The 111,439-nt window shown below is 72.0% G+C and carries 105 protein-coding genes, 8 tRNA genes and 1 riboswitch (1 of these 114 cut by a window edge); of the genes, 62 read left to right on the top strand and 51 right to left on the bottom strand.

From position 1 onward, the window contains the following. On the top strand, positions 1–909 hold the final stretch of the coding sequence (locus tag ABGB01_RS36350) for a histone-like nucleoid-structuring protein Lsr2 (RefSeq protein WP_347778108.1). It extends 3,831 nt beyond the left edge of the window; the window shows 909 of its 4,740 coding nt (coding positions 3,832–4,740); its start codon lies beyond the left edge, outside the window; its stop codon occupies positions 907–909. Positions 910–973: 64 nt separating this feature from the next. Here the strand turns inward: ABGB01_RS36350 and ABGB01_RS36345 are convergent, their stop codons facing one another. Together ABGB01_RS36345 and ABGB01_RS36340 are read right to left on the bottom strand one after the other, a co-directional pair. Then, positions 974–1,549, bottom strand: coding sequence for a TOPRIM nucleotidyl transferase/hydrolase domain-containing protein (locus ABGB01_RS36345; protein ID WP_347778107.1), 576 nt, complete (start codon positions 1,547–1,549; stop codon positions 974–976). 68 nt (positions 1,550–1,617) lie between these two features. Then, complete coding sequence (locus ABGB01_RS36340) at positions 1,618–2,037, bottom strand: RidA family protein (protein ID WP_347778106.1); 420 nt, start codon at positions 2,035–2,037, stop codon at positions 1,618–1,620. A 133-nt stretch (positions 2,038–2,170) separates the two neighbouring features. On the opposite strand from ABGB01_RS36340, the gene ABGB01_RS36335 reads away from it, so the two are divergent. The 3 genes from ABGB01_RS36335 to ligD all read left to right on the top strand — a co-directional run bounded on the left by ABGB01_RS36335 (position 2,171) and on the right by ligD (position 5,390). Beyond that, positions 2,171–2,773: a TetR/AcrR family transcriptional regulator gene (locus tag ABGB01_RS36335; protein ID WP_347778105.1), complete on the top strand. Its 603-nt coding sequence runs from the start codon at positions 2,171–2,173 to the stop codon at positions 2,771–2,773. After that, positions 2,766–4,064, top strand: a complete 1,299-nt coding sequence (locus ABGB01_RS36330; protein ID WP_347778104.1) for a glycosyltransferase — start codon at positions 2,766–2,768, stop codon at positions 4,062–4,064. Before ABGB01_RS36335 ends, ABGB01_RS36330 begins: the two co-directional genes overlap by 8 nt. A 132-nt stretch (positions 4,065–4,196) precedes the next feature. Further along, a complete protein-coding gene (gene ligD / locus ABGB01_RS36325; protein ID WP_347778103.1) occupies positions 4,197–5,390 on the top strand; it encodes a non-homologous end-joining DNA ligase in 1,194 nt (397 codons plus the stop codon). Between the two features lie 160 nt (positions 5,391–5,550). On the opposite strand, the gene ABGB01_RS36320 is transcribed toward ligD, so the two are convergent. Both ABGB01_RS36320 and ABGB01_RS36315 read right to left on the bottom strand, forming a co-directional pair. Next, positions 5,551–6,336 carry an MFS transporter gene (locus ABGB01_RS36320; protein WP_347778102.1) on the bottom strand — a complete coding sequence of 262 codons (786 nt, stop codon included), beginning with the start codon at positions 6,334–6,336 and terminating at the stop codon, positions 5,551–5,553. Continuing rightward, positions 6,296–6,769 (bottom strand): DUF6653 family protein, encoded by a 474-nt coding sequence (locus ABGB01_RS36315; protein WP_347778101.1) that lies wholly within the window; start codon positions 6,767–6,769, stop codon positions 6,296–6,298. The genes ABGB01_RS36320 and ABGB01_RS36315 overlap by 41 nt, the downstream gene beginning before the upstream one ends. Positions 6,770–6,891: 122 nt before the next feature. On the opposite strand from ABGB01_RS36315, the gene ABGB01_RS36310 reads away from it, so the two are divergent. After that, complete coding sequence (locus tag ABGB01_RS36310; RefSeq protein ID WP_347621020.1) at positions 6,892–7,374, top strand: MarR family transcriptional regulator; 483 nt, start codon at positions 6,892–6,894, stop codon at positions 7,372–7,374. 86 nt (positions 7,375–7,460) lie between these two features. On the opposite strand, the gene ABGB01_RS36305 is transcribed toward ABGB01_RS36310, so the two are convergent. From ABGB01_RS36305 to ABGB01_RS36295, 3 genes are all read right to left on the bottom strand, one after another. After that, positions 7,461–7,640: a DUF998 domain-containing protein gene (locus ABGB01_RS36305; RefSeq protein ID WP_347778100.1), complete on the bottom strand. Its 180-nt coding sequence runs from the start codon at positions 7,638–7,640 to the stop codon at positions 7,461–7,463. A gap of 62 nt (positions 7,641–7,702) precedes the next feature. Beyond that, a complete protein-coding gene (locus tag ABGB01_RS36300) occupies positions 7,703–9,121 on the bottom strand; it encodes an FAD-binding oxidoreductase (protein ID WP_347778099.1) in 1,419 nt (472 codons plus the stop codon). Between the two features lie 71 nt (positions 9,122–9,192). Continuing rightward, positions 9,193–10,086 (bottom strand): NAD(P)H-binding protein, encoded by an 894-nt coding sequence (locus ABGB01_RS36295; RefSeq protein ID WP_347778098.1) that lies wholly within the window; start codon positions 10,084–10,086, stop codon positions 9,193–9,195. A gap of 87 nt (positions 10,087–10,173) precedes the next feature. Between ABGB01_RS36295 and ABGB01_RS36290 the strand changes: the two genes are divergently transcribed. Further along, a complete protein-coding gene (locus tag ABGB01_RS36290) occupies positions 10,174–11,940 on the top strand; it encodes a thiamine pyrophosphate-dependent enzyme (RefSeq protein WP_347778097.1) in 1,767 nt (588 codons plus the stop codon). Here the strand turns inward: ABGB01_RS36290 and ABGB01_RS36285 are convergent. Continuing rightward, positions 11,937–12,692, bottom strand: coding sequence for an IclR family transcriptional regulator (locus ABGB01_RS36285; RefSeq protein ID WP_347778096.1), 756 nt, complete (start codon positions 12,690–12,692; stop codon positions 11,937–11,939). The two genes, ABGB01_RS36290 and ABGB01_RS36285, sit on opposite strands and share 4 nt — an antisense overlap. A 79-nt stretch (positions 12,693–12,771) precedes the next feature. Between ABGB01_RS36285 and ABGB01_RS36280 the strand changes: the two genes are divergently transcribed. From ABGB01_RS36280 to ABGB01_RS36245, 8 genes are read left to right on the top strand one after another with little or no spacing between them, the layout of a single operon-like run. Then, positions 12,772–13,929 (top strand): 4-hydroxybenzoate 3-monooxygenase, encoded by a 1,158-nt coding sequence (locus ABGB01_RS36280; protein WP_347778095.1) that lies wholly within the window; start codon positions 12,772–12,774, stop codon positions 13,927–13,929. Next, complete coding sequence (locus ABGB01_RS36275; RefSeq protein WP_347778094.1) at positions 13,926–14,669, top strand: CoA transferase subunit A; 744 nt, start codon at positions 13,926–13,928, stop codon at positions 14,667–14,669. Before ABGB01_RS36280 ends, ABGB01_RS36275 begins: the two co-directional genes overlap by 4 nt. Further along, a complete protein-coding gene (locus ABGB01_RS36270; RefSeq protein ID WP_347778093.1) occupies positions 14,669–15,304 on the top strand; it encodes a CoA transferase subunit B in 636 nt (211 codons plus the stop codon). The genes ABGB01_RS36275 and ABGB01_RS36270 overlap by 1 nt, the downstream gene beginning before the upstream one ends. Further along, positions 15,301–15,969, top strand: coding sequence for a protocatechuate 3,4-dioxygenase subunit beta (gene pcaH, locus ABGB01_RS36265; RefSeq protein ID WP_347778092.1), 669 nt, complete (start codon positions 15,301–15,303; stop codon positions 15,967–15,969). The genes ABGB01_RS36270 and pcaH overlap by 4 nt, the downstream gene beginning before the upstream one ends. Further along, a complete protein-coding gene (locus ABGB01_RS36260; protein WP_347778091.1) occupies positions 15,966–16,454 on the top strand; it encodes a protocatechuate 3,4-dioxygenase subunit alpha in 489 nt (162 codons plus the stop codon). Before pcaH ends, ABGB01_RS36260 begins: the two co-directional genes overlap by 4 nt. Next, positions 16,444–17,742: a lyase family protein gene (locus ABGB01_RS36255; protein ID WP_347778090.1), complete on the top strand. Its 1,299-nt coding sequence runs from the start codon at positions 16,444–16,446 to the stop codon at positions 17,740–17,742. The genes ABGB01_RS36260 and ABGB01_RS36255 overlap by 11 nt, the downstream gene beginning before the upstream one ends. Then, positions 17,739–18,842 (top strand): 4-carboxymuconolactone decarboxylase, encoded by a 1,104-nt coding sequence (gene pcaC, locus ABGB01_RS36250; protein WP_347778089.1) that lies wholly within the window; start codon positions 17,739–17,741, stop codon positions 18,840–18,842. The genes ABGB01_RS36255 and pcaC overlap by 4 nt, the downstream gene beginning before the upstream one ends. A gap of 27 nt (positions 18,843–18,869) precedes the next feature. After that, entirely contained in the window at positions 18,870–19,181 is a 312-nt protein-coding gene (locus ABGB01_RS36245) for a DUF6401 family natural product biosynthesis protein (protein ID WP_347621032.1), read from the top strand. A 159-nt stretch (positions 19,182–19,340) separates the two neighbouring features. On the opposite strand, the gene ABGB01_RS36240 is transcribed toward ABGB01_RS36245, so the two are convergent. Further along, the gene (locus tag ABGB01_RS36240; RefSeq protein WP_347778125.1) at positions 19,341–20,123 is read right to left on the bottom strand and encodes a hypothetical protein; all 783 of its coding nucleotides are present in this window, start codon (positions 20,121–20,123) and stop codon (positions 19,341–19,343) included. A 132-nt stretch (positions 20,124–20,255) separates the two neighbouring features. On the opposite strand from ABGB01_RS36240, the gene ABGB01_RS36235 reads away from it, so the two are divergent. Next, complete coding sequence (locus tag ABGB01_RS36235; protein ID WP_347778088.1) at positions 20,256–20,636, top strand: VOC family protein; 381 nt, start codon at positions 20,256–20,258, stop codon at positions 20,634–20,636. A gap of 7 nt (positions 20,637–20,643) precedes the next feature. On the opposite strand, the gene ABGB01_RS36230 is transcribed toward ABGB01_RS36235, so the two are convergent. Both ABGB01_RS36230 and ABGB01_RS36225 read right to left on the bottom strand, forming a co-directional pair. Continuing rightward, positions 20,644–21,414, bottom strand: coding sequence for an aldolase/citrate lyase family protein (locus ABGB01_RS36230; protein WP_347778087.1), 771 nt, complete (start codon positions 21,412–21,414; stop codon positions 20,644–20,646). Between the two features lie 46 nt (positions 21,415–21,460). Then, entirely contained in the window at positions 21,461–22,381 is a 921-nt protein-coding gene (locus ABGB01_RS36225) for an aldo/keto reductase (protein ID WP_347778086.1), read from the bottom strand. 224 nt (positions 22,382–22,605) lie between these two features. Between ABGB01_RS36225 and ABGB01_RS36220 the strand changes: the two genes are divergently transcribed. From ABGB01_RS36220 to ABGB01_RS36210, 3 genes are read left to right on the top strand one after another with little or no spacing between them, the layout of a single operon-like run. Next, on the top strand, positions 22,606–24,018 hold the full coding sequence (locus ABGB01_RS36220; protein WP_347778085.1) for a four-carbon acid sugar kinase family protein: 1,413 nt from the start codon (positions 22,606–22,608) through the stop codon (positions 24,016–24,018). Beyond that, positions 24,015–25,016, top strand: coding sequence for a 4-hydroxythreonine-4-phosphate dehydrogenase PdxA (gene pdxA / locus ABGB01_RS36215; protein WP_347778084.1), 1,002 nt, complete (start codon positions 24,015–24,017; stop codon positions 25,014–25,016). Before ABGB01_RS36220 ends, pdxA begins: the two co-directional genes overlap by 4 nt. Before the next feature lie 16 nt (positions 25,017–25,032). Further along, entirely contained in the window at positions 25,033–25,815 is a 783-nt protein-coding gene (locus ABGB01_RS36210; RefSeq protein WP_347778083.1) for a DeoR/GlpR family DNA-binding transcription regulator, read from the top strand. A gap of 138 nt (positions 25,816–25,953) precedes the next feature. On the opposite strand, the gene ABGB01_RS36205 is transcribed toward ABGB01_RS36210, so the two are convergent. From ABGB01_RS36205 to ABGB01_RS36185, 5 genes are all read right to left on the bottom strand, one after another. Continuing rightward, positions 25,954–26,025: transfer RNA gene (locus ABGB01_RS36205), tRNA-Val, on the bottom strand. A gap of 19 nt (positions 26,026–26,044) precedes the next feature. After that, positions 26,045–26,116: transfer RNA gene (locus tag ABGB01_RS36200), tRNA-Gly, on the bottom strand. Between the two features lie 49 nt (positions 26,117–26,165). Further along, positions 26,166–26,236: transfer RNA gene (locus ABGB01_RS36195), tRNA-Cys, on the bottom strand. Positions 26,237–26,251: 15 nt separating this feature from the next. Then, positions 26,252–26,323 (bottom strand) — tRNA-Gly (locus ABGB01_RS36190). 93 nt (positions 26,324–26,416) lie between these two features. Then, positions 26,417–28,489, bottom strand: coding sequence for an N-acetylmuramoyl-L-alanine amidase (locus tag ABGB01_RS36185; RefSeq protein WP_347778082.1), 2,073 nt, complete (start codon positions 28,487–28,489; stop codon positions 26,417–26,419). 258 nt (positions 28,490–28,747) lie between these two features. Here ABGB01_RS36185 and ABGB01_RS36180 point away from each other — a divergent pair, with 258 nt between their 5' ends. The 8 genes from ABGB01_RS36180 to ABGB01_RS36145 all read left to right on the top strand — a co-directional run bounded on the left by ABGB01_RS36180 (position 28,748) and on the right by ABGB01_RS36145 (position 37,745). Further along, on the top strand, positions 28,748–29,023 hold the full coding sequence (locus ABGB01_RS36180) for a hypothetical protein (RefSeq protein WP_132597376.1): 276 nt from the start codon (positions 28,748–28,750) through the stop codon (positions 29,021–29,023). 13 nt (positions 29,024–29,036) lie between these two features. Continuing rightward, positions 29,037–30,857, top strand: a complete 1,821-nt coding sequence (gene glmS / locus ABGB01_RS36175) for a glutamine--fructose-6-phosphate transaminase (isomerizing) (RefSeq protein ID WP_347778081.1) — start codon at positions 29,037–29,039, stop codon at positions 30,855–30,857. Between the two features lie 71 nt (positions 30,858–30,928). Next, on the top strand, positions 30,929–31,699 hold the full coding sequence (locus ABGB01_RS36170) for an SAM-dependent methyltransferase (protein WP_347778080.1): 771 nt from the start codon (positions 30,929–30,931) through the stop codon (positions 31,697–31,699). A gap of 168 nt (positions 31,700–31,867) precedes the next feature. Then, positions 31,868–32,815 carry a tripartite tricarboxylate transporter substrate-binding protein gene (locus ABGB01_RS36165; RefSeq protein WP_347778079.1) on the top strand — a complete coding sequence of 316 codons (948 nt, stop codon included), beginning with the start codon at positions 31,868–31,870 and terminating at the stop codon, positions 32,813–32,815. A 4-nt stretch (positions 32,816–32,819) separates the two neighbouring features. Beyond that, a riboswitch (cobalamin riboswitch) is annotated at positions 32,820–33,015 on the top strand. 118 nt (positions 33,016–33,133) lie between these two features. After that, on the top strand, positions 33,134–35,353 hold the full coding sequence (locus ABGB01_RS36160; RefSeq protein WP_347778078.1) for a ribonucleoside-diphosphate reductase subunit alpha: 2,220 nt from the start codon (positions 33,134–33,136) through the stop codon (positions 35,351–35,353). Positions 35,354–35,363: 10 nt separating this feature from the next. Further along, positions 35,364–36,359 (top strand): ribonucleotide-diphosphate reductase subunit beta, encoded by a 996-nt coding sequence (locus tag ABGB01_RS36155; protein ID WP_347778077.1) that lies wholly within the window; start codon positions 35,364–35,366, stop codon positions 36,357–36,359. Positions 36,360–36,376: 17 nt separating this feature from the next. Continuing rightward, complete coding sequence (locus ABGB01_RS36150) at positions 36,377–37,459, top strand: mechanosensitive ion channel domain-containing protein (protein ID WP_347778076.1); 1,083 nt, start codon at positions 36,377–36,379, stop codon at positions 37,457–37,459. Positions 37,460–37,670: 211 nt separating this feature from the next. Beyond that, positions 37,671–37,745: transfer RNA gene (locus ABGB01_RS36145), tRNA-Pro, on the top strand. A 142-nt stretch (positions 37,746–37,887) separates the two neighbouring features. Here ABGB01_RS36145 and ABGB01_RS36140 read toward each other — a convergent pair. Continuing rightward, complete coding sequence (locus tag ABGB01_RS36140) at positions 37,888–38,187, bottom strand: hypothetical protein (RefSeq protein WP_347778075.1); 300 nt, start codon at positions 38,185–38,187, stop codon at positions 37,888–37,890. Positions 38,188–38,280: 93 nt separating this feature from the next. Continuing rightward, complete coding sequence (locus ABGB01_RS36135) at positions 38,281–39,252, bottom strand: hypothetical protein (protein ID WP_347778074.1); 972 nt, start codon at positions 39,250–39,252, stop codon at positions 38,281–38,283. A 210-nt stretch (positions 39,253–39,462) separates the two neighbouring features. On the opposite strand from ABGB01_RS36135, the gene ABGB01_RS36130 reads away from it, so the two are divergent. Together ABGB01_RS36130 and ABGB01_RS36125 are read left to right on the top strand one after the other, a co-directional pair. Further along, on the top strand, positions 39,463–40,725 hold the full coding sequence (locus tag ABGB01_RS36130) for an NAD(P)/FAD-dependent oxidoreductase (RefSeq protein WP_347778073.1): 1,263 nt from the start codon (positions 39,463–39,465) through the stop codon (positions 40,723–40,725). Beyond that, complete coding sequence (locus ABGB01_RS36125; protein ID WP_347778072.1) at positions 40,718–41,173, top strand: MarR family winged helix-turn-helix transcriptional regulator; 456 nt, start codon at positions 40,718–40,720, stop codon at positions 41,171–41,173. Before ABGB01_RS36130 ends, ABGB01_RS36125 begins: the two co-directional genes overlap by 8 nt. 8 nt (positions 41,174–41,181) lie before the next feature. Here ABGB01_RS36125 and ABGB01_RS36120 read toward each other — a convergent pair whose 3' ends face one another. Further along, positions 41,182–41,787 carry a GntR family transcriptional regulator gene (locus ABGB01_RS36120; RefSeq protein ID WP_347778071.1) on the bottom strand — a complete coding sequence of 202 codons (606 nt, stop codon included), beginning with the start codon at positions 41,785–41,787 and terminating at the stop codon, positions 41,182–41,184. Positions 41,788–41,836: 49 nt separating this feature from the next. Here ABGB01_RS36120 and aceE point away from each other — a divergent pair, with 49 nt between their 5' ends. From aceE to ABGB01_RS36095, 5 genes are all read left to right on the top strand, one after another. Then, complete coding sequence (gene aceE / locus ABGB01_RS36115) at positions 41,837–44,284, top strand: pyruvate dehydrogenase (acetyl-transferring), homodimeric type (protein ID WP_347778070.1); 2,448 nt, start codon at positions 41,837–41,839, stop codon at positions 44,282–44,284. Positions 44,285–44,362: 78 nt separating this feature from the next. Further along, positions 44,363–44,980: a bifunctional 4-hydroxy-2-oxoglutarate aldolase/2-dehydro-3-deoxy-phosphogluconate aldolase gene (locus tag ABGB01_RS36110; protein ID WP_347778069.1), complete on the top strand. Its 618-nt coding sequence runs from the start codon at positions 44,363–44,365 to the stop codon at positions 44,978–44,980. 140 nt (positions 44,981–45,120) lie between these two features. Continuing rightward, positions 45,121–46,233, top strand: a complete 1,113-nt coding sequence (locus ABGB01_RS36105; RefSeq protein WP_347778068.1) for an epoxide hydrolase family protein — start codon at positions 45,121–45,123, stop codon at positions 46,231–46,233. Between the two features lie 149 nt (positions 46,234–46,382). Further along, entirely contained in the window at positions 46,383–46,544 is a 162-nt protein-coding gene (locus ABGB01_RS36100; protein ID WP_347778067.1) for a hypothetical protein, read from the top strand. Positions 46,545–46,560: 16 nt separating this feature from the next. Then, entirely contained in the window at positions 46,561–47,409 is an 849-nt protein-coding gene (locus ABGB01_RS36095) for an AraC family transcriptional regulator (protein WP_347778066.1), read from the top strand. A 21-nt stretch (positions 47,410–47,430) separates the two neighbouring features. On the opposite strand, the gene ABGB01_RS36090 is transcribed toward ABGB01_RS36095, so the two are convergent. Genes ABGB01_RS36090 through ABGB01_RS36080 form a run of 3 tightly spaced genes read right to left on the bottom strand, consistent with a single transcriptional unit; the run spans position 47,431 to position 50,420 of the window. Next, positions 47,431–48,831: an aminotransferase class V-fold PLP-dependent enzyme gene (locus tag ABGB01_RS36090; protein ID WP_347778065.1), complete on the bottom strand. Its 1,401-nt coding sequence runs from the start codon at positions 48,829–48,831 to the stop codon at positions 47,431–47,433. A 60-nt stretch (positions 48,832–48,891) separates the two neighbouring features. Beyond that, on the bottom strand, positions 48,892–50,022 hold the full coding sequence (locus ABGB01_RS36085) for a hypothetical protein (RefSeq protein ID WP_347778064.1): 1,131 nt from the start codon (positions 50,020–50,022) through the stop codon (positions 48,892–48,894). Continuing rightward, entirely contained in the window at positions 50,019–50,420 is a 402-nt protein-coding gene (locus tag ABGB01_RS36080) for a GntR family transcriptional regulator (RefSeq protein WP_347778063.1), read from the bottom strand. The genes ABGB01_RS36085 and ABGB01_RS36080 overlap by 4 nt, the downstream gene beginning before the upstream one ends. 68 nt (positions 50,421–50,488) lie before the next feature. On the opposite strand from ABGB01_RS36080, the gene ABGB01_RS36075 reads away from it, so the two are divergent. The 6 genes from ABGB01_RS36075 (at position 50,489) to ABGB01_RS36050 (ending at position 55,283) form a co-directional block, all read left to right on the top strand. After that, positions 50,489–50,845 (top strand): hypothetical protein, encoded by a 357-nt coding sequence (locus ABGB01_RS36075; RefSeq protein ID WP_347778062.1) that lies wholly within the window; start codon positions 50,489–50,491, stop codon positions 50,843–50,845. After that, complete coding sequence (locus tag ABGB01_RS36070; RefSeq protein WP_347778061.1) at positions 50,842–51,732, top strand: ABC transporter ATP-binding protein; 891 nt, start codon at positions 50,842–50,844, stop codon at positions 51,730–51,732. The genes ABGB01_RS36075 and ABGB01_RS36070 overlap by 4 nt, the downstream gene beginning before the upstream one ends. Then, the gene (locus ABGB01_RS36065; protein WP_347778060.1) at positions 51,729–52,523 is read left to right on the top strand and encodes an ABC transporter permease; all 795 of its coding nucleotides are present in this window, start codon (positions 51,729–51,731) and stop codon (positions 52,521–52,523) included. The genes ABGB01_RS36070 and ABGB01_RS36065 overlap by 4 nt, the downstream gene beginning before the upstream one ends. 45 nt (positions 52,524–52,568) lie before the next feature. Continuing rightward, positions 52,569–53,318, top strand: coding sequence for a class I SAM-dependent methyltransferase (locus ABGB01_RS36060; protein ID WP_347778059.1), 750 nt, complete (start codon positions 52,569–52,571; stop codon positions 53,316–53,318). Positions 53,319–53,430: 112 nt separating this feature from the next. Continuing rightward, positions 53,431–54,141 carry an SDR family NAD(P)-dependent oxidoreductase gene (locus ABGB01_RS36055; RefSeq protein ID WP_347778058.1) on the top strand — a complete coding sequence of 237 codons (711 nt, stop codon included), beginning with the start codon at positions 53,431–53,433 and terminating at the stop codon, positions 54,139–54,141. Between the two features lie 197 nt (positions 54,142–54,338). Then, positions 54,339–55,283, top strand: a complete 945-nt coding sequence (locus ABGB01_RS36050; protein ID WP_347778057.1) for a sulfite exporter TauE/SafE family protein — start codon at positions 54,339–54,341, stop codon at positions 55,281–55,283. Between the two features lie 66 nt (positions 55,284–55,349). On the opposite strand, the gene ABGB01_RS36045 is transcribed toward ABGB01_RS36050, so the two are convergent. The 7 genes from ABGB01_RS36045 to ABGB01_RS36015 all read right to left on the bottom strand — a co-directional run bounded on the left by ABGB01_RS36045 (position 55,350) and on the right by ABGB01_RS36015 (position 60,683). After that, the gene (locus ABGB01_RS36045) at positions 55,350–56,126 is read right to left on the bottom strand and encodes a PIG-L family deacetylase (protein ID WP_347778056.1); all 777 of its coding nucleotides are present in this window, start codon (positions 56,124–56,126) and stop codon (positions 55,350–55,352) included. Positions 56,127–56,177: 51 nt separating this feature from the next. Further along, a tRNA-Lys gene (locus ABGB01_RS36040) sits at positions 56,178–56,250 on the bottom strand. 25 nt (positions 56,251–56,275) lie between these two features. Further along, positions 56,276–56,341, bottom strand: a tRNA-Gln gene (locus tag ABGB01_RS36035). Between the two features lie 16 nt (positions 56,342–56,357). Then, positions 56,358–56,428: transfer RNA gene (locus ABGB01_RS36030), tRNA-Ala, on the bottom strand. Positions 56,429–56,754: 326 nt separating this feature from the next. Further along, entirely contained in the window at positions 56,755–58,971 is a 2,217-nt protein-coding gene (locus ABGB01_RS36025) for a SpoIIE family protein phosphatase (RefSeq protein ID WP_347778055.1), read from the bottom strand. Positions 58,972–59,095: 124 nt separating this feature from the next. After that, entirely contained in the window at positions 59,096–60,034 is a 939-nt protein-coding gene (locus tag ABGB01_RS36020) for an aminoglycoside phosphotransferase family protein (RefSeq protein WP_347778054.1), read from the bottom strand. A 31-nt stretch (positions 60,035–60,065) separates the two neighbouring features. Next, on the bottom strand, positions 60,066–60,683 hold the full coding sequence (locus ABGB01_RS36015) for a TetR/AcrR family transcriptional regulator (RefSeq protein ID WP_347778053.1): 618 nt from the start codon (positions 60,681–60,683) through the stop codon (positions 60,066–60,068). A 119-nt stretch (positions 60,684–60,802) separates the two neighbouring features. Between ABGB01_RS36015 and ABGB01_RS36010 the strand changes: the two genes are divergently transcribed. After that, the gene (locus tag ABGB01_RS36010) at positions 60,803–61,999 is read left to right on the top strand and encodes an SGNH/GDSL hydrolase family protein (RefSeq protein WP_347778052.1); all 1,197 of its coding nucleotides are present in this window, start codon (positions 60,803–60,805) and stop codon (positions 61,997–61,999) included. Here ABGB01_RS36010 and ABGB01_RS36005 read toward each other — a convergent pair. The 4 genes from ABGB01_RS36005 to ABGB01_RS35990 form a co-directional block, all read right to left on the bottom strand. After that, positions 61,996–63,399: an L-fucose/L-arabinose isomerase family protein gene (locus ABGB01_RS36005; protein ID WP_347778051.1), complete on the bottom strand. Its 1,404-nt coding sequence runs from the start codon at positions 63,397–63,399 to the stop codon at positions 61,996–61,998. The two genes, ABGB01_RS36010 and ABGB01_RS36005, sit on opposite strands and share 4 nt — an antisense overlap. 118 nt (positions 63,400–63,517) lie before the next feature. Continuing rightward, the gene (locus tag ABGB01_RS36000; protein ID WP_347778050.1) at positions 63,518–64,354 is read right to left on the bottom strand and encodes an alpha/beta fold hydrolase; all 837 of its coding nucleotides are present in this window, start codon (positions 64,352–64,354) and stop codon (positions 63,518–63,520) included. A gap of 69 nt (positions 64,355–64,423) precedes the next feature. Continuing rightward, positions 64,424–65,791, bottom strand: a complete 1,368-nt coding sequence (locus ABGB01_RS35995) for a xylan 1,4-beta-xylosidase (RefSeq protein WP_347778049.1) — start codon at positions 65,789–65,791, stop codon at positions 64,424–64,426. Between the two features lie 151 nt (positions 65,792–65,942). Further along, positions 65,943–66,983 carry a PP2C family protein-serine/threonine phosphatase gene (locus ABGB01_RS35990; RefSeq protein WP_347778048.1) on the bottom strand — a complete coding sequence of 347 codons (1,041 nt, stop codon included), beginning with the start codon at positions 66,981–66,983 and terminating at the stop codon, positions 65,943–65,945. A 288-nt stretch (positions 66,984–67,271) separates the two neighbouring features. Here ABGB01_RS35990 and ABGB01_RS35985 point away from each other — a divergent pair, with 288 nt between their 5' ends. After that, positions 67,272–68,249: a sporulation protein gene (locus ABGB01_RS35985; RefSeq protein ID WP_347778047.1), complete on the top strand. Its 978-nt coding sequence runs from the start codon at positions 67,272–67,274 to the stop codon at positions 68,247–68,249. Positions 68,250–68,566: 317 nt separating this feature from the next. Then, a complete protein-coding gene (locus ABGB01_RS35980) occupies positions 68,567–69,595 on the top strand; it encodes a hypothetical protein (RefSeq protein WP_347778046.1) in 1,029 nt (342 codons plus the stop codon). Positions 69,596–69,670: 75 nt separating this feature from the next. On the opposite strand, the gene ABGB01_RS35975 is transcribed toward ABGB01_RS35980, so the two are convergent. Beyond that, positions 69,671–71,149, bottom strand: a complete 1,479-nt coding sequence (locus ABGB01_RS35975) for an Nramp family divalent metal transporter (protein ID WP_347778045.1) — start codon at positions 71,147–71,149, stop codon at positions 69,671–69,673. Between the two features lie 288 nt (positions 71,150–71,437). Here ABGB01_RS35975 and ABGB01_RS35970 point away from each other — a divergent pair, with 288 nt between their 5' ends. Then, positions 71,438–72,313 (top strand): hypothetical protein, encoded by an 876-nt coding sequence (locus tag ABGB01_RS35970; protein ID WP_347778044.1) that lies wholly within the window; start codon positions 71,438–71,440, stop codon positions 72,311–72,313. 260 nt (positions 72,314–72,573) lie between these two features. Here the strand turns inward: ABGB01_RS35970 and glgC are convergent, their stop codons facing one another. Next, on the bottom strand, positions 72,574–73,809 hold the full coding sequence (glgC, locus tag ABGB01_RS35965; RefSeq protein ID WP_347621076.1) for a glucose-1-phosphate adenylyltransferase: 1,236 nt from the start codon (positions 73,807–73,809) through the stop codon (positions 72,574–72,576). A gap of 207 nt (positions 73,810–74,016) precedes the next feature. Here glgC and glgA point away from each other — a divergent pair, with 207 nt between their 5' ends. Further along, a complete protein-coding gene (gene glgA, locus ABGB01_RS35960; RefSeq protein ID WP_347778043.1) occupies positions 74,017–75,186 on the top strand; it encodes a glycogen synthase in 1,170 nt (389 codons plus the stop codon). 206 nt (positions 75,187–75,392) lie between these two features. On the opposite strand, the gene ABGB01_RS35955 is transcribed toward glgA, so the two are convergent. After that, positions 75,393–75,797 carry a nitroreductase family deazaflavin-dependent oxidoreductase gene (locus tag ABGB01_RS35955; RefSeq protein ID WP_347778042.1) on the bottom strand — a complete coding sequence of 135 codons (405 nt, stop codon included), beginning with the start codon at positions 75,795–75,797 and terminating at the stop codon, positions 75,393–75,395. A 229-nt stretch (positions 75,798–76,026) separates the two neighbouring features. On the opposite strand from ABGB01_RS35955, the gene ABGB01_RS35950 reads away from it, so the two are divergent. Next, positions 76,027–82,290, top strand: coding sequence for a CHAT domain-containing protein (locus ABGB01_RS35950; RefSeq protein WP_347778041.1), 6,264 nt, complete (start codon positions 76,027–76,029; stop codon positions 82,288–82,290). A gap of 96 nt (positions 82,291–82,386) precedes the next feature. On the opposite strand, the gene ABGB01_RS35945 is transcribed toward ABGB01_RS35950, so the two are convergent. Beyond that, a complete protein-coding gene (locus tag ABGB01_RS35945; protein ID WP_347778040.1) occupies positions 82,387–82,842 on the bottom strand; it encodes a hypothetical protein in 456 nt (151 codons plus the stop codon). 113 nt (positions 82,843–82,955) lie between these two features. On the opposite strand from ABGB01_RS35945, the gene ABGB01_RS35940 reads away from it, so the two are divergent. Continuing rightward, entirely contained in the window at positions 82,956–83,219 is a 264-nt protein-coding gene (locus ABGB01_RS35940; RefSeq protein WP_347778039.1) for a hypothetical protein, read from the top strand. On the opposite strand, the gene ABGB01_RS35935 is transcribed toward ABGB01_RS35940, so the two are convergent. Together ABGB01_RS35935 and ABGB01_RS35930 are read right to left on the bottom strand one after the other, a co-directional pair. Further along, positions 83,216–83,764 carry a GNAT family protein gene (locus ABGB01_RS35935; protein WP_347778038.1) on the bottom strand — a complete coding sequence of 183 codons (549 nt, stop codon included), beginning with the start codon at positions 83,762–83,764 and terminating at the stop codon, positions 83,216–83,218. The genes ABGB01_RS35940 and ABGB01_RS35935 overlap by 4 nt on opposite strands. Before the next feature lie 43 nt (positions 83,765–83,807). Further along, positions 83,808–84,515 (bottom strand): hypothetical protein, encoded by a 708-nt coding sequence (locus ABGB01_RS35930; RefSeq protein ID WP_347778037.1) that lies wholly within the window; start codon positions 84,513–84,515, stop codon positions 83,808–83,810. A 291-nt stretch (positions 84,516–84,806) separates the two neighbouring features. On the opposite strand from ABGB01_RS35930, the gene ABGB01_RS35925 reads away from it, so the two are divergent. Beyond that, on the top strand, positions 84,807–86,093 hold the full coding sequence (locus ABGB01_RS35925; RefSeq protein ID WP_347778036.1) for an MFS transporter: 1,287 nt from the start codon (positions 84,807–84,809) through the stop codon (positions 86,091–86,093). Between the two features lie 93 nt (positions 86,094–86,186). Here ABGB01_RS35925 and ABGB01_RS35920 read toward each other — a convergent pair whose 3' ends face one another. Next, positions 86,187–87,521: an MFS transporter gene (locus ABGB01_RS35920; protein WP_347778035.1), complete on the bottom strand. Its 1,335-nt coding sequence runs from the start codon at positions 87,519–87,521 to the stop codon at positions 86,187–86,189. Between the two features lie 100 nt (positions 87,522–87,621). Between ABGB01_RS35920 and ABGB01_RS35915 the strand changes: the two genes are divergently transcribed. The 3 genes from ABGB01_RS35915 (at position 87,622) to ABGB01_RS35905 (ending at position 89,276) form a co-directional block, all read left to right on the top strand. Continuing rightward, the gene (locus ABGB01_RS35915; protein ID WP_347778034.1) at positions 87,622–88,293 is read left to right on the top strand and encodes a GntR family transcriptional regulator; all 672 of its coding nucleotides are present in this window, start codon (positions 87,622–87,624) and stop codon (positions 88,291–88,293) included. Between the two features lie 9 nt (positions 88,294–88,302). Further along, entirely contained in the window at positions 88,303–88,662 is a 360-nt protein-coding gene (locus ABGB01_RS35910) for a DUF2203 domain-containing protein (protein WP_347778033.1), read from the top strand. A 68-nt stretch (positions 88,663–88,730) separates the two neighbouring features. Continuing rightward, a complete protein-coding gene (locus ABGB01_RS35905) occupies positions 88,731–89,276 on the top strand; it encodes a CGNR zinc finger domain-containing protein (protein WP_347778032.1) in 546 nt (181 codons plus the stop codon). A gap of 37 nt (positions 89,277–89,313) precedes the next feature. Here ABGB01_RS35905 and ABGB01_RS35900 read toward each other — a convergent pair whose 3' ends face one another. Then, positions 89,314–90,567: an MFS transporter gene (locus ABGB01_RS35900; RefSeq protein ID WP_347778031.1), complete on the bottom strand. Its 1,254-nt coding sequence runs from the start codon at positions 90,565–90,567 to the stop codon at positions 89,314–89,316. Positions 90,568–90,780: 213 nt separating this feature from the next. On the opposite strand from ABGB01_RS35900, the gene ABGB01_RS35895 reads away from it, so the two are divergent. Beyond that, entirely contained in the window at positions 90,781–91,410 is a 630-nt protein-coding gene (locus tag ABGB01_RS35895) for an alpha-ketoglutarate-dependent dioxygenase AlkB (protein WP_347778030.1), read from the top strand. A 33-nt stretch (positions 91,411–91,443) separates the two neighbouring features. Here ABGB01_RS35895 and ABGB01_RS35890 read toward each other — a convergent pair whose 3' ends face one another. The 4 genes from ABGB01_RS35890 to ABGB01_RS35875 all read right to left on the bottom strand — a co-directional run bounded on the left by ABGB01_RS35890 (position 91,444) and on the right by ABGB01_RS35875 (position 95,133). Next, positions 91,444–92,325 (bottom strand): alpha/beta hydrolase, encoded by an 882-nt coding sequence (locus ABGB01_RS35890; protein WP_347778029.1) that lies wholly within the window; start codon positions 92,323–92,325, stop codon positions 91,444–91,446. Next, positions 92,322–92,879, bottom strand: coding sequence for a MarR family transcriptional regulator (locus tag ABGB01_RS35885; protein ID WP_347778028.1), 558 nt, complete (start codon positions 92,877–92,879; stop codon positions 92,322–92,324). The genes ABGB01_RS35890 and ABGB01_RS35885 overlap by 4 nt, the downstream gene beginning before the upstream one ends. 69 nt (positions 92,880–92,948) lie before the next feature. After that, complete coding sequence (locus ABGB01_RS35880) at positions 92,949–93,833, bottom strand: D-alanyl-D-alanine carboxypeptidase family protein (RefSeq protein ID WP_347778027.1); 885 nt, start codon at positions 93,831–93,833, stop codon at positions 92,949–92,951. Between the two features lie 121 nt (positions 93,834–93,954). Next, positions 93,955–95,133 (bottom strand): glycosyltransferase family 4 protein, encoded by a 1,179-nt coding sequence (locus ABGB01_RS35875; RefSeq protein ID WP_347778026.1) that lies wholly within the window; start codon positions 95,131–95,133, stop codon positions 93,955–93,957. Positions 95,134–95,382: 249 nt separating this feature from the next. Between ABGB01_RS35875 and ABGB01_RS35870 the strand changes: the two genes are divergently transcribed. Continuing rightward, the gene (locus tag ABGB01_RS35870) at positions 95,383–96,075 is read left to right on the top strand and encodes a DUF6348 family protein (RefSeq protein ID WP_347778025.1); all 693 of its coding nucleotides are present in this window, start codon (positions 95,383–95,385) and stop codon (positions 96,073–96,075) included. A gap of 130 nt (positions 96,076–96,205) precedes the next feature. After that, the gene (locus tag ABGB01_RS35865; protein WP_347778124.1) at positions 96,206–97,186 is read left to right on the top strand and encodes a LacI family DNA-binding transcriptional regulator; all 981 of its coding nucleotides are present in this window, start codon (positions 96,206–96,208) and stop codon (positions 97,184–97,186) included. A 3-nt stretch (positions 97,187–97,189) separates the two neighbouring features. Here ABGB01_RS35865 and ABGB01_RS35860 read toward each other — a convergent pair whose 3' ends face one another. The 6 genes from ABGB01_RS35860 to ABGB01_RS35835 all read right to left on the bottom strand — a co-directional run bounded on the left by ABGB01_RS35860 (position 97,190) and on the right by ABGB01_RS35835 (position 102,423). After that, positions 97,190–98,680, bottom strand: coding sequence for an alpha-N-arabinofuranosidase (locus ABGB01_RS35860; RefSeq protein ID WP_347778024.1), 1,491 nt, complete (start codon positions 98,678–98,680; stop codon positions 97,190–97,192). A gap of 201 nt (positions 98,681–98,881) precedes the next feature. After that, the gene (locus ABGB01_RS35855) at positions 98,882–99,562 is read right to left on the bottom strand and encodes a hypothetical protein (protein ID WP_347778023.1); all 681 of its coding nucleotides are present in this window, start codon (positions 99,560–99,562) and stop codon (positions 98,882–98,884) included. Continuing rightward, positions 99,559–99,858 carry a hypothetical protein gene (locus ABGB01_RS35850; protein WP_347778022.1) on the bottom strand — a complete coding sequence of 100 codons (300 nt, stop codon included), beginning with the start codon at positions 99,856–99,858 and terminating at the stop codon, positions 99,559–99,561. The genes ABGB01_RS35855 and ABGB01_RS35850 overlap by 4 nt, the downstream gene beginning before the upstream one ends. A 232-nt stretch (positions 99,859–100,090) precedes the next feature. Then, positions 100,091–100,399 carry a hypothetical protein gene (locus ABGB01_RS35845; protein ID WP_347778021.1) on the bottom strand — a complete coding sequence of 103 codons (309 nt, stop codon included), beginning with the start codon at positions 100,397–100,399 and terminating at the stop codon, positions 100,091–100,093. A 3-nt stretch (positions 100,400–100,402) separates the two neighbouring features. Then, the gene (locus ABGB01_RS35840) at positions 100,403–101,308 is read right to left on the bottom strand and encodes an SIS domain-containing protein (protein WP_347778020.1); all 906 of its coding nucleotides are present in this window, start codon (positions 101,306–101,308) and stop codon (positions 100,403–100,405) included. Continuing rightward, positions 101,305–102,423 carry a carbohydrate kinase family protein gene (locus ABGB01_RS35835; protein ID WP_347778019.1) on the bottom strand — a complete coding sequence of 373 codons (1,119 nt, stop codon included), beginning with the start codon at positions 102,421–102,423 and terminating at the stop codon, positions 101,305–101,307. Before ABGB01_RS35835 ends, ABGB01_RS35840 begins: the two co-directional genes overlap by 4 nt. Here ABGB01_RS35835 and ABGB01_RS35830 point away from each other — a divergent pair. From ABGB01_RS35830 to ABGB01_RS35790, 9 genes are all read left to right on the top strand, one after another. Next, positions 102,413–102,943, top strand: coding sequence for a hypothetical protein (locus ABGB01_RS35830; protein ID WP_347778018.1), 531 nt, complete (start codon positions 102,413–102,415; stop codon positions 102,941–102,943). The two genes, ABGB01_RS35835 and ABGB01_RS35830, sit on opposite strands and share 11 nt — an antisense overlap. Before the next feature lie 237 nt (positions 102,944–103,180). Continuing rightward, positions 103,181–104,482, top strand: coding sequence for a sugar ABC transporter substrate-binding protein (locus ABGB01_RS35825; RefSeq protein WP_347778017.1), 1,302 nt, complete (start codon positions 103,181–103,183; stop codon positions 104,480–104,482). 38 nt (positions 104,483–104,520) lie between these two features. Continuing rightward, positions 104,521–105,477 carry a sugar ABC transporter permease gene (locus ABGB01_RS35820; RefSeq protein ID WP_347778016.1) on the top strand — a complete coding sequence of 319 codons (957 nt, stop codon included), beginning with the start codon at positions 104,521–104,523 and terminating at the stop codon, positions 105,475–105,477. Between the two features lie 11 nt (positions 105,478–105,488). Next, a complete protein-coding gene (locus ABGB01_RS35815) occupies positions 105,489–106,313 on the top strand; it encodes a carbohydrate ABC transporter permease (RefSeq protein ID WP_347778015.1) in 825 nt (274 codons plus the stop codon). Between the two features lie 11 nt (positions 106,314–106,324). Then, positions 106,325–107,320: a D-2-hydroxyacid dehydrogenase gene (locus ABGB01_RS35810; protein WP_347778014.1), complete on the top strand. Its 996-nt coding sequence runs from the start codon at positions 106,325–106,327 to the stop codon at positions 107,318–107,320. Continuing rightward, positions 107,320–108,090, top strand: a complete 771-nt coding sequence (locus tag ABGB01_RS35805) for a DeoR/GlpR family DNA-binding transcription regulator (protein WP_347778013.1) — start codon at positions 107,320–107,322, stop codon at positions 108,088–108,090. Before ABGB01_RS35810 ends, ABGB01_RS35805 begins: the two co-directional genes overlap by 1 nt. 19 nt (positions 108,091–108,109) lie before the next feature. Next, on the top strand, positions 108,110–109,471 hold the full coding sequence (locus ABGB01_RS35800; RefSeq protein WP_347778012.1) for a hypothetical protein: 1,362 nt from the start codon (positions 108,110–108,112) through the stop codon (positions 109,469–109,471). Positions 109,472–109,492: 21 nt separating this feature from the next. Continuing rightward, positions 109,493–110,341, top strand: coding sequence for a fumarylacetoacetate hydrolase family protein (locus ABGB01_RS35795; RefSeq protein WP_347778011.1), 849 nt, complete (start codon positions 109,493–109,495; stop codon positions 110,339–110,341). Continuing rightward, positions 110,338–111,315: an amidohydrolase family protein gene (locus tag ABGB01_RS35790; protein ID WP_347778010.1), complete on the top strand. Its 978-nt coding sequence runs from the start codon at positions 110,338–110,340 to the stop codon at positions 111,313–111,315. The genes ABGB01_RS35795 and ABGB01_RS35790 overlap by 4 nt, the downstream gene beginning before the upstream one ends. Positions 111,316–111,439 lie beyond the last annotated feature (124 nt).

The raw sequence follows: 111,439 nt of genomic DNA, 5'->3' as shown, positions 1-111,439 counted from the left end.
CCCGACTTCCAGGGAGACGAGCGCGACGTCATCTTCCTGTCGATGGTCGTCGCCGAAAGACGCTCCGCGGTGACCTCCACCGAGTGGCAGCGCCGGTTCAACGTCGCCGCTTCACGAGCGAAGGACCAGATGTGGCTCTTCCACTCGGTCAGCGCCGACCTGCTGTCACCGGCATGCCTGCGGCGGTCACTGCTTGCCTACATGACGAACCCGCCCGCTACGGATCTGCCCAGCTCGCTGTCCGACGTCACCGCCGACGCCCGTCACCCGGCGTTCGACTCGCTCTTCGAACAACGGGTGTTCCTGCGAATCCGCGAGCGCGGATACCACGTGACCCCGCAGTTCGAGGTCAACGGCCGCAGAATCGACCTCGTCGTGAGCGGCGCCAAGGGACGCCTCGCGGTGGAGTGCGACGGCGACTTCTGGCACGGCACGCCCGACCAGCGTGCGGCCGACCTCGATCGGGAGCGCGAACTCAAAAGGGCGGGCTGGCGGTTCTGGCGGATCCGCGAGAGCGAGTTCTACTTCGATCCAGACGCCGCGCTGGAGGACCTGTGGGCCGAGTTCGACCGGCGCGGTATCCGGCCCGGCGAGGTCATGTCCGGTGGGAACGGCGTCTCGGTCGCGGAGTGGAGCGCTGTGGCCCTGTCCCTACACGACGGCTGGGACGGCCTTGAAGACGGCGATCCTCGTGAGATGGGCGAGATCCCCATCATGGCGATGTCCGTTACTGGGGGGAACCGTACGAGTCCACACCCCGTAGCCGGGCTGAGCCTGGTGGCGAGCGCTCCTGCTTCCATGGGAGCGATCCGCGCATGGGCGCGCGAACGGGGATACGCCGTCGGCGATCGCGGCCGGCTTCCCGAAGAAGTGGTCAGTGCTTACCGCCGAGCGAACGGTACCTCCTGAAGGCGGTGACCGGTCGTCGGCTCTGGAACCGAAAGGGCCGGCGGAGGAGGAAGCGGTCGGGAGATCACCATCGGCGGCTGCCTGCGAGGTGGGTCAGCAGGTCCAACGGACGGGGCACACGATCGAGATCGAGGGCCTCGATGAGCAGGCCGGAATAGCGGATCTTGCGGCCGCTGCCTGATCCCATGAACCGGCGCAGCTGGTCATGGGTGCTGCCACCGCGCCACGCGGGCTGCTTCTGCAAGGTGCGGAACGAGCCGAGCTCCCCCTCGGCGTCGACGACCTCCTCGACGGCGGCGGTGCCGAGGGTGCGGATCAGCTCGTCCTCCAGGTCGGCGACGCACACGAAGAACCCGATCGCTTCCAGGTCGCTCCTGCCGGAACCGGAGATGAGGCCGGCCCGCTCAAGGCCCCTCCGGTAGTCGCCTTCCTCGCCGGCGTCGCACAGACCTGCCAGCCGGAGGTTGCTCCCGGAAGGGCCGAACCTGCCGGCGTACGTCCTGATGTTCGTGGCGCCGCCCATCGCCACGAGGGAGATGCCTTCTGCTGCCAGATCCACGCCGCGGCGCTTGGCCAGCGTTTCGACGGCCGACTTGTCGCTGAGTCCCTCGACCAGGACCACGGTCTGCGTGTCGCTCACGAGCCCAGCCTGGCACCGGACGGAGAGAGGTTCGACCCCTTTATTGCGAATCTACAGTGTAAAGGGCGTCAGTCGGCCGGGCGCTTGGGCACCACCGCCACGGCCTCCACCTCGACCACGATGTCCGGGGCGGCCAGCGCGGCGGCCACGATCAGCGAGTTGGCGGGCCAGTCGCCGTCCGGAAACCAGTTGGTGAACACCTCCTCGACGGTCGAGCGGAAGCCCGCCAGATGCTCTGTGCCCGCCACCATGGTGAACAGCCGGAGAAGGTGCTGCGGCCCCGACCCTGCGGAGGTGAGCAGCGCCTCGATGTTGGCGAAGACCTGGCGGGCCTGGGTGGCCGCGTCGCTCCCCACGAGGGTTCCGGTCGCGTCGGTGCCGACCTGGCCGGCGATGAAGAGCAGCTCCGAGTCCGCGGGTGCCGCGGCCAGATGGTGGTATTTCGCCAGCGGCGCCCCGACCTCGGGCGGGCTCCAGCGCCGAACCATGACATCGTCCTTTCATCCCTTTTGCATACGTTCGCCCACGTTAGCGCGTTGCGTGCTGGCCCGGCCTCGGCAGGCCCTCGCCGCGGGCGATTTTAACTTGACTAACGACTCAATTGAATATAGGGATGAGTCCATGGGAAATGGGAGCAGGCGCCCGTACCGCATGGGTTCCCGCGCCGCGGCCATGGAGGTTACGCGTACGCGCGTGCTGGAGGCGGCGGCCGCGCTGTGGATGCAGCGGTGGTACGACGACGTCACGCTGCAGGACATCGCCGACGAGGCGGGGGTGTCGGTGCAGACGATCGTCAACCACTTCGGCGGCAAGGAGGGGCTCGCCGACGTCCTCGCCGATCAGATGGCCTCTCAAACGGAGCTGACCCGTCAGGCGCCGGTCGGTGACGTCGAGGCGATCGTGGCCGTGCTCTTCGCCGACTACGAACGCCACGGCGACGCCAACGTGCTGTGGACCGCTCAAGTCGACCGTGTCCCGGCCGTCGCCCGGGCGGCCGCCCATGCCCGCCGCCAGCACCGGGCCTGGCTGGAACGGGTCTTCGCCGACCGTTTGCCCGCCTGCGGACCCGACCGTGAGCATGCGGTGAACCTGCACTATGCCGCCACGGACGTCTACCTGTGGAAGCTGTGGCGGCGCGACCTCGGCCTGTCGCGCGACGACGCCGAACGCTCCATGCGTGACCTGCTGACCTCGATCGACCCCCGAAAGAGACACGATGCGTAAGAATTTCCTGTTCGCCACCTGGTCCGGCGGCGGAGCCGTGCCGCCCGTCCTGTCGGTCGCCCGCGCGGTGCAAGGTCGCGGTCACCATGTCCGGGTGCTGGCGGACAACTCGCTGCACGAGGAGATCGCCGCCGGCGGCCTGGAGCCGATCGCCTGGACCACGGCGCCCCAAGGTGACGCCACCGATCCGGCCAAGGACGTCATCAAGGACTTCGAGGCCCGCACCCCGGTGGGCGCGTTCGCGCGGTTGAGAGATCGCATCGTCTGCGGCCCCGCAGCCGACTACGGCCGGGACACGCTGGCCGAGTTGCGTGCCCGCCCGACCGATGTGCTGGTCGCCGAGCACATGCTGCTCGGCGCGTTCATCGCCGGCGAAGCGGCCGGCCTGCCCGTGGCCTCGCTGGTGACGACCCTGTACACGTTTCCCACCCCGGGGGCGCCGCCGCCCGGCCTGGGGCTCGCGCCCGCCACGGGCGCACTGGGACGCCTGCGCGATCGGGTGCTGACCCGGTTGGTCCTCCAACCGTGGGCGAAGGGACTTCCTGCGCTAAACGCCGCTCGCGCCGCGCACGGCCTGCCGCCGGTTAACTCGGTGATCGACGCGTTCGATCGGGTCGACCGGCTGCTCGTGCTGTCCCCGCGTACGCTGGACTTCCCCAGCAGGCGCTTCCCCGCCCACATCCGGCACGTCGGCCCACGGCTCGACGACCCGGCCTGGGCCGGGGAACTGGAGCTGCCGGACGGTGACGCGCCGCTGGTCCTGGCCAGCCTGAGCTCATCGTTCATGAACCAGCGCACGCAACTCGACCGTATCGCCGAAGCCCTCGGCACACTGCCGGTGCGCGGGCTGCTGACCACCGGTCCGGCCATGGACCCGGCGACGGTCCGCGCGCCCGGCAACGTCCTGGTCACCGCGTCGGCGCCGCACAACGTCGCGCTGCGCCACGCCTCGGTGACGATCACGCACGCCGGGCACGGTACGGCCGTCAAGTCCCTGGCGGCCGCCGTGCCCATGGTCTGCATCCCGCAAGGACGAGACCAGCCCGAGGTGGCCCGGCACGTCGCACGCGCCGGCGCCGGGGTCACCGTGAGCAAGAACGCCTCCCCTCGTACGATCGCCCGCGCGATCGACCGCGTCCTGCACGACCCGTCCTACCGCCGCGAAGCGGGGCGACTGGCGGCCGAGATCGCCGCCGAGACGGCCACCGACCGGGCGGTCGCCGAACTCGAAGCCCTCGCCGAACGAGCGACCGGCCGACACGAGGGCACCTCCCAGGCACGACACGGCTGAACCGTCCGGGCCGTCACGGACGTCGCCAAGACGGCTCCGGCGCACCGGCGACCGCATCCCGCCAGGCCCATCGGCATGCGCCGCGCCTCCACGCGGCGCTGGAACGTCGGGGGCGGCACGTATCGTGACCGTATGCCTGACATCGAGGTCGCCGGGCGCGAGGTGCGCGTCACCAGCCCCGGCAAGGTGGTCTTCCCGCAGTCCGGGCTCACCAAGCTCGACCTGATCCGCTACTACGAGGCGGTGGGCGAGGGGGCGCTGCGGGGCGTGCACGGGCGGCCGATGGTGCTCAAGCGGTTCGTGCGCGGCATCGAGGAGGAGGCGTTCTTCCAGAAGCGCGCCCCGGCGAAGCGGCCGGACTGGATCGAGGTGGCGGAGCTGAAATACCGCTCGGGCCTGAGTGCGGAAGAGGTCGTGTGCACCGACCTGGCCCAGCTGTTGTGGGTGGTCAACCTCGGGTGTGTCGACCTCAACCCGCATCCGGTGCGCTCCGACGACCTGTCCAGGCCCGACGAGCTCCGCATCGACCTCGATCCCGTGCCGGGGGTGGCGTGGGCGGACGTGCTGGCGACCGCGCAGGTGGCGCGCGAGGTGCTGGCCGATCACGGGCTGGCAGCGTGGCCCAAGACGTCCGGGTCGCGGGGCTTTCATGTGTACGCGCGGATCGAGCGGCGATGGTCGTTCGCCGAGGTGCGCAAGGCGGCGGAGACGGTCGCCCGCGAGGTCGAGCGGCGGGCCCCCGACCTGGCCACCAGCCGGTGGTGGAAGGAGGAGCGGCACGGGGTGTTCGTCGACTTCAACCAGAACGCCTACGACCGCACGGTGGCCTCCGCCTACTCCGTGCGCGCCGTGCCCGACGCCCGCGTGTCCACGCCGCTGACGTGGGAGGAGGTTCCCGATTGCCGTCCCGAGGCGTTCACCATCGAGACCGTGCCGCGGCGGCTGGCCGAGCGCGGCGACCCGTGGGAGGACATGGACCTGCACGCGGGCTCGCTCGACGGGCTGCTGGAGCTGGCCGAGGAGCTCGGGCCCGCGCCCAAGCCGCCCAAGGGCAGCGGGCGCCGGCAGCAGACGAAGCCGGTCATCGAGATCGCGAGGGCCGAGCACAAGGACGAGGCGCTGGCGGGCCTGGAGCGGTGGAAGTCCCGCCATCCTGAGGTCGCGGCCCGGCTGGAGCCCGCCGACGTGCTGGTCGACGGCATGCGGGGGCGCAGCAGTGTGTGGTATCGCATCCGGGTCAACCTGCAGCACGTGCCGGAGGGCGAGCGGCCCGGGCAGGAGCCGCTCGAGGTCGACTACGACCCGTGGCGCGCGGGCCCGGGGTGAGGGTGTGACTTGGACCGTCCGGTGGGGCATGTCGCGGTTCCTGAAGAGAAATGGTGGGATGCCATGCCCGTGGGACCAAGGTGGCCAGGGGGCAAGGTGGTCGGGTGTCAGCCCTGCTGGATTGCGTACGTGGCCGGCCGACCGCGAGGGAAAGACCCCTCTACGTGCCGACCTCCGTGAGGGTGGATGCGGGCGTGCCCGGCGCTGCCGCGTCCGGTCTGGCGCGAAGCAGTACGAAAGCCAGCAGGGCTGCTGCGGCGGCGAGGACGGCGCCGGTGATCATGCCGAAGGTCATGGCGTCGACGAACGCCGCCCGGGCGATGGCGGTGACGCCCGGGTCGCTGAGCGCGATGGCGTCGGTGAGTGATTGCTTGGCCGGTGCCGGCACGTCGGCGGGGAGGGCGGAGATGTATCCGGTGGCCAGGACGCTGCCGAGGATGGCGATGCCGAGCACGCTGCCCGCCTGGGAGATGGTGCTGTTCATGGCCGATCCGGCGCCGGCGTGCTCGGGCGGGATGGCGCCCATCATCGCGGTGACCGCGGCCGGGGCTGCCAGCCCGGAGCCCATGCCCATGAGTATCAGCGCTGTGGCCAGCAGCGGGTAGCCGTCGCTGGGGCCGATCGACCACAGGAACAGGAACCCAGCGGCGGTGGTCAGCATGCCCGCGGTCACCATGGTGCGGTTGCTGAGCCGTTTGGCCAGTGTCGCCCCCAGGATGTTGAACGGCGCGGAGGAGGCGGCGAACGGCAGCAGCGCCATACCGGCCTGCAAGACGCCGTAACCGAGGACGAGCTGGACGTATTGGGTGAGCGCCAGCATCAGGCCAGCCGCGGCGAAGGCCAACAGCATAACCGAGAAGGTGCCGCCGGAGAAGTTGCGGTTACCTGGCGCCGGCCGTACCGGGTCAAAGACTTTCGCTCTGGTGCTGTTCGTAGAGCAGGCCATAGCGGTCGATCCGCCACAGCTGCGCGAGCACGAGCAGCACGGTGCCCAGCACGAGCGGCCAGATCTCCAGGGCGATCAGTCCCCAGGCGATGAAGGCGAAGCCGATCAGGCCGGCCACGATGAGCAGCCGCAGCACCGCGCGATGCGCCGCCGGAGCCTTGCCGTCGACGTGGAGTTGCTCGCCGTAGATGCCGCGCGCCGCCCAGCTGGTCGGCTCGACCGCCCTGAACAGATGCACGTTCAGCCAGAGCCACACGATGACGAGGGCCACGCCGCACAGTGACCACCAGCCGATCCATTCGCGGCTCCAGACGGCCAGTTCGAACGCGGGGATCGCGGCGAACCGGGTCCAGACGCTCCACGGGTTGGCGTGCTTCTTCCACGCCTGGTCGGTCATGCCGTGCGCGCCTGCCACCACGTTCTTGGGCTTCACTGATGGCTCTCCTTTGGCGTCGGGGAGGTCGCCATGGCGCGATCTCCACGCCTCAGAGCGTATAGAACTTTCAGAGATTTGTAAATTCTCTGAGAACTCGAAGTGGTTGATAGGATCGAGATATGGACACCGACCAGCGGCTGCGTGAGGCCGCCGAGAAGCTGGCGCTGACCCTCGCGCAGGGCGGCATGCAAAAAACCACCGCCCGGGTGATGACCGCCCTGCTCTACACCCGGCAAGAGTCGATGACCGCCGCCGACCTGTGCGAGCAGTTGTCCATCAGCTCGGGAGCGGTGTCCACCGCGGTCAAGCAGCTGATCCCGCTCGGCCTCATCGAACGGGTGCCTGCCCCCGGCAGCCGCCGTGACCACTACCGCTTTCGCCAGGGGGCTTGGGCCAGCTTGATGTCACAGCAGAACGCGATGCTGGCCACCATGGGCGCCGCCGCCCAGGAAGGCCTGGACGCGGCGGGCGAGGACAGCATCACCGGCCGGCGCCTGCACGAGATGAAGGACTTCTACGCTTACATGACCGAGCAGCTGATCCCGCTCATCGACAGCTGGCGCGAGCGCTATGCCGTCCAGCACGCCAACACTGCCCGGTAGCGGTAACGGGCTGTAGGCCGCTGGCGGACTGTTGGCGGCCTGCTTTCCTTGTCATCCAGCCTGCGGACTGACAGAAGGATAGGCCCTCAGGCGGCGCCGCGTCCGCCACGCAGGACGCGGCGCACTCCCATGGCGAAAGCGGTCAGCAGCAGCCCGCCGAGCACGAAGTCGGCCGTCAGCAGCCAGGCGCGCTCGCCGGTGCCGAGCTGGCTGGCGCCGTGGGGCCACAGGCTGTAGCCGGGCCGGATGGCACCGTCGGCCCACAAAACACCATCGGTACGAGCACACCGGCGGCACGTCACACGGTGAGGGCCCGCGGGGAGGACGTTCAGCGGCCGGAGATGAGGTCGGCGAGGCGGGCATAGACCGACGTGGTGGTGCCGCGCTCGTTCTCGTGGCGGTCGGCGGCGCGGAAGAGGGCGTAGATGAGCTGCACGCCGGCCCACCGCAGCGGCTCCGGCTCCCACTGCCGCACCTGGCGTCCCACCCACGGCAGTCCCGTCAGCTCCGTCTCCCGCCGCAGCACCAGGTCGCGCAGGGTGCGGCCGGCCAGGTTGGTCGTGGTGACGCCGCTGCCGACGTAGCCGCCCGCCCAGCCGAGCCCGCTGGCGTGGTCCAGGTGCACCGTCGAGCACCAGTCGCGCGGCACGCCGAGCACCCCGCACCAGGCGTGCTGGACCCGCGCGTCGGCGGCCGCGGGGAAGAGTTTGATCAGCATGCGCCACAGCAGCGCGACGGTCTGCGGCTGGGTGGCGCCCCGGGCGTCGGTACGCGACCCGAACCTGTAGGGCACGCCACGGCCGCCGATGGCGATGCGGTCGTCGGCGGTCCGCTGGGCGTAGATGTAGGCGTGGGCCTCGTCCCCGACGAGTTCGTTGCCCGCCCAGCCGAGGTGCTTCCACACCTCGGCTGGCAGCGGCTCGGTGACGATCATGGAGCTGTTCATGGGCAGCCACTGCCGGCGCTGGCCGGACAGCCCGGCGGTGAAGCCCTCGGTGGCCCGGATGACGTAGTCGGCGGTGACGGTGCCGCGCGTGGTGACCGCCGTGGCTTTCCCGCCGCCGTGCCGGGGCCGCAGCTCGGTCACGGTGGTGTCCTCGTAGAGGTCCACGCCGAGCCGGGCGACCGCGGCGGCCAGGCCGACGGCCAGCTTGGCGGGCTGGATGCGGGCGCAGTGCGGCGAGTACGCGGCCTCCAGCGTGCCCGCGGCCTGCAGCCGCTCGGCCTGCTCGTCACGGCCGAGCAGGCGCATGTCGGCCTCGCCGTACCCCCATCCGCGCAGCTCGGCCAGCTCGGCGCGGAGCCGGCGCCGCTGGGCGGGGTTGGTCGCGACGTGGAGCAGCCCGCCCTTGTGGATGTCGGCGTCGATGCCCTCCTCGCGGGCCACCGCGATGACCTCGTCGACGGAGCGGAACATGGCGTGCTGCAGGTCGATCATCGCCTGCCGGCCGCGCGCCTTCGCGTGCCGTTTCCTGGATCCGGCGAACTCGGCCGACAACCATCCGCCGTTGCGTCCCGACGCGCCGAACCCGGCGAACTCCTTCTCCAGGATCGCGATGCGCAGGCCGGGGTCGGCCTGCTTCAGGTAGTACGCGGTCCACAGGCCGGTGTATCCACCGCCCACGATCGCGACGTCGTAGTCGCGGGGCCCGGGCAGCGCCGGCCGCCGTGCGGGCAGGCCGATCTGCCGGTACCAGAAGGAGACGCCGCCATTGGCGAAGTCTTCGGTCAACGGGATGCCGGTCATCACCGAACACATTGTCTATTACCGGCATATGAGGAGCAAGTGGACGATGTGTAACAGAACGGGGCAATGGGCTAGCTTCGTGTCGGCCGCTCGTAGCCCTCGTCGCCGCCGTATACGTGCAGGTCAGGGTCGTTCTCCGGCTGGTTGGCCGGGCTGGTGGGGGAGGCGGTGTGCTCGGTGGCGAAGTCGTCCGACAGCGCGGGCGGCGCGGGGTGGAGATAGTCGTGCCAGGTGATGACGCCCCGGGAGTCGGCGTCCGTGACGAGCTCGCCGCCCCGCTGGGCCGCGTACAGCCTGCCCGGGTAGTGCACGGGCAGGCACGGACGGCGTACGTTCCTCGCCTGCAGCCAGGTCCGCACCAGTTCCTCGGTGTCCATCACCTGCGGTCCGCCGAATTCGAACTCCTTGCCCTCGGGCCCGCCCGCGAGCAGCGCCACCGCGAGCGCGGCGACCTCGCCCGTGTGCACCGGCTGCCAGGGCAGCGAGCGGTCCACGAACATCACGGGAAACGACGAGTACGCCCGGAGCCGCTGGTCGAGGGACTGCTGGAACCGCGTGGCGCGCAGGACGGTCCAGCCGATCCCGCTCTCCCCGATCAGGCGCTCGGCCTCCAGCTTGTGACCGAGGAAGCCGACGGCGGCACGGTCCACCCCGACGACCGAGGTGTAGAGCAGGTGCTGCACCCCCGCCTCGCGGGCGGCGAGGAGCAGCCGCCGGGTGCCGGGGACGTCCACGGCACCGCGGCCCTTGGGGCCGCTGGTGGCGAGGTGCGCGATCGCGTCCACGCCGTGAACGGCGTCCGCGACGCCCTTGCCGGAGACCAGGTCGCCCCAGAACCACTCGACGCGCCCGGAGCTCTCCCGCTCCTTCCGGCTCAGCGCCCGCACCCGGTGCCCCGCCCTGACCAGCGCGGGCAGCAGCGCGCCGCCCAGCGTTCCCGTGGCTCCCGTGACCAGTATGCGCATGCCGCTCCACTACCCGTGAATGCCTGGAAATGACAACGAACCACGTAAAGGCGTCTGTGTCCGGCAGCGCGGGGTAGTGCCGGACGCATGGCTCGAATCGCAGCGGAATCCCTGATCGAACGGCTCGCGGAGTGGGGCGTCGACACCGTCTTCGGCCTGCCCGGCGACGGCATCAACGGCATCATGGAAGGGCTGCGGCGCCACCGCGAAAGGGTGCGCTTCGTCCTCGTCCACCACGAGGAGGCCGCCGCCTTCATGGCCGCCGGCTACGCCAAGGCCACCGGGCGGATCGGCGTGTGCCTGGCCACGTCGGGGCCCGGCGGCATCCACCTGCTCAACGGCCTCTACGACGCCAAGCTCGACCACGTCCCCGTGCTGGCCATCACGGGCATGCAGGAGACCTCCGTCCTGGGCACCGGCTACCAGCAGGAGGTCCAGCTGGACAAGCTGTTCGCCGACGTGGCCGAGTACAACATGGCGATCTCCAACCCGGCGCAGCTGCCCTCGCTGGTGGACCTCGCGATCCGGACGTCGTACGCCCGGCGCGGGGTCTCCCATCTCACGCTGCCCAACGACATCCAGGTGGCGGAGGCGGGGGCGGACCCGTACGCGCAGCTCGGGCCGGCCAGGACGCCGCAGACCTCGCCCGTCTACCTGCAGCCGCCCGGCATCCCGCGGCAGGAGGACGTCGAGTGGGCCGCCGAGGTGCTCAACAGGTCGCAGCGCCCCGCCATCCTCGTCGGCCAGGGCGCGCTGCACGCCCGGGACGAGGTGCTGGCCGTGGCCGAGGCCCTGGGCGCTCCCGTGGTCAAGACGCTGCCCGGCAAGGCGGTGATCCCCGACGACTCGCCGTACACGACGGGCGGGATCGGGCTGCTCGGCACCCGGCCGAGCGAGGAGCTGATGGACGAGGCCGACGTGCTGTTCATGGTGGGCACGAACTTCCCCTACTCGAAGTACCTGCCGGAGCCCGGGAAGAGCAGGGTGGTGCAGTTCGAGGCGGAGCCGACCAGGGCGGGGGCGCGGATCGCGACCGACGTGCCGGTGGTGTGCGACGCGAAGGAGGGGCTGGCGGCGCTGCTGCCGCTGCTGTCCCGCCGGGACGGCAACGCCCATCTGGCGAAGTATCAGAAGAAGATGGCGAAGTGGCGGGCCGACATGGACGCCCTGGAGAGCCCCGACCGCGACCCCATCGCCCCGCAGTACGCCGTGTCCGTCGTCGACCGGCTCGCGGCCGACGACGCCATCCTGACCTGCGACAGCGGCACCATCGCCACCTGGGCGGCCCGGCACTGGACGATCCGCGGCGAGCGCGAGTTCTACCTGTCGGGCACGCTGGCCACGATGGCGAACGGCCTCCCGTACGCCATCGCCATGCAGCACGCCTTCCCGGGCCGGCAGGTCATCGCGTACGTCGGCGACGGCGGTTTCTCGATGCTCATGGCCGAGTTCCTGACGGCGGTCCAGCAGCGGCTGCCGGTCAAGGTCGTCATCAACAACAACAACTCGCTCGGCCAGATCCTGTGGGAGCAGATGGTGCTCGGCTACCCGGAGCACGGCGTGCGCTACGGCCGGCCGGAGGCCGACTTCGCGGCCTGGGCCAGGGCGTGCGGCGGTTTCGGGGCCAAGGTCACCAAGCCGGGGGACGTGGAGCCGGCGGTCAGCCAGGCGCTGGCCCACGACGGGCCGGCACTGGTGGACGTGGACGTCAACCCGAACGAGCCGCCGATGCCCGGCAAGGTCTCCTACGACCAGGCCAAGAGCTTCGCGCAGGCGTTCCTGAAGGGCCAGCCGCACAAGGTCGCCATCGCCACGACCCTGTTCAAGGACCGCATCCAGAGGCTGACGGACTAGACGCTGGCCGCGCAGGCCCTGGTGATCCCGGCGGCCGCGCTCAGCAGCGGCTCGACCAGCCGGGGCAGCTCGCGCACGCGCCGGTGGGAGATCACGATGCCGAGCGCCGCGACCGGCCGCCCGTCCACCAGGATCGGCGCCGCCGCCGAGCACGAGCCCAGCGTCATCTCCTCGTACGTCAGCGCGTATCCCTGGGAGCGCACCGTCGCCAGTTCCCTGGACAGCCGCCCGGCCTCGGTGATCGTGTGCGGGGTCGGCCGTTCGAGCTTGCGCGCCAGGTACGCCTTGACGAACCAGTCCGGCTCGTACGCCAGCAGCGCCTTGCCCACGCCCGTCGGGTGCATGGGCAGCCGGGCGCCGGTCCTCGACACGATGGGCACCGCCCGCCTGCCGTGCACCTTGTCGACGTAGAGCACCTCAAGCCCGTCGCGGACGGCCAGATGCACGTTCTCGCCGGTGCCGGCGAACAGCTCCTGCAGCCACGGATGCGCCAGGTCCTGCAGCCGGGCGGGCGCGAGCTGGCCCAGCTCCCACAACCGCAGCCCCACCCGCAGCCGGCCGTCCGGCGCGCGGCTCAGCGCCTGCCACTCCTCCAGCTCCGCGACCAGGCGGTGGGCGGTGCTCAGCGGCACCCCGCTCCGCCTGGCCAGCTCGGTCAGCGTGAGCTGGGGATGGGCGGGGTCGAACGCGCCCAGGAGCGCCAGCACCTTGGACGTCACCGAACGCCCTGGAGCGCGAGATCCGCCTGCCATGGGTCAATCCTGCATATTTCTTCCATCCAGTGGAAGGGTTGGTTCGGCTGATCGCCCCTGAAGGCAGGATGCTCCCTATATGCGAACTCAGGTCGGGATCATCGGGGCCGGGCCCGCCGGTCTGCTCCTGTCCCACTTGCTCCACCTGCGCGGCATCTCCTCCGTGGTGCTGGAGAAGCGCAGCCGCGCCTACGTCGAGCGGCGGGTCAGAGCCGGAGTGCTGGAGCAGAGCACCGTCGACACGCTGGTCGAGGCCGGCGTCGGCGAGCGCCTGCTGCGCGAAGGGCTGCCGCACCACGGGATCGAGCTCAGGTACGGCGGCGCGGGCCACCGCATCCCGTTCGAGAAGCTGGTACCCGGCCGGCGCATCACCGTGTACGGCCAGCAGGAGGTGGTCAAGGACCTCATCGCGGCCCAGCTCGCGGCGGGCGGCGACGTGCGGTTCGAGGTCCAGGACGTCGCCCTGCACGACCTGGGGGCGGATCGGCCGTACCTGACGTTCGGCGGCGAGCGGCTCGACTGCGACGTGATCGCCGGCTGCGACGGCTTCCACGGCGTGTCGAGGCCCTCCATCCCGGAGGGCGTTCTGAGCGTCTACGAGCGCGAATATCCCTTCGCCTGGCTGGGCATCCTGGCCAGGGTGGCGCCGTCGTCCGAGGAGCTGATCTACACCAGGACCGAGCGCGGCTTCGCCCTGCACAGCATGCGCACGCCCGAGGTCAGCCGCTTCTACCTGCAGGTCCCCGCCGGCGCGCGGGCGGAGGAGTGGCCGGACGAGCGGATCTGGGCCGAGCTGAAGGCCCGGCTGGAAAGCGTGCCCGGCTTCACGCTGGCCACCGGCGAGATCATGGAGAAGGGCGTCACGCCCATGCGGGCGTTCGTCGCCGAGCCCATGCAGTACGGCCGCCTCTACCTGGCCGGCGACGCCGCCCACATCGTGCCGCCCACCGGCGCGAAGGGACTCAACCTGGCCGTCGCCGACGTCCGTGTCCTCACCCGCGCCCTGGCCGCCTACTTCGAGCACGGCTCGGCCGGGCTGCTCGACGGCTACTCGCGGGAGTGCCTGCGACGGGTGTGGCGGGCGCAGCACTTCTCGTGGTGGATGACCACCCTGCTGCACACGTTCGAGGACGACGACGCGTACGCGCGCCGGCTGCAGCTGTCCTACCTGGACTACGTGACCTCGTCCGAGGCCGCGGCGACGACCCTGGCGGAGAACTACGTGGGAATGCCATGAAGATCGTTGGTACGGCGGCCGAGGCGGTCGCGGGAATCGGGGACGGGGCGTCCCTCGCGGTGGGCGGCTTCGGCCTGGCCGGGGTGCCCGCCGTGCTCATCAAGGCGCTGCTCGGGCAGGGCACGTCCGGCCTGCACGTCGTGTCGAACAACTGCGGCACCGACGGGCACGGCCTGGGCGAGCTGCTCGCGGCCGGGCGGATCTCCCGCGTCACCGGCTCGTACGTGGGCCAGAACAAGGAGTTCGCCCGGCAGTACCTGGCCGGCGAACTCGAGGTGGAGCTGATCCCGCAGGGCACGCTGGCCGAGCGGCTGCGGGCCGGCGGCTGCGGCATCCCGGCCTTCTACACGAGGGCGGGCGTGGGGACGCTGGTCGAGGAGGGCGGGCTGCCGTGGCGCTACCGTTCCGACGGGTCGGTGGCGGTGGCGTCGCCGCCGAAGGAGGTCAGGGAGTTCGACGGCGTCCCGTACATCCTCGAGCACGGCATCCGTACGGACTTCGCGCTCGTACGGGCCGCACGTGGCGACATCCACGGAAACCTGGTGTTCGCCAAGGCCGCACGCAACTTCAACCCGCCGGCCGCCATGGCGGGACGGGTCACCATCGCCGAGGTCGAGGAGCTGTGCGAGCTCGACCCCGAGGAGGTGCACCTGCCCGGCGTCTTCGTGCAGAAGGTGCTGGCGCTGGATCCCGGGCAGGCGGCGGACAAACCCATCGAGCGGCGGACGGTGCGTTCCTGATGGCCTGGACCAGACAGCAGATGGCGGCCCGCGCGGCGGACGAGCTGCCCGACGGCTCGTACGTCAACCTCGGCATCGGCCTGCCCACGCTCATCCCCGCCCACCTCGGCGGACGCACCGTCGTGATCCACTCGGAGAACGGCATCCTCGGCGTGGGGCCGTACCCGCTGCCTGACGAGGTGGACGCCGACCTGATCAACGCGGGCAAGGAGACGGTCACCGTCGACCCCGGGGCGTCGTACTTCGACTCGGCGCTGTCGTTCGGCATGATCCGCGGCGGCCACGTGGACGTGGCGGTGCTCGGCGCCATGCAGGTGTCGCAGGCCGGCGACCTGGCCAACTGGGCGGTCCCCGGCAAGATGATCAAAGGGATGGGCGGCGCCATGGACCTCGTGCACGGCGCCCGCCGGGTCATCGTGGTCATGGAGCACACGACCCGCGACGGCGATCCCAAGATCCTGCCCGCCTGCACGCTGCCCCTCACCGGCCGGTCCTGCGTCGACCGCGTGATCACCGACCTGGCCGTCATCGACGTCGTCCCCGGCGGGCTGAAGCTCGTGGAGACCGCCCCCGGCGTCACCGCCGGCGAGGTGCGCGCCAGGACGGCGGCCGACCTCACAGAAGGAGCCCCATGAGCCATCCTCCCTACCTGAGTCCCGGCTACCGGAGCACGGTCGCGCGCGCCCCCGCCCGCCCGCCCGTCGCCTTCAAGCTCGACCCCGACGCGATCGAGCTGACCAGCCCCGTCTTCGGCCACGAGGAGGTCGGCGCGCTCGACGCCGACCTCACCAGGCAGCACGCGGGCGAGCCCATCGGCGAGCGCATCATCGTCGAGGGCCGCGTGCTCGACGACGACGGCCGCCCCCTGCGCGGCACGCTGGTCGAGCTCTGGCAGGCCAACGCCGCCGGCCGCTACGCCCACGACGGCGATCAGCACCCCGCCCCCCTCGACCCGAACTTCACCGGCGCCGGCCGCTGCCTCACCGACGAGGACGGCCGCTACCGGTTCGTCACGATCAAGCCCGGTGCCTACCCGTGGCGCAACCACGACAACGCCTGGCGCCCCGCCCACCTGCACTTCTCCGTCTTCGGGCAGGCCTTCACCCAGCGGCTGGTCACCCAGATGTACTTCCCCGGCGACCCGCTCATGCCCTTCGACCCGATCATGCAGTCGATCCCGGACGAGGCGGCCAGGCGGCGGCTCGTCTCGTCGTTCGAACTGGACCTCACCGAGCCCGAGTGGGCCCTTGGCTACGCGTTCGACATCGTGCTCGGGCGCACCCCGACGGAGACGCCATGACCACGCCCTCGCAGACGGTCGGACCGTTCTTCAGCCACGCGCTGCCGTACGAGCGGGACTGGGAGCTCGTGCCCGAAGGGCATCCCGGCGCGATCACGCTCACCGGGCGGGTGCTGGACGGCGCGGGGGAGCCGGTGCCCGACGCGCTGCTCGAACTCTGGCTCGGCTTCACCGGCGACCGCGGCGCGCTGAGCAGGCAGGGCGGGCAGGTGTCCGGGTTCGGCCGCTGCGCCACCGCGCCGGACGGCACCTACCGCTTCCGCACGGCCAGGCCGCCGCGGCCGTACCTGTCGCTGCAGGTCTTCGCCCGCGGCCTGCTGCGCTCCGTGCTCACCCGCGTCTACCTGGAGGACGTGCCCGACCCGCTGCTCGACGGCCTCGAACCCGAGCGCAGGGCCACGCTCGTCGCCGCCGGTTCTGGCGACTCCTACCGCTTCGATGTGAGACTGCAGGGAGCGGAGGAGACGGTGTTCATTGACTTCTGACTCGATGGGGGCCGACGGCGGGTTGCTCGCGCCCGTCCGTGCGGGCACCAAGGCGGAGGCGATCACCTCGGACACGGCGTGGCTGCGGGCCATGCTGGAGGCCGAGGCGGCGCTCGCCCGTGCCCAGGGCCGCCTGGGGCTCATCCCGGCGGAGGCGGCGGCGGCCATCGACAGGGCCGCCGCCACGCTCGTGCCCGACCCGGCCGGCGTGGCCGCGCGGTCCAGGCAGTCGGCCACCCCCGTCGTCCCGCTGGTGGCCGACCTGCGGCAGGCCGTGCCCGGCGCGGCCGGCCACGTGCACAGGGGCGCCACCAGCCAGGACATCGTGGACACCGCCGCCATGCTGGTGGCCGCCCGCACGGTCCGAGCCGTCGTCGGCGACCTGGGCGTCGTCATGGACGCCCTGTGCGAGCTGGCCGGTCGCCACAGGGACACGGTGATGGCCGCGCGCACGCTGGGGCAGCACGCGGTGCCGACGACGTTCGGGCTGAAGGCGGCGCAGTGGCTGGCGGGCCTCATGCGCGCCCGCGCCCGGCTGCGCGAGCTGCGCCTGCCCGCCCAGCTCGGCGGCGCGGCCGGCACCCTCGCAGCCTTCGCAGAGCAGGACCCGTCAACCGCGCTTCCCCTGGTCGAGGTGTTCGCCGAGGAGGTCGGGCTGGCCGCGCCCGCGGCGCCGTGGCACGCGGAGCGCTCCGCCGTCACCGACCTGGGCGCGGCACTCGCCGGCACCGCCCGCGCGCTGGGCAAACCGGCCACCGACATCATCCTCATGGCCCAGACCGAGGTCGGGGAGGTGGCCGAGTCGTCGTCCGGCGGCTCCTCGGCCATGCCGCAGAAGCGTAACCCCGCGCTGTCCGTACTGGTCAGGTCGGCCGCGCTCCAGGTGCCGGCGTACGCGCAGGTGCTCGGCCAGGTCGGCGAGCACGAGCGGGCCGCCGGGGCCTGGCAGGCGGAGTGGCTGCCGCTGCGCGAGGCGCTCCGCCTGACCGGAGGCGCGGCCGAGACCGCCGCCGAGCTGGTGGGCGGGCTCCAGGTCTTTCCCGAACGCATGCGCGCCAACGCCGGGCTGACCGGTGGACGCCTCGTCGCCGAACGCCTGGCCGCCCACCTCGGCCGCGACAGGCTCGCCGCGATCATGCCTGAGCGGGGGCCGCTCGAACTCGGCGACGCGCTGGCCGAGGCGGGCCTGACCCGGGACCCGGACGAACTGCTCGACCCGTCCGCGTACGTGGGCGCGGCTCCGGAGCTCGTCGACCGCATTCTCGCCACCTACCGGGAGCAGCCGTGAAACTCCACCACCGCGTGGACGGCCCGTCCGGCGCGCCGCTGCTGGTGCTCGGGCCCTCGCTCGGCACCACGACAGAGGTCTGGCGCCCCCAGCTCGCCGAGCTCACCGCGTCCTGGCGGGTGCTCAGGTACGACCTGCCGGGCCACGGCGGGTCGGCGCCGGCCACCGGATTCACGATCGACGACCTGGCGGCGGCCGTGCTCGGCCTCGTCGAGGACGAGCGCTTCGCGATCGGCGGCATCTCGCTCGGCGGCGCCATCGCCACCACCGTCGCGCTCCGCGTCCCCGGCCGGGTGCGCGGCCTGGTGTTGTGCTGCACGTCCGCCCGGTTCGGCGAGCCGGGACCGTGGCGGGAACGGGCGGAGCTGGTGCGGGCCGAAGGAGTGGCCGCGCTCGCCCCGGCACTGGAGAACCGCTGGTTCACGCCCGGCTTCGACGGCCGGTGGGTGCTGGAGGGGCTGGCGGAGGTGGACGCCCCGTCGTACGCCGCCTGCTGCGAGGCCCTGGCCGCCTTCGACGTGACGGGCAGGCTCGGCGAGGTCACCGCGCCCACGTTGGTGATCGCCGGGGCCGAGGACCCGGCCACGCCCCTCGACCACGCGCTCGCGCTGGCCGACGGAATCCCGGGAGCCTCGCTCACGGTCGTGCCGCGGGTGGCCCACCTGGCCGGCGTCGAACGTCCCGGCGCCGTCACCACCGCCATCGCCCGCCACCTGCGAGACGGCGGGCGGGAGGCCGGGATGCGCACCAGGCGCGAGGTGCTCGGCGACGCGCACGTCGACCGGGCGATCGCCGCGACCACCGGCTTCACCCGCGACTTCCAGGACTTCATCACCCGCTACGCCTGGGACGAGATCTGGAACCGGCCGGGGCTCGACCGGCGCGCCCGCAGCTGTGTCACCCTCACCGCCCTCGTCGCCAGAGGGCACCTGGAGGAGCTGGCCATGCACGTCCGCGCGGCGCTGCGCAACGGGCTCACCCCTGACGAGATCAAGGAGGTGCTGCTCCAGAGCGCCGTCTACTGCGGGGTTCCGGCGGCCAACGCCGCCTTCGCGGTGGCCCGCCGCACGCTGGACGAACTTGGGCCAGATGCCCCCTGACCTTGGAAAATGCTTTAAGGTTGGCGCGTGGTTTTCGAGGAGGGATGGGCGGCTTCGCCCTTGCGGTGGTTGATGAACACGCTGGGCGACGCCCAGCTCGCCAGGATGAGCGCCGACCCCGGGATGGCGGCGGCGGTCGACCAGCACGCCGCGGTGCTGCGTGACGCGATCCCGCTCGACCGGGAGACACTGGGCGACTACCTGCTCGGGTTCCTGGACGAGCTGCGGCACCGGGGATGGGTCTTCAGCGGCGAGCCGGACGCGCCGGCGCTCCGGCTGACGGCCGTCTGCTGGCTGGCGCGCGAGCTCGGGCTCCTCGAGGACGGCCATCCGGCCTGACCGCCCCGCCGATCGCACTGCCGGGCTGACCGCCGCATCCGGCCGATCGCGCCGCCTGGTTCGGGCGTCCCCGCCCGGCCCTCAGCGGCGCGGCCCCGGGCCCTCGCAGGCCGGGCCGGTCGAGTTCGGGCAAGCCGGGCGGGAAGAGGACCGTCCCGGTCACTCCGGGGGCATGTCCGAGCGGGTGGTGCGCCCGCCCGGCATCGTCCGCACCTGCGCTGTCTCCTCGCTCATCGACCGGGCGTCCTCACGACCCCGCTGGTACGCCTCCGCGTGCGCCCTGGCCTGCGGCGCCTCGGCCTCGATACGGCCCAGCCAGCGCTCCCAGCGCTGCTGCATCGGCCGGATGAGCCCGCCCCCGATGCCGATGGCCGCGATCGCGCCGATGGTGGCGAGCACCGTGATCAGCACAGGAGTGGTGACGGTGGTGGCCACGCCGATCTGGTTGAGCGCGGCGATGATGCCCAGCGCCCAGATGAACACCGCGGCCAGGGTCGCCAGGAACCGGCCGTAGGACAGACCGCCGAGCGCGCCGGAGAGGATGTCCCTGACGGCCTTCGCGATGGCGCCGGCCACCACGATGATCACGATCGCCACGATGGCCTTGGGCAGCCAGCCCACCACGGAGGCCAGCAGCGCCGAGATCGGGTTGGGCCCGAAGACGTTGAAGGCTATCTGCAGGGTGACCAGCAGGATCGCGTAGTAGACGATTCTGGCGAGCAGGCTGCTGGCGGTGAAGTCGCTCCGCTCCAACCAGCGGTGCACGCCGCTGCGGTCGACGACCCGCTCGAAGCCGACCCGTTCGAGCACCTTGTTGACGATCTTCTCCAGCAACTTCGCCACGATCCACCCGATGATGAGAATCACGATGAACGCGACCAGCTTCGGGACGAACGTTGCAATCTGCCGGAATACGTCCGAAAGCCCTTGTCCTATGTTGATGTCCACGGTTTCCTCCTCCGAGGAGCTGATGCAACGGCGCTACCCGGACCGCAACGGTCTATGCACACAGCGCCACCGAAAGCTCGCATAAGGCGACATATCGCCCTTCGGATGCCCTATAGGGTGATCACTATGCATCGAAGCCGCTTGTACGCCCTGCTGATCGACACACCAGCCGCCGAGGCCGACCAGGCGGCCGCCTTCTGGGCGGCGGCGCTCGGCGCCAGCGCCCGGCCGCTCGAAGGGTACGAGCAGTTCATCTCGCTGCACGGAGCCGTCCCGGGGCTCGCCGTCGCGGTCCAGTCGGCCGACGACCCGCCCCGCTTCCACATCGACATCGAGTCCGACGACGTCGAGGCCGAGGTTCGGCGCCTGGTCGCGCTCGGGGCCACCGAGGTGTCGCAGTGGCAGGAATGCCGCACGCTGCGCGCGCCCGGCGGGCACCTGATGTGCGTGCTGCCGGTGGAGAGCGACCGGGAGCTGTTCGACGCCGAGGCCAAGACCTGGCCGTAACGGCGGATCAGGCCGGGCCGGACCCGGCCGCCTTCAGGTGAGCTGCCGCGGCCTGCTCCAGATGGACGAGGTCGGAGGCGACAGTGGCGAAGGTGAAGCCCTCCGCCAGGCGCCGGGCTGCCTGTTCGCCGCCCGGGTTGTGGATGCCGGCCGCGATCCCGGCCCGCTCGGCGGTCGTCCTGACCTTCTCCAGCGCCTCCTCGAACACTCCCGCGACCTCCGGGTCGCCAGGGAAGCGGCCGCCGACGGCCAGGCACAGGTCGGACGGGCCGACGTACACGCCGTCCAGGCCCGGGGTGGCGCAGATGGCCTCGATGTCGGCCAGGCCCTCCGGCGTCTCGATCATGGCCAGGACCAGCACGCTGTCGTCCGCCTCCGCCGGGGTGGGGCCGATCCGCAGCATGGAGCGCATGGGGCCGTACGATCGGCGGCCCCCGGCCGGGTAGCGGGCGGCCGACACGGCGCTCGCCGCGTCCTCGGCCGTGTCGACCAGCGGCACGATCACGCCGCCCGCGCCGAAGTCGAGCGCCCTGCCGATGGCCGCGGGCTCGCCCGACTCCACCCGTACCAGTCCGGTCGAGCGGCCGCCGGCGTCGATGGCCATGAGGTTGCTCAGCAGCCCGGCGTTGCCGATCAGCCCGTGCTGGCCGTCCAGCGCGATGTAGTCGTACCCCAGCCTGGCCAGGCGTTCGGTGGCGATGGGCGCGTCCAGCACCACCCAGTAGCCGACGGCCCGTTCCCGGCTGCGGATCTTCCTGGCGAACTCGGCGGCGGTCATGCGATCTCCTCTGCGCTGATGCGGATGTGCGTGCCGGCCAGTGCGGTCACCGGTTGTACGCCGGCATCGGGCCGCGGAGCGAGTCGCCCACGGCGTCGCAGGCGGCGGCCACGTCGGCGGGCAGCGGCCCGGCCGCCAGCGCGGCCAGGTTGGCGCCGAGCTGGCCAGGGCCGGAGGCGCCGAGCAGCACAGCGCTCACCACCGGCCTGCCGGTCAGCCAGCGCAGCGACAACTCGGCGAGCGGCATCCCGGCCGCGCGGGCGATCGCGCCCAGGTCCTCGACGGCCCGGAACAACCCGGCGTCCCAGTACCGCTGCCGGTACATCGCCGCGAGCCGCGAGTCGCCGAAGCGGCCTGCCTCCGGCGCCTGGCCGAAGCGGTGCCGGCCGGTCAGCAGGCCGCCGCCGAGCGGGTTGTAGACCATCGTGCGCAGGCCGGCCGTGAGCGCGAACTCCGCGTACTCGTCCTCGATCCTCCTGGCCAGCAGGTTGTAGAGCTGCTGGGCGACCACGGGCCGCGGGACGATCCCGGCGATCTGCCAGGCGGCGTAGTTGGACACGCCCAGCTCGCCGATCTTGCCCTCGGCGACCAGCTCGGCGACCGTGCCGAGAGTGTCCTCCAGCGGCGTCGCCCGGTCCGGCTGGTGGAGGTAGAACAGGTCGACGTGATCGGTCCGCAACCGTCGCAGGCTGCCCTCCAGCGAGGCGCGCAACCCGGCGGGGGAGAGCGGCGCGTGCTCGCCGGCGTCCGGGTGCGGGATGCCGGCCTTGGTCGCCAGCACCACCCGGTCGCGGCGGCCGCGCAACAACTCGCCGAGGATCTCCTCGGCGGCGCCGCCCGCGTAGCCGTTGGCCGTGTCCACGCCGCTCACCCCGGCGTCGAGCGCGAGGTCCAGCATCCGCCCAGCCGTCCCGGCGTCCACGGTGTCGCCGAACGTCATGGTGCCGAGCACCGGTTCGGGGATCATGCCTCTTCCCTTGTCGTAGTCGGCCGGCCGTCGCGCCGAGCGGTTCGCCATGGCGGCCCGCGGTCGCGGAGGGGGTGGGCGTGCTCTCCTGGCTGAGCCGTTCAGCCCTGTGACGCCGTGCTGAGGGTTTACGTTCCCTGCGGGCAACTGTGGCATAGCGTGCGCGTTCCGTGCAATACTTGCCGCGTGATTTGCGCAGTTTCATGACGTTCGGAGGTGGGTGTGTGGGCCACGTCCCGGTGTTCGCCCTGGCCGACGATCTGTCAGGGGCGGCGGAAACGGCGGCCGTGCTCATGTCGCCCGAACGCCCCGCACGCATCACGCTGTCGGGGCCGCCGTACGTCGCCATGCCGCCCGTCCTCGTCGCCGACCTCGACACCCGCCACCGTCCTGGGGCCGCGGCTCTGGTACGGGAAGCACTCGCCTCGGCGGGCGACCGTCACGTCCTCATCAAGATCGACTCGCTGTTGCGCGGCGACATCGCCGCCACCGTCCACGCCTGCCTGACCACCCCCGCGCGCTCGGCGTCCGTGCCCGTCGTGCTCGCCTGCGCGCTGCCGCAGGCCGGGCGCACGGTCGTGAACGGCGTACCGCTCATCCACGGGATACCCCTGCGCGAAACACGCACCCGACCCGCCCAACCCCAAACTCCACCCACCACCGCACCCACCACCGGGTCCGCTGCTGGGACCGCTGCTGGGTCCGCTGCTGGGACCGCTGCTGGGACCACTGCTGGGACCACTGCCGGGTCTGGCGTTCCCGCCACCGTGGCCGAGACCCTGGGAGGGGTGCCGTCGGCGGGTGTCGGGCTGGACACCGTCCGAGCCGGGCGGGCCGCCCTCATGCAGGCGCTGGCGAAGGTGGCCGCGAGCGGGCGGGTGGCCGTGTGCGACGCGGAGACGGACGGCGACCTGGACACGATCGTCGCGGCCGCGCTCGTCAACGACCCGGCGACCCGCCTCATCGGCGCCGGTGGCCTGGCCGCCGCCCTCGGCCGCGCCCTGAACCCCGCCCCCGCCCCCGCGCCGCCCGGGCCCCCGCCTCCTCCGGCCGATGGGTCGTCCGCGGGCGTGCCGGTCACTGGGCCGACGTCTCCTCAGGTCGGCGGGCCGGCCGCGCTGCTCGTCGTGGTGGGCACGGCGGAACCGGCGGCGGCGGAGCAGGCCAGGCTGCTCGTCGCGCACGGCGCCGAGCCCGTGACCCTCGACGCGGCAGACCTCGCCGCGGTGGATCCCGGCACGGCGGCGGGTCCCCGTACGGCGGCGGAGCCGGTCGTGGGGCGGGTGCGGCGGGCGCTGGCCGGCGGGGTCGCCGTACTGACCGTACGAGGACCGGCGCCGCCCTCCCTCACCGCCATCCTCGGCCGGACAGTACGTGAGGCGCTCGGAGCAACCCGCGCCGACCTGGTCCTGACCGGCGGTGAGACCGCGAGGAGGGTCCTCGACGCGCTGGACGTGCGCGAGCTGATCCCCGTGGGCCAGGTGCACCACGGCGCCGTGCACAGCCGAACGCCCGACGGCCGTTCCGTGGTCACCAGGCCGGGCAGCTTCGGCGGCCGGGACAGCCTCCTGCGCATCGCCGCCCATCTCAGGCCCGGGCGCTTCCCCACCACAACCATCGACGAAAGGCCGACATGAGCAGCACTCCTCTCATCGCCCTCACCATGGGGGACGGATCCGGCGTAGGGCCGGAGGTCGTCGTCGGCGCGCTCCTCGCCCCCGAGACCTCCGCGTTCTGCCGCCCGGTCGTCATCGGTGACGCGGCACGTCTGCGCAGGGCCGCCGGATTCCGCGGCCTGAGGCCGGAGGTGGTCGCGGTGGAGTCTGTGGGCGAGGCCGTCTTCGAACCAGGCCGGATCAACGTCATCGACCTGGGACTGCTGCCGGAGGACCTGCCGTGGGGCGAGGTGTCGCCGGTCGCGGGCCACGCGGCCTACGCGTACGTACGGCTGGCCGGCGAGCTGGCGACGTCGGGTGACGTGCAGGCGATCTGCACGGCCCCCCTGAACAAGGAGGCGCTGCACGCGGCCGGGCACCTCTTCCCCGGGCACACCGAGCTCCTGGCACACCTGACGGGGACGGCGGAGGTGTCGATGATGTTGTCGACGTCCAAGGTGAGGGTCATCCACGTCACCACGCACATCGGCCTCATCGACGCGGTCGCGCGCATCGAGCCCGGCCTGGTCGAGCGGACCATCCGCCGGGGTGAGGCGGCGATGCGCGGCTCGGGCGTGGCGCGTCCCAAGATCGGCGTGTGCGGCATCAACCCGCACGCGGGGGAGAACGGCCTGTTCGGGTACGGCGAGGAGGAGGAGAAGATCGTCCCGGCGATCGAGCTCCTGCGCGCGGAGGGCATGGACGTGCACGGCCCGCTCCCCGCCGACACCGCGTTCTTCCTGGCGGGCCGAGGCGACTACGACCTGATCGTGGCCATGTACCACGACCAGGGGCACGGCCCGGTGAAGATCCTCGGCCTGGAGGCCGGGGTGAACATCACGGTGGGGTTGCCGGTGATCAGGACGTCGGTGGACCATGGCACCGCCTTCGACATCGCGGGGAAGGGCGTCGCCGACGCCGGTAGCATGATCGAGGCCCTCCGCCAGGCGGCAGAGCTGTCGTCCGCGCGGGGCGTGTGACGAGAGGGGACCATCGATGGGCCGCGCAGCGCAGGCTCGCCGCGACGAGATCGTCCGCCTGGCCACCACCACCGGGCTGGCCAGCGTCGAGGAGCTGTCGAGCCAGTTGGGGGTGACGGCCTCCACCATCCGCCGCGACCTGGCCCACCTGAAGGCGGCGGGGCTGCTGGCACGCACGTACGGCGGGGCGATGGCGGTCGTCACCCACCCGGAGGCGTCGCTGCGGCAGCGCATCGGGGAGGCGTTCGAGGCCAAGCGGGCCATCGCCGCCTGGGCCGCCGCGCAGATCCGCCCGGGGGAGACGATCCTGCTCGACTCGGGCTCGACGACGGGCGCGCTGGCCCACGAGCTGCGGCACGCCGCCGACCTGACGGTGGCCACCACGGGAGTGAACGCCCTGCAGGAGCTGGTGGGCGCGACCGGCGTGCACGTCGAGTGCCTGGGCGGCACCCTGCGTCACGTGAGCCAGGGCTTCGTCGGGCCGCTGGCGGAGGCGGCGCTGAGCAGGATGACGTTCGACCGGGTCTTCCTGGGCGCCGACAGCGTCACGGCCGAGGACGGCATCTGCGAGGCCAGCCTGCAGCAGACCCGCTTCAAGGAGCTGATGATGCAGCGCTCCCGCCACATCTACCTGCTGGTCCACGCCGCCAAGCTGGGCCGCCGCCCGTTCCACGCCTGGGCCCGCATGCCCGACACCTGGACCCTGGTCACCGACGCGTCGGCCACCCCGGAATCCCTCAAGCCGTTCATGGCGAAGGGCGTGGAGACGGTGGTCGTGGACCCGCGAACCCACGGGTAGCCAGGACGGCGGTGCGTTCGGCCGTGGAGATCGGGGACGTCAGCCCGGTGCCGGCATCGCGGAACAAGCAAGAAGCCCCAGACTCCCGGCGTGTGCCGTGAGCTGGGGCTTCGAACGCTGTTCTGCCTGTTCTGCCGGTGGACGATACTGGGATTGAACCAGTGACCTCTTCCGTGTCAGGGAAGCGCTCTCCCGCTGAGCTAATCGTCCTTGTGAGTGGTGAACTCAGAGCGGAAGACGGGATTCGAACCCGCGACCCTCACCTTGGCAAGGTGATGCTCTACCACTGAGCCACTTCCGCGTGCGCCGCACTTTACTTTAGCGGATCCCGAGGGGTCCGCCGGTCATCGAGGTGGAGACGGGATTTGAACCCGTGTAGACGGCTTTGCAGGCCGCTGCCTCGCCTCTCGGCCACTCCACCAGGAGTCTTGCTCCGAGCGGAAGACGGGATTCGAACCCGCGACCCTCACCTTGGCAAGGTGATGCTCTACCACTGAGCCACTTCCGCGTGGACCCTAAGGCGACGTGCGCCCTGGTCACAGGAAAACCATATCGTCTTCCAGGAGTGCCCGTGCGCAGCGCGAGGCGGGTCAGGCCATTTTTAGTGGAGCACGCGCATGTCCTCGGCCTTCACGAACATCACCCGGTGCCCGAGCTGGATCTGGTGGTAGCGGAGCCGGCCGGTGGTGGTGACGTGCCTCGACGGCTTGAAGGCGTTGGCGGCGTAGTAGGAGCCGGTGACCGTGTCGCCCAGCGTGTACGTCTGGCCGGTGCCGATCGTGTACGGGAGCGGCCGCAAGGGCTGGTGGGCGGCGAGCTTGTAGGCGGATTTCTCGGGATACGCCCGGCCGTACACCTTCACGTTGTCCTTCCGGGGCGTGACCAGCAGGCCCTTGGCGGGAATGGCGGTCGGAGCCGAGGCCGGGTTGTGGAACCACGCCTTCTGCCCCAGATACCAGATGGCCGTCCAGTCGCCCCGGCGCCCCGCGACGGCGTAGCGCTGGCCGGTGGAGGCGCGGGCGCCGTGGTCGTACACGCTGCGGGTGGAGGCCTTGTTCCCGTGCTTGCCGACGTCCTTGACCAGGGGCGCCGACGCCTTGGGCGCCGTGTGCAGCCAGACGGCCGAGGCGCCGTGCGGCGGGCACGCCTTGGCGGGCTTCGCGGCGTCGCAGCCGGTGAAGCGGGGACGGTGGGTGGTGTACGTCGGGCGGATGACGATGGACTCGCCGTTCTCGGCCGCCTTGAACGGCCGGTTCATGAGGTCGAAATAGTGTGCCCAGTCCCAGTACGGGCCCGGGTCCTCGTGCATGCCGGCGACCGTCGCCGGTGTGGTGCCGGGGACGTTGTCGTGGCCCAGGATGTGGGCGCGGTCGAGCGGGATGCGGTGCTTGGCGGCGAGGAACCTCACCAGCCTGGCCGAGGCCCGGTACATCGCCTCGGTGTACCAGGTGCCCCCCTTGGCCAGGTATCCCTCGTGCTCGATGCCGATCGAGCGGGTGTTGACGTCCCAGTTGCCCGCGTGCCAGGCGATGTCGTTGGTCGCGACGTGCTGGGCGACATGTCCGTCACGGGAGCGGATCGTGTAGTGCCAGCTCACGTACTTCGGATTGCGGACCAGGGAGGGGATGCCCCCGTAGCCGCCCTCGGTGTCGTGGATGACGATGTAGTCGACGGATCGGGTGCGGCTCAGGCGGTCGTGGTTGCCGTAGTCGCGGTGCTTCTTGTTGCCGAAACGCCGGTGCGCGGCGGGCATCCACTCGCAGGCGAGGGAGGCGGGACACTCCGCGTGGCGCGCCCCCGACTCCGCCTTGGCGCCGTCGTGATCCTCGTCGGCGATGACGGGCGCGCCGGCGTCGGCGTCAGCGCCGAAGTCAGTGCCATAGTCAGTGCCGAAATCGTCGTCGTCGGTGTCCGCGTCGACCTGCTGCTCGTCCGTGACGGGCGGAGGATAGGCGTCGAGGTCGCTCTCGTGGTCGCCGATGAAGGGCGGCAGGTCGGGTACGGGGTCCAGTCGCACCAGGTGCCCGTCGTCGGTACGGCGTTCCGTGCCCTCCCGCATCACCGAGAACACCTCGTCGGCGAAGCGGCGGGCGGCGGCGGGATCCTCCGAGCCCGAGTAGCGGGCGACCGCGTCGTACCAGTCGGCGGGGTTGGAGCTGGGGTGGTCCTGGTAGGAGGCGAGGAGGGCGGCGCCGGCCCTGATGTTGGCGGCCGGGTCGGTCCGCAGCCGGGAGGGCGCGACGCCGATGAGGCCGCCGGCCTGGGGGAGCGTCGCCCGCGGCGCCTCCTGCGCGAGACGCAGCGCGGAGGCGCCGGGCGGCTCGACGCGCGCGGCGGGCATGGGGCGGGCCTCGTCGCCACGGGCGTCGCCGAGCGCGTCCCCGACCGCCCCGCCGAGCGCCTCGGCGGGGAACGTGTCGACCAGGTGCATCGGCCCATAGCCGCCCGCCGTGCTCGGCCGCCCGCCGTTGGCGTCCCAGCGGGACTCCAGGTACGCCACGCCGAGCAGCACGCTCTCCGGCACCCCGTGCTCGCGGGCGGCCGCGGCGAAGTCGGCCTGCCTCCCCGGAGACACGACGGAGCCGGCGGACCCCAGGCCGGCGGGCGCGGCCGGAGGCCGGGCGGGCGCGGTCAGCGCGGTGGTGGCCAGGACGGCCGCGAGCCAGAGCTGCATGAACATCTCCCCCATGGATGTCACGACGCGACTACTCACCGTAACTGATCTCAGAAAGGGATGTGTCAGACGGGGCGGATGATACGGATGGGATTTGACGGGAGGGCGCCGGACGCGGCGACCCCTTTCTCCCGGTCGCGCCGGAACCGCCGCGCTGTCAGGGCTTGTGGACGCCACGACCAGCGTTCGAGTTAGATCCTGCCCGATATCGGGCAGAATCATGGCGTGTCTCGCTCCAGAGCCGTAAGGTCCTCGTCTGTGCCACCGGCACGGCCTCCGTATGAAGATCTCATCGCTCACCTCACGAGGACGAGCCCGCTCGGCCCCGGAGAGGCGGCGCGCGTGGTCGCCGACGTGCTGGCGTACTTCTCGGAAACGACCGAGGAGTACGTCCGGCGCCGTCATGGCGAGCTGAAGGCGCGCGGCCACACGAACGACGAGATCTTCCCGAGGATCGCCGCCGAATTACGCGGCCGCCGGGTGGCCGCGCCGGAACTGTCGCTGAGACAGCTCCGCAGGATCGTCTACGGATGAACAGGAGACCTCGATGTGCGGAATCGTGGCCTACGTCGGCCCCAAAGACGCAGCCCCCATCCTGCTGGAGGGCCTGCAGCGACTCGAATACCGGGGCTACGACTCGGCCGGGGTCGTCGTGTCCAGCAAAGGGCTGAAGGTCCGTAAGGTCAAGGGGCGGGTGGCCGACCTGGCCAAGGTCGTGCCGGTCCGGTTCAAGGGCGGCCTGGGCATCGGGCACACCCGCTGGGCCACGCACGGCGTCCCCAGCGACGTCAACGCCCATCCGCACCTGTCCGCCGACCAGCGCATCGCGGTCGTGCACAACGGCATCATCGAGAACGCCGGAGAGCTGCGGGCCAAGCTGGAGGCCGACGGCGTGGTGTTCGCCTCCGAGACCGACACCGAGGTGCTCGCGCACCTGATCGCCCACGCCGCCGACGAGAACGACTCGCTGGAGGAGGCCGTCAGGAAGACGCTCAAGAGCGTCGTCGGCACGTACGGCATCGCCGTCATCGACGCCGAGCGCCCCGGCGAGGTGGTCGTGGCCCGCAACGGCAGCCCGATCGTGCTCGGCATCGGCGAGAAGGAGATGTTCGCCGCGTCCGACGTGGCCGCCCTGGTCCGCTACACGCGCCAGGTCGTGCACCTGGAGGACGGCGAGCTGGCCGTGCTGAAGGCCGACGGGTTCCACACCTTCGCCAGCGACGCCCGCGAGACGGCCAAGGAGCCGCTGACCGTCGACTGGGACGCCGGCCACTACGACACCGGCGGCTACGAGCACTACCTGCTCAAAGAGATCTCCGAGCAGCCCGAGACGATCACCCGGACGATGAGCGGCCGCCTCGACGAGCGCTTCAACGTCGCCCACCTCGGCGGGCTCAACATGGACGCCCGCGAGACGCGGAGCTTCCGCCGGGTGAAGATCATCGGTTGCGGCTCCGCGTACTATTCAGGACAGATGGGGGCGCAGCTCATCGAGGAGCTGGCGCGCATCCCCTCTGACGCCGAGCCGGCCAGCGAGTTCCGCTACCGCAACCCCGTCGTCGACCCCGACACCCTCTACGTCGCGATCAGCCAGTCAGGGGAGACCTACGACACGCTCGCCGCGGTGCAGGAGCTCAAGCGCAAGGGCGGCCGGGTCATCGGCATCGTCAACGCCGTCGGCAGCGCCATCGCGCGCGAGGTCGACGGCGGCATCTACCTGCACGCGGGCCCCGAGGTCTCGGTGGCATCGACCAAGGCGTTCACCTCGACCACGGTGGCGTTCGCGCTGCTCGCGCTGCACCTGGGCCGGGTGCGCGACCTGTCGCCGGCCGACGGCCGGCGCATCGTGGAGGGGCTGCGCCGGCTGCCCGGCCACGTCGAGGAGATCCTGGCGCAGGACGACAAGATCGCCGAGCTGGCGCAGAAGTACGCCGACCACGCCGGCATGATGTTCGTCGGCCGGGTGCGCGGCTACCCGGTGGCCCGCGAGGGGGCGCAGAAGCTCAAGGAGATCTCCTACGTCCACGCGGAGGCCTATCCGGCCAGCGAGCTCAAGCACGGCCCGCTCGCCCTGATCGGCCCCGAGATGCCGACGGTCGCGATCGTCCCCGACGACGAACTGCTCGACAAGAACCTCACCACGCTCGGCGAGATCCGCGCCCGCGGCGGGCGGGTGCTCATGGTCGGCCACCGCGAGCCCGGCCCGAAGCTGGCCGACGACGTCATCGTGATACCGAAGAACGAGATCGAGCTCGATCCGATCCTGCTCACGATCCCGTTGCAGCTGCTCGCGTACCATGCCGCCGTGGCGCTCGGCCGCGACGTGGACAAGCCGCGCAATCTCGCCAAGAGCGTTACCGTCGAATAATTGAGCCGCAAATCAGCGACATTCCCCTCAGGGTAGTGTTATCCGGCTCCAAACGACATAAATTCGATACTGTGCGGCAGTTCGACCAGCAGCGGCCCCATCCCGCACGCATGTACGACTACATGCTCGGCGGGAAGGACAACTTCGCGGTCGACCGCCTGGCCCTCGACCAGCTCGCCGAGCTGGTCCCGGAGGCGGTCCCGCTGGCCCGCGCGAACCGGGCCTTCCTTCAGCGTGCCGTGCGCTACGTGGCCACCGCGGGGGTCCGCCAGTTCCTCGACCTGGGCAGCGGGCTGCCGACCCAGGGCAGCGCGCACGAGGTCGCGCCCGAGGCCCGGGTCGTCTACGTCGATCATGATCCGGTCGTCGCCGCGCACTCCAGGGCCCTGCTCGAGGACTCGGGCAGGGCCGTCTTCGTGGAGGCCGACCTGCTCGACACCGACGAGGTGCTGGCGCGGGCGGGCACCCAGCTCGACCTGGCCGAGCCGGTCGGGGTGCTGCTGGTGTCGATCCTGCACTTCATCCCCGACACGGCCGGCCCGCAGAGCGCGGTGGCGGCGCTGCGCGAGCGGGTGGCGCCCGGCAGCCACCTGGTGATCTCCCACGCGACGACGAGGGCCCGGATGGAGGACGGCGATCGCGCCAGGTTCCCCTCCCAGGGCTCGTCCGCGACGGGCGCCGACCGTCCGCCGTCCGAGATCCGCGCGTTCTTCGGCGACTTCCCGCTGGAGCCGCCGGGGCTGGTGCAGGCCACCGACTGGCGTCCCGACCGCCCCAAGCTGGTGGGCGACTGGTCGCTGCCGTCGTCGCTGATGGCGGGGGTCGGCAGGAAACCCGGCTGACGGCGGTCCGGGAAGGTGTCCCGGGTCACGGCGGGCTTGGCACTGATCCGGCTGACGGCCGCCCCGGCCGTACCTCGTACGAGAGCAGCGCGCCGATGCGGCCCCGATGTGTGACGCTCCGCGACAGGTCAATAACCTGAGGTGACAGGGGAGCTCGGGGAGGGGCCCATGCGGCGACGGCGGTTCTTGACCTTGGGGCTGGGCGTGGCCGCGTGCGCGGCCGGCTGCGGCACGCAGCGGTTGACCGAAGGCGCGTCCGTGCTGCGCACCCGGTTCTCGATCAATCCGGGCGGGCGCCGGTGGGCCCGCGCGGGGCATGTGTTCGCCGGCGTGGCCCGCGCCGCCGGGTACGAGACGGGAGAGGGTCCGCAGGTCACGGTGACCGGCCTGCCGGCGCTGGCCGCCGCCGAGCTCAACCAGGGGCAGAGCCTGCTCGACGCCGCCACCCCGCTGGCCAGGCTGGCCGGCGAGGTCGAGGTCGTCGTCGTGCCCGAGAACTCCCGGTTCAAGGACTTCGGCGACTTCGGCGCCGCCCTGCGCACCAGGCCCGGGCAGACGCTGCTGGCCGGCGGTCCGCAGGGCGATCCCGACCACCTGCTGTTCGGCCTGATCGCCAAGGGGCTCGGCGCCGACACCCGGCAGGTCGACTACACCGGCTACCCCAGCCGCCACGAGGTCGTCGCCGCCTTGTCGTCCGGCAAGGCGGTCGCCGCCGCGGGCCGGATCGCGGAGTGGCGCACGATCATCGGGCGCGGCCGGATCAGGGCGCTCGCGGTGTCCTCGGCCGAGCGGGTGCCGGAGCTTGACGTGCCGACACTGCTGGAATCCGGCGTACGGGTGGACTTCGTGGACTGGATCGCGGCCTTCGGCGCTCACGACATGCCGGAGGAGAGCCGCGAGTCGGCCGTCGGCATGTGCGACGAGGTGACCCGCTCGGCCGGCTGGGAGGCGGCCTGCCGGGCCGCCGGGTGGGTCTCGATGCCGCTCACCGGCGACGACTTCGAGTTGTGGCTCGCCTCCGAGGCCCGGCGCACGCGCGAGGTGTTGCGGGACCTCGGGATGGTCGACACGACCAAATCCACAATATGCAGGGGTGGTTGCGGGATCCGCCACTAGATGTAGGATCCTGGTCGTCGCTGGTTCGCCTCTCAGGAGGCGGAGCAAAAGGGAACCCGGTGCGATTCCGGGGCTGCCCCGCAGCGGTGAGCGGGAACGACCGCCGTCACAAGCACTGGAGCGATCCGGGAAGCGACGGCCAGTAGACGCCATGAGCACGCCCGCGAGCCCGAAGACCTGCCCGCGACGTGCCGGGTCATGCGCCCGGCGAGCAGTGTCCATGGCCTCGAGGGAGGGCCGGGGGCTGGTGCGGCCGTGGGTCCATGCCGCCGTGCTCTCGCGTGCCCTCACGGGGATGAGCTCGCGAGGAGAGAGCACGTGACGCAGATCGTCGATGTTGACCGCCGCCTGGCCATCGAGGAGGCCGCCGCCCGGGTGATCACCGATCCGGCCGGCTCCCGGATCGCCGCCGGCCTGCTGGCCGAGGAGATCGCCGACGAGGCGGCCGGGCACGGGGTGCGCTCGTTCTCCGAGTCGGTCGCGGCCACCCACGCGGCGGGGCTGATCCAGGACGGGCTGGCGGAGTTCGTCGCCGCGCACGCCGCCGAGCTGGACGCGCTGATCTGCGCGGAGGCGGACGGCCGGTTCGAGTATTTCGGGTTGCGCACGGTCTATGACCGCTACCTGCTACGCCATCCCGAGACCCGTAAGGTGCTGGAGCGGCCGCAACACTTCTTCCTCCGCGTGGCCTGCGGGCTGGCGGAGTCGGTCGCCGAGGCGGCCGAGCTCTACGCGCTGATGTCCAGCCTGTCCTACCTGCCGAGCTCGCCCACCCTGTTCAACTCGGGCGCGCGCCGGCCGCAGCTGTCGTCGTGCTTCCTGCTGGACTCGCCGCGCGACGAGCTCGAGGGCATCTACGACCGCTACGGGCAGGTCGCCCGGCTCTCCAAGTACGCCGGCGGCATCGGCATCTCCTGGACCCGCGTGCGCTCGCGCGGCTCCCTCATCAGGGGCACGAACGGCCACTCCAACGGCATCGTGCCCTGGCTGCGCACGCTCGACGCGTCGGTGGCGGCGGTCAACCAGGGCGGCCGGCGCAAGGGCGCGGCCTGCGTCTACCTGGAGACGTGGCATGCCGACATCGAGGAGTTCCTGGAACTGCGCGACAACACCGGCGAGGACGCCCGCCGCACCCACAATCTCAACCTGGCCAACTGGGTGCCCGACGAGTTCATGCGCCGCGTGGAGGCCGACGAGCCCTGGTCCTTGTTCGACCCCAAGGACACGCCCGACCTCACGGACCTGTACGGGGAGGAGTTCACCGCCGCCTACCGCGCGTACGAGGCGGCCGGGTGCCACGTCCGGCAGATTCCCGCCAGGACCCTGTACGGCCGGATGATGCGCACCCTCGCCCAGACCGGCAACGGCTGGATGACCTTCAAGGACGCCGCCAACCGCACCTCCAACCAGACCGGCCGCCCCGGCAACGTCATCCACCTGTCCAACCTGTGCACCGAGATCCTCGAGGTCACGAGCGACGCGGAGACGGCCGTGTGCAACCTCGGCTCGGTCAACCTGGCCGCCTGCCTCACCGACGGCGGCGTCGACTGGGAGCGGCTGCGCCGGACCGTACGCACGGCCGTGCGCTTCCTCGACCGCACCATCGACCTCGGCTTCTACCCGACGCCCGAGGCCGAGGCGGCCAACAGGCGGTGGCGGCCGATCGGGCTCGGCGTCATGGGCCTGGCCGACGTGTTCTTCGCGCTGCGGCTGCCGTTCGACTCGCCGGCGGCGCTGGAGTTGTCCACGCGGATCGCCGAGGAGATCGCGCTGGCCGCCTACGACACCTCGGCCGACCTGGCCGCCGAGCGCGGAAGGCACCCGTCGTACGCCGACACCCGGGCCGCGGGGGGAGTGCTGCACCCTGATCACTACGTGGCGAGCACGCCGCGCTGGGACGCCCTGCGCGACAAGATCGCGACGACCGGCCTGCGCAACTCCCTCATGATCGCCATCGCGCCGACGGCCACGATCGCCTCCATCGCCGGCTGCTACGAGTGCATCGAGCCGCAGGTGTCCAACGTGTTCAAACGCGAGACGTTGTCGGGCGAGTTCCTGCAGGTCAACCGCTACCTGGTGGCCGACCTGCAGGCGCGCGGGCTGTGGACGCAACGGATGCGCGACGACATCAAGCGGGCCGACGGCTCGATCCAGCCGATCCCCGGCATCCCCGACGATCTCAAGGCCCTCTACCGCACGGCCTGGGAGCTGCCGCAGAAGGCGCTGATCGACCTGGCCGCCGCGCGCCAGCCGTACATCGACCAGTCGCAGTCGCTCAACCTCTTCATGGCCGGTCCGACGATCGGCAAGCTCTCCTCGATGTACGCCTACGCCTGGAAACAGGGCCTGAAGACGACGTACTACCTGCGCTCGCGCCCCGCCACCCGCATCGCCCAGACGACGGTCCCCGCGGAGGGCGAGCCCCCCGCGACCCCCCAGGAATCGCGGAGCGGCTTCGCCGCGCTGTCCGCCTCCGCGACGGCTGACGCCGTCGCGTGCTCGCTCGAGAACCCGGAAACCTGCGAAGCCTGCCAGTAAGGAGCCCGTCGTGCTGCTCGACCCCGGAATGGACCTCACCCTGCGCCCGATGCGCTACCCCGACTTCTACGAGCGTTACCGCGCGGCCATCCGCAACACGTGGACGGTCGAGGAGGTGGACCTGCACACCGACCTGGCCGACCTGGCCAGGATGACGCCGCAGGAACGGCACCTGATCAACCGCCTGGTCGCCTTCTTCGCGACCGGCGACTCCATCGTGGCCAACAACCTCGTGCTCAACCTCTACCAGCACGTCAACGCCCCCGAGGCGCGCCTGTACCTCAGCAGGCAGCTGTTCGAGGAGGCCGTGCACGTGCAGTTCTACCTGACCCTGCTGGACACCTACCTGCCCGACCCCGACGAGCGGGTGAAGGCCTTCGCCGCGATCGAGCACATCCCGTCGATCCGGGACAAGGCGGAGTTCTGCTTCAAGTGGATCGACTCGATCAACGGCCTCCAACGGCTGGAGACGGCGGCCGAGCGCCGCCAGTTCCTGCTCAACCTCATCTGCTTCGCCGCCTGCATCGAGGGCCTGTTCTTCTACGGAGCCTTCGCGTACGTGTACTGGTTCCGCTCCCGCGGCCTGCTCAACGGCCTGGCCACCGGGACGAACTGGGTGTTCAGGGATGAGTCCATGCACATGGAGTTCGCGTTCAGCGTGGTCGACACGGTCAGGGCCGAGGAGCCCTCGTTGTTCGACGACGAGCTGGGCGACCAGGTCACCGCCATGCTGGAGGAGGCGGTGGCCGCCGAGCTGGCCTTCGCGGAGGATTTGTGCGGGGACGGCATGATGGGCATGGGGGTGACGCAGATGCGCCACTACCTGGAATATGTCGCCGACCAGCGGCTGGTGCGGCTGGGACTGCCGAGAAGGTACGGTTCGGCCAACCCGTTCGGGTTCATGGAGCTGCAGGACGTGCAGGAGCTGGCCAACTTCTTCGAGCGGCGGGTCTCCGCTTACCAGGTGGCGGTTGAGGGCAATGTGAGTTTTGACGAGTCTTTCTAGGCCCTAGGGGGTATCGAGTGCAGTCTCCGGCGGGCTGGCCCATTCTCGCCATCGCGGTGATCGGCTCGATTCTCCTGGTGGAAGTGGTCCGGCGGGTGCTGAACCGGGTGGGGCGCAAGTGGGCGCTCGCCCGGCACCTCGTGGAGCACTGCACCTGGCCCGCGTTCGCGGTGGCCGTCGTGGTGGCGTGCAACCTGGTGTTCGGGCCGGGCATGCTCGGCCCGGCGCCCGCCGATCGCAGCCTGGCCGCATCGGTCGAGCACGCGCTCGGCCTGGTCACGATCGCCGCGGTCACCTGGCTGATCGTGCAGGCCACGTACGCGCTGACGGACATCGTGCTCGACCGGCTGGTCCAGGTCGAAGGGGAGCGCAACCGCCGGGCGCGGCGGATCATGACGCAGATCGCGCTGGTCCGCCGCATCGCCTCGGCCGCCTTCATCGTGATCGCGCTCGGCGCCATGCTCTTCTCGTTCCCCCAGATGCGGGCGCTCGGCGCGGGACTGCTCGCCTCGGCGGGCATCGCCGGCGCCGTCGTCGGCATCGCCGCCCAGCCGACCATCGGCAACGCGCTGGCCGGGCTCCAGCTCGCCTTCAGCGACGCGCTCCGCCTCGAGGACGTGGTCGTGGTCGAGAAGGAGTGGGGCAGGATCGAGGAGCTCACGCTCACCTACGTCGTGCTGCGGTTGTGGGACGAGCGGCGGCTGGTCCTGCCGGTGTCGTACTTCACCCAGAACCCGTTCGAGAACTGGACCAGGCACGGCAGCCGGGTGCTCGCCGTGGTCTACCTGCGGGTGGACTGGTCGGTGCCGGTGCCCAAACTGCGGGAGGCGCTGTATACGTTCCTGCAGGACAACCCGCTGTGGGACCAGAAGGACTGGACCCTCCAGGTCACCGACGTGCTGCCGAACGGGCTGGTCGAGGTGCGCGCCCTGATGAGCGCCGCCGACTCGCCGTCGTCCTGGGACCTCAAGTGCGACGTGCGCGAATTCCTCGTCGAGCACGTACGCGAGAACTACCCGGACGCGCTGCCCCGCTTCCGCGTCGACACTCCGGAGACGCGCGCCGGAATGAGCTGGACCGCCGACCACGACCGGCGATAAATAGGTGGCATTTCCGCCGATCACGGGTTTACCGTGAGCATGTCAACGACGGGCTGACGACCGGCAGAAAGGGCGGCGACATGTGCGAGACGAGCACCATCCGACCGTCGGCGGCCTGTCCTGAGCTGCGGCGGAGGCTTTCCGGATAATCCTTTCCCGAGATTTCCAGAAAGCCGTCTCGGGGATATCGAGGCGGCTTTTTCATGCGCGACCGAGTGTGGGGCAGTTTGGCCGCCCGCCTGCTTTGGGAGCAGGAGTGACGCAGGTTCGAATCCTGCCACTCGGACGGCGGCCCTGAAAGAACAGGGCCGCGGGCCACGGCCTGACCGGAGGGATTGGCGACCCCCGGCCGGACCACGCCCTCACCCCGGGCCGGCCCACGCCAGCCGGGCCCGGGGTCCAAGCCGCCCTTGAAGGCGGGATCCGCCTCACGGGGTGCGGCGGGCGAGATAGAGGGCCGTCGTGATGCTCAGCCCCACAAAGCCGGCCCGCACGTCGTCGCGGAGCATCCGGATGGCCGAGCGCGTGGTCAGCAGCGCGAGGTAGTCGGTGGTGGAGTAGGTGCGCTCCGACGGGTAGAGCCGGGCCGACAGGTCCTGGAACGCGGCCTGCCGTTCCAGCTCCGCCCACCACCCCGACGTCTCGATCGACGCCTCGGTGGGCAGCCTGGTGTCCGGGATGATGTGCGGCGTGTGCGCCCGGTAGACGGCGAGCGCCGCGTCCAGCACCGCGGCGTCCTTGATCAGGTCGACGTGCCAGAACAGCGCGACGGCGCCTCCCGGGGCGCTTCTGCCTTTCTAGCAAATCGGGGTACGCCATCATCAGGGCGCGCGGTCGGCCGCCGTGATGGCCCGCAGCATGTACGGGTGCAGCAGCTTCGCCCGCTGCCGCGGGATGCCGCCGGCCAGGGCCGCCTCGGCCAGCGCGTCTCTCAGCCATTCCACGTCCACGGGCCGGCCGTCGTCCCGCCTGAGCAGCGGCTCCCCGGCGGCCCGGCCCGACGAGAGCGCCTCCAGCAGCGGCCGGGCCGGCGGCGGCACGGGGAAGGCCACGATGTCGCCGCGGCTGTCGTGCACGGTGACGATGGCGAGCTCGCCGCCGGCCACCGGGTGCAGGTCCTGGAGGGTCAGCTCGGCCAGGGCGCCGGCGGCGGCGCCGGTGGCGTCCAGCAGCGCGACGGCCGCGGCCTCGGCCTGCCGGCCGTCGGCGGCGAGCCGGGCGACGCCCTGGCGCAACAGCCGGCGGTCCTCCCGGGTGAGCACACCGGTGCCGGAGCCGGCGACGCGGTCGTGGCGTACCGCGCCGGAACGCCAGGCGAAGGCGTAGAAGGAGGACAGCACGCCGCGTCTCCTGCTGACCGTCGCGTTCGCCAGGGGCTTGCCGGGCACGCGTACGCCGATGGTGAGGGCGCCGGCGCGCGCCGCGTCACAGTAGGTGTCGAGGTGGGCGCCGGTGACCGCGAGCAGCTCGACGGACGGCTCGGCCTCGCGCAGCCAGCGCAGGAACGCGGCCAGGACCCGCAGGCGGACCTGCCTGGTGGCCGCGGACGGCCTTTCCCGCAGCCAGGCCGCAGCCGTGCGCCAGGTCAGCGGGTCGAGGGAGTCGAGCAGGTCGACGTCGTCGCCGGGCACCTCGCCCGCGTCCTGAGGGCGGCGGCGCGGGCGCAGCCCGGCGATCTGCCCGATGCTGGCCGCGCTCGCGCCAGGGCCTTCGTCGCCGGAACCTAAGGCCCTGCCGGCCGGTGGGGTGCTCTGTGCTCGACCGGCGGTCCCTGAGCCAGGCAGATCAGTCATGATCTTGATCATCTCACGGAGCTCGCCTCGCTCGCGTCCTCCTTCAGGACCTGTTTGCGAAGAACGCGGCCATCGTACGAGAGCCACCCCGGGCGAGACACGAGGATCGGGGAACGAGGTGGCCGGAAGCGCCGAGGCGGGGCCGCCTGACATGGTGCTCAAGTATCAGGTACCTTATTTGTAATCAGGTGCCTGATAGGAAGGAGCGCCATGAAGGTGCTGATCATCGGAGCCGGCATGGGCGGGCTGACCCTCGCCCAGGCGCTGCGGCGTGCCGGGATCGAGGTCGCGGTCCACGAGCGCGATCCGGCCGTGGAGGCGACCGGCGGCTACCGCCTCCACCTCGACGACCGGGCCTGCGCGGCGCTGCGCCGCCACCTCGCGCCCGACCACTACCAGGCGCTCCTGGGCAGCTCGGCGGGGTGGCAGGCGTTCCGCCGCTTCGCCGTCGCCGACCACCGGATGCGGCTGCTGTTCGCCGAGCCGCGCGAGCGCGCGCAAGAGACACTCATGATCGGCCGCATCCCGCTGCGCCGGCTCCTGGCTCACGGGCTGGACGGCGCGCTGAGGTTCGGCGCCGAGTTCACCGGCCACCGGGCACATCCCGACGGCACGGTCACGGCGCACTTCGCCGACGGGAGCACCGACCGGGGCGATCTCCTCGTCGGAGCGGACGGCGTGGGCTCGCGGGTCGCCGCGGCGCTGGCCGGCCGCCCGACCTCGGCCCCCGCCGGGGTGAGCGGCATCGCCGGCCGCACCCCGCTGGACGGCCGGACCCGCCCGCTCGTCCCCGGGCTGCTGGCCGAGGGCCCGGCGCTGGCCTTCGGGCCGGGAGGCATCGGGATGTTCGTCACCGTCCACGACCCGGCGGGAGGCGCCGTGGTCGACCCCTCCTCCTGCACCGGCGTGCCCGCCATTCTGGAGGATCCCGCGCTCATCTGGGGGCTCCTCGCGCCCGACGGGCGTTTCCCCGTCAGGCCCCGCGAGCTCGACGGCGCGGGCCTGACGCGGGTCACCGGCGCGCTGCTCGACGGCTGGGACGGGCGGTTGCGGGCCCTCGTCCGCGCCGGGGACCCGGCCACCGTGGCGTTCTTCCGCTTCCACGCCGCCGACCCCGCCGCCGACCTGACGCCCTGGCCGGCCGGCGCCGTCACCGCGCTGGGCGACGCCGTCCACGCCATGCCGCCCACCGGCGGGCGGGCCGCGGCCACCGCGATCCGCGACGCCGACCTCCTGGCCGGCGAGCTGGCCCGCGCGCACGCGGGGGAGTCCACCGTCCCGATGGCCGTGCACCGCTACCAGAGCGGGATGGCCGCCTACGCGGGCGACGCGATCCGCACGTCGATGCAGCCGCTGGGCTGGGTGCACCGGCTCGCCGGCCCGGTCGGGACGGGGCTGGCGCGGCTGAGCCTGCCCGCTCTGGCCACGGCCGCCCGGCTCGGCCGCCGCGTGACGGGAGCCCGCGTTGCCTGAGCGGCGGTCCGGCTACGGTGCCTGGCCCGACGGGGAGCCGGACCTGCCGTTGTGGGAGCTGATCCAGACCTCGCATGTGGTCGCCAGGGGTTTCACCGCGCTCTTCGCCTCGGTCGGGCTCACCCCGACGCAGTTCGGCGTGCTGGCCACGCTCGCCGCCGGCGAGGACCTCAGCCAGGCCGAGCTCGCCCGCGCGGTCATGGTGCGTCCGCAGAGCATGAACGAGCTGTTCGTGTCGCTGCTCAAGCGCGGCCTGGTCGAGCGCGACGGGCCAGGGGGCCGCGGGCGCCGGGCGGGGCTGCGGATCACCGGGGCGGGCCGCGAGCTTCTGGCCCGGGCGCAGCCCAAGGTCGAGGAGTTCAACGCGCCGGAGGCCATCGGGCTGTCCGCCGCCGAGGCCGCGGAGCTGGCCCGCATGTTGCGCGCCGTCCGCGATGCCCTCGCCTGACCGTTCGCTCAGGGGGCGTAGCCGAGCACGTGGTCGCGCAGCAGGCGGCCGATGTCCGGATCGCCGCGGTCGAAGGCCTCGACGAGAGGCTCGTGGTCGGCGGCGTTCTCGTGCGGCCGCATCCTGAACAGCCGGATCGACACGTGCGTCCACACCTCGATGCCCAGCGACTCCCACACCGAGACCAGCACCGCGTTGCCGGACGCGGCCACGATCTCGCGGTGGAAGCCGACGAGGTGGCGCACCTGGCCGTCGAGCGAGCCGGCGGCGGCCGCCTCGTGCATGCGGGCGACGTGCGCCCGCAGCGCGGGGACGGACGGGCTGCCCAGGCGGGTGGCGGTCTCCTCGAGGCCCGCCCGCACCTGGTAGACCTCGCGCAGGTCGGCCGGGGTGAAGCCGCGGACCCGGGCGCCCTTGTTGGGGGAGGACTCGACCAGCCTGAGGGCTTCGAGCTCGCGCAGCGCCTCGCGTACGGGCGCCTGGCTGACCTGGAGCTCGGCGGCCAGGCGGCGCTCCACGATGCGGTCACCGGGCCCCCAGCGGCCGCTGATCATGCCCTCGACCAGCACGTCGCGGATCTCGTCACGCAGCGGCGGCCGCGCCACAGGCTCCACGGAGAAGTCCTTTCATCATATGATCGATCATAGGGTGTTTAATAGAAGCATGCAGAGAGATCTGGATCCTCAGGAGACCGCCGAATGGCTCGAGTCGCTCGAGGCGGTCCGGCGGGAGGCCGGTCCCGATCGGGCCGACTACCTGCTGCGCAGGCTGGCCACGAGCACGCGCTACCTCAACACGGTGCCCACGGCGGAGGAACCCGCCTACCCGGGCGACCTCGCGCTGGAGGAACGCGTCGCGGCCTACGACCGGTGGAACGCCGCGGCCATGGTCACCCGGGGCGCCAAGCTGGGGCTCGGCGGTCACCTGGCCACCTACGCCTCGGCCGCCTGGCTCTATGAGGTGGGGTTCAACCACTTCTTCCACGCCGGCCACGACCAGGTCTATTTCCAGGGGCACGCCTCTCCGGGCGTCTACGCCCGCGCCTTCCTGGAGGGACGGCTGAGCGAGGAGCAGCTCGACCTGTTCCGCCGCGAGCCCGAGGGAGGCCTGCCGTCCTACCCGCACCCGAGGGCCATGCCCGGCTTCTGGCAGTTTCCCACCGTGTCGATGGGGCTCGGCCCGCTCAACGCGATCTACCAGGCCAGGTTCAACCGCTACCTGCACAACCGCGGCATCAAGGACACCTCGCGCAGCCATGTCTGGGCCTTCCTCGGCGACGGGGAGATGGACGAGCCCGAGTCCACCGCCGCCCTCACGCTGGCGGCACGCGAGGGCCTCGGCAACCTCACCTTCGTGATCAACTGTAACCTCCAGCGGCTCGACGGCCCCGTCCGCGGCAACACCCGTGTCGTGCAGGAGCTGGAGAGCGTCTTCAGGGGCGCCGGCTGGCACGTCGTCAAGGCGCTGTGGGGCCGGGAGTGGGACGACCTGCTCGGCTCCGACGAGCTGGTGGCCAGGCTCGGCGAGGTGCCCGACGGCCAGTTCCAGACGTACGCCGCCTCCACCGGCGCCTACATCAGGGAGCACCTGTTCCACGGTCTGGACGTGCCCCACTCCGACGAGGACCTGCGGCGCGTCGTCGGCGGGTCGCGGGCCGGCCACGAGCCGCGCAAGGTGTACGCCGCCTACCGCAGGGCGCTGGAGCACACCGACGCGCCCACCGTCGTCCTCGTCCAGACGGTCAAGGGCTGGACGCTCGGCGCCGGGATCGAGGCGCGCAACGCCAACCACCAGATGAAGAAGCTCACGCAGGACGAGTTCCGCGTCATGGGCGAGCGGCTCGGCCTGCCCGTCCCCGCCGGTGCGCTCGACGGCGAGCTGCCGCCCTACCTGCACCCCGGCCCCGATTCGCCCGAGGCACGCTACATCGCCGAGCGGCGGTCCGCCCTGGGCGGGCCGACACCCCGGCGCACGGTCTCCCACCACCTCCTGCCGCAGCCCGGCGAGCGGCCCTTCCGCGCCCTGGCCAAGGGCTCGGCGCAACCGGTGGCCACCACGATGGCGTTCGTCCGGCTGGTCAAGGACCTGATGAAGGAGCCGGAGACCGGGCGGCGCTGGGTGCCGATCGTGCCCGACGAGGCCAGGACGTTCGGCATGGAGTCGCTCTTCCCCACCGCGAAGATCTACTCGCCCCACGGCCAGCGTTACGACGCCGTCGACAGGGAGCTGCTGCTGTCGTACAAGGAGGCGGTCGACGGGCAGATCCTCATCGAGGGCATCACCGAGGCGGGATCGATGGCGTCGTTCACCGCCGCGGCCTCCAGCTACGCCACCCACGGCGAGCCGATGATCCCCTTCTACATCTTCTACTCGATGTTCGGCTGGCAGCGGACCGGCGACCAGATGTGGGCCCTGGCCGACCAGCTCGGCCGCGGATTCCTCATCGGCGCGACCGCCGGGCGCACCACGATGACGGGGGAGGGGCTGCAGCACGCCGACGGGCACTCGCAACTGCTCGCCTCGGCCAACCCCGCGTGCCTGGCCTACGACCCCGCCTTCGCGTACGAGGTGGGGGTGATCGTGCGTGACGGGCTTGAACGCATGTACGGCCCCGCGGCCGAGGACGTGTTCTACTACCTGACCCTCTACAACGAGCCGAAGCCGCAGCCCGCGATGCCCGAGGGGGTCGAGGAGGGCATCGTCAAGGGCATCTACCGCTACTCCGCCGGGGGCGGCGCCGCCCACCTGCTGGCCAGCGGCACCGCCATCCACTGGGCGCTGGAGGCGCAGCGGCTGCTGCGGGAGGAGTACGGCGTCGGCGTCGACGTGTGGTCGGTGACCTCGTGGAGCGAGTTGCGCAGGGAGGCCATGACCGCGACGGGCGTGCCCTACCTGCGCCAGGCCATGGCGGGGACGAGCGGGCCGGTGATCGCGGTCAGCGACTGGATGCGGGCGGTGCCCGACCAGATCCGGCCCTGGATCGACCGGCCGTGGACGTCGCTCGGCACCGACGGGTTCGGGCTTTCCGGCCCGCGTGAGGACGTACGCCGCCACTTCGGGGTGGACCCGCGCTCGATCGCGGACGCGGTGCTCAAGGCGGTCGAGGAGTAGGGCTGCCCGCCTGGTCCGGCCGGGCCGTCCGATATATTGCGAAATGCCGTGATCACCAGGGCCGAGGAGGAGACATCCATGGACGCCGATCAGTTCTTCGACCGGCACCTCGACCGGCACCTCGACCGCGTCCCGATCCTCGGCATCTTCCGCAACCTCGACCCTGACGCGACCGTGGCGATGTGCGAGCGAGCCTGGGAGTTCGGGGTCGAGCTCATCGAGGTGCCCGTGCAGACGTCCAGCGCGCTGCCGTCACTCCGGGCGGCCGTCGAGGCCGCGAAGGAGCGCGGGAAGAGCGTCGGTGCGGGAACGGTGACCACGGCCGCCCAGCTGCTCACGGTGCACGACCTGGGGGCGGCGTTCACGGTCGCGCCCGGGCTGCACCCCGAGGTCGTCGCAGAATCGCGCCGCCTCGGGCTGCCGCACCTGCCGGGCGTGGCCACCGCCACGGAGATCGCCGCCGCCCTCGCGCACGGCTTCAGCTGGCTCAAGGCGTTCCCCGCCAAGCAGCTCGGGGCCGGCTGGATCACCGCCCAGCTGGCGCCGTTCCCTTCCGTCCGGTTCGTCGCCACCGGAGGGATCGACGCCACCAACGCGGCCGGCTTCCTGGCGGCGGGGTGCCGCGCCGTGGCCGTGGGGTCGGCGCTCAACGATGACGAGGCGCTGGCCGAGCTGCGCGCGAGCATTCCGGCGTGACGCCACCCCTCCACTGATCCGCACAAGGGCAAGGGCTGCGCGCCCGCTTCCCTTAGATGGAACGCTCCAAAGAGGGAGCCCCTTGCGCCCTGCGAACCGTATAGCGTACGGTACGCCGTACGACTACTCTGGAGGAATTCTTGACCGACATCCGGCCCTTCCGCCTCGAAACCGCCCAGGCCGACCTCGACGACCTGGGCGCGCGGCTCGATCGGGTGCGCTGGCCGGACGAGGTGACCGGCCACGGCTGGCGCTACGGCGTGCCGCTCGCCCACCTCAGGCGCCTGGTCGAGCACTGGCGCACCGGCTACGACTGGGAGGCGGCGCGGGCCGAGCTCAACCGCCATGACCAGTTCGTCACCGAGATCGACGGGCAGCGCGTGCACTTCCTGCACGTCCGCTCCGCGGACCCCGGCGCGCTGCCGCTGCTGATCACCCACGGCTGGCCCAGCTCCCCGGCCGAATACCTCGACGTGATCGAGCCGCTCAGCCGCGACTTCCACCTGGTCATCCCGTCCCTGCCGGGCTACGGCCTGTCGGGGCCCACGCGCGAGACCGGATGGGGCTCCACCCGCATCGCCCGCGCCTGGCTGGAGCTCATGACCCGGCTCGGCTACGAGCGCTTCGGCGTGCAGGGCGGCGACTGGGGCACGTGGATCTCGCGCGAGGTCGGCGTCCTCGCCCCTGACCGGGTCGCCGGGATGCACGGCAACGGCATCATCTGCTTCCCCATCGGCGCGCCCGGCGAGTTCGACGGGCTGAGCGAGGTCGAGCAGGAGCGCTTGGCCTTCCGCGAGAGCTACATGACCGAGCAGTACGCCTACAAGCTCATCCAGTCGGCCCGCCCGCAGACCTTCGCCTACGGCATGGCCGACTCGCCGGTGGCGCTGCTGGCCTGGTTCGCCGGCGTCTACCACGAGTGGAGCGACACGGACATCGACACCGACCGGCTGCTCACCACGGTCATGCTCTACTGGCTGACCAACACCGCCGGCTCGGCCGCCCGGTCCTTCGCCGAGACGCCCGACACCGAGACGGACACCGGCGTCGAGTGGGAGCTCAAGCCCGCGAGCGTGCCCACCTCGATCTCGGTCTTCCCGAAGGACATCCTGCGGCCCATCCGGCGCTTCGCCGAGCGCGACAACAACATCGTCGGCTGGGTGGAGCACGAGCGGGGCGGCACGTTCGCCGCCCTGGAGCAGCCGGAGACGTTCGTCGCCGACGTGCGCGCGTTCTTCGCGACCCTGCGCTGAGCAGGCGTCGGAGCTGGGCCTGTGCACCACGTCGCCGGCCGGCCGATCGCGGGCCTGGGCGGATGCCGTTCTGGGTCGCCGAGCGGGCTGCCGGGGATGCCGCTGCTGACCGCGCCGCTGCTGGCCATCGCCTTCCTGCTCGCCGCGGCGTGCGAGGAGGCGGGCTGGACGGCCACCGATCCGCTGAACGGAACGCCGTCGCCTACCACTACGGGACGACGTTCGCGCTGGCGGTCTCCGCGATCGTCATGTCGCTCGCGGCGGCCGTCGCCGCGCTCCCGATGCGGGCCGGGGCGCGCGCCCGGGCGTGAGCGTTACCGTGGGCGCATGAGCGTGCGGTACTGGCGTGACCCGCTGTGGGGCGGCGTGGACCTGATGCGGGCCCGGTTCACGGGCGACCCGTTCGCCCGGCACAGCCACGACACGTACGCGATCGGCGTCGTCGAGGAGGGCCTGGAGGAGATCGCCTTCCCCGACGGGCCGCGGTGCACCGGCGCCGGCGAGGTCGTCATGATCGACCCGGGCGTCGTGCACACCGGGCGGGCGGGCACGCCCGACGGCTGGACCTACCGTGTCCTGTATCCCAGGCCGGAGCAGCTGGCGGCCATCGCCGACGAGGCGGGCGCCGCCGGCGGGCCTCCGGCGTTCACCACCTGGTCGGCCTCCGACGAGCGGGCCTCCGCGCTGCTGCTGTCCGCGCACCGGGCGGCCGAGCAGGGGCAGCGGCTGGCCGCCGACTCGCTGCTGCGCGTCGTCATGGCGCGGCTGATCGGCGCGTACGGCTCCCGCGGGCCACGCCCCGGCCGGTCGCCCCGGCCCGCGGCGGCCGGCCGGAGCGTCGCCGCCAGGGCGCGCGAGCTGCTGCACGAGTCCCTGACCGACCCGCCCGACCTGGGCGAGCTGGCCGCGGCCGCGGGCACGGCGCCGTTCGCGCTGCTGCGTTCCTTCCGCCGCGCGTACGGGCTGCCGCCGCACGCCTACGTCGTCCAGCTGCGCGTCAGGCGCGCCCGCGCACTGCTGGAGCGGGGGATGCCGCCGGCGCAGGCGGCGGCGGCCGCCGGGTTCTGCGACCAGTCACACCTGTCGCGGCACTTCCGCCGCATGGTGGGGGTGACACCGGGCGCCTACCAGCGGGGGGTGCTGGCGGGCCGGCCGGTCGGCGGGAGGCGCGGGTGACGTGGAGCGTGGTGGCGGCGGTTAGCGGGACGCGCGGATGACGCGGAGCGCCTCCTCCACGCGGTCGGCGCCGGTGCGGACACTGAGCACGCACAGGCGCAGGTAGAACGCATCCTCCAGGGTGGTGCTCGACAGGTAGACCCGGCGCGTGGCGTTGATCCGGTCGAGGAAGCGCCGGTTGTCGTCGTCGGAGCCCCGCAGGCGGAAGGGCACCACGCTCAGGTCCGGCCGCCACGGCACCTCCAGACGCGGATCGGCCGACAGCTCCCGGTGCACCACCCCGGCCAGGTCGAGCTTCTCGTCCAGCGCCTCCTCGAAGGCCCGCACGCCGTGCAGGTGCAGCGGCAGCCACAGCCGCAGCCCGCGGAACTCCCGGGTGAGCTCCACGCCCAGGTGCCCGTAGTCGGGCAGCCCGTCCACCTCATGGATGTCCTGCAGGTACTGGCCGCCGCCCGCGTGCGCGGCGCGCAGCACGGCCGGCTCGCGTACGAGCAGCACGCCCGTCCCGTACGGCAGGAACAGGCTCTTGTGCGGGTCGAACGTCAGCGAGTCGGCCTCCTCGATCCCGGCGAGCCGCTCGCGCCCGCGCCGGGTGAGCTGGAAGCCGCCGCCGTAGGCGGCGTCGACGTGGAACCACATCCCCTGCTCGCGAGCCAGCCGGCCCAGGTCAGCGAGCGGGTCGACGGTGCCCGTGCTGGTGCTGCCCGCGGTGCCTGCCAGCAGGAAGGGGCGCAGCCCGGCGGCGCGGTCCTCAGCGATCATGCGGGCCGCCTCGCGGACATCCATGCGCAGATCCGCGGTGGTGGGGACGGTCCGGATCCGCCCGGCGGGCAGGCCGGCGATCTGGGCGGCCTTGGCCAGGCTGTAGTGCGTGTGCTCGGTCACGTACACGGTGCCGTCGCCGAACGCGGCGCCGAGCCGGTCGTGCCGGGCGGCCACCACCGCGGACAGGGTGGCCTGCGAGGCGCCGGTGGTGATCAGCCCGCCCGCGCCGGACGGCAGCCCGAACAGGCCCGCCATCCAGGCGAGCACGCTCTCCTCCATCGCGACCAGCGCGGGCGCGGTCTGCGCCACGCCGGTGTAGCGGTTGGCCACCTGTGCGAGCAGCTCGGCCAGGGCCGACGAGACGAGGCCGCCCGCGGGGAAATAGGCCAGGTAGCCGGGTCCCGCCGTGTTGACGCCCTGCCCGGCGGCCTGGCGGAAGGTCTCGATCAGGGTGGCGAAGTCGCCCGGCTCGCCGCCCGGCGGGCGGCGCAGCAGCGCGGCCAGCCGGGCGGCGTCGCGGTAGTCGCTGGCGGGCTCGTCCGGCAGCTCGGCCACCTGCCGGACGATGAGGTCGACGGCCTGGCGGCCCAGCTCGGCGACGGTGTGCGGGGCGAGGTCCAGGGGGAGTGCGGTGTGGCGTTCCTGCTGGGTGGTCATGTCCCGACACGGTAGGGAACCGGGCAAGAGTCAGGATTGGACGTTCTTGCACCCTGGCTGTCAGAAAAGGCTCTCCCGCTGGGGCAGGTCGATCACCCCGGTGAGCGCGAGCAGCCCCAGCACCACCAGCGCGGCGAGGACGGCCCACGTGACGGGATGGCCGAGGTTGAGCGTCCAGGTCGCGCCGATCCTCGCAGGCACCAGCAGGGCCGTGTCGTGCCGGTTGAGGTAGACGGTGCCGCCGACGAACCAGTGGCGGTCGTCGTCACGCTGCGTCACCCCGGTCTCCTCGGCGTCCTCTCCCGGCAGGGCCGGCAGCCGGTGCCCGCCGTGGCCGACGCGGATCTCCCGGACGACCCAGGCCACGAGCAGCGCGACGAGCGGGACGTACGCCGCGATCCGCCAGGCGAGTGACGGCGGGACCAGCTGCCACAGCTGCAGGGACACGACCAGCAGCCCGAGGTTGAGGCAGGCCGCCCCGGCGAGCGTCAGCCGGGCCACGCCGCGCAGGTAGACGCGGTACCTCCGGGCCGAGCCCGCGGGACGGGCGGCGTCGAGGTCCGGCCGCGCGCGCAGGACGAGCAGCGTCACCACGGGGAGGAGCAGGGTGATCCCGGCCTGGATGAGCACCGGCTCGAACGCGGCCCACGGAGTGAGGGCCCGCGCCGGGGCGGCAGGGTCGACGCCGTACCCCTGGAACGACGGCAGAGCACCCAGCGAGCCGTACCGCCACCAGCCGGCACCCGCGGTGACCAGCATGATCACGAGCGCCGGCAGCGCCCACGCCCAGGGCACGCGCACCGGGTCGGTGCGGAACGTGGTGTCCACGGTGACGCGCCGGCGCAGGCCCTCCTGCCAGCCCTCGTCGCGCTTGGCCGCGCGGACCCTGCGGCCGGCCCGCACGTAGAGGGCCAGGTCGGCGACGCCGAGCACGGCGCCGACGCCGCTGATGGAGCCGGCGCCCCGGCCGGCCGCCACGAGCGGCACGCCGACGGCGGCGGCGCACAGGGCGGCGAGGAGCACCAGCCTGGTGTAGGCACGGCGTTGCCCGATCACCTCGGCGTGGGCGACGTACGCGTGCGGCACCAGCACCCCGAACGGCGTCGTCGGCCTGGTCAGCGCCGGCATGGCCAGCGACACCGCGGTCACCAGGGCGATCGTGGCCAGCACGGCGGCGATGGGCAGCGTCATGAGGTCGTCTTCTCCTCGGTTCGGAATTTCGACAGCAGGGACTGGCAGCGGCGCACGACCTCGTCGCGGTCGAGGCCGTGCACGGTGGCCTCGGCCAGCAGCACGAGGGCCCGCTCTTCCCAGTCCGCCGCGAAGCCGGGCTCCGGCGGGCCTGAGGAGGGATCGCGCCTGACGACCGCGCCGCTCTTGCGGTTGACACGGATGACGCCCTCGCGCTTGAGCAGGTCGTACGCCTTGTTGACGGTGTGGAAGTTGATCCCGAAGTCGGCCGCGAGCTGCCGGGTGGAAGGCAGCGGGTCGCCCTCCACGGCCTCGCCTCTGGCGACCGCCTCCACGATCCGGTCCCGAATCTGCTGGTAGATCGGGACCTCACTGTCGAGATCGAGGTGCAGGTTCACGTCCCACAGCTTATCTGATATACATCTAATAGAACAGATGGAACTCACCAACGACGGGAGCCCCGGCCATGTTCACCCTCGACATCACCCCGACCACGCTCACCGTGCGCTACGAGCGCTGGACGCGGCTCTTCGTCCGCAGGGCGCGCACCGACATCCCGCTGGCGGCGATCCGCGAGGTCGTGCCCGTGGCCCACCCCCTCTCCCAGGCCAGAGGCCTGCGTGCGGGCATCGTCGTCAGCGGCGTGCTCAAGGCCGGCACGTGGACGGGCTTCGACGGCGTCAGGCGGCTGGTGTGCGCCAGGGGAGGCGAGCCCGGGCTGCGCGTCGTGCTCGACCGGCGCATCGACGGCGTCGACGAGCTGGTGCTCAGCCTGGCCGGCGCCGAGGACGTCCGGCGCCGGCTGGCCGGAGCGGCCGCGTGACCGCCGTCGAGGTGCGCGGGCTCGGCAAGGCGTACGGCCCCGTGGCCGCCGTCACCGACCTGAGCTTCGACGCGCCGCCGGGCAAGGTCACGGCCTTCCTCGGTCCCAACGGGGCGGGCAAGACCACCACCATGCGCATGGTGCTGGGCCTGGTCGTCCCCGACACCGGCAGCGCCACCATCGGCGGGGTGCGCTACGCCCGCCTGCGCCGCCCGGCCGCGACCGTCGGCGCCGTGCTGGACACCTCCGGGTTCCACCCCGACCACACCGCCCGCGCCCACCTGCGGGTGTACGCGCGGATGGGCGGCTTCTCCCGCCGCCGCACGGAGGAGGTCATGGACCTGACCGGCGTGACCCCGTTCGCGGAGCGCCTCACCCGCGCCCTGTCCACCGGGATGCGCCAGCGCCTCCACCTGGCGACCGCGCTGCTCGGAGACCCGCGCGTGCTGCTGCTCGACGAGCCCGCCAACGGCCTCGACCCCGAGGGGAACGCCTGGCTGCGCGGCTTCCTGCGCGAGCTCGCCGCGCAGGGCCGCGCCGTCCTGGTCTCCAGCCACGTGCTGAGCGAGGTGGAGCAGCTCGCCGACCGGGTCGTGGTGATCCGCGAGGGCCGGCTCGCCGTCGCGGGCCCGGTGACCGACCTGTACGGCGACCCCCGCGTGCTCATCCGCTCGCCCGGCGCCGCCACCCTGCACACTCTCCTGCCCGGCCTGGGGGAGGGGGTCACCGTCGAGCACACGGCCGAGGACGCCCTGCTCGTCCACGGGCTGCCCGCCGATCACATCGCCGCTGAGGCGAGCGCGCACGGCATCCCCCTGCACGAGATCACCCCCGTCCGCCCCACGCTCGAACAGGCGTTCCTCAACCTCACCGGAGGGCCCGCATGACCGGTTTCGTCCTGGCGGAGTGGCGCCGCCTGACCAGCGCCAGACTCTGGCGGTGGGGGCTGCTCGCGGCGATCTGCAGCGGCGCGTTCGCCGCGCTGCTCGCCCTCATCGGGCCGGAGAACTTCGACCCGCCGATGCCCGGCCTCCACACGGCGGAGGGCACGCGCGTGGTGCTCGGCCTGCTCGGGCTGCTCGCGTTCGTGCCAGCGCTGCTGGGCACGTCGGCGGTGGCCGCCGAATACCGCCACCGCACCATCACGACCACGGTGCTGTACGCGCCCCGGCGATGGACGGCGCTGGTCGCGAAGATCGTCACGTACACGGCAGCCGGCCTGGCCTACGGGGCGGTCACCGCCGCCGTGGCCGCCGCGGGGCTCTTCACGGCCGCCGCCACCAAGGGCGTCACCCTGGGGCTGCCCGCAGGCGAGGTGCTCGGGCTGCTGGCCAGGATCGCGGTGACCATGGGTGCCTACACGCTGCTCGGCGTGGGCTTCGGCGCCCTGCTCCGCAACCAGGTGGCCGCGCTCGTGGTGCTCGGCTCGTACTTCTACGTCGTCGAGACCGCGCTGATGCTCGTCCCCGGGGTCAACACGCTCTACCCCTACCTGCCCGGCGGGGCCACCGCCGCCCTGACCGGCTTCACCTACCTGGCCGACGCCGTCGCCGCCCAGACCGGCGGGGCGGCGGGGGCCCTGCTGCCCGCCTCGCTGGGCGGCGCCGTCCTCGTGGGCTACGCCGCGCTGGCCGCGCTCGCCGCCGTCGCGGCCCCGTTGCGCAGGGACATCACCTGAAAAAGGGCGCGCGGGGCGCAGGGGTGCTCCGGCATAATCCTCCGGATGCATCGACACCTGCTCAGCCACCTCGCCCATCGTGACCATCCCGTCGCCGCCCCCATCAGCGACGACGCCCTCGAACGCCTGCTCCGGCGGGCGCGGCTGCCCGCCGACGCGCGCGTCCTCGACCTCGGCTGCGGCGAGGCCGAATGGATCATCAGGGCTCTGGAGCTCCACCCGAAGGCGACGGCCGACGGGGTGGACGTCTCCGAGGCCGCGCTCGCCGCGGCCGCCGAGCACGCCGTGGCCCGCGGCGTGTCCGACCGGCTCCGCCTGCACCACACCACCGCCGACGGATTCACCGCCCCCGAGCCGTACGACCTCGTCCTGTGCGTCGGCGCCACCCACGCCTTCGGCGGCCTGACGGAGTCGCTGCAGGCGATGCGCCGCCACCTGCGTCCCACCGGGCGGGCTCTCATCGGGGAGGGCTTCTGGGAGGCGACGCCCTCGCCGGAGACGCTGGCCCTGCTGGACGCGGGCCTCGACGAGTACGCCGACCTCGCGGGCACGGTGGAGCGGGCCGAGCGCGCCGGCTACGCCACCGTCCACGCCCACACCAGCACGCGCGCGGAGTGGGACGAGTACGAATGGTCCTGGACCGGCTCGCTGACCGACTGGGCGCTCGACCACCCCGGCTCCGACGGCGAGGCCGCCCTGGCGGCGGCCCGCGACCATCGCGCCACGTGGTTGCGCGGCTACCGCGACGTCCTCGGATTCGTCACCTTCCTGCTCCGGCCGGTGCGAGAGCAGTGAGTGTCACGTGCGCGGTCGCGGCGGGGGCACGTGAGTCCCACGTGCGTGGCCATCGCCGGGCCGGCTCGCCCGGGAAGGTCATGAGCATCACGAGTCGCCCCGGGAGAGGGTCATGAACATCACGCACGCCGTCGTCACAGGTGCCGCCGGCGGCATCGGCAGGGCCCTGGCCGCCGGCCTGCGCGCGGCGGGGGCGCACGTCGTGCTCGCCGACATCGACGCGGCCGGGCTCGCCGCCGCCTCCGCCGAGCTGGGAGCCGACGCCGTGCCCACCGACGTCGCCGATCCCGCGGCGATGGAGGCGCTGGCCGCCGCCGCGCCCGGCGCCGACCTGGTGTGCCTGAACGCGGGCATCGTCGGCCAGGACCTGGGCGCGCCGTGGGAGGTGAGCGACGACGACTGGGACAGGGTGTTCTCCGTCAACGTGGGCGGAGTGCGCAACGGCCTGCGTGCCTTCGTTCCCAGGCTGCTGGCGGCTGGGCGGCCGGCGCACATCCTGGTCACGGCATCGCTGGCGGGGCTGGTGACGTTCCCCGGCGGCGGGGCCTACGCGGCCTCGAAACACGCCGTGGTGGCCCTGGCCGAGCAGGCCTCGCTGGCGCTGGAGGGCACGCCGGTCGGGGTGACGCTGCTCTGCCCCGCACTCGTACGGACGGCCATGTCGCCCCAAGGCGAGGACCCGGCGGTCATCGCGGACGCGGCGCTCGCGGCGGTCCGGGACGGCCGTTTCGTCGTGACACCGGAGGAGTGGCGCGCGGCCGTCTCCCATCGCGCCCACCGCCTGGCCTCGGGCGCCCGCCCCGAGACCCCTTCGCCCGCGTAGCCCGCTCCGGATCCCCTTCGCCCGCGTGGCGGGCCGCGGCGCCCGCTTCGTCCGCTCGGCCGGCGGTCGTCCGCCGCCATGCGGGTGAGCCCCGATCGTGCTGTCGGGTGGCTGACCTGTCACATCTTGACGCGATCCTGGAACTCGTAGAGACTAATCCTACCTGTACAGTAGGAATGATAGGAAAAGAGGGGATCGTGCGAGCGCTAATCCTGCTCGGGCTGGTCGGCTTCGCGGCCCAGCTCGTCGACGGCAGCCTGGGCATGGCCTACGGTGTCACCTCGACCACGCTGCTGCTCGCCATCGGCACGAACGCGGCCGCAGCCTCCGCCACCGTGCACCTGGCCGAGATCGGCACCACGCTCGTCTCGGGTCTGTCCCACTGGCGCTTCGGCAACGTCGACTGGAAGGTCGTCGCCAAGATCGGTGTCCCAGGAGCCATCGGCGCCTTCGCCGGGGCGACGTTCCTGTCCAGCCTGTCGACCGAGGTCGCCGCGCCGGTCATGTCGATCATTCTGCTGGTGCTGGGCGCCTACATCCTGGTCCGCTTCACCGCGCTGGGGCTGCCGCGCGGCAACCTGGGCAAGCCGCTGCGCAAGAGGTTCCTGGCGCCGCTCGGGCTGCTGGCCGGCTTCGTCGACTCCACCGGCGGTGGCGGCTGGGGGCCGGTCGGCACCCCGGCGATCCTGGCCAGCGGGCGCCTGGCCCCTCGTAAAGTGATCGGCTCCATCGACACCAGCGAGTTCCTGGTCGCCATCGCCGCCAGTGCCGGCTTCTTCGTCGGCCTCGGCTCGGAGAACATCACCTTCTCCTGGGTGGTGGTGCTGCTGATCGGCGGCGTCATCGCCGCGCCCATCGCCGCCTGGCTGATCCGCCACATCCCGCCCCGCATCCTCGGCTCCTCCGTCGGCGGGATCATCGTCCTGACGAACGCGCGTACCCTGCTGCGCAGCGACTGGATCGACGCCTCCAGCTCCGTGCAGACGGTCGCGTACGTGACCATCGCCGTCATCTGGGCGGCGGCGATCGCCTACTCGGTCCGCGAATACCGTCGCGACAAGGCCAACGAGTCGGTCGAGGCGATCGAGAGCGGGCTGCGGCGCAAGGCCGGGGACACGGAGGAGGAGACGGCCTCCGCCTGAGGCCCTATGGCCGGCGCCCACCGCCCCGAGCGGCCCGCCGCCGTCCGCCCCAGGGGACCACGCGCGTCACCCGAGGGCGGTCTCCACGCCGCCGGTCGGAGGAGCGCCGGTGAAGGAGACGCGACGGTACCACTCGTTCGCCAGCATCAGGGCGCGGGCCGGCTCGGGCAGCGCGGTCAGCATGGTCATCGACGCGCCGCGCCCGACCTCCGACTCGTGCGCGTGCATCGCGGCCCACTTGCGCTCGCTCCATCGCGAGACGTCGAGGTGGGTGGTGATCCGGTCGTCGGGCACACCGGGCAGCGTCCGCCCCGGGTCGGGATCCGCGCCGAAGACCGCCCGCCAGTGCGACAGCACGACGGATCGCGGGATGGTCGCCAGGTAGAGCGCGCGCGGCCGCCAGGGATCCCCCGCTTCGTGGTGGAGCTGGTCGTAGCCGGCCGCCTCGACCGCGGCCATGGCGACGCGGTGGGCGTGCACGTGATCGGGATGGCCGTAGACGCCGTAGCCGTCGTAGGTGAGCACGACGTCGGGGCGCAGGCGCCTGATGTGCTCGACCAGCTGCCCCACCGTCTCGTCGAGCGGCACGTCCACGAAGCGCGGCGCCCCGGGTGCGGACTCGGGCTTGCGCGCGTCGGCGTAGCCGAGCAGCAGCGGCTCGCCGGCGCCGAGGATGGCGAGGGAGCGCTCCAGCTCGCCGGCCCGCCGGGTGCCCTCCGCCCAGGTGCACGTCACGACCGCGGTGACGGCGCCCTCGTCGGCGTACCTGGCCAGGGTGCCGCCCGTCCAGATCGCCTCGTCGTCCGGGTGCGCGTGCACGCACAACACGCGGAGCTCCGCCACGGCGCCTCCTTACGTGATCAAGGACGGCCATGGTAGCGGAGGCGTGTGACGTACCGCCCCAGGGGCTCGAACCCTGCCAATCCGGCTTAAAAGGCCGGTGCCCGACCAGCCGGGCGCGAGCGGCGAGGACAGAAGGGGCCCTCGATGAGCTGCCAGAGCACGATTCGAACGTGCACCTACCCGGTTCAGAGCCGGGCGTCCTACCCGATCTGGCATGGAAAAGGAGAGGGGTGGACCGACAGGGACTCGAACCCTGAACCTCTGCTTGCAAGGCAGACGTGATGCCTTTTCACCATCAGCCCATGTCGTACGGAAAGAAAAAGCCGCCTGGATGTTCAGGCGGCTCGTGAGCGATTCTCCCGACAATCACCCAGAAGCACGCCGGACCACGGCCTGACCGGCCTGGCGTTGCGCCCATACGGCGGCGGCTGCGCGACCCATGGCTCCTCCTCCGGCGATGTCGTGGCCTGCTGATCGGCGGTTTTTCCGCCTCTCACGTGAAACCACGATAAAGGGCGGAGCCCGGCGCGTGCCACGTATTATTCGCGGCTCCTCGTTCACCCGCGCGAAAGCCAGGGACATGGCGGCGCGGGCCCGTCATGTCGCGGAACCCGGGCCCCGAGGGCCATCACTGGGGGCCGGTGTCGCGCAGGAGCAGTACGGCGATGTCGTCCGTACGCTGGTCGGCGGCGGCCGTGTCGATGAGGGCCGACGCGAGGTCGCACAGCGGAGTGCCCGGCGAGGGGGCGAAGCGGCGGGCCAGCCCGGTGATGGCGTCGCCCAGGTCGAGCCCGGGCTCCTCGATGAGGCCGTCGGTGTAGAGGGTCAGGACCGAGCCGGGATCGAGGACCAGGTCCGTGGCGGCGTACTTGGCGTCGGGGTCGATGCCGAGCAGCGGCCCGGGGGAGACGTCGATGACCTGCGTGGCGGCGCCGGGGCGGCTGAGCAGCGGCGGGAAGTGCCCGGCGCTGCTCAGGCACGCGGTGCGCTCCGCCAGGTCGATGCTGAGATAGAGGCAGCTGGTGAACCGGTCGGGGGACAGCTCGGCGAGCAGCCGGTTGGTGTGCGCGAGCACCTCGCCGGGAGGCGCCCCGGCGGAGGCATGGGCGTGGATGGCGGTGCGCACCTGGCCCATGAGGGCGGCGGCGTTCATGTCGTGCCCCTGGACGTCGCCGATGACGGCCGCCGCCATGGTGGGGCTCAGGCGGATGAGGTCGTAGAAGTCGCCGCCGATGTCCATGCCGGGCAGGGCGGGCACGTACCGGGCGGCCACCTCCAGGCCGCTGATCTCGGGCAGCTGCTGCGGCAGCAGGCTCGCCTGCAGGCACTGGGCGAGCTGGTGCTTGTTGTCGTAGAGCCGGGCGCGCTCGAACGCCTGCGCGATCAGCCCGCCGAGCGCCGTGAGCGTGGCCCGTTCCTCGCCGCTGAAGCGGTGCGGGCGGGCGTAGGCGAGCACGCACGTGCCGAAGGGCCGGCCCGAGGTGGCGAGCGGTAGGAACGCCCAGGCGTTCATGTCGTCGGCGCGGATGGAGTCGGGACGTTGCCGGCAGAGCTCGTCCCACGTGGCGAAGAACGCGGGTTCGCTGGCTTCGTAGTGGTCCGGCGGGCCGGTCTGGTGGATGACGGGGCGGCTGTCGTACTGCTCGACGGCTTCCTGGCTGTAGCCGCGCGACGCGGCCACGCGCATCCGGTTGTCCTGCCACGTGAGGATGGCCAGAGCCTGGGCGCCGTAGACGGGGATGACGTGGTCGGCGACGAGGTCGAGCACCTCCTGCGCGGTCACCGCACGGGCCAGCGCGGTCGCCAGGTGCAGCATCTCGTGCAGCGCCATCACGCGCGGCTCCCGGGCGGCGTTCACCCCGGGGCCCACGGCAGGGTCGACTACCGGGCCCGCCACCGGGCCGGCTGCCGGGCTCACGACCGGGCGTGCCATCGGTCCGGCGACGAGGCTCGGCTCGACGCCGCGGGCGGCCCTGGTGGGCGCGACGCGTACGGTGATGCCCGTCAGGCCCGGATAGAGGCGGAAGGTCAGCTGCCGCGCGCCGGGGCCGTGGGTGGTGAAGTGGGTGGCCTGCCGGCTGACGACCGCGGCCCGGTAGCGGTCCTCGTACGCGGGGTCGTTCAGCCACGGGAGCGACTCCCACAGCGGCCGCCCGAGCAGCTCCGACGGGCTCCGGGCGAGCAGCTCGGCGGCCGGAGCGCTGACGAGGCTCACCCGTCCCTCCGTGTCGAGGCAGCAGTACCCCTCCGGCAGGCGGTTGAGGCAGTCCAGCGCGAGCCGGTGGGCGCGCCTGCCCGTGCCGGTCTCGGGACGCGGGTCCAGGAGCCGCGGCTGGGGTCGCGGGGTGATGGGGTGACCCTGTTCCGCGGCCTGCCGGAGCAGGGCCCCGATCTCGTCGCAGGCGTGGTCGATGACGTCGCGCTGGCGCGGGGTGAGCCCGGAGGCGAGTCCCGACGGCCACAGCAGCACGAGACCGCCCCACACGGCGCCGCCCGAGCAGACGGGGGTGGTCACGGCCGCGAAGTGGTACGGCAGGGCCAGCGCCGCGGCCGGGAACGCGCGGGCCAGCTCCTCCCTGCCGGCGACCCAGATGAGCCGCTGATCGCGTATGGACACGGCGATCGGCATGGAACAGTCGGTCTTGACCCTGACCCTCGCCCACGCCCTGGCGATCGAGCCGGGTATGCCCACCGCCGACTCCATCTCGAGGACGTGGCCGCCCTCGTCCAGCACGTACGCCATGCCGATGTGCGCCCCCGCGGCGCTGACGGTCTCGATCAGCAGGTCGTCGAGGCGGGACGACGCGCTCGTCCCGCCCCGGCCCGTGAGGTGCTCGCCGTGCATGGCCTCACCACGCCTCGCTCATGAGCGAGAGGGGCAACAATCGGACAAAACGCCACATACGGGCAGAATACACTTTTGCTTGTGAGGGGATGGTTACGATCTGGCATATCCCCAGCGTGCCTCGCTAGGAGGACGGCAGCTCCAGTGGCGGCCGGGCCCGCCACTGCACGATGAGGGGCTCCAGCATGGCGGCCAGCTCCGGCATCCGCCCGGCCAGAGCCAGGGCCGCCACCGCCTGGAGCAGCCGGGCGCCCTCCATGAACTCCAGCAGCGACCGGTTCACCGGCCTGCCGCCCGCCCGCTCGTACGCCTCGACCGCGCGCGGCCCCGCACCGGCCAGGTCCCATTCGAGCGGCCCCAGCGTGACGTCCTCGAAATCGCCGAACAGGTGCCCCCCGGCCGTCAGCAGCACGTTGTACGGCGGCGAGTCACCGTGCACGGCCTGCAGGCGGGCGCCGGGAAACGAACCGGGCAGGTCACGGGCCAGGGCCTCGACCACGGAGTTCTCCCGCTCGGCCCGGTCCAGGTCCGCTGCGGTCAGGATGCCGGGCCTCTCGCGCAGCCCGGCCAGCGACAGTGCCGTCCCCGGCACCAGCGGCGCCAGCACCGGCAACTCGCCGGGGTAGCCGGCCATGAGCCGGTGCAGCTCGGCCACCCACCCGGTCTGCTCCACGAACCTGTCCTCCAGCTCGTCCGGGGGAGTGGCGGCGATGGGGTCGCGCTCGTCCACGTACTGCCAGAAGGTCAAAGACATCCCGCCGCACTCCACCGGCTCGCGCGGCACCAGAGGGCTCGGCGGCACCACGGGCGCGCCCTGGGCCGCCAGCCAGCCCACCACGTCCAGCTCCCGCCGCTGGCGGGCGGCCTGCTCGGCGGCGGGCGCCAGGGCCAGGGTCGGCACGCGGACCACCACCGGGTCGGGCCCGAGGTGCACCAGCACGTTGAACACGTCGTGCAGCACGCGCGGCTCCAGCGCGCGCAGCCCCAGCCGCCGCCCGGCCAAGACCGCCACCCGCATCGCCTGCTCGGCCCGCTCGCTCAGGGCCTGTCCGGAGTCAGCCATGCGGGTGATCATGCCAGGACCTGGCCGGTCGTCAATCCGGCTGGCGCAGGGCGCGGTCGAGCAGCTGGTGCATGTGAGCGCGGAAGCGCCGCAGCAGCGCGGGATCGCTCATGGCGATCCGGTGGCCGGTCCCGTCGAGGATCCCGCTCAGCGTGCAACCGTGGATGCACCACACGATCGTGTACGTGAGCATCCACGGGTCGGCCCCGGCCGGCTCCGCGAGCGTGGCGAAGCCGTCGACGAACTGCTGGGTCAGCGGCTGCAGGTCGTGCGCTTCCAGGTGGTCGATGTCGCTGGCGTCGGACATCCAGCGGTGCGCCCACAGGGCGGGGATCTCGGGATGTTCGGCGCAGAGGTCGATGTACGCGTCGACGAAGCGGTGCAGCGCCTCCAGCCTCCGTTCGGGCGGGCCGGTCTGCGCCTCGCGGGCCGGCGGCTCGACCGCGGCGGCGAGCACCCGCAGGACATGCTCCATGACCTCCAGGTAGAGCCCTCTCTTGGTGGGGAAATAGCGGGTCGCTGTGGCCACGTCCACTCCGGCGGTCTCTGCCACCAGCCCCATCGACGTCGCGTCGTAGCTGAGGGCGGCGAACAGCCGGATCGCCGCCCTCAGGATCGCCTCCCGTTCGCCGGTCTCTGGAGTGTCCATGGACGCGACCCTAGGCGCGGTGTGCCGACCGGCACATCACTTGATCCGCAAGCCAGGGTAAAAGTAGCTTCCCGATCATGCTTTCGCCCGGAAGGCCCCGGATCCGATAGAAATGTTCGGTGTCGTCGAGAAACATTTCTATCGGGCGCTGGGTCAGCACGTGGACGGCCATGCCGCAGCTCACCGAGCCCGGCAACATGCCGCCCCCGCCGTACACGAAGGACGGCCTGGTGCTGGCCGGCAGCACCTTGCGGCAGAGCGTACGGGTGTCGGCGGGCGGGTCGCGGCTGCGGGTGCGCTTCTCCAACGCGTTCGGCGGCGCGCCGCTGCCCATCACCGCCGCCTCCGTGGCGCTGCCCGAAGGCGGGCGGGCCGGGGTGAGCACGATCCTGCCGGGGTCCGCGCGGCCGGTGACGTTCTCCGGCAGGCCCTTCACGGTGGTGCCGGTCGGGGCACAGGTCGTGTCCGACCCGCTGGATCTCGCGCCGGCGCCCGGCTCGGTCCTCACCGTGACCCTCCACCTGGCCGACGGGCAGGCCTCCGAGCACGTCACCTCGCACCCGGGCTCCAGGACCACCTCCTACCTGGCGACGGGCGACTACGTCACCGCCGCCGACCTGCCGGGCGCGACCCCCGTCGACCACTGGTACTTCCTCAGCGCCCTGGAGGTGTGGTCCGGGCCGGGCACGGCCGCGCTCGTCCTGCTGGGAGACTCGCTGACCGACGGCAGGGGCTCCACCACCAACCACAACGACCGCTGGCCCGACCGGCTCTTCGACCGGCTGGGCGCCGCCGCGGGCGTCGCCGTCGCCAACCAGGCCGCGGGCGGCAACCGCCTGCTGGACGACGGCCTGGGCCCGAGCGGCCTGGCCCGGCTCGACCGCGACGTGCTCGCCCAGAGCGGCGTCCGGTGGTTGATCGTGCTGGCGGGCGTCAACGACATCGGTACCGCGCCGGCCACCCGCCCGGCGCAGAAGCGGGTCGCCGAGGACCTGATCGCGGCCTACGAGCAGATCATCGTCCGGGCGCACGCGCACGACATCCGCGTGTACGGCGGCACGCTCACGCCCTTCGGCGGCAACGTCCCGTACGACGACGCCCCGGGCCACCGCGAGGCGGCCAGGCAGACGGTCAACGACTGGATCCGGACCGGCGGGAGGTTCGACGCCGTGATCGACTTCGACCGCGCGGCCCGCGACCCGGCCGCGCCACGCCGGCTCCTGGCCGAGCTCGACCTGGGCGACCACCTGCACCTCAACCCCGCGGGCCACCGGGCGCTGGCCGAGGCGGTGCCCGCCGGCCTGCTCACCGGCTAGATCTGGACGAACTCGAGGTCGAGGAGATGGGCCAGGGATCTGAGCTCGCCGGCGCGGTGGCCGGTGCCGAGGGCCCAGTGGTGTGACATGCCGGTGGCGCTCCACTCGTCGGTCCACTCGCCGGGGTCGCGGCCGAAGTCGACGCGGGAGGTGGTGTTGCCGATCCGCAGGTGGGGCCCGTCGACCGTCTCGCCCTCGGACGCGAGGAAGGCGAAGCGCCCGTCGCGGCGCTGGATGATCCCGAACGCGGTGACCGGTCCGTGCTTGACGTCGAACTCGACCGAGACGCCCCAGCCGCGCTTGCCGTGGTAGACGCCGAGGCCGCGCAGCAGCGGCTTGCTGGCGCTGATGGCGAGGTGGGCGGGCCCGTCGTGACCCATCTCGACGTGACCGCGGTGGAAGTCGAGCGCCTGGAACTCGGTGAAGGAGCCGCCCGCGCCGAGCCGGTCCATGACGAGCATGGCCAGGCTGGTGCGCAGTTCGTACTCGCCGGCGGCGGGGACGCCGCGGGCGGTGAGCAGGGAGGCGCCGAGGATCATGCCGGCGCCGAGGCGCTCGTGCGTCTCGCCGTCCAGGCCGCGGTGGTAGTAGGCCAGGCTGTCCAGCTCGAAGTCGGCCACGAGCCGGTCGAGACCGACCGAGACGCGGCAGGCCCAGTCGAGGTCGGCCTCGTTGACGGAGTCGGCCAAGTCGAAGATCTTCTCGGTCTCCGCGCGCTTGGCCGCGGCCTCGGCGTCGGTGACCTTCTCCACGCGTACCCGCAGGTCGTCGAACTCGAGCACCTCGACGTGCCCGCCGAAGTTCGCGCTCACCAGCGTCAGGTCGGTGGACACGTCCAGCATGCCGGGATAAAGGTGGCCCATCAGGCCGTGCCGCCCGTGCCGCAGCGCGGCCCTGGCGGCGGCCGCCCGCACCCACCCGCCGATGCGCTTCCAGGCCCGCTCGTCCTCCAGGTAGCCGGACACCGAGCGGAACGGGATGCCGCACCGCTGGAAGGCGTTGGCCATCTCGGGCAGCGGGCAGGCGCCGCAGTAGGCCAGCCACTGGCCGGTGTCGAAGGTCGCGTGGTCCATCGACTCGGTCGGCTGCAGGTTGATCAGCAGCACGGGCGCGCCGCTGCGCTGCGCGATCGGCACCAGCATCGTGGCCGTCATGTACGTGGTCAGGAAGCCGACGATGAGGTCGCAGTCGGCGGCCCGCAACCTCTCGGCCGCGACCGCCCCCTCCTGCGCGTCGGAGATGAACCCGACGTCGACGATCTCCGCGTCCAGCTCCCTCATGCGCTCCGAGACCCGCGCCGCCGAGCGCTGGAGCTGGGGGAGGAGGTCGGGGAACTGGGGCCAGTACGCTCCCAGCCCTCCGGCCACGAGCCCTACACGTACCTGCCTGGTGCTGGCCATGGTGCTGCCCTCCGGCGCGGCTTCACCGCGCGAAACGTTTTACCTGGATCGGCCTCACCGGGACGGTATTGTGGCGGCAGCAGATGGTCAAGAGGCCTGCACGAGGGCTTTACACGTTTTAATGCACCAGGTGGCGGTCGAGGAAACCGGTGACCGCTCGGGCCAGCGTCAGCCGGTGATCCGACAGCGCGTGGTCGGTCGGATAGAGCCGATGCTCCAGCCCCGGCACCGGATGCGCCTGGTAGGCCGCGACCAGCGGATGGTGGTGCGTCTCCGGGGGTGTGATGGTGTCGCGGCCGGTGCCGATCAGCAGCACGGGCCGGTCGGCCAGCCGGGGCGCCAGCCGGGCCAGGCTCCACGCCTCGCCGGCCGCCTCCATCTCGGCGACCAGGGCGGCGCCGCTGGTGCCACGGAGTGGCAGCAGCGAGTCCTCCCACGCGGCCGTGTACGCCTCCCGCGCGCCGGGATCGGCCCGGCAGGCCGCCGCGGCCGCGCCCAGATCGAAGGCGGCCACCGAGGCGACGGCGCGGACCGCGCGGTCCTGGGCGGCCGTCATCAGGGCCGCGAAGCCGCCGAGGCTGTGGCCCACCACGGCCAGCCGCCCGGGATCCAGCCGGTGCTCGGCCGCCACGGCGTCCTCGCGCACGGCCCGGGTGACGCGGGCGGCGTCCTCCAGCACGTTGCCCCACGAATATGAGCCGCCCACGCCCCACGAACCGCGGTAGTGGAACACCAGGGCCGCGTAGCCGACCCGGCGCAGCGCCTGTGCGAGGTCGAAGTTGCGCTCGTTGCCGGGGAACCCGTGCAGGAGCACCACGATCGGATGCGGCCCGGGCCCGGCGGGCAGGTGCAGGACGCCCAGCAGCGCGTGGCCGCCGCTGGCGAACGTCACCGCCGGCGTGCCGGCGGGAGGCACGAGGCCGGTGGGAAGGTCACCTGTCAGAGCGTCGGTCACGGCTGCCTCCGGTGTGATCGAACTGATCGGTTCGATCAGGAATCTAGCAGACGTCGCACCGGCATCCGGTCAGCGGCCGCTCCACTTGATCTCGTACGGCTTGAGCGTGAACCGCGTGCCGGCGACGGTCGTCGTCACCTGGCCGTCGGAGGTGTTGACCAGCAGCAGCTGCTCCGGCTGGGCCAGCACCCTGACCTTGGCGTCGGAGGAGCTGACCGCCTCCAGCTCGACCCCGGCGGGGAACCACTTCGTGAAGCCGGCCACCAGCCTGGCCGTGGGCTGTTCGGCGCCCGTGCGCGGCTCCCACAGGCAGGCCGGGCAGCTGCCCTCCTTGGCCTGCGGGTTCCAGTAGAGCGCCGTGGTGACGCCGCTCCGCGCGAACTCGATCATCGAGGCGGCCTGCACGGCGAGCCGCTTGGGCTCGGGCCACGTGGTGCCGTCCTCCGGCACGAAGTACCACTCCGACCACCACACCGGCAGGTCGCCGGTCTTGTCGCGCAGCCACTGGGTGACCGCGCTGAACTTGCTCAGCGCCCCGAACTCGTCAGGCAGCAGCTCGTGGGCGTCGGTCACGGACGCGCCGTCGACCACGACGAAGTCGGCGCCCTTCTTGTGCTCGAACCAGTAGTTGAAGGCGTCGAGGACGTGCTGGTTGACGACGCCCCACTCACCGCGCAGCTCGGTGTCGCCGCCCTTGTTGCTGTCGAAGCCGAGGTAGGGGCCGCCGATCCGGGCGTCGGGCCGCGCCGCCTTCACCGCGTCGTACACCTTGTTGTACAGCTCGGTGTACCCCTTGTAGTCGGCGGGCTTGGAGTGGTCCTTCCAGAAACCCTTGAACTCGTTCCACACCATGAAGTACTTGACGTCTTTGTACCGCGTGGCGACGGCCGCCGACAGCTTGGCGAAGTCGTCGAAGTGCTCGGGGTAGGGGGCGTCCTCCAGGTGCTCGGCCCAGCCCTCCTCCGACGTCGGGCCCTCGGGGCCGCCCTTCATCCAGTCGGGGGCGCAGCAGAGCGTGATGACCGGCGTGGCGCCCGACTGCCTCATGAGGTTCATCCGGCTGTCGAGGTCTTCCCAGATGTACTGCCCGGGGCGCGGCTCGGGGTTGAAGGCCCCGAAGCCCATGATGTGCTGGTTCTGCAGCATCGGGGTCTTGGCGAACCGGCCGGCCACCCGCTGCTCGAACTCCCGGGTGATGTTGTTGGCGCTGACGCCGGTGTGCGTGAACCCCCAGCGCGGCCAGCCGTCCTCCACCTGCGGCGGCTTCCCGGCCACGCCGCTCGCGCTCGGCGACGCCTGCGGCGCGGCGGTGGTCTTCTGCACGGCGGGAGGCCGCTGCTGCGGGGACTGGCCCAGCAACGAGCAGCTCGTGACGGTCAGCGTCACGGCCATGGCGGTCGCCGCCGAGGCGGCCGCCCGCGCGAGCCGTCGCCTCATCCCTTGCCGGTTACCCGAAGTCACCCGACCCTCACCGATCCTCCCGTCGACATGCCGCCAGTAGCGTTCCACGGGCTGAGGGGACGGGGCGCATCGAGCGCCTGGTTCACAGTCAATCGTTATCGTTCGGCGTCTTTCGGCGACGCCGGTCTCACGAGCCGCGGCGGTGCAGCAGCAACATCGCGGCGTCGTCGAGCAGCGGCCCGCCCACGTGCTCCACGAGGTCGGCCCGCAGCGCGTCCAGCGCGGCCTGCGGGTCGGGGAGCGTCAGGAGGCCGGCGCGGTCGGTGAGCGGGTAGAACTCGCCCGCCGTGTCCCTGGCCTCGATGACGCCGTCGGTGACGAACAGGATGCGGTCTCCCTCGCCGAACGGGATGCGCTGGGGCTTGACCGTCGCGGCGTCGAGGGCGCCGAGGCCCAGCGGCAGCCCCTGCTCGGGCGGCTCCATCGTGGCGCACGTGCCGTCGGGCCTGATCAGCAGCGGCGGCGGATGGCCGAAGTGCACCAGCGTCATCTCGCCCGCGTGCACCTCGGCGACGGTCGCCGTGACGAACTGCTCGTCGTCCAGGTGCCGGGTCAGGCTGACCTCCAGCCGCTCGCCGATGTCGGTCAGCTCGGTCTCGTCATAGGCGGCCTCGCGGAAGGCGCCGAGCACCCAGGCGGCCGTTTCGACCGCGGCCAGGCCCTTGCCCTGGACGTCGCCGATCAGCAGGCGGACGCCGTGCGGCGTCGTGACGACCTCGTACAGGTCGCCGCCGATCCGGGCCTCGGCCGCCGCCGAGGTGTAGGAGAGCGCCACCTGCAGATCTCCCGCCCGCCGCGGCACCGGCCGCAGCAGCACCCGCTGGGCGACCTCGGCGATCTGCTTGACGCTGGCCAGCTCGCGCTCGCGCTCCAGCCGCAGGTGGGCGGCCAGCATGCTGGCCGCGGTCACGCCCGCGATGCTGACGACCGTGAGGTTGTTCTGCCAGTGGAGCACCAGGTCGTTGTAGGACGCCAGGAACAGGCAGATGGCCAGCGCCACCGAGCCCACCGCGGAGGTCCGCCGCACCCCGCCCGACAGCGAGGCGAAGGCCGGCCCCAGCGTGAGCAGCGGCAGGAACACCAGCGTCGGGCCCGCGAGCACGTCGAGGACGGTGACGCAGAACATGACGGCGAAGGGCAACCACCGCAGAGCCCGCAGGGATCTCATCTGCCCCCTCGCGTCGCCATGTGCGCGTCTCGCACGGCCCACTGTCAGCCCACCGATCCCGGTCAACGAAAAATGAAACATCAATGATTGGCCATATACAAGCATGGCTCAACGCATGTCGGTTGCGGGCCGCGCGGGACGGCCTCGTACGGGCGAGGTTCCGCGGAGACACGCGGAAACAGACATGAAGGACGCTTCCGGCACCTGCTGGACCAGCGGAACTCCGGCCGGGTACAGATCGTTGGGACAGCGGCACACAATCGATCTTGCAACAGGGAGAACAGAGTCGTGGTCTTCAAACGGATGCTGGGTGCTTTCGGCGTCGGCGCGCCCTCGGTGGACACCGTCCTGTCCACCGCCCGGACCCGGCCGGGCGGCACGCTGGAAGGGGAGGTACGGCTCAAAGGCGGCGACTTCGACGCCGAGATCGAGCACATCACGCTCGGGCTGGTGGCCCGGGTCGAGATCGAACACGGCGATGGCGAGCAGGCGGGGCTCGGCGAGTTCTCCCGCACCGAGGTCTCCGGTCCCTTCACGCTGGCCAAGGGCGAGGAGCGGGTCCTCGGTTTCGCGTTCCCCGTGCCGTGGGAGACGCCGATCAGCGAGATCGGCGGGCAGCCGCTGACCGGCATGGCCGTGGGAGTGCGCACGGAGCTGGCCATCGCCAAGGCCGTCGACAAGGGCGACCTCGACATGGTGGCGGTCGAGCCGCTGCCCTCGCAGCTGCGCATCCTGGAGGCGTTCCTGCAGCTCGGATTCGGCTTCAAGTCGGCCGACATGGAGGCGGGGCAGCTCTACGGGGTGCGGCAGGAGCTGCCGTTCTACCAGGAGATCGAGTTCTACGCGTCCGGCCCCTACTCAGGGGTGGTCCGCGAGGTCGAGGTGACCTTCGTGGCCGACGCGGCGGGGCTGCAGGTCGTGCTGGAGGCCGACAAGCGCGCAGGCCGCTACTCCTCCAGCGACGCCATCGGCCGTTTCCACGTCAGCCACGACGACGCCCTCGTCACCGACTGGGCGGGCGAGCTGGGCCGCTGGCTCGACAGCCTGTCCCAGTACGCCGGGCACGGCGGTCACCACGAGCACTACGGCCACCACGAGGGGCACCACGGCGGGCACCACGGCGGGCACCACGGCGGGCCCGGCCTGGGCATGGTCGCCGCCGCCGGCGCGGCGGGCGTCGTCGGCGGTCTCGTGGCGGGCGAGGTCGTGGAGGAGGTCGTCGAGGAGTTCTTCGAGGGCGACGAGGAGGAGGGCGGCGACTGGTGACCCGCCACTGAACGCGCGCCGCCGCCCGCGACGGCCAGGAGCGCGTTCTCCGACGGGCTGGCCGCCGCCGGGGCCGCGAGCGCTGTGATCATGCCGGCGGCCGCGGTGCTCGCGGTCACGTCGCTGCGCCGCGTCCCGCCGATCGGCTCCGCCTCTTCCACGCCGGAGGTCGAGCACGCGGCCAGATGACCGGCGGCCAGGCCGGCCCGCCCTCCCCGGGTGGGCCAGGCGCGGGAGAGGCCTGCGCGTGCGCTGACCTGCCGCTTCAACGTGTAACCGGACTGTAAGTCAGGAGAAAGTGGCAGGAATAGGTTGATGTGCACCTGATCGAGTTCCCCGACTTCAAGGAGTCCGACGTAACCAGCACCGCTGTGTGGAGCGAACTGCGCATGACCTCCACACCCCAGCTGTCCATCTCGATCTCACCGCACCTCACCGCCCTGGCGATGATCTCCGACGCGCTCGCCGGACGCCGCCGCGGCCTGCCGGAGCTCTGGCGCAGGACGATCAGCTCGCGCGTCCGGCCGCAGGGGCACCAGGCCGTGCGGCCGCTCGCCGCCCCCGGCTACTCGGTGGTCCCCGACAGCCTCGTGCCCCGTACGCCCACCGGCGGCGACGTCTCGGTGCAGGACCAGATCGACACCCTGCGCGACCTCCCGCGCGACGCCCTGATCAAGGACCTGGAGCAGGCCTTCGGCGACAGGCCGCTGCCGGCACACTGGCGTCCCGCGGCCGAGCGGCCGGACCGCTGGCTGCACGGCTACGCCGGCGCCCTCGCCGACGTCTGGGACACCACGGAACCGCTGTGGCGCCGCGCCCGCCCCCTGCTGGACAGGGAGATCCGGCGGGTCGGCGTCGCCTCCGTCCGCGGCGGCCCGGAGCTGCTGCTCGGCGCGCTCAACCACCGCATCACGTACGGCGAGCGCAGGCTGCTCATCGCCGACGTCGAGTCCAGCACGTACGAGCTGGGCGACAGGAAGATCGTCCTGGTGCCCATGCTGGCCGGCAAGGACGCGGTCATCGTCAGCCTGGACAACGAGGACGCGGTGTGGATCGCCTACCCGGTGCCCGGAGCAGACCAGCTCTGGCACCGGCCCGCGGGAACGGCGCACGGCGAGTTGTCGGCGCTGATGGGGCCGGTCCGCGCGGACCTGCTCTGCGCGATCGGACAGCCCATGACCATGAGCATGCTGGCCGGCGACATGCAGGTGGCGCCCAGCAGCATCACGTACCACTGCGACCGGCTCATCGCCGCCCAGCTCATCAGCAGGGAGAGGCGCGGCCGCGAGGTGTGGATCGCCCGCACCCCGCGCGCCGAGGAACTGCTGGACATCTTCCGCCGCTGAGGGAAGGGGCGCACCGGAGCCCGGCGCGCCCCTTCGGCATGCGAGCGTCAACCCGCCTGCGGAGCTCCGGATCGGCTAGAAGGTCACTAGCGGATCCCCGATGAAGTCGGCGATGAAGTTGACGAAGAAGAACCCGAAGAACAGGAAGTTCAGCACGAGGATGACGTAGTGCCACGGCCGCGGGCGGGCCGGGCGCGGAAGCTTGCTGTTCAGATACATCAGCAGGAACGGATAGAGCAGCGCGCCCAGGTTCGACATGTTGGCCGACCACTCCACCAAAGCCACCGGCAGCGACTGGAAGATGATGATCGAGATGACGACCAGGAGCACGATCATGAACGGGTAGTAGAAGCGCCGCGGGTCGCCCTGGATGAGGGCGCGCAGGCGCGGGCTCGTGGCGTTGGCCGCGTCCGTCGTGACCCGGACCATCGCCTCGAAGATCCCGAGCTGCGTCGAGAACAGCACCAGCACGCCCAGCAGAAGCCCGATGAAGAAGACCGCCTGCCCGTACTCCGCGCCCAGCACGGAGGCCACGAACGTCGGGACGTTCTCCCGCGTCGGCTTCTCGCCCGACATCGTGACGGCGTGCGACATGAGGATCGTGGGCAGCAGCATGCCGAGGATGGCGCCGACGAAGAACACCCCCCACATGTCGACCATCAGCAGGCGGTACCACCTGCGCCACAGTCCCCGGTTGCGTTCGTCGTCGGGGAACGTGACGCCGCTGGCCAGGATCTCGCGCCGCGCGCCACGCAGGCCGGAGATGAAGCCGACCCGGTGGCCCATGCCGTAGCCCTTGTCGCGGTAGTGGCCCATGACGTACCAGTTGAGGCCCGAGGCCAGCGCGGTGAACCCCGCCAGGCCGCCGAGCTGCGTGGCGGTGATCCCCTCGGGCGGCGCGGCCGGGGTGATGAAGCCGAGAATGCCCTCCCACCACTGGCTGAACGGCACCACGAGCAGGTCCACGGCCAGCAGGGCGAGCAGGATGGAGCCGACCATCACCCAGTTCGCCAGCTCCAGCACGCGGCTGATCCGGCGGGCCAGCGCGGTGATGACGAACACCAGCACCAGCAGGGCGACGGCCCACCAGCGCGGCTCCAGCTCCCCGGCGGGCGGCGGCGCACCGTGGATCAGCGCGTACACCCCGTCCCCCGCCGACGAGGCCCAGCCGCCCGCGATGAACGCGAAGATCACGATCACGACCGAGAGCGGCACCCAGAGCGGCCACCCCGGCGGCACCCGCCCCCAGCCGACGACCGGCGTCTCACCCGTCGCGAGGATGTACCGGGAGCATTCGACGTTGTAGAACGTCTGCAGCAGCGCCGAGACCAGGATCACCCAGCCGACGCCGATGAAGCCGTACTGGCCCACGCTCAGGGGCCCGAGCAGCCACTCGCCGCTGCCGACCGAGATGCCGAGAGCGATCAGGCTCGGGCCGACGGCGTACTTGAAAAGTTCCTTGGGACCGATCTTGGAGACCTTGAAGACCTCCTCAGGCGTGGGCAGGTCGGTGACTTCGAGATCCGGGCGGCTGACTCCGAGTGGGTGCGACATCTCACTGCCTCCTGCGTTCACAGTGATCCCGAACCACGGCCGCAGCAAGGCCCAATCATGCGTACGGAGCGCGCTCGCGACGAGCGCCCCGGCGCTGCTGGGCGATCTCGCGGCGGGCCGGGACAGGGCACTCGGCGGCGAGGAGCGGAGCTGCCGCATAAGCGTCGATCTTGTCCCGAGACATCCGGCAAAGCGGTGAGACGTTCCTCGCGTGGCGTTACACCACGTTACGAGAGTGACTACGTAGAGTGATTGATGCTTGTCACTTCGTGATAACAGGGGGAGAACGTGAGAAGTAAGCTCATAGCCACAGGTGGCGCTCTGGCCACCGCCGCCGCGCTCGTCGCCATAGCCGCTCCTGCCCACGCTGATGAGGTCACCTGCGGCCTGAGCGTGTCCGACACCACCCACACACTCCGCATCGACAAGTGGGGCGTCCACGCGTTCCGTCACGATCAGGAGGCCTGCTCCGACCGCAGCGAGCGCACCGACCACCACAAGCGCACCGACCACAAGCGGAAGGCGTTCCGCTACGGCGACATGGCGGCTCAGGCCGCGGACGCTCAGAAGGTCGAGAAGGCGGAGAAGGCCGAAGCCGCCAAGGACGTCCGCGAGTCGGAGAAGTCGCAGGAGACCTGGGAGTCGGAGGAGGCCGCTGAGGCCGAGGAGGCCTGGGAGTCCGAGGACGCTGCTGAGTCCGAGGAGGCCTGGGAGTCCGAGGACGCCGCTCAGTCGGAGGAGGCCTGGGAGTCGGAGGAAGCCTGGGAGTCGGAGGACGCCGCCGAGTCCGAGGAGGCTTGGCACTCTGAGGAGGCCGGGCAGGCCCGTGAGGGTTGGCAGGCGGAGGAGGCCGCTGAGTCGGAGGAGGTCTGGGAGTCGGAGGACGCCGCCGAATCTGAAGAGGCCTGGCACTCCGAGGACGCCGCCGAGTCCGAAGAGGCCTGGCACTCCGAGGACGCCCAGCGGGCTGAGGAGCACGACACCACCGACCTGGAGGCCATGGAGGACGACAGGTACGCCAGGGACTGGAAGCGCGGACACGAAGGTGACCGCCGCCACCACCATGGTTTCCGCCCGCACCACCACTGGGGCTGGCCGCACCATGGCTACCGCCCCTGGGGGAACCCGTACGCCTGGCCTGGCGTCTGGCACGGCCAGTACTAAGCGGACGGCCTGGCTGAGCCAGCGCTGAAGAAGGGTTGGTCCGATCCTGTTCGGGCCGATTCGTGCGGTCCCGGGACACTGCCACGTGGCCCGGGACCCTTCCCCAGAAGTCCCGGGCTCCCCTGCCTGTTGACGACCTTTGTGACACTGCCGCCCGGCGCTCCGGCGCCGGCCCGGTCCCCCTCCGGGCGACGCGGGACCCCGTGACCCCCGACCGCCTGAATGCCGCCCACCGCGCGACCGCGCCGGGCTCCGCCCGCCTACCGGTCGACGATCTCGTTCTTGCCGATGACCACGACCCCGCCCCGCGTCAGCGCGAACCGGGTGCGGTCGTACTCGAGGTCGAAGCCGATCCGCGCGCCGTCGGGAATGACGACGTTCTTGTCGATGATCGCCTTTCGCACCACCGCGCCCCGGCCGATCTTGACGTTCTCCATCAGCACGGAGTCCTCCACCCGTGAATGCGAGTGGAGCACCACCTTGGGCGACAGGACCGACCGGATCGCCGTCCCGCCGGAGACGATCACGCCGGGCGACACCAGCGAGTCGATCGCCCGCCCCACCCGGTCGCCGTCGTTGTGCACGAACTTGGCGGGTGGCAGCGGGTCGTGCCCGGTGAAGATCGGCCACTTGTCGTTGTAGAGGTTGAACACCGGGTGCGCCGAGATGAGGTCCATGTGGGCGTCGTAGTAGGCGTCGAGCGTCCCCACGTCGCGCCAGTAGCCCCGGTCGCGCTCGCTGGAGCCGGGGACGATGTTGTGCGCGAAGTCGTACACGTCGGCCCCGCCCGACTTGACGAGCATGGGGATGATGTTTCCGCCCAGGTCGTGCTTGCTCGTGGGGTCGAGCGCGTCCTCGCGCAGGGCGTCGATCATCGACTGCGTCTTGAACACGTAGTTGCCCATCGACGCGAACACCTCGTCGGGCGAGTCGGCCAGTCCCACCGCGTCCTTCGGCTTCTCCCTGAAGGCGACGATCCGGCGCCCCTCGGGGTCGGTCTCGATCACGCCGAACTGGTCGGCCAGCGACAGCGGCTGCCGGATCGCCGCGACGGTGACGTCGGCGCCGGAGTCTTCGTGCTGCTCGACCATCTGCTGCGGATCCATCCGGTAGATGTGGTCGGCCCCGAACACGATCACGTGCTCGGGCATCTCGTCGTAGATCAGGTTGAGGTTCTGGAAGAGCGCGTCCGCCGACCCGGAGAACCAGCGCGGCCCGAGCCGCTGCTGCGCGGGCACGGGGGTGACGTAGTTGCCCAGCATCGCCGTCAGCCGCCAGGTGCGCGACACGTGCCGGTCGAGGCTGTGGTTCTTGTACTGCGTGAGCACGACGATCTTCAGAAAGCCGCCGTTGGCCAGGTTGGACAGCACGAAGTCGATGAGCCGGTACATCCCCCCGAACGGCACGGCCGGTTTGGCCCGATCCGCCGTGAGCGGCATGAGCCTCTTGCCCTCTCCACCTGCCAGCACGACCGCAAGCACCTTCCGGGACCTCATGTTCTGGACGCTACCCTCAAATGGCCGATCTATCGACGAAACCCCGCACGGCGGCATTCGCGCGTGTCCGGATTTGCGGATCAATGTGCCCACCGGAGTTCCCGGGCAGGGCTTCTCCGACGTGTCGCGAGCCGGCAGCACCGGCCAGCGGCGCAACACTCGCCCCTTGTGGTGGTCCGCCGGATGCGGCCGCCATAAGGTCGTGTCATGCGCGTTGATCTGCTCAGCCGTGAATATCCGCCGGAGGTTTACGGCGGAGCCGGGGTGCACATGGAATACCTGGCCAGGGAGCTGCGAGAACTGGCCGACGTGCGGGTGCGCTGCTTCGGGGCCGCGCGCGCCGAGGCCGGGGTCTCGGCCTACCGGGTGCCGGGCGGGCTCGAGAGCGCCAACGCCGCGCTCCAGGTGCTCGGCGTCGACTTGGAGATGGCCGCCGCCTGCGAGGGCGCGGACGTCGTTCACTCGCACACCTGGTACGCCAACTTCGCCGGGCATGTCGCCAAGATGTTGCACGGCATCCCCCACGTGGTCACCACGCACAGCCTGGAGCCGCTGCGGCCGTGGAAGGCCGAGCAGCTCGGTGGCGGCTACACGATCTCGTCGTGGGCCGAGCGCACCGCCCTGGCCGCCGCCGACGCGGTGATCGCGGTGTCGGAGGGCATGCGACGCGACGTCCTGGCCGCCTACCCCGAGATCCCGCCCGGCAGGGTCACCGTCGTGCACAACGGCATCGACACCGCGGAATACGCTCCGGACCCCGGCCTTGACGTGCTGAAGAAGCACGGCGTCGACCCGGGCAGGCCCTACGTCGTGTTCGTCGGCCGCATCACCCGCCAGAAGGGCCTGGTCCACCTCCTGCACGCGGCGCGCTCCTTCGACCGCGACGCCCAGCTCGTGCTCTGCGCGGGTGCGCCCGACACGCCGGAGATCGCCGCCGAGGTGACCGCGCTGGTGCGCGGCCTCGACCGCGACGGCGTGTTCTGGATCCAGGAGATGTTGCCCAAGCCGGAGGTGATCCAGCTGCTGACGCACGCGACGGTGTTCGTGTGCCCGTCGGTCTACGAGCCGATGGGGATCGTCAACCTGGAGGCGATGGCCTGCGAGACGGCCGTGGTCGCGACGGCGACGGGCGGCATCCCCGAGGTGGTGGCCGACGGCGAGACAGGGCTGCTGGTGCCCATCTCCCAGAGTGGCGACGGCACGCCGCACGACCCCGAGCGGTTCGCCGCCGACCTGGCCGAACGCGTCAACGCCCTGCTCGGCGACCCGGCCCGCGCCCGGGCGATGGGCCAGGCAGGCCGCGCCCGCGCGGTCGGCCACTTCTCCTGGTCGCGCATCGCCCACCGCACGCGCGATCTCTACGCCGCGCTGCTCTGAAGGTCCAACCCCTCGATCCGGTACGGCGGAGCCGGCGGCACGCCACCCGCCGTACCACGCTGGGGGCCTCCAGGGAGACGGCCTCTGACCCGCACAGGGCCGGGCATCGTAACGGCGCCCGGCGGGCCGCTTCCGTGGTGGGTCGTGGGCCGTGCCGGCGACGCCCGATCACCGGCCGTCCCGGTCATGGCTCCGCGCCTCGCGGGTCAGGTGATGCGTTCGAGGACGACGACCGGGATCTCGCGGTCGGTCTGGCGCTGGTAGTTGTCGTAGTCCGGCCAGGTGGCCGTCATCAGCCGCCAGAGCTCCTGCTTCTCCTCAGGGATCGCCGTGCGTGCCCGGGCCTTGAACCGCTGGTCCTTCACCTGCACGTCGACGTCCGGGTTGGCGAGCAGGTTCTTGTACCACTCCGGATGGTCGGGGTCGCCGCCCTTGGAAGCCACGATCACGTGGTCGTCGCCGTGCCGCTGGTAGATGAGCGGCGTCGTGTACGGCCGGCCCGACTTGCGGCCCTTGGTGGTGAGGAGGAGCACCGTGGTGTTGTTCCAGTCGTGTCCTTCGGCGCCATCGGTTTCCTGATAACGCTGGACATGTTCCTTGCCGTAGAGCATGGACCCTGTCTACCCGCGACCGGCGTGACCTCACCGTTACGTGCCCAGGTCTGTACGAGAAGTTGGCGGCCCTGGCACACTCCTCAGCCGGGCGGCCCCTCCCATTGCCGTCGAAGGCGGGCCCGTCACGCTGATGTTCGACCTGCCGATGCCCGGCGTCTCCCTGATCGAGCTGACACCGTGATCAGCATGTCTGTACGCGGGCGCACGCTGGTGAGAGCCTTTGGCCATGACCGATCCGGCCGAGGCACTGGCCGCCCGCATCGAACGCTTCGAGCAGGCCGCTGATCCCGAGCTGATCTGGGATCCCACGGCGCTGGCCGAGGCCGAGGAGGCGATGCGCGCGTGCGCGGGCGACCGCTCCGACGCCGCCGCATGGCGCCTGATCGGCATGCTGCACCTCGCCCGCCACCGGCTCGACCAGCGCATCACGCAGGACGCCGCGGTGGCGGGCGCGTTCTTCGCCGCTGTGGCGCTGCTCGACCCGGGGCGGCTGCCCGAGCGGCTGCGCGGCTCCCGCATGCCTTCCGGCGACTCGGCCGCCGGCTGGGCCGGTCTGGTCGAGGAGATCTTCCGGCTGGTGGACCCGGGTGCGTACCCGCACGTCGGGCAGCTGATCGAAGCCCTGGTCCGGCACGCGATGGCGCGTCCGGGGGCGGAGGAGGTCGCCGAGCGGCTGGGCGAGCTGCTGCTGCAGGAGTCCGTACGCCCACCCGATCCGGCACGCTCGCCCGATCCGGAAGCCTCGCCCGATCCGGCACGCTCGCCTGATCCCGCCGGTTCGCCCGGCCCGGCGCGAGCCGGTGATCCCGCCGGTTCGCCTGGCCCTGTGCGGTCGCCCGGCACCGGCGGAGCGGACGAACCGGTCGGATCATCCGGATCCGTCGGATCGTCCGAGCCCGTCGGGCCTGAGCCCGAGCGCGGCCGCGCCGCCGAATCCGCCGGCCCGGGCGGGCGCATGCGTGCGACCGGCCCCGCGTGGGCGCCCGGCGCGCTGTCCGCGTTGGGCGGCGGCCTGGTGCGGCTGCACGAGGAGACGGGCGCGTCTGAGGCCGCCGACGACGCCGTGCACCTGCTGTTCCGGGCGGCCCTTGCCGACCCCGTCGCCCACACGGGTGAGCTGGCGGACGCGCTCAGCCGCGCCGCGCCCGGCGACGAGGAACTGGTCAGGGCCTACCTGAGGGCGGCGCAGAGCTCCCCGGGCAGCCAGGACAGGTCACAGGCGCTGCGCACGCTCGTCGACCTCACCCGTGAACGGGCCGACCGGTCGCTGGCCGACGGCGACCTGCTGGCGTTCATCAGGGTGGGGCAGTGCGCGCTGGACTTCTGGCACGAGCGATGGGCCACGTCCGGGGTGGTGGCTCCCTACGCGACCGGGCTGGCCGAGTGGTACGTGGTCACGGGGGACGAGCGGTCGCTCGAAGCCGGCATGGAGATGCTGGAGGCGATCCGCGTGACGCCCGGGGAGACGATCCAATGGCTCGGCGCCGACCCCGTCGCGAGGCTCATCCTGCTGGGCGAGCGCTGCCGGAGCCGCTACGCCGTCACCGGCGACCTCGCCGACCTGGCCGCCGCCGTCGACGCCGCACGCGAGGGGGCCGCGCTCGCGTCCACCGATCACCCCGAGCGTGCCCGCCTGCTCGCCGGCCTGGCGAACGCGCTGCTCGAACGAGCCGTCGCCACCGGCGGTGATCCGGCCGAGCCGGTCGCGGCCGCCCGCGCGGCGCTCGCCGCCCAGGGCCGGCACGACGCGGCCAGGGCCGAGGTGCTGCTGCTGCTCGGCCGGGTGCTCCAGCTGCGCCTCACCACGGAGAGCGCCGACGAGGCCGTCACCGCGCTGCGCGAGGCCCTGGCGTCCGGTGACCGGCCGGCGCTGCGGGCGGAGGCGTACAGGCTGATCTCCGAGGTGCTGCGGTGGCGCGCCACGCGGGCGGGACGGCCGCAGGACCTGGACGACGCCGTGGACTGCGCCCGCCAGGCGGCCGAACTCGCCCTCAAGATCGCCCGCGACCCGGCACCTGCCCAGCAGGCGCTGGGTGAGGCCCTGCTGGCCCGCTTCTCCGCGCGCGGCGACACCGACGACCTGAGCGAGGCCTTGATTCTGGCCACACCGATCCCCGCCCCGGCCGGCGGCGGCTCCGGGCTGCTGCCGGGGCTGGGGAACCTGCTCGACGACCTGATCGAGCAGCCGGAACCGGCGCCGGTGGACGAGCGGCTCGCGCAGGCCGCTACCGAGCTGGCCCTGCGCTCGCCGGACGAGGAGACGGCGGGCAAACTGCTGCGGCTCGCCGAACGGCGGACGCGAGCGCCCGGGGAACGGGGCGAATACCTGCTCCAGGTGGCGTCGCGGTTCGTCGAGCTGGGCCGCCCGCACCTCGCCGGTGACGTGCTGGGCCAGGCCTCCACGGCGTTCGAGGAGGCGGGGTTGCGCTCGCGGATGGCGTACGCGCTGTCCAGGCAGGGAGCGGGGGAGGAGGACGCCGGCCGGCTCGACCGGGCGCTGGAGGCGTACGAACGGTCGGCCGCGCTCCACCGCGAGCTGGGCGAGCCGGGCTCAGAGGCGCTCCAGCTCGGCAGGAAGGCCGCCGTTCACCTGCGGTCCGGTGATCCCGACGGAGCCGTCGAGGAGCACCTGCGCGCCATCGCCCTGTGCGAGGACGCCGGGCTGGCCGCCGAGGAGGCCTCCCACCAGGAGCGCGCGGCCGGCGCCCACCTGGCCGCCGGCGACCCGGCCGCAGCCGTGGCCCGCACGGCCAGGGCCCGCGAGCTGTACGCGGAGCTGGGCGAGACCGAACGTGCGGCCATGGCCCTGGTGCCCGCCGCCAGGGCGGCCGTCGACCAGGGCGACCTCACGGCGGCCGGCGAGCGCATCACCGCCTGCGCCATCGAGCTGGAGGCGGCGGGAGCGTGGGAGGAAGCCTGCAGGACGCTCGACGCGCACGCCGTCATGCTGGCCGGGCGCGGCCACCGGGCACAGGCGGCCGCCTGCGAGACCCGGCTGGTGGAGATCGTACGGCGGAGGGGACGGCGTCGCGAGCCCGCCGACGAGTGGTACCGCATCGCGCGGCGCCGCCGTGAGCGCGGTGACACGGCCGGCGCGCGGTTCGCGTTCGAACTGGCCGAGCGCGAGTACGAGGCCGTCGGCCACGACGACGGGGCCGGATCCGTCCGGTACAACCTGGGCGCGCTCGCGTACGCGGAGGGCGAGCCGCAGCGGGCACTGGAGTACTTCGGTGCCGCGGCGGAGGCCTTGGCCCGGCTGCGCGCTCCCGCCAAGGAGTCGACGGCGCTCACCATGCGGGCCGCCTGCCTGACCGTGCTCGACCGTGCCGAGGACGCATCGGCGGACCTCGACCGGGCCTTGGAGCTGGCCGCCGTCGCGGGCGATCGCGAGGCCCTCCTGACCGCCGCCCTGGGCAGGGCCGCTCTGGACGTGCGGCTCGGGGAGCTGCGGGAGGCGGGGGAACGCCTGCGCTCCGCGCTCGGGCCGGCCGCGGGCGACCCGGTCAAAGAGGCCGTCGTACGCGATCGGCTGGCGGCGCTGGCCGCGCGTACCGGTGATGTGCCCGCGCAGGTGACGGCGCTGGAGCAGGCCATGGCGGGCTACCGCGAAGGCGGCCAGGACCGGCTGGCGGCCCTCGCCTCCGCCAGGCTCGGTCTCGCGCTGGAGCGGCAGGGCGAGTTCCGCCGCGCCAGGGCCGCGCTGGAGACCGGCCTGGCCGGGCTGGAGACGGCCGGGGACGTGGTGGGGGTGCCGTTCGAGGTGATCGCGCTCATGGCGGGGGAACTGGACGTCGAGGTCCTGTCCCGGCTCGCCGCCATCCAGCTGACCCTCGGCGACGTGACCCGCGGCCGTGCCACCCTGGACCAGGCGCTCACCACTTCGCGGGCGGGCGGCGGCCGGGACGCCTGGGTGGAGCGGCTGGAGCTCTGGCTGCGGATCGAGGAGGCGGAGGCCGCAGGCGACCTGCTGACGGCCCGCACCCTCGCCGAGGAGGCGCTCACCGCCGCGGAGCGCACCCCCACTCACCCGGCCCAGGGTCCCACCGCCTTCCGGACGGCTTCCGTCGAGGGCACGGAGGAACGCTCGTACCTTCTGGCCAAGCTCTCCACCCTCTGCCGCGCCCTGGGAGAGCCGGTCGCCGCCTACGACCATGCGGCGCGCGGTCACCGGCTACGCGACGGCCACCGGATCGAGCACCTGCGGAACCTGGGGGCGGCGGCCAGGGACCTCGGACGGACGGACGAGGCGGTCCGGCACCTCGCCGAAGCCGTCAGCCTGGCCAGGTCAACCGGCTCGGCCCTCCCGGCCCAGCTGGTCCAGGCTCTTGACCTGCTCGGCCGTACGCTCACCGCCCAGGCCCGCTGGCAGGACGCCGCGAACGCCTTCGACGAGGGACTCGCCCTGGTCGCCGCCCCCGTCTGGCGCGCCCTGAGGGCCCCGCTCCTGGCCGGACGGGCCGCCGTCCACCTCAGGCTGGACGAGCTGGACGAGGCGGCGTCCCGCTACCGGCAGTCCCTCTCGATCGGCGAGGAACTGGGCGTCCGGACCGGGCTCGCGGACGCCTACGCGGACCTGGCCCTGGTCCGCACGCTGCGCGGGGAACCGGACGAGGCCAAGCCGCTCGCCGAACGGTGCCTGTCCCTCGAACGTGCTCATGGCGGGGGTCACGGCGTGGTGCTGGCCCTGATCGCCCTCGCCCGCCTGGAAGACCCGGCCCGGGCGTCGCTGCTCCTGGAGGAGGCGCTGGCCCTGGCCGAGGAGCTCGGCTACCGCCCCGGTACGGCCCTCGCGATGAGCCGCCTGGGCGCCCACGACGTCACGACCTCCTCGTACGCCCGCGCCCGCCTGCGGCTGTCCACGGCCATCGACCTGCTGGCTGAACTCGGGCACGACCTGGAGTTGGGGGTCGCCTGCCACCATCGTTCCCTGGCCGCGGAGGCGCTCGGCGACCTGCCCGCCGCTCTGGCCGACGCGGAACGCGCCTTCGAGCTCGGCCACCTGCCCGCCCGTGACCGGGCCTTCGACCTCGCCGTACGTCTTCGCCGCGGCCTGACCGCCTGGACCATCCTCGAACGTGCCAAACTCACGACGCTGGCCGCTCACCTCGACCGCCCGCCGCGCCCGCCCGAAGACAGCGGCGACGAGGCCGAGCGGCGAGGGCTCGACGCGGTGCGTACGCTCATGACGGCCGCCCGTAACACCCGAGACCCGGAGCAGGCGGCGGAGCTGATCCGGCGCGCCCGCGAGGCCAGGGCCGGCGTGGAGTCGTTGTGGCGGCGCATGGAACCCCCGGCCCCGAACCACGTGACGCTGCGGCGGGGCGCCCCGCCCGACCAGGCCCGGCTGGACGCCCTTGTCACGCCCGAGCCGGCCCTGCGCTCTCCGGCCGGCACCGGTGCCGCCTCCCGGGGTGCCGTGGGACTGCTCGGGTTCTCCGTGGGGGACGGCGCCGTCACCGTGCTCGCCCATCGCACGGGATGGGCCGAGCCTCGGGTGTTCCCCACCGCCGCGGGCCGGGATGTCCTGGGCGACTTCCTCGCCGCCGCGCGCGAGCGGCCGGGGCTGCTGGACGTCGAGGCCCGGCGGCGGCGCGCGGACCTCTGGAGGCGGCTGGCCGATCTGCTGCTGCGGGAGGCGCTCCAAGCCTTCGGCGACGACCTCGACCTCGTGCACCTCCTCCCGCACGCCGAACTGCACGGCATCCCGCTCCACGCGCTCGCCCCGGATGGCCGCACGCTGATCGAACGGTTTCCTGTCGCCTACGCCCCGTCCGCCGCCGTCCTGGCCCGCCTGGCGCGGGGAGCCCGGGTGGGCGGCGCGAGTGCGCTGGTGCTGGGCTTCCCGCAAGGGGACGGAGCGAAGGCTCCCATGGAGGCCGAGGCGGAGGAGGTCGCTGACCTGCTCGGCACCCGGCCCCGCACCGGCCCGTCCGCCACCGCGGCGCTTCTGCCCGGCACGTGGGACGTGCTGCACCTGGCGTGCCACGGGGTCTTCGGTCAGGGCGGCGACCCCTTCGGCTCCGGCGTCCGGCTCGCCGACGGCCTGCTCACGGCCAGGCGGCTGATGAGCATGAACGTCGACGCCGGCCTCGTGGTCCTCACCACCCACGAACAGACCCGAGAGGGTGCCCATGCGCAGGTGCGCGGGGGTGTACAAGCGGAGGACTACGAGGGTGTCCACGTGCCGGTCCGCGTGGATGCCCGTGCGGAGGCCCGCGGGGGTGCCCGGGTGGCCGTTCCCGGTGCGGAGGATGTGGCCGCGCTGGGGCACGCGTTCCTGCACGCGGGGGCCAGGTCGGCGCTGCTGGCGCTCTGGCCGGTGGCGCCCGAGATCACCCTGGCTCTCCTGCGCGACTTCTACGCCAGGCGGCGCGACGGCGAGGGCGAGGCGCGGGCCCTGCGCTTCGCCGTGCTGGGGTTGCGCGAGCTCTACGGCTCGGCCGAGCCCGAGCTCTGGGCGCCGTACGTGCTGGTCGGCCTGCCCGGCTGAGCATCCGTCCGCTTCGGGCCGCGCAGAGGTCGGCCAGCCCCGCCACACCAGGCCGGTGGCGCTGCGTGGTGTGGCCGCAGGCGAGGGCGGGAGCGGCTAGAGGTAGGGGCGGGCCGCGCTCACCAGCTCGGCAGCGGCGTCGCGGGTGTCGATGGAGAGGGCGGTGTCGGGCGTGCGCTCCCGGACGTCCTGGTCGCGGATCGCGAACACGGCGGGGGCGACGCCCACGTCGCCGTAGCGCCCGGTCACGGCCTCGCCGATCGCCTGGCGCATGTCGCAGACCACGCTGCGCGCGGTGTGGCCGGGGCCAGAGGCGGCGAGATGGCCCAGCATCCCGGCGAAGCGCAGCTCCGTCTCGGCCGCGGGACGCTGCCCCGGCAGCACGGGCCGGTCGAGCCAGAACACCTTGCCCGCCAGGAACGCCGCGTAGCCCGCGCCGTCGCGGCCGAGCACGCGTGCCGTGTCGGCGAGCAATTCCCCGAACTCGGCCAGCTCCGCCCCCGGCGGCAGGTCCGTGGTGACGAACAGGGGCACGATCAGCGCGTCGAGCATGGCAGTTTCCCTCCGTGAGGAGGCTCATCGTAGGACGCCCTACCGACAATCGCGGATCGCGCCACTCCGCCTGCCCGGCGGGTCTGCCAGGAGAGAGCGGTAAGGTCACGTAAGTGGCAGAGGCTCTCCTGATCACCGGCACCGTGGGCGTGGGGAAGACGTCGGTGGCGGACGCCGCCGGCGACGTTCTGTCCGACGCCGGCGTGCCCAACGCGGTCATCGACGTCGATCCCCAGTCACTTGACTGGCACCTCGAAAGGGCCGGGGAATTGGCATCGATCCTGGACGCGGCCCAGGTGGAGGACTACACCGTGGACGCCGGCGCGGGCTCTCCCGCGCAGGTCGCCGCCCTGGTCGTCAAGGGGTGGGGCGTCTAGCGCTCGGTCCACTCGTCTTCGAGCGCCGAGTGCACGATGGAGTCGCGCCAGCCGTGCGGCGTGTGCAGGTGGTGGCGGATGCGGCCCTCCTCGACCATGCCCGCCGTCAGCATCGCGAGCTGCGCCGGCAGGTTGTCTGGGGAGCGGGCACCCCAGACGCGGTGCAGCCCGAGCTGCTTGAAGCCGAACTTCAGCAGCAGGCGCACGAGGTCGGTGCCGATGCCCCGGCCCCACTGGCCGGGATGGAGGCCGAAGCCGATCTCCGCGCTGTGCGGGTGGTCGGCCTCGATGCGCAGCCGGGCCACCCCGATCACGTCGCGGCGCTCGGCGTCGATCACGGCCAGCACGTAGAGGCGGCGCGGCTCGGCGCAGGCGGCCTCCATGGCCTGCCGGACCAGCGCGGTCACCTCGTGCAGGTCGCGTGGAGTGAAGGGCAGGTGCTGGGTCGCGGCGGGGTCGCCGTAGACGGCGTGCAGGGCGGCGACGTCGGCCTCCGTGACGTCACGGAGGCCCAACCGCTCACCCTCGCACAGGACACGCCGCATGCGCAGACGGTAACGGAAGTCCTGTGATCTTCACAAGTACATGTCAAGTGGCGAGTTGACTTCCGTAAGCTCGCGCGACAAGTTCCGCGATGGCGCTGTGGGAGCCGAGCGGCTCCGCGTGCCCGGCGTTGATCGCGGCGGCCGCCTGCTCGACGATGCCCTGCGGGGCCTCGTGCCCGATGATGCAGGGTGCGAGGGCGAGGCGCTCCGCGCCGGCCTCGCGCAGTTGCCGGGCCGCGAGGACGACGCCGGGCTCGCTGTCCATCGAGGCGGCGAGGACGGGCAGCGTGAGCCTGGAGGCCAGGAGCACCGCGGTGGCCTGCACGGCCTGCACGGCCCGCTGGCCGCCCGCCGTGCCGAGGATGACGGCGTCGGTGGGGCTGGCGACGTTCAGCAGGCGTACGCGGTCGGCCCTGGCCAGGCCGCGCTCGGCGAGGCGGATGTGCAGCGCCTCGGCCAGCAGCGGGTGCGGCCCGAGCGCCTCGGTCACGGCGGCTCCCGAGCCGCTGGCCGCGACGGCCTTGCCGATCTCCGCCATGACGACGGGGTCTTCCCAGGTGAGCAGCGGCACGACGACGGCGTCACGGCCGGAGGGCAGCGAGTCGGCAAGGTCGGTGACGCTCTTCAGCCGCACCTCGATCTGCGGGTGGTCGACGCGTACGACCGCCGCGATCTCCTCGGCCACTCCGGTGGTGTCGCCTGGGGTGGCGAGCACGAGCAGAGGGGCGTCCGGCGGCAAGGACGTGGGCACGGGACGGCGATGGCGACCGCCTCCCGGCCGGGGGGAACGTTCACGTACAGGCAGGCTCACAGGCGCGCAGTTTATGCGTATTCAAGGCCGCCTGTTCCGGGAATCGATGGCGATTCCGTCACAACCTGCCATACCTGGCCACGAGATGGACCGCTCCGCTCGCTGAGAGTGATCGAGATGGGTTTGTGATGGCCGGAAAGATTGACTTGCCGGTACGAAACGGAAACTCTTGAGCCACTAGAAACGCGTTCTAGAGCGACAGTCCCAGGTCCGTCCCCCCGGAGGATGGGAATGAAGCCGTTCTATGTCCGCGAACTGAGCGTTTATCCCGTCGGCCGCCGCAGGATCTTCCTGCTCGCGATAGCAGTGCTGGCCAGCCTCGTGGTCAATTTCGAGACCACGATCGCCACCATCCTCCCCCTCCTCATGGACGACCTGGGCATGTCGCTCACCGTCTACGGCCAGATCGCCGCGCTGTCGGTGCTGGTGGGCGGCATCTCGGCCGGTTTCGGCGGCATCCTGTCCGACCGGTGGGGCCGCGTCAAGATCCTCGTGCCGACCCTGACCGTCACGGCCGCCTGCAACTTCCTGCTCGCCACCGTCGACACCGTGGCCGGGCTGTTCTGGATCCGGTGCCTCATGCTGTTCATCGAGGGCGCCGGCATCACGATCACCGCATCGCTGGTGCGGGACTTCTCGCCGCGGATGGGGCGGGCGCAGGCGTTCGCGTTCTGGACGTGGGGGCCGGTCGGGGCCTCGTTCCTGGCCGCGCTCATCGCGGGCTTCACGCTGCCGCTGTTCGGCAACGCGTGGCAGTCGCAGGCGATCATCATGGGCGTCGTGTCGCTGACGATGTGCGCGATCATCGCCTGGAAGATCGCCGAGCCGTCGGCCGCGCTGCGGGCGCAGGTGCTGGAGGACGAGCAGGCCGTGCGGGTGGGGGAGATCGTCGCTCACGGCAAGGTCAGGGAGCTGTTCAGACATCCGCACCTGTGGGCGCACGTGCTCGGCAACACCGGCTGGCAGGTGCTCTACTGGACGTTCGCCATCTTCGGGCAGACGATCCTGACGGGCGCGTTCGGCATGGACGCGGCCGTGGCCAACCGGGTCGTGGCGCTGAGCATCGTGGTCAACGCCCTGGCCGTGGTGGTCGTCGGCCGCGTGTCCGACCGGCTGCGGCTGCGCAAGCCGTTCATCGCCGTGGGGACGGTGCTGACGACCGGTGCGATGGCGTACTTCATCGCCCTGATCGGTCCCGGGGTCCCCACCGCGCACGTGACCATCGTGTACGCGCTGATCCTGTTGTTCATGGGCATCGCGTACGTGCCGTGGATGGCCAACTTCTCCGAGAACGCCGAGGACGTCGAGTCCCGGCTGCAGGGCTCGGCGCTGGGCATCTGGGGCATGGTCGTCCGCGTCATGATCGTGGTCCTGCTGGTCGTCTCCCCGATCGTCGTCGAGGCCGGCGGCTGGCAGACGTGGCTGACCGTGGCGCTCGCCGGCCAGGTCGTGTTCCTGGTCTCCATGGCGGCCTTCAAGGGCCGCTGGCGGACGGCCGCCCCCGAGATCGCGGCCTAGCGTGCGTGCGGGCACGACGACCGCCTGGGCCTCCGTTCGCGCGGGCGGCGTTGGCAGCCGCCGCCCGCGGCTTGCGCGGCATTCCTGCGGATCTCAGGCGAACGGACCCACCTGGCCCGGCAGCGAGGGCCTGGCGGGGACGTCGGGGTCGGTGGCGAGGTCGAGGTCGCGCGTCTCGGGGGCGATGGCCAGGCCCACGGCCGTGACCGCCAGGGCGGCGACCACGTAGACCGACACCGCCAGCGTGGTCTGGAACGTGTGGAAGAGCTGGAGAGCGATGACCGGGGCCAGCGAGCCGCCGACGATGCCGGCCACCTGGTAGCCCATGGACGCGCCGCTGTAGCGCAGGCGCGTGCTGAACAACTCGGCGATGAACGCGGCCTGCGGGCCGTACATCGCGGCGTGGGTGACCAGCGCCACGATGGCGGCCAGCGCGATCAGCGGGAAGGATCTGGTGTCGAGCAGCGGGAAGAACACGAACACCCACACCGCGGCGGCCACCACGCCCGCCAGGTAGACGGGCCGCCGGCCGTACCGGTCGGACAGCGCGCCGGCCACGGGGATCAGGGCGAGCTGCAGCGCCGACGCGATCAGCACCGCGTTCAGCGCGTACGAGCGCGGCAGGTCCAGCTCCCCGGTGATGTAGACGATGATGTACGCCGTGAAGGTGTAGAAGGCGACGTCGACCCCGATCCGCGCGGTGAAGGCCGACAGCAGGGCGCGCGGGTGTGTGCGCAGCACCTCGAGCAGCGGCATCTTCGCCTTGGCGCCGTGCTGCTCGACCTCGGCGAACAACGGAGACTCCGAGATCCTGAGCCGCACCCACAGCCCCACGAAGACCAGCGCGCCGGACAGCAGGAACGGCACCCGCCAGCCCCACGACAGGAACGCCGCGTCGGACATCGTGAAGGACATGACCGTGAGCAGCCCCGTCGCCAGCACGTAGCCCGCGGGCACGCCCACCTGCGGCCAGCTGGCGTTGAAGCCGCGCCGCCGGCCGTCGCCGTGCTCGAGCGACATGATGACCGCGCCGCCCCACTCGCCGCCGAGCCCCAGGCCCTGCACGAACCGGAGCAGCGCCAGCAGGACCGGCGCGATCACGCCGATGCTCGCGTAACCGGGCAGCACGCCGATGAGGAACGTCGAGACGCCCATCACCAGCAGCGTGACCACGAGGACGGTCTTGCGGCCCGCGCGGTCGCCGAAGTGGCCGAACACGATGCCGCCCAGCGGGCGGGCCACGAACGCCACGGCGTTGGTCGTCAGCGAGGCCAGGGTGGCGTTGAACGGGTCGAGGTCGGGGAAGAACAGCTGGGGGAAGACGAGGGTCGCCGCTGTGGTGTAGAGGAAGAAGTCGTACCACTCCAGCGACGTGCCGATCAGGCTGGCGAGGATCACCCGCCGGGTCTGTTGCGTGGAGCCTGACATCGAATGCTCCTAGAGTTGATGGGGGATAGGTTCAACGTAAGGATCGTTGAACAATTCGACAAGAGGTTTGCTCCATGATTCCCTGGCAATCGTGGATAACGTGGTTGCCGATCTCTCCCAGGACCGGCCCCGCCTGGGACGCAGCAGCACGGCGGAACGGGTGGCCGACATCCTGCGCGACCGCATCAGCGAAGGCTTCTTCCCTCCAGGTCAGCGGCTGTCGGAGGAGTCCATCTCCGAGGCGCTCGGCGTCTCGCGCAACACGCTGCGCGAGGCGTTCCGGCTGCTCGGCCACGAGCGGCTGCTCGACCACCGGCTCAACCGCGGCGTGTTCGTCCGCCTGCCGTCCGCCGCCGACGTCTCCGACCTCTACCGCGTGCGCCGCGTGCTCGAGGGCGCCGCGGTGCGGCGTGCCCCCGACGAGACGGAGCTCGCGACGATCGGCGAGGCCGTCCGTGACGCCGAGCGGGCCGCCGCGAAGGACGACTGGCAGGCTGTCGGCACCGCCAACATCCGCTTCCACCAGGCCCTCGTCTCGCTCATCGGCAGCCCGAGGATCGACGAGGCCATGCGCCAGCTGCTGGCCGAGCTGCGCCTCGTCTTCCACGTGATGGAGAACCCGCGGGCCTTCCACGAGCCGTTCGTCGACCGCAACCGCACGCTGCTCGAGCTCATCGCATCGGGCGGGCCCGATGAGGCCGCCGCCTACCTCGACGACTACCTCGACCACGCCGAGCGGCTGCTCATCCACGCCTTCGAACCGAGCCGCTAGCGTGGGCGCATGGACCGGATCTTCACCCTCGACGAGGCCCGTGCGCTGATCCCCGCCGTGATCGAGGACGCCCGCGTCGTGATCTCCGCCCGCGCCGACCTGGCCGAGATCGACTTCGACCGGCGCACGAAAGGGCGCTCAGAGCTCGGCGGCCTGCCCGAGATGAAGGGGCTGCAGGCCCGCGTCGAGGAGATCCTGAGCGGTTGGAGCGAGCAGGGGATCGAGGTCAAGGGCGTCGCGCCCGTGCTCGTCGACTTCCCCTCGGAGCTCGACGGCGTGTCCGTACGGCTCTGCTGGATCGAGGGCGAACGCGAGCTCGCCTGGTATCACCGCACCGAGCTGGGCTTCGCCGGCCGCCGCCCGCTCTGATCGGCGATCCGCGCACAGGGCCTGCCGCACCCGGGCGATACCGGCCACGGCGGGCATACGCTGCTGGGGTGGAGGTTCACTCGACCAAGGCGATGGCCGCGCGAGCCGTCGACCTGTGCGTGGAGCTGCTGCACGAGCAGCCGTCGATCGAGTCGGTGTCGCGGGTCCTGCGCGACCACGGGGAGACCGGAGACCTCGATCTCAGCACGAACGACCTGACGGCGATGCGGGAGGCGGCGGCGCGGCTGCGCGAGGTGCTGGCCGCGCGGACCGCCGGCGAGGCGGCGGCCCTGCTCAACCGGCTGCTCGCCGGCGGAGCCCAGACGCCCAGGCTCACCAGCCACGGGGGTTCGACGACCTGGCACCTGCACGTCGACAGCGGTGACGACGCGCCGTGGGGGGAGTGGTTCCTGGCGTCCTCGGCGATGGCGCTGGCGGTGCTGCTCGCCGACCACCAGAGGGTTCCCGGCGGGCTGTGCGCCGCACGGAGTTGCGGGCGGCCGTACCTCGACCTCGGGGGCGGCAGCCCGCGACGCTACTGCAGCGCCCGCTGCGCCACCCGCGAACGCGTCGCCGCCCACCGCTCCCGCTCCGGCACCCGCGCCCCCGGCTGAATCCCCGTCCCCATCCCCGTCCCCGGCGCTCGCCCGGTCACCGCCGGGGGATGAGCACCACCACGGCCACCGCCTGCAGCGCCGCTCCGGCCAGCAGGGCCGCGCCCGGCGAGTACGACGCCAGCGGGCCCGCCATCGCGGAACCGAGCGCGTACGAGGTGATCTTCAGGCTGGCGGCCGTGGTGAACACCTGGCTCCGCAGCCGGTCGGGCGCCTCGCGGTGGCGTACGGAGAACAGCGCGGTGAGCTGCGGCCCCTCACCCGCTCCCGCGACGGCGGCGGCGATCACGGCGATCCAGAACGACTCCGCCGCGGCCGCCAGCACCATCCCTGCCCCGAGCACCGCCGTCCCCCAGACCAGCACCCCGTCCCACCACCGCACCGAATCACGGGCGGTCCGCGCTTCGTTTTCCGCGCATGCCGGGTCGTGGGCGGTTCGTGCTTCGTTTCCCGCGCGGGCCGGAGCCCGGGTGGCCAGGAGCGCGTTCATCGCCAGCCCGCACGCTGCGGTGACGGTCAGCAGCAGTGCGCCGTGGCCGCTCTCTCCGGTGAGCCTGAGACCCAGCACGGGTGCCGCCACGACCAGCATGGCCAGACCGGCGCACGAGACCATGGATCCGGCCGTCGCCCTGCGCAGTGACGGATTCCTGGTGATGGCGGCGAACCCGGCGACCAACTCCGCCCGTACGGACCGCCCATCCCTCGGGGATGCCCGGCCGGCGGAGCTCCCCGTGGAAGATGTGTCCAGACGTGGGGGCAGGGTCCAGGCGACGGGCAGGGCGGCGAGCAGGAGCGCGGCGCAGGCCGGCACCGCGATGGTGCCGCCGCCCACGGCCGCGAGCACGCCCACCGCGGCGGGACCGGCGAGTCCGGCCACGTTGTAGGTCATGGCGTCGAGCGCGGTGACACGGCCCAGCCGTTCTGGCCCGGCCACCAGCGGCAACTGCGCGGTCCAGCCGCCGGCGAGCGCGGGACCCAGCAGGCCGGTCGCGACGGCCACCCCGATGAGCGCCGCCTCCGGTACCCGGCCCAGCCCCGAGAGGACCAGCAGGAGCCCGGCCGCGTACCCCGACAGGCAGCAGGCGAGCAGCCTGCCGGGCCGCCGCGCCCGGTCGAGCAGCACTCCGAGCAGCGGCCCTCCCACGGCGGCCGAGACGGTGAGCCCGGCCAGCAACCACGACGCCAGCAGGGGAGATCCGGTGACGGCGAGTCCGGTGACGAGCAGCGCGGGCCCGGACATCTCATCTCCGGTGCGGGCGGCGACGGCCGCGCCCATGTAACGGGATAACATAAGGGAGACGTTACATGGGATGATGCTCGTCGAGAGCGCGAGGTTGCCGGGGAGGCGCCGGAAACGTTCCAGAGTGCTGGAGACCGCTTCGCGCTCGAGGACGGCCCGGCCTGTACGGACTGCGTGCCGCGCAGGCCGGGCGCAGCATCGGGAGCCACCCCGTGTCGCCGCGTGATCGAATGTGTGTTTGAACGATGACGTACACTCGTCCTTATGACAGCCGCGTTCCAAGCCTCTCTGCTCGGGCTCGACGAGGAGCTAGCGGTCGGGCCGCTCGGCGACACGGTGCGCAGGACCCACCTCGCCCACGGCGCCTGGATCGACCTCAGGCCCGGCTGGCTGGCGGGAGCCGACGAGCTCTACGAACGGCTGGCCGAGACGGTTCCGTGGCACGCGGAGCGGCGCCACATGTACGACCGGGTCGTCGACGTGCCCCGGCTGCTGAAGTTCTACGACGAGCACGAGACCCTGCCCGACCCGGCGCTCGACGAGGCCAGGCGGGCGCTCAACGCTCACTACGGGGAGGAGCTGGGCGAGCCGTTCCGTACGGCCGGGCTCTGCTTCTACCGCGACGGCCGTGACAGCGTGGCCTGGCACGGCGACACCATCGGCAGGGGCGGCACCGAGGACACCATGGTGGCGATCCTCTCGGTCGGCGACCCCCGCTCGCTGCTGCTGCGGCCGCGCGGCGGCGGTTCCTCGATCCGCCACGACCTCGGCCACGGCGATCTGATCGTGATGGGCGGGAGTTGCCAGCGCACCTGGGAGCACGCGATCCCGAAGACCAGCCGCCCGGCGGGGCCGCGCATCAGCATCCAGTTCCGCCCGCGCGGCGTGCGCTGACCCGTCTCGACGTCTGCGAACCAGTCCAGAGGATCACTGCTGCCCCTCGCCGAGGAACTCGCCGATCAGCGGGTTGACCCGACCAGGGGCCTGGCGGCTGGACCAGTGGCCGACGCCTTCGAGCAGCACGTACCGGCCGCCGGGGATGAGCGCGGCGGCGGCTTCGGTACGCGTGGCGTTCACCCCCGCGTCCTTGTCTCCCTGGATGAGCAGGGCAGGGCAGGCGATCTCGCCGAGGCGCGGCCTGAGATCGACGCGCATCCGCAGGGGCCCGATGGAGGCGTTCTGCCAGTCGGACGAACCCGCTCCCGCGACCCGCACCTCCGCCATGATCTCGTCCACGACGTCGTCGAAGTCGTCGACGGGCCCGGCGAAGAGCGCCCGCCTGGCGAAGCCGGCGATGCTCTTCCGGCTCCTGAACATGGCGCCCGGCAACGTCTTGCTCAGCAGCGGCAGCTTGGCGACGAGCCAGAGCGCCTGGTGCACGACGGGCGGGAACGACAGGATCCCGGCCGGGGCGAGCGCCACGATCCGGTCGACGCGGGAGGGGTGCTCGATGGCGTACGCGAGGGTGAGCGCGCCGCCCTGGGAGAGGCCGACCAGGGCCGCCGAGGGCAGCTCGAAATGGTCGAGCACGTGGGTGATGGCGGCCAGCAGGCGCTCGTGGGTGGCCGGCCCGTCCCAGGGGCGGCTCCTGCCCTGCTTCGGCCAGTCGAGGGCGAGAACGCGGTGCCGGGCGCTCAGGGCCGGGATGAGGTGCCGCCAGCTGAGCAGCGCGTTGTCGATGCCCGCCCCGCTCAGCAGCAGCACGGGGGAGCCCCGATCGCCGGCGCTGTAGACGTGCAGCCGGCCCTCCGGACAGGTGAGATAGGTGCTGCGCAACCCGGACGGCTCCACGGGCGTCCCCGCCGTCACTCCGCACCCTTGCCCGCGGCGCCTGCCCTGGATGCACCCGTTCCGGTCGCGTCCGGGCCGGATGTGTGCTTTCCGCCGGGGCTCTCGGCGGCGGCGCGGTACGCCTCCCACCGGTCCCACAGGGCCGGCAGTTCCTGCTCCAGGAACTGGTAGAGCTGGTGGACGCCGACGAGCCGCTCGCGCCGCTCGGGAGCGCTGCGGGCCAGCACCCGCAGGCCGTCCTCGGTGAGTTCCCTGAACGCGGCCGTCTTGGCGTAACGCCCGGCGACCATGCGGCTCCACCCGTCGGCGGCGATGCGGAAATACTCCTGCCGCTCGCCCCTGCGGCGGACCCCCTCGACGAGCCCGCTGGGGGTGAGCAGGCGGGTCGCGCTGCTGATGGAGCTGCGGCTGACCCGGAGCACGTCCGCCAGCTCCGCCGCGCTCTGCTCCTCCGGGTCGCTGATGAGCAGCCATCCGATCACCCGGCCGGCGATCAGTGGCAGGCCCTCCCGTGCGAAGAACACCGCGACGTCGTCGACGAACTCGAGCTCGGCTTCCGAAGGGCTACTCATATTCGGATATTACTGTCATTGCAGTTATGACTGCAATGACAGTAATGACTGCAATGACGGGAACGCGGCTCAGGCGGACACGCGCGACCCGCCCCACGACAGGAGAGCCTCGGCGGTGCTGAACCGGCGGCTGGAGACGGACTCGTCGAGCAGCACGCCGACCAGCCGCCGCCCCTCCGACTCGCCCGCGAAGGCGAGGCAGTAGCCCGCCGCCCGGGTGAACCCGGTCTTCAACCCGATCGCGCCCGGCGTCCCGAGCAGCCTGTTGGTGTTGCGCCAGTTGTAGGAGCGGTGCTCGTCGGTGGCGGCGAGCGTGTGCCGCCGCGTACCGGCGACCTCCTCGATCAGTGGCACCTGGAGCGCCTTGACCGCCAGCAGGGCCTGGTCCTCGGCCGTGGAGTAGCCGTCGCCGCGCGGGGTGGGCAGGCCGTCGGCGTTGACGTACTCGGTGTCGGACATGCCCAGCTCGCGGGCGGTCGCGTTCATCTTGGCGACGAAGCCTTTGACGCCGGGGCCGTACGTGCGGGCCAGCGCGTGGGCGGCGTCGGCGCCGGAGGGGAGCATGAGGGCGTACATCAGCTCGCCGACGGTGAGCCGGTCGCCGGGGCGCAGGCCGGCGGTGGTGCCGCCGCCGGCCTCCGCGTACGCGACGTCGTCGGCCTTGATCCGGACGACGTCGGTGGGTTTGGCCGACTTCAATACGACATATGCGGTCATGGTTTTGGTCAGGCTGGCGACCGGCATGCGCTCGCCGGCGTCCTTGCTGAAAAGCACGTCGCCGGACTCGGCGTCGATCAGATGGGCCGCCCGGCCGTACACCGCCGGGGTGTCTCTTTCCGCGGTCGCCATGACGGGCGCGACGGCCGGCGCCTGGGCGGCGGCAGGCGCGGCTACCCCGGTGACCAGGGCGGCGGCGCCTGCCAAGGCGACAAGTGGGGCTTTCCTGATACGCATGACGACAGGGTGCCGCGCCCTTTGGGGTGCTGTTGACGAAAACAACAAAAATTCATGACTGACCGTCAGAAACCCCGAAATTTCCGGGCCTTTCGTGAGGTAAATCTTTTGCCGAATACGCTCACCGGTCGTGCCAGAAGGTGCCGGTCACGCGTTCGCCGTGTGCCAGCTCCGCGAACAGATCCTCCCAGAGCGGCATCACCTGCTCCGGCGCGTAGGCCCGTGCCGTCTCGGCCGCGGCCCGCCCCATGCGCACCCGCAGATCCCGGTCGGAGATGACCCGCATCAGGGCGTCGGCCAGCGCGTTCACGTCCCGCGGCGGCACGAGCAGGCCGTCCACCCCGTCGATCAGCACGTCCGCTGGGCCGGTCGGGCAGTCGAACGCGACCACGGGCAGCGCGTGCGCCATGGCCTCGATCATCACCATGGGAAGGCCCTCGAACCGGGAGCTCAGCGCGTACACGGAGGCGTTCGTCAGCTCCCGGTCCAGCCGGTCGGTACGCCCTGCCAGCCTCACGTGGTCGCCCAGGTCCAGGCGCTGCACGAGGCCGTCGAGCTCCGCCTTCCTGGCGCCCGTGCCGAAGACGCGCAGCCGCCATTCCGGGTGGTGCGCCACGACCCGCGCGAAGGCCTCGACGAGCAGATCGAAACCCTTCTGCGCGGTCAGCCGCCCGGCCGCGACCACCACGGGGTTCACCTGCTGGGACGGCTCCGGCTCCGACCGGTGGGCCGCGTTCGGGATCTGCACGATCGGGGCCCCTGGGAGCAGGCGCTCGTACGCATGCCGGTTCGTGCGGGTCAGAACGGTGATCGCGTCGAGGCGGCCGTAGTGACGGGCGATCTGCCTGCGGATGGTGTCGGGATAGGCCGTCAGGTTCATGTGCTCCTGCGCGACCGTGAGGACACCCCTGGGCGCGCGGCGGGCCGCGATCAGGTTGAGCGCGGGCCGCGTGGTCACGAGGACGCCGTCGCGGAGCGCGGCCACGTAGTCCATCGCGGCGCGCTCCACCCGTTCGGTGAAGTACGCGCTCGCGAACTCCCCGCGTGGCACGACCTTCCCCCGCACCCGGCGCCACGCCCTGCGCCCGAGCGAGTCGGGACGCCGGCCGCCGCGCTGGTCCACGAGCGTCACGATCGGGATGCGCGGGTCCAGCCTGACGTGGGGCCTCTCGCGGCGCCGCACGAGGCTGACCAGCTCGACGTCGTGGCCCGCGGCGGCCATCGCGTTCGCCTGGTTGACGACCGTCCGGATGGTGCCGCCGGCGCCGTAGGCGTGCAGCATGAAGTAGCGGATCTTCATGGCGCGTGCTCCCGGGTCCGGGTGCGGACCCGTGCCTCCGGGGCGGGCGGCACGCGGAAGGGGGGACCGGACCTGGCCAGCGTCGTGCTCGGTGTTCGCTGCCGGTTCATGCCGGTGCAGGGTAACGACCGTACCTGGCAGTTCCCTGGCAACGGCGGCACGCAGGACGGGCGTGCGTGCCCGCGCATGATGATCAAGACTCGCTAGGGTGGCCAGGAGCGGTGCCCGGCGAGGTCGAGAGGGATGAGCATGGACGAGGGACGACCGGCGGACGACGTGATCCTGGGCATGATCGCCGATCGCCTCAGCACGGCCATGGGCAGGCCGTGGCAGGTACAGGAAGGCATGGCCAAGGGGCCGGGCACGCTCGCCGTCGTGCTGGGCGACGACCACTCCGGCGACCCCGGCCACCTCGACCTCGACTTCGTGCTCAACGTCGACCACCCCGAGGACACCACGATCAGCGACTGCGTGGCCGGGTACGGCGGCACCACCGAGGAGGCCCTCGACCGGGCCGTCCAGGTGTGGCTCGGCACGACCGGCAGCGCCCTGATCGAGCTCCTCGTCCAGGACGGCTCGCACGCCGCCCACTTCGGCCCCGACGACCCCGACGGCTTCTCCGGCTGGCACGCCATCCACGGCGGCATCACCGGCTGGGGCACCGGCGACGACCATGAGGCCGTCCAGCGGTGGGCCGTCCAGCACGTGGTCCTGCCGCACCTGGCTCCCGCGCTGAAGGGCACGTTCGAGCGCGAACGCCTGATCGGCGTCAAGGCGTTCTTCGGCGGGGGCGAGGGCGCCGAGACGGCCGAGATCCGCGTCAACGGCGCCTACCACGAGGCGGGCTCGCGGGCTCTGGCCGAGCTGGACTGGCCACGGCCCGAGCAGGGCATCTCGTACGCCCGCACCTTCGTCCTGCTGGTGCACGACGAAGCCGCCTGACCTTTCAGCCGCCAACGTTCGCATGGCCCCCATGACCGGCTCCCGCGCGCTCGCCACCCTCCGCCTGTTAGCGTTACCGCCAGGGGGGTGAGCTGCCGTGAGATCCAGGAATGGCAGGCCGGCGGTGCTCATGGACGTGGCGGTGCTGGCCGGTGTCTCGGCCATGACCGTCTCGCGCGTGCTCAACGATCCCGACCGGGTGCGCGCCGAGACCCGGGCCCGGGTGCTGGCCGCGGTCAGGGAGCTCGACTACCGGCCCAACCAGGCGGCCCGCCAGCTGGTCACCGGCCGCTCCGGCGTGCTCGGCGTGGTCAGCATCGACACCACCCTCTACGGCCCCGCCACCACCCTCTACTACATCGAGCAGGCCGCGAGAAACGCCGGCTACAACGTCAGCATCGCCAGCCTCAGCTCGCTCAACCGCAGGTCGATGGAGGAGGGCGTGCAGCGGCTGCGCGCCCAGGCGGTCGACGGCGTGATCATCGTCGCGCCGCACGAGTCGGCCACCGAAGGGCTGCGCCACCTGCCGCCCGAGATGCCGGCGGTGGCGGTCGACGCCGGCGACGACCTCCCCGTGCCCGTGGCCAGGGTCGACCAGCGGGCCGGAGCCGTGCGCGTGACCAGGCACCTGCTCAGCCTCGGCCACCACACGGTGTGGCACGTGGCGGGGCCGGCCGACTGGCTCGACGCCGAGGGCCGCATCGAGGGCTGGCGCGGCGTGCTGGAGGAGGCGGGCCGGCCGGTGCCCGGCGTGCTGCGCGGCGACTGGAGCTCGCGCTCCGGCTACCGGCTCGGCCGCGGCCTGGCGCAGGAGCCCGAGCTCACCGCCGTGTTCGTGGCCAACGACCAGATGGCGCTCGGCGTGCTGAGGGCGCTGCGCGAGGCCGGGCGGCGCGTGCCCGAGGACGTCAGCGTGGCCGGCTTCGACGACATCCCCGAGTCCGCCTACTACTGGCCGCCGCTGACCACCGTGCGGCAGGACTTCGGCGAGGTCGGCAGGCTCGCCTTCCACATGCTGCTCGACCGGATGGCGGGCGCCGACCCCGACGGGCGGCGCCTGGTCGAGCCGGAGCTCGTCGTCAGGGAGAGCACCGGCGCCGCCCCGGGGTGAGCCTCAGGCCAGCCTGATCATGTTCCACGACACCGGCGGCAGCAGGACGCGTGCCGGGTCGTGCTCGACGTCGGGGTTCGGCCTGGGCGCGATCCGGTCGGGGGCGTCGGCCGTGTTGCGGGCGTAGACGTCGGCGTCCGTCAGGGTGGTGGCCTCGACGATCCGCGCGCCGCCGAGCGCCCGCGTGTCGATCGTCAGCGACAGCGGCGCGTCGGTCGAGCGGTTGACCGCGAACAGCGTCGTGCTCTCCTCCGCGTGCGTGGCGACCGCGTGCAGCAGCGGCACCTCTCCGTACTCCTTCGTCTCGTACGACGGCGAGACCGGCTCCACCCGCAGCACGTCGCCCGCGGCGTGCCTGGACGCCTGCGCGAACGGATGGAACGTCGTCTGCCGCCAGGCCCGCCCGCCGGGCTCCGTCATGATCGGCGCGATCACGTTCACCAGCTGGGCCAGCGACGCGGCGGTCACCCGGTCGCTGTTGCGCAGCAGCGTGATCAGCAACCCGCCGAACGCCACCGCGTCGGCCAGGTGGTAGTGGTCCTCCAGCAGCGGCGGCGAGACCGGCCAGTCGGTGGGCGGCTCGGCGCCCTGGAAGCGCGACAGGTACCAGACGTTCCACTCGTCGAAGGAGATGTCGATGCGCTTGCGTGACTTGAGCCGCGCCCCGACGTGGTCGGCGGTGGCGACGACCGAGGAGATGAAGTACTCCATGTCGGTCGAGCAGGCCAGGAAGCTGCCGAGGTCGCCGTCCTTCTCCTCGTAGTAGGCGTGGCAGGAGATGTAGTCGACCACGTCGTACGTCTCCTCCAGCACCGTGGCCTCCCACGCGCCGAAGGTCGGCATGCCGGAGCCCGAGCTGCCGCAGGCCACCAGCTCCAGGTTCTTGTCCATCGTGCGCATGGCGCGGGCGGTTTCGGCGGCCAGCCGGCCGTATTCGCGGGCCGTCTTGTGGCCGGTCTGCCAGGGGCCGTCCATCTCGTTGCCGAGGCACCACATCCTGATGCCGTGCGGCTCCTTCGAGCCGTTGGCGACGCGCAGGTCAGACAGCGTGGTGCCGGACGGGTGGTTGCAGTATTCGAGCAGGTCGAGGGCCTCGGCGATGCCGCGGGTGCCGAGGTTGAGCGCCATCATGGGCTCCACGCCGGCCTTGCGGCACCAGCGGACGAACTCGTCGACGCCGACCTCGTTGGTCTCGGTGCTGTGCCAGGCCAGGTCGAGCCGGCGCGGCCGCTCGGCGACCGGGCCGATGCCGTCCTCCCACCGGTAGCCGGAGACGAAGTTGCCGCCGGGGTAGCGGACGGTGGACACGCCCAGCTCCCTGGTCAGGTCGAGCACGTCGCGGCGGAAGCCGTCGTCGTCGGCCGAGGGGTGGTCCGGCTCGTGGATGCCGGTGTAGACACATCGCCCGAGGTGTTCGACGAACGTGCCGAAGGTGCGCCGGCGTACCGGAGCCACCTTGAACGCGGGATCGAGCGTGAGTTCTGCCTGGTGCACGGAGGGGACTCCTGGTGTTGCGCGGGCGTGACGTCGCTCCAGATTGTTAGCGTTATCAGCGGGTGGGGTCAAGGGGCCCGCGCTCGCCCCCGGGTGTCGGGGCTGGCGGGCCGGTGACGGGCGGCCACGACGGCGAGGACGGCGGCGACGAGACCGATGACGACGCCGGCCACGCGCACCACCGGCAGCGCCAGGGCGCGGTCAGGCGATGCGCTGGATCATGGTGTTGCTGATCTGGTAGCGGTAGCCCGCGTCGCGCACCCAGCCGTCCTGCACCGGGCTGGTGCCGAACTCGGTGCCGCGCAACCAGACGAAGGCGGGCGCCTCGCGGCCGGTGGCTCGCTCGACGTCGCGGCGCGGCCTGACGATCTCGCGTTCGACGTCCTCGGCGGTCCGGACCCGCCCGATCTCCTCGTGGGAGCCGGTGTGCGGGACGACCACGTGCCGCTGACCGATCTCGGCCACGTCGTCCCAGGTCATCGCCAGCCGATCGTGTGACAACTCCTCCTCGACGAGCGTGATGTCGTGGGCCTCGGCGAAGGCCCGCTGCTCGGGGACCGGGCAGTCGAGGAACCGGGTGATGATGGGGAACCAGGCGACCAGCCCGAGCTCGTCGCAGATCGGCGCCGCGACCGTGGCGTTGTTCAGGTAGCCCTCGTAGAAGACCGGGATGAACCCGGGCCGCTCCAGCGGCCACCGGCCGGTGGCGTAGAAGGCGTCGAGGTGCTCCAGTGTCACGCAGTCGAAGGAGGCGGCGTAGCCGGCCAGCTCACGGCGCAGCGCGTCCGCCATGGACTCCGGGGTGTTGTGGTAGTTGACCACGCGGAGATAGCGGCCCTCGCGCAACGCGGCGCGGTGCTGGGCGAAACCGTTGCCCGTCATGCCCGGCCCTCCCTCTCGTCGAAGTGCGCACGCGCGAGCACGGTGATCACCGACGAGAGCTCGCCCAGGTCGTCGTCGGCCGCCCCGGGAGCCAGGCGCTCGGCGTAGTGGCCGAGCAGCCCGTCCAGCTCGGCGCCCTCCGCCAGCACGGCGGCGTCCCCGACCGGGGGGACGGGTGAGCCGGTCAGGTCCTCCAGGGCCAGGAACATGGGGATGCCCTCGCGTTCGAGGGCCCGCTGCCGGTTGTCGGCCAGGACCCCGGCAGGGTCGGGATGCGGTCGGTACTTCGGGCTCATCGAACTCTTTCCTTTCGCGGGAGTCCCAGGGCTCGGGCCCCGGGGACGACAGCGCACCGCCGTGCGGCGGCACCTGGATCGACAGCGCGCACATGCGGCGGCACGTCGTCCGAGAGAACGGCGTCGCACGGGCGCTGCTCGCGGGCGACCGCCCGGCGGCGGGCGGCGCCGGGACACGCCGTGATCCGGCGCGTACGCGCAGGTCGGCGATCGGCCGCGCGGCGACCGGACCTCACGTGAGCGCTCCCCGGCCGGTGGCCGAGACGCAAGGGTCCGGCCAGCTGACGAAGACCAGGTCCGGGTCGAGCTCCAGCCCTTCGGCCAGGAGCGCCCCCGCGCGTTCCACCGACTCGCGCATCGCCTCGGCCGGCCTGGGCCGCCCCACGACGACGGCGACGGCGCCGGGTCCGGCCGCCGCGGGGACGAGCTGCACGATGACGTCGCCTTCCGCCAGTCCCAGGGCGTCGCAGAAGCAGGCGGCCAGTCGGCCGGCCAGGCCAGGGGGAACCGGCAGGCCGGTGGTGAGCTGTACGAACGGCATCGTCTACTCCACCACGACCGAGCGGGACAGGTGTTCGGGCGTGTCGCACTCCAGCCCCCGGTGGCGGGCGTAGGCCACCGCCAGCCGATGCACCCTGACCAGCTCGGCCTGCGGGTCGTCCCGGGCGATGCGCAGGGTGGCCCCCGTCGTCTCCACCGCCCGCACGACGTCGTCGGGCAGCGGCGACAGCGCCCACACCAGGCTGCGCGGCCCGGCGCAGGCGATGGGCCCGTGCCGGTACTCCAGGGCGGCGTACGACTCGGTCCACAGCCGGGCGGCCTCGCGGCACTTCAACGCCGCCTCCTCGGCCAGCGCCCGCGTCCAGCCCGTGCCGAGGAAGACCAGGTGGTCGTAGCCGGCGGGGTCGGCCACCAGCGGTTCCGCGAGCGCGGCCCGGGCCTGCCCCGGCAGGTGCGCCACATGGTCGCCGATCGAGGCCCGCAGCAGAGTCAGCGCCGAGGTGGCGTAGCGGGTCTGCACGACTGACCGCTCGTCGGCGAAGTCGAGGTGCACCTGCTGATGGGTGACGCGCGTGATGGGGGAGCCGGGGGTGCCGGTGATCGCGATCGTGGTGGTGCGCGGCGACAGCTCGGCGGCCAGGCGTACGAGGTCGGTGGTGGTGCCCGAACGTGACAGCAGCACCACCGCGTCGTAGTCGTCCTGGTCGTCGAGCTCGGTCGCGATGGCGGCCCGGGTGCGGCCCTGGCCGAGCTGCTGGCGGCGGCGGGCGTAGGAGTCCAGGATGTAGTACGAGGTGCCGCAGCCGACCGCGAGCACGTCCGCACCCTTGGCGGGCAGCCCCGCCGACAGGTCGGCGGCGGCGTCCATGACGCGCTGCCAGATCTCCGGCTGGCTGTACACCTCGCTTTCGGTGCGGCGGGCGAGCTCCGGATGGGTCGTGATGGTCACTGCTGCTGCTCCCTTCCGTCGTCCGCCCGGGCGGCGACGGGTGCCTCGTACTCGGTGACGGTCAGGCCGCCGGCCAGCGCGGCGGCCTGGCCGCGCTCCGGCTGGGCGGCGGTCCCGCCCCGGCCCTGGGTGGACAGTGCTCCGCAGGCCGAGGCCAGGCGGAGTGCGGCGGGCAGGTCCTGGCCGGCCAGTAACGCGGCCAGGAGCCCGGCGTCGAAGGAGTCGCCGGCGCCGGTGGTCTCGACCGGCGTGACGGCGGGTGCGCTCACGCTCCACACGGTCCCGCCGCGGGAGTGGAGCAGCGCGCCCTCGGCGCCGCGTTTGACCACGGCCGTGGTGCCCGCGCCGGCGAGTGCCGCAGCCGCCTCGCCGGCGCCGCTCCGCGTGGCGCTGAGGCCGGCGTGGGCCCTGTCGGGGTGGGCCCTGTCGGCTTGGGCATGGTCGGCGTGGGCATGGTCGGCGCCGGTGCGGCTCCCGCCGGCGTGCGCGCCTTGGCCGGTGAGCGCGGCGGCGATGCGGACGGCCTCGGCCTCGTTGGGCAGCAGGTAGTCGACCAGCGGCAGCAGGGCGGGCAGCCCGTGGTCGAAGGTGCGGCTGGGATCCCAGTTGGGGTCCACCGAGGTGGTGACGCCGCGTTCGCGGGCGGTGCGGAACAGGTGGGGCAGGCCCGCCCACAGGTCGTACTGCAGGAAGTAGCTGCTGACGTGCACGTGGCGGGCGGCGGCCAATGCTTCGGTGGCGACGTCGTGGGCGGACAGCCGGCCGATCTCGCCGGGGAAGGTCAGGATGGACCGGTCGCCGTCGGAGCTGAGTACGATGCTCATGCCGGTGCGGCGGCCGGGTCTGCGCAGGCAGTGCGTGGTGTCGACGCCGCGCTCGCGCAGCCGCTCCAGCACGAAGTCGCCGAGCCAGTCGTCGCCGACGACCCCGGCGAACGCCACCTTGGCGCCGAGTCTGGCGGCCCCGCAGGCGGTGATCGCGCCTGAGCTGCCCAGCACGATCTCGGCGTCGTCCACGATGTCCTCGACCTGCCCGAACTCCGGGCGGGTCGCGCCGCACTCGACGATCACATCCGCGTTCAGCTCACCCAGCACAAGGAGATCAATGTCAGCCATACCGCCTCACGTCCTGGTCGTCGGGGGTTCGGGAATCCTGGCGCCCGCCGTACGCGACGTCCTTGACCGCGGCTGGACCGCGTCGGTGGTGTCGCGGTCGGCGGGCAGGGTCGCGGCGGCCGACGCCCGGGCGCGTGCCGCCGTCGCCGACGTGACCGTTCCCGGCGCGCTGCGGTCGGCTCTCGGCGACGCGCGTTTCGACCTCGCCCTCGTCTACCAGCCGTTCGCGCCGGCGGAGGCCTGGCGGGCGGTCGCCGACAGGGTGGCGGGCACCCTCGTCGCGCTGCTCGTCAGCGCGCACGCCGCACCGCGAGGTGCCCCCGCGCCGCCGCTGCCCGAGGGCGTGGACGGCACGGCGCTGGTCCGCCACCTCGTGCTCGGCTGGCACGCGGCGGACTCCGGGAGGGCGAGGTGGCACACGCCCGAGGAGATCTCCAAGGCCGTGCTCGACGTGGCCGATCACGGGAGAAGCGCTGTGCTCGGGACGGTCAGGCCCTGGGCCGCACGCCCCGCCCACTGATCCAGGCTCTTCCACGTCCACCTCGAACCCTCGTGATCAAAATCTCGCAAAACGAGCAGAACTATCAGATGGAGACCGTACGGACTGCCGGTTTGCGCTGTCAAGGACTGTTTTTACCTGCGAACTGGCTCAGCATGGTGATCGTCTGATGAATTATTTGAGAGCTATTGACGTTTTCTGATTGAGGTTGATAGCAAAGGGCCTACTCAACTTGGTCGGTGCCACCGAGGAGGCCCCATGGACCTGAACCGCCGCCAATTCCTGCGCACCGCGGGATCCACCGTCGCCGGGGTCGCCGCCGCCCACGCACTCACGGCCTGCGGCGGGTCGTCAGGCGAAGGGTCGGCACCCGGCACGCTGACCTTCACCGTGTGGGGCTCCGACGCCGAGATGGCCGCGTTCAACACCCTCGCCCGGGCGTTCGAGAAGCAGAACTCCGGCACCAAGGTGAAAGTGGAGCGGCTCCCCTTCGACCAGCTGCGCTCCGCGCTGGACGCCCGGCTCCAGTCCGGCCAGGGCCCCGACCTGTTCCGGGTCACCTACAACGACATCGGCCTCTACAGCTCGCAGGGGGTGCTGCACGACCTCGGCGCCACGGTGGGCGGCGAGAGCTCCGCCTTCAACGACGCGATGTGGGCCGCCGTGCAGTACGACGGCAAGCCGTACGGGGTGCCGCACCACACCGACACCAGCGCCGTGCTCTACAACAAGAAGCACTTCGCCAAGGCCGGCATCAAGGACGTGCCCGCCACCCCCGACGAGGCGTGGACCTGGGAGGAGTTCATCGACGTCGCCGAGAGACTCAAGGCGGCCGGGCTCGGCGCGGCGCCGTTCGGCGTCAACTGGCAGCAGGCCGGCGCCTTCCGCTGGCTCAACTGGCTGTGGCAGGCGGGCGGCAAGGCCCTCGGTCCTGACGGCACGTCTGTCACGCTCGACTCGCCGCAGGCGCGCGAGGCACTGGCCTTCACCAAGTCCTTCTACGACAAGGGCCTGATGCCCAAGAACATCATGATCAAGACCAACAACAGCCCCGACCTGGTCTTCCCTTCCCAGAAGATCTCGATGGCCTTCGTCGGCGACTTCCTCCTGCCCGACCTGATGAGCCGGGTCAAGGCGTTCGAGTTCGGCGCCACGTACCTGCCCAAGGGAGCCGGGGGAGCGGCGGCCGACCTGGGCGGCAACGCGGTGGTGGTCAACGCGGAAAGCAAGGACACCGACACCGCGGCGGCCTTCGCCAAGTTCCTGGTCACGCCGGAGAACATGCAGCTGTTCTGCGAGCAGACCACGGTGCTGCCCACCAGGAAGGACCTGGCCGGTCAGCAGCTCGGCTACGCCGTGCGGCCCGATCTGATGCCGGTCTACCAGCAGCAGGCCACCACCATGCCGCCGGACCTGGTCAAGCTGGTGACCCTGCCGGGCTTCTCCGGGGTGAACGACGCGCTCGTCCAGCAGCTCGAGACGTACTTCACCGGCGGCCAGGCGGCCGACCAGACCATCTCCGCGCTGACGCAGGCCGTCCAGAAGGCGCTGTCGGCCTGACCTTCCCCGGAATTCCCCTCGAAGGAGGCCACAGGCCCATGGCATCGGTGAGCAGCCCTCCACGGGAGGCGCCCCCACCCTCCGGCACCGCACGCGGCCCCGGCCCCCGCTTCGCGCGCATGCGCGGCAGACGGGGCCGCGAGGCCGCCGCCGGCCTGCTGTTCGCCGCGCCGGCCGTCGTGGTCTTCGCGGTCTTCATGTTCTGGCCGCTGGTCAGGGTGGTGTGGCTGAGCTTCCAGCAGACCCGCGGATTCGGCATCGCCAAGTGGGTCGGCCTCGGCAACTACCGGGACATCCTGGCCGACGCCGTGTTCTGGCGCGCGCTGCTCAACACCGCCCTCTACACCGCGGTCTCCGTGCCGCTCTGCCTGGGGGCCGGGCTGGCCGCGGCCCTGCTGCTCAACCGGGCCATGCCCGGGAGAGGACTGTTCAGGGCCGTCTTCTACCTGCCCGCCGTCATCTCCGGCGTGAGCAGCGCGATCATCGCGGCCTGGATCTTCAACGAGGACCTCGGCGTCATCAACAAGGTGCTGGAGGCGGTGGGGCTGGGGCCCGTGCACTGGCAGTCGGAAGGCACGCCCGCCATGCTCTCCCTGGTCGCCGTGGGGCTATGGATCGGGCTGGGCTTCAACATGGTCGTCTACCTGGCGGCCCTGCAGGGAATCCCGCGCCACGTGTACGAGGCGGCGCGCTGCGACGGCGCGTCCTGGTGGCAGACGCTGCGCTCCATCACGATCCCGTCCCTCGGCCCCACCACGTTCTTCCTGATCGTCATCGGGGTGATCAACAGCTTCCAGGTGTTCGACATCGTCTACGTGATGACGGGCGGCGGGCCGGGCGACGCCACGACGATGCTCGTCACCTACGCCTACTCCACCGGGTTCGAGCAGCGCCAGCAGGGCTACGCCTCGGCGATCGGCGTGGTGCTCTACCTCATCGTGCTGGCCATGACGCTGCTCCAGTGGCGCGTCAACAAGCGCAGGGACGGCGCATGAGGAGGAACGCCATGAACGCGCACGAGCGGCGGTCGGTCAGGTTGCGGCTGGCCCTGGCCGTGACGGGGGCCCTCGCGATGCTCTTCCCCGTCTACTGGATGGTCGTCACCGCGCTGTCCTCCCCGGCCGAGCTGCAGCAGTCTGCGCTCCGGCTGTGGCCGAGCTCGATCAACTGGGCCAACTTCAGCGGCCCGTGGGGCAAATTCCCCTACGCCGACTGGTTCGTCAACTCCGTCGTGATCGCGGTGCTGGCCGTGGTGCTGACCGTCGTGGTCAACCTCATGGCGGGCTACGCCTTCGCCAAGCTCCGTTTCCCCGGCAGGAACGTGCTCTTCCTGCTGATCATCAGCACTCTCATGGTGCCAGTGCAGGTCGTCATGGTGCCGCAGTTCCACCTGGTCGTGGACTTCGGGCTGCTCGGCTCCGACTGGGGGGTCATCCTGCCCCGGCTGGCCGAGGCGTTCGGCCTGTTCATGGCGCGGCAGTTCATGATGGCCGTGCCCGACGAGCTGCTCGAGGCGGCCCAGGTCGACGGCTCCGCGCAGTGGCGCACGTTCACCCGCGTGGTACTGCCGCTGTGCCGGCCGCTCGTCGCGGTGCTGGTGATCTTCACCTTCATGTGGCGGTGGAACGAGTTCGCCTGGCCGCTCATCGTGCTCAAGGAACCGGAGAGTTACACGCTCCAGGTCGGGCTGCTGTTCCTGAAGAACCAGTACGGCCAGGACTACGGGGCGCTGATGGCCATGTCGCTGGTGTCGATGATCCCGATGCTCGTGGTCTTCACGCTCTTCCAGCGCCACTTCGTCGAGGGCATGGCCCGCTCGGGCATCAAGTGACAGGACAAGACATGATCAACGTGTGCGTGACGCTCGACTTCGACGAGGAGTGGCTGGCCGCCGTGGCCGCCGTTTCGCCCGAGGTGCGGGTGCGCAAGCACCTGGCGGCCTCGGCCGCCGACCTGCCCGCCGGCGTGCTGGCCGAGACCGACGTTCTCTACACCAACACCGCCTTCCCCACCAGGGAGCAGGCGCCGCGCCTCGGCTGGGTGCAGCTCGACACCTCCGGGTGCGACCACGTCGTGGGCACCGCGTTGTGGGACTCGCCGGCCGCGATCACCACGATCGGTGGCGTGTCACCCAAACCCCTGGCCGAGTACGTGCTGATGATGATCCTCGCGCACGCACACCACCTGCCGCAGACGATCGCACTGCAGGGCCGGTCGCACTGGCCCGGCTTCGACCACCGGTGGAACCGGCTGATGCCGCGCATGCTCCCCGGCGCCACGGTCGGCATCGTCGGCTACGGCCGGATCGGCCAGGAGATCGGCCGGCTGGCGCACGCGTTCGGCATGAACGTCATCGGCATGCGCCGCGGCGCGGCCCGCGAGGGCGAGCTGTTCGGCCAGGCCCACGACGCCGCGCCGGCCGAGGTGGTCGGCCCCGGCGGGCTGTACGACCTGCTGGAACGCGTCGACTACGTGGTGCTGACCGTGCCGTACACCGCCGAGACGCACCACCTGCTCGACGCGGCCGCCTTCGCCCGGATGAAGAAGGGCGCCGCGCTGGTCAACGCGGCCAGGGGCGGTGTCGTCGACGAAGCGGCGTTGCTGTCGGCCCTGCGCTCGGGGCAGGTCGGCTTCGCCGCGCTCGACGTGTTCGCGGAGGAGCCGCTCCCGGCCGGCAGCCCTTTCTGGCGCGAAGAACATGTACTGATCACTCCGCACGTGGCAGGATTCGCGCCCGGCTACCGCGATCAGATCCGTGCCCTGTTCACCGAGAACCTGCGCCGGTTCGTCGCGGGGCTCCCCCTGTTGAACCTGGTGGACAGAAAGGCCGGGTATTGATGCTGAGCGAGAAGCGCCGGAGCAGGTTGCTCGACCACGTGCGGCGCAAGGGATCGGTGCGTGTCGAAGACCTCGCCGAGGTCCTTGGTGTGAGCGTGTCCACCGTGCGTCGTGACCTCGATGAGATGGACGAGCGGGGCCTGCTGCGTCGCGTCCACGGCGGCGCGGTGGCCATCACCGACCAGCCCGTCCCCGTCGAGACGTCGATGGCGGAGCGGAGCGTGCACAATCTCGACGAGAAGGGACGCATCGCCGCCCGCGCGGTGGACCTCATCCAGCCGGGCAGCACGGTGCTGCTGACGGGCGGCTCCACCACGGCGCAGATGGTGCCGCATCTGCCGTCGGTGCCCGACATCACCGTCGTCACCAACTCGGTGGCGATAGCCCACGCCATCGGCACCACGTCCGCCACCGTGCAGGTGCTCGTGCTCGGGGGGTTGCTGCGCAACGCCGAGCTGTCGCTGCTCGGCCACCTCACGACGCAGGCGCTCGCCGACGTCCACATCGACCTCGCCTTCTTCAGCGCCTACGGTCTCGACCCCGCGTACGGGATCATGGGCGCCCACCTGGCGGAGGCCGAGACCGACCGCAACATGATCACCGCCGCCAAGCAGCTGGTGGTGCTGGCCGACCACACCAAGTTCAGCCGGCGCAGCGCCGTGCGCGTCGCCCCCCTCGCCCGCATCGGCACCGTGGTGACCGACGACGCGGCCCCGGCCGAGGCGGTGGCGGCGCTGCGGACTTCCGGCATCACCGTGATCCAAGCCTAGACAGGAGAGTCCTTCCGGCATGTCCTCATCCCGAGTGCTCGTACTCATCGGCGCCGGCAGCGCCGTGTTCACCCGCGGCCTGCTCGCCGACCTCATCTCTGCCGCCGACCTGGGGTCCTGGGAGATCCGGCTGGTCGACGTGAACCCCGAGGCCCTGTCGGTGGCGACCCGCCTCGCCGAGCGCATGGTCGAGGCCCGCCGGGCGGACGGCAAGATCGTCGTCCGCTCCTCGTCCGACCGCCGCGCGGTGCTGCCAGGCGCCGACTTCGTGGTCACCTGCGTCGGCGTCGGGGGGCGGGCCGCCTGGCAGGCCGACCACGACGTCTGCATGCGGCACGGCGTCTATCAGCCGGTGGGCGACTCGGTCATGCCGGGCGGAATCTCCCGGTTGCTGCGCACGGTGCCGGTCATGGTGGAGATCGCCAGGGACGTAGCCGAGCTGGCGCCCGAGGCGTACTTCTTCAACTACAGCAACCCGATGACCGCCAACGTCGCCGCCATGACGGCCTACGCGGGCATCGAGGTGGTGGGGCTGTGCCACGGCATGCACCACGTGCAGCGGGAGCTCGCGGCCTTCGCCGGGCTGCCGTTCGAGGAGACCTCCACCCTCTACGCCGGTATCAACCACCTGACCTTCATCTACGATTTCCGCCACAACGGCCGCGACGCCTGGCCGATCGTGCGCGAACGTATGGAACGCGAGCTCGCCGAACCGGCCGACCCCGCCGACATCGGCTCGATCTGGGAGAACGGCAAGGCCTGGCACAACCCGTTCTCGTGGGAGATCTTCCGCCGTTACGGCGCCTACCCGGCCGCCAACGACCGGCACGTGGTGGAGTTCTTCCCCGAGCGCTGGGCGGGCGGCGCCTACTACGGCAAGACGCTGGGCGTGGACGCCTTCTCGGTGCCGGAGATCCTGGAGTGGGGCGAGCAGCGTTACCAGAGCATGCGGGCCCAGGCCGAGGGCACGGCGCCGCTGGACGAGTCGGTGTTCGAGCGCTCCACCGGCGAGCAGGAGCAGCTCATCGCCATCATCAGGTCGATCCTGGGAGACCGGCGTGAGATGTTCTCGGTGAACGTGCCCAACCGCGGCGCGGTGCCGGGTCTGCCCGACGACGCGGCCCTGGAGATCCCCGGCGTCGCCACCGCGCGCGGCCTGCGGCCCGTGCGGGTGCCCGACCTGTCCGCGCCGCTCACCGCCATCCTCGCGCGCCGCCTGGCCTCGGTCACCCTGGCCGTCGAGGCCGCCATGACCGGCCGGCGCGACCTGGCGGTCGAGGCGGTCATCGCCGACGGCGCGGTCACCGATCCGGACGCCGCCGCGCGCCTCACGGACGCGCTGATCGCCGAACAGCAACGTTTCCTGCCTGACTTCGCCTGACCGCACTGGAGAACCATCCGCATGAGAATCACCCGCATCAGACGCGCCGACGGCACCGTCGCCGCAGCCAGGATCGAGAACGGCACGGCCGTGCCCGTCGCGGAGGAGAGCGGCGCCCACATGGCCGACGCCGTGCGCGACCTGATCGCCGCCGGAGCGGACGTCGCCGCCCTCGCTCCCACGGGGCCCGCGCGGCCGCTGGCCGACGTGGACGTGCTCAGCCCGCTGGCGGCGCCCCAGAAGATCATCTGCATAGGGCTCAACTACGCCGATCACATCCGGGAGACCGGCCTCGACACCCCTGAGCGGCCGCTGGCCTTCGTCAAGACCGCTCACACGCTCGCCGGTCCGTACCAGGACGTGCCCGTGCCCGCCGGCGCCACCGAGCAGCTGGACTGGGAGGCCGAGCTGGCCGTCGTCATCGGCGCCGTGGCGCGCGACGTGCCGGTGGAACGGGCACTCGGGCACGTCTTCGGCTACACCGCCGCCAACGACCTGTCGGCCAGGGACGCCCAGTTCGCCGACGGGCAGTGGTTCAGGGGCAAGAACTTCGACGCCTTCTGCCCGCTGGGTCCCTGGATCGTCACCCCTGACGAAGTCGGCGACCCGCAGGCCCTGTCCGTCGCCGCCCGGGTCAACGGCCGGACCGTCCAGGACGGCTCCACCAAGGACATGATCTTCGGCGTGGCCGACGTCATCTCCTATCTGTCCCGCTTCATGACGCTCTGTCCCGGCGACGTGATCGCCACCGGCACGCCGCACGGCGTCGGCATGGGACGCACGCCGCAGCTCTGGCTCAAGGACGGCGACGTCGTCGAGGTCGAGATCGGCGCCGTCGGCACGCTGCGCAACACGGTGAGGGTCGCATGAGCCGCTGGGGTTTTCCCGTCATCGACTTCCACTGCCACTTCCCCGGTGACGAGCCCGTGCAGGAGCGGCTGGACTCCGAGTACGAGCACGCCTGCGGCCCGGCCAAACTGGCCAGGCTGCGTGCCAACGCCGCCGCCTACCACGAGCGCGTGCGCCTGGCACGCACCCTGCCGCCCACCGAGCCGGAGACCAGGACCACCGAGGAGGTCGCCGCCTCCTGGCGGGCCGACGCCGACGACGCCGGGCTGACCAGGGTCGTCTTCATGAGCGGTGGCGGCAACGACCGGCTCGCCGGGGTCGTCGCCGGGCACCGCGAGCGCTTCGCGGGCTTCGCCAACCACCAGCCCTGCGCTCCCGGAGCCGCCGCCGAGCTGCGCCGCGCCGTCACCGAGCTGGGGCTGTCCGGCTACAAGGTGATCGCCCCGTGGGTGACCGTCCCGCTCGCCGACCGCTCGTTGTGGCCGGTGTGGGAGGTTTGTGAGGAGTACGGCCTTCCGGTCGTCATGCACTTCGGCCCGGTCAACTCCGGGGGCGGGCTCGGCCACGCGCCCAACATGGACCCCATCACCCTGCACGACGTCGCCAAGGAGTTCCCCTCGGTGAACTTCGTGGTCGCCCACTTCGGCTGCGGTTATCCCGGCGAGTTGCTGCGCCTCGGCTGGTCCAACGCCAACGTGCACGTCGACACGTCCAGCAACCACGAGTGGACCCGCTGGATGCCGTACGAGCTGACGCTCAAGGACCTGTTCCGGCGTTTCCACGAGACCTTCGGCCCCGAGCGCATCCTGTTCGGCACCGACTCCTGCGACTTCCCCTGGGGCTACCTCACCCCGTACGCCGACGAGCAGGTCCGCATCGTGACCGAGCTCAACCTGTCGGCGCAGGACCGGCGGCTGATCTTCGCCGGGAACGCCGCCAGGCTGCTCGGGCTGGACCTGCCCGGCATCGCGACGACCCGGGAGGACGCGGCATGAGCATCGCCGACGATCCCGACCGCGCACCCGCCCGCTCCCACCTCTACGCCATGGGCCTGTCGGACGAGGACATGCGCCGCCCCGTGGTGGGCATCGCCTCCACCTGGACCGGCACCATGCCGTG

This window comes from Nonomuraea sp. B5E05, from assembly GCF_039880665.1.
In the GTDB taxonomy this organism is placed as follows: Bacteria; Actinomycetota; Actinomycetes; order Streptosporangiales; family Streptosporangiaceae; genus Nonomuraea.
The sequence above is the reverse complement of the archived record's forward strand: the minus strand, read 5'-3'. Positions and strand labels throughout refer to the sequence as shown.

Excerpts from the sequence above, each read along its gene's own strand:
- glgA (WP_347778043.1), top strand. The coding sequence starts at position 74,017 with ATGCGCGTTGATCTGCTCAGCCGTGAATATCCGCCGGAGGTTTACGGC.
- ABGB01_RS35910 (WP_347778033.1), top strand. The coding sequence starts at position 88,303 with ATGGACCGGATCTTCACCCTCGACGAGGCCCGTGCGCTGATCCCCGCC.
- ABGB01_RS36210 (WP_347778083.1), top strand. The coding sequence starts at position 25,033 with ATGGGCCGCGCAGCGCAGGCTCGCCGCGACGAGATCGTCCGCCTGGCC.
- ABGB01_RS36295 (WP_347778098.1), bottom strand. The coding sequence starts at position 10,086 with ATGCGCATACTGGTCACGGGAGCCACGGGAACGCTGGGCGGCGCGCTG.
- ABGB01_RS36335 (WP_347778105.1), top strand. The coding sequence starts at position 2,171 with ATGGGAAATGGGAGCAGGCGCCCGTACCGCATGGGTTCCCGCGCCGCG.
- ABGB01_RS36275 (WP_347778094.1), top strand. The coding sequence starts at position 13,926 with ATGAAGATCGTTGGTACGGCGGCCGAGGCGGTCGCGGGAATCGGGGAC.
- pdxA (WP_347778084.1), top strand. The coding sequence starts at position 24,015 with ATGAGCAGCACTCCTCTCATCGCCCTCACCATGGGGGACGGATCCGGC.
- ABGB01_RS35815 (WP_347778015.1), top strand. The coding sequence starts at position 105,489 with ATGAACGCGCACGAGCGGCGGTCGGTCAGGTTGCGGCTGGCCCTGGCC.
- ABGB01_RS35935 (WP_347778038.1), bottom strand. The coding sequence starts at position 83,764 with ATGCGGCGTGTCCTGTGCGAGGGTGAGCGGTTGGGCCTCCGTGACGTC.
- ABGB01_RS36320 (WP_347778102.1), bottom strand. The coding sequence starts at position 6,336 with ATGGCCTGCTCTACGAACAGCACCAGAGCGAAAGTCTTTGACCCGGTA.
- ABGB01_RS36330 (WP_347778104.1), top strand. The coding sequence starts at position 2,766 with ATGCGTAAGAATTTCCTGTTCGCCACCTGGTCCGGCGGCGGAGCCGTG.
- ABGB01_RS36280 (WP_347778095.1), top strand. The coding sequence starts at position 12,772 with ATGCGAACTCAGGTCGGGATCATCGGGGCCGGGCCCGCCGGTCTGCTC.
- pcaH (WP_347778092.1), top strand. The coding sequence starts at position 15,301 with ATGAGCCATCCTCCCTACCTGAGTCCCGGCTACCGGAGCACGGTCGCG.
- ABGB01_RS35800 (WP_347778012.1), top strand. The coding sequence starts at position 108,110 with ATGTCCTCATCCCGAGTGCTCGTACTCATCGGCGCCGGCAGCGCCGTG.
- glmS (WP_347778081.1), top strand. The coding sequence starts at position 29,037 with ATGTGCGGAATCGTGGCCTACGTCGGCCCCAAAGACGCAGCCCCCATC.
- ABGB01_RS35810 (WP_347778014.1), top strand. The coding sequence starts at position 106,325 with ATGATCAACGTGTGCGTGACGCTCGACTTCGACGAGGAGTGGCTGGCC.
- ABGB01_RS35865 (WP_347778124.1), top strand. The coding sequence starts at position 96,206 with ATGGACGTGGCGGTGCTGGCCGGTGTCTCGGCCATGACCGTCTCGCGC.
- ABGB01_RS35855 (WP_347778023.1), bottom strand. The coding sequence starts at position 99,562 with ATGACGGGCAACGGTTTCGCCCAGCACCGCGCCGCGTTGCGCGAGGGC.
- ABGB01_RS36135 (WP_347778074.1), bottom strand. The coding sequence starts at position 39,252 with ATGACTGATCTGCCTGGCTCAGGGACCGCCGGTCGAGCACAGAGCACC.
- ABGB01_RS36165 (WP_347778079.1), top strand. The coding sequence starts at position 31,868 with ATGCGGCGACGGCGGTTCTTGACCTTGGGGCTGGGCGTGGCCGCGTGC.
- ABGB01_RS36065 (WP_347778060.1), top strand. The coding sequence starts at position 51,729 with ATGACCGGTTTCGTCCTGGCGGAGTGGCGCCGCCTGACCAGCGCCAGA.
- aceE (WP_347778070.1), top strand. The coding sequence starts at position 41,837 with ATGCAGAGAGATCTGGATCCTCAGGAGACCGCCGAATGGCTCGAGTCG.
- ABGB01_RS36230 (WP_347778087.1), bottom strand. The coding sequence starts at position 21,414 with ATGACCGCCGCCGAGTTCGCCAGGAAGATCCGCAGCCGGGAACGGGCC.
- ABGB01_RS35825 (WP_347778017.1), top strand. The coding sequence starts at position 103,181 with ATGGACCTGAACCGCCGCCAATTCCTGCGCACCGCGGGATCCACCGTC.
- ABGB01_RS35835 (WP_347778019.1), bottom strand. The coding sequence starts at position 102,423 with ATGGCTGACATTGATCTCCTTGTGCTGGGTGAGCTGAACGCGGATGTG.
- ABGB01_RS36225 (WP_347778086.1), bottom strand. The coding sequence starts at position 22,381 with ATGATCCCCGAACCGGTGCTCGGCACCATGACGTTCGGCGACACCGTG.
- ABGB01_RS36130 (WP_347778073.1), top strand. The coding sequence starts at position 39,463 with ATGAAGGTGCTGATCATCGGAGCCGGCATGGGCGGGCTGACCCTCGCC.
- ABGB01_RS35920 (WP_347778035.1), bottom strand. The coding sequence starts at position 87,521 with ATGTCAGGCTCCACGCAACAGACCCGGCGGGTGATCCTCGCCAGCCTG.
- ABGB01_RS35895 (WP_347778030.1), top strand. The coding sequence starts at position 90,781 with ATGACAGCCGCGTTCCAAGCCTCTCTGCTCGGGCTCGACGAGGAGCTA.
- ABGB01_RS35900 (WP_347778031.1), bottom strand. The coding sequence starts at position 90,567 with ATGTTATCCCGTTACATGGGCGCGGCCGTCGCCGCCCGCACCGGAGAT.
- ABGB01_RS35830 (WP_347778018.1), top strand. The coding sequence starts at position 102,413 with ATGTCAGCCATACCGCCTCACGTCCTGGTCGTCGGGGGTTCGGGAATC.
- ABGB01_RS35945 (WP_347778040.1), bottom strand. The coding sequence starts at position 82,842 with ATGCTCGACGCGCTGATCGTGCCCCTGTTCGTCACCACGGACCTGCCG.
- ABGB01_RS36020 (WP_347778054.1), bottom strand. The coding sequence starts at position 60,034 with ATGGCTGACTCCGGACAGGCCCTGAGCGAGCGGGCCGAGCAGGCGATG.
- ABGB01_RS36300 (WP_347778099.1), bottom strand. The coding sequence starts at position 9,121 with ATGACCGGCATCCCGTTGACCGAAGACTTCGCCAATGGCGGCGTCTCC.
- ABGB01_RS35995 (WP_347778049.1), bottom strand. The coding sequence starts at position 65,791 with ATGAGGCGACGGCTCGCGCGGGCGGCCGCCTCGGCGGCGACCGCCATG.
- ABGB01_RS36085 (WP_347778064.1), bottom strand. The coding sequence starts at position 50,022 with ATGACGCTGCCCATCGCCGCCGTGCTGGCCACGATCGCCCTGGTGACC.
- ABGB01_RS35975 (WP_347778045.1), bottom strand. The coding sequence starts at position 71,149 with ATGTCGCACCCACTCGGAGTCAGCCGCCCGGATCTCGAAGTCACCGAC.
- ABGB01_RS36235 (WP_347778088.1), top strand. The coding sequence starts at position 20,256 with ATGCATCGAAGCCGCTTGTACGCCCTGCTGATCGACACACCAGCCGCC.
- ABGB01_RS35795 (WP_347778011.1), top strand. The coding sequence starts at position 109,493 with ATGAGAATCACCCGCATCAGACGCGCCGACGGCACCGTCGCCGCAGCC.
- ABGB01_RS36055 (WP_347778058.1), top strand. The coding sequence starts at position 53,431 with ATGAACATCACGCACGCCGTCGTCACAGGTGCCGCCGGCGGCATCGGC.
- ABGB01_RS35955 (WP_347778042.1), bottom strand. The coding sequence starts at position 75,797 with ATGCTCTACGGCAAGGAACATGTCCAGCGTTATCAGGAAACCGATGGC.
- ABGB01_RS36310 (WP_347621020.1), top strand. The coding sequence starts at position 6,892 with ATGGACACCGACCAGCGGCTGCGTGAGGCCGCCGAGAAGCTGGCGCTG.
- ABGB01_RS36075 (WP_347778062.1), top strand. The coding sequence starts at position 50,489 with ATGTTCACCCTCGACATCACCCCGACCACGCTCACCGTGCGCTACGAG.
- ABGB01_RS36285 (WP_347778096.1), bottom strand. The coding sequence starts at position 12,692 with ATGGCAGGCGGATCTCGCGCTCCAGGGCGTTCGGTGACGTCCAAGGTG.
- ligD (WP_347778103.1), top strand. The coding sequence starts at position 4,197 with ATGCCTGACATCGAGGTCGCCGGGCGCGAGGTGCGCGTCACCAGCCCC.
- ABGB01_RS35805 (WP_347778013.1), top strand. The coding sequence starts at position 107,320 with ATGCTGAGCGAGAAGCGCCGGAGCAGGTTGCTCGACCACGTGCGGCGC.
- ABGB01_RS36005 (WP_347778051.1), bottom strand. The coding sequence starts at position 63,399 with ATGGCCAGCACCAGGCAGGTACGTGTAGGGCTCGTGGCCGGAGGGCTG.
- ABGB01_RS36290 (WP_347778097.1), top strand. The coding sequence starts at position 10,174 with ATGGCTCGAATCGCAGCGGAATCCCTGATCGAACGGCTCGCGGAGTGG.
- ABGB01_RS36185 (WP_347778082.1), bottom strand. The coding sequence starts at position 28,489 with ATGCAGCTCTGGCTCGCGGCCGTCCTGGCCACCACCGCGCTGACCGCG.
- ABGB01_RS36015 (WP_347778053.1), bottom strand. The coding sequence starts at position 60,683 with ATGGACACTCCAGAGACCGGCGAACGGGAGGCGATCCTGAGGGCGGCG.
- ABGB01_RS35925 (WP_347778036.1), top strand. The coding sequence starts at position 84,807 with ATGAAGCCGTTCTATGTCCGCGAACTGAGCGTTTATCCCGTCGGCCGC.
- ABGB01_RS35790 (WP_347778010.1), top strand. The coding sequence starts at position 110,338 with ATGAGCCGCTGGGGTTTTCCCGTCATCGACTTCCACTGCCACTTCCCC.
- ABGB01_RS36260 (WP_347778091.1), top strand. The coding sequence starts at position 15,966 with ATGACCACGCCCTCGCAGACGGTCGGACCGTTCTTCAGCCACGCGCTG.
- ABGB01_RS36090 (WP_347778065.1), bottom strand. The coding sequence starts at position 48,831 with ATGACCACCCAGCAGGAACGCCACACCGCACTCCCCCTGGACCTCGCC.
- ABGB01_RS36025 (WP_347778055.1), bottom strand. The coding sequence starts at position 58,971 with ATGCACGGCGAGCACCTCACGGGCCGGGGCGGGACGAGCGCGTCGTCC.
- ABGB01_RS35875 (WP_347778026.1), bottom strand. The coding sequence starts at position 95,133 with ATGAAGATCCGCTACTTCATGCTGCACGCCTACGGCGCCGGCGGCACC.
- ABGB01_RS36095 (WP_347778066.1), top strand. The coding sequence starts at position 46,561 with ATGAGCGTGCGGTACTGGCGTGACCCGCTGTGGGGCGGCGTGGACCTG.
- glgC (WP_347621076.1), bottom strand. The coding sequence starts at position 73,809 with ATGAGGTCCCGGAAGGTGCTTGCGGTCGTGCTGGCAGGTGGAGAGGGC.
- ABGB01_RS35850 (WP_347778022.1), bottom strand. The coding sequence starts at position 99,858 with ATGAGCCCGAAGTACCGACCGCATCCCGACCCTGCCGGGGTCCTGGCC.
- ABGB01_RS35950 (WP_347778041.1), top strand. The coding sequence starts at position 76,027 with ATGACCGATCCGGCCGAGGCACTGGCCGCCCGCATCGAACGCTTCGAG.
- ABGB01_RS35990 (WP_347778048.1), bottom strand. The coding sequence starts at position 66,983 with ATGAGATCCCTGCGGGCTCTGCGGTGGTTGCCCTTCGCCGTCATGTTC.
- ABGB01_RS36110 (WP_347778069.1), top strand. The coding sequence starts at position 44,363 with ATGGACGCCGATCAGTTCTTCGACCGGCACCTCGACCGGCACCTCGAC.
- ABGB01_RS36340 (WP_347778106.1), bottom strand. The coding sequence starts at position 2,037 with ATGGTTCGGCGCTGGAGCCCGCCCGAGGTCGGGGCGCCGCTGGCGAAA.
- ABGB01_RS35880 (WP_347778027.1), bottom strand. The coding sequence starts at position 93,833 with ATGCGTATCAGGAAAGCCCCACTTGTCGCCTTGGCAGGCGCCGCCGCC.
- ABGB01_RS36270 (WP_347778093.1), top strand. The coding sequence starts at position 14,669 with ATGGCCTGGACCAGACAGCAGATGGCGGCCCGCGCGGCGGACGAGCTG.
- ABGB01_RS36060 (WP_347778059.1), top strand. The coding sequence starts at position 52,569 with ATGCATCGACACCTGCTCAGCCACCTCGCCCATCGTGACCATCCCGTC.
- ABGB01_RS35885 (WP_347778028.1), bottom strand. The coding sequence starts at position 92,879 with ATGAGTAGCCCTTCGGAAGCCGAGCTCGAGTTCGTCGACGACGTCGCG.
- ABGB01_RS35845 (WP_347778021.1), bottom strand. The coding sequence starts at position 100,399 with ATGCCGTTCGTACAGCTCACCACCGGCCTGCCGGTTCCCCCTGGCCTG.
- ABGB01_RS35870 (WP_347778025.1), top strand. The coding sequence starts at position 95,383 with ATGGACGAGGGACGACCGGCGGACGACGTGATCCTGGGCATGATCGCC.
- ABGB01_RS35820 (WP_347778016.1), top strand. The coding sequence starts at position 104,521 with ATGGCATCGGTGAGCAGCCCTCCACGGGAGGCGCCCCCACCCTCCGGC.